Below are 109,904 nucleotides of genomic sequence, written 5' to 3' on the forward strand. Positions count from 1 at the left end.
GGGCATCCTGGCGTTCAACTACCACTGGAACGAGTTCTTCCGCCCGCTCATCCTGACCATCTCCGCGCAGAACTTCAAGCTCCCGCTGGGCCTGGTGTCGCTTCAGGGCAACCTCGGCACCGGCAGCATCTCGGTGGTGCTGGCGGGCTTGATCCTCTCCATGATTCCTGCCTTGGTGGTGTTCATGTTCGGCCAGCGCGCCCTGCGTGACGGACTCACCGCCGGCACCGGCAAATAGCCCTCCTACTTTCCTGAAAGGCCTTCGATGACGGACCTTGTATCCTCTACTCCTTCCCTTGCCATGGCGGCCACCCACCCGGACCCCGCGTTCCCGCGCTTCCACCCCCGCCCTGCCCAAGGCTGGATCAACGATCCCAACGGCGTCAGCTACATCAACGGCCGGTACCACGTGTTCTTCCAGTTCAACCCGGAATCGGCCCGGCACCACCGGATCCAGTGGGGCCACGTGAGCTCCCCGGACCTGGTGCATTGGGATGAACACCCCGTCGCGCTGCGCCCACAGGACGGCGGGCCGGACGAGTTCGGCTGCTGGACCGGCGTAGTGACGGACGACGACGGCGTCCCCACCGCCGCGTACTCCGGCGTCAGGGCGGATGGGGGTCACTCGCAAGTAGTGATTTCCCGCGGCTCCGCGGACTTGGTGTCCTGGGAGCAAACCGGCCACGTGGCGGCCACCATGCCGTCCGATGGCTTGGTCACGGCCGTTCGCGATCCCTTCCTCTTCCGTTTCAACGGCAAGCGGTACGCCATGCAGGGCGCGGGGCTGGCAAATGGACATGCTGCACTCTTGCTGTACACCGTGGAGGACATATCCGACTGGAAGTACCAAGGGATCTGGCTGACCTCGGAAAACCCGGTGGCCGCCACGCACACGCCGGCCGAAATCTGGGAGTGCCCGCAGCTGGTCTGTGTGCCTTCCGATGGCGTTCCTTCCGGCGGCGTTCCTTCCGGCGGCGCTGACACCTGGGTCATGATGTTCTCCCTGTGGCTCTCCGGTGACAACCACGAGCACGCCAACGGAGTGGGCCACCTCATTGGCTCGCTGGCCGAGGATCCGTCCACTGGACTGCCGGTGTTTGTCCCGCGTTCCGGAGGCAAGTCTGACCTTGGCCGGGATTTTTATGCCCCGCAGATCGTTCAGCTCGATTCCGGGTTCTCGTCGGAGCCGCGCGCCCTGCTGTGGGGATGGGCCAACGAAGGCCCTGGCAGTGATGGGCGCCGTGGCCGTTCGCAAGACGAGATCGACGCCGCAGGCTGGGCGGGGGTGTTAACCCACCCGCGCTTCCTCTCGGTTGAGGACGGTGCATTGGTGGTGGCGCCTGCGCCGGAGGTCGAGGCCTACCGGGGTTCCTTGGCTGCGGGCGGTGCAGCCGGGACCGTTCCCTTGCCGCCGTTTGCCGAAGCAGTTGTGACCGGTGGCGCTAATCACAGCCTTGGCGAGGTTCGGCTGGTGCTTGCCTCCGGAGCGGAGCGGCAAGTGGTGTTCGCCGGGCCGTTGTCCGGAGGCGAGGAGCTCCGCATCTTCGTGGATGCTTCCCTGGTGGAGATATACCGGAAGGGCTCGGTGGCCACGACGCTCCGTGCCTACCCGGCCCTGGGTGAGGAATGGAGCCTTGAGCTTCCCGAAGGTGCTGCGGCGGACGTCTGGGAACTGAAGCTGCCCGAATAGGCGGCAGGCCGACGTCGTGGTTTCCCCGCTTTTGACCACGTTTTGCCGGAGCCGCAGTCCAAGAACCCCGTATTTCTGCGGATTTCGGGACTGCGGCGCGGCCAAAGGTGGGGAGATTCAGCGGGTTGGCACGGGTCCCGTGGACTCACGGACCACCAAACGGCAGGGAACCATGGTCTCCAAACCGACGTTCGCCGCCAAACCGGCCCTGCCGCCTCCCGCCGCAGGCCCCTGGGCCGCATCCTCAATCTGTTCCAGCAACATGCTCATGGCGGCCGCGCCCATTTCCCGCAACGGGAGCGCCATGGTGGTCAGCGGGGGGATCATGGTGGCCGCGATGCGGAACTCGTCGTCGTAACCCATGATCGAAAGGTCGTGGGGGACGGAGAGGCCCAACCGCGAGGCAGCCAAGGCAACCCCGACGGCGAGGCGATCGTTCGCGCACGCAATCGCGGTGGGCCCTTCGGTGGAGGAGAGCAGTCTCATGGCACCGTGGAATCCGTCGTTGATGTCCCATCCGGCCGTGAAGACGCGGTCGGCGCGAACCGGGATGGCGGCCTTGGCCATGGCTTCCCGGTAGCCCTCGATGCGCAGCGGCACAGCCGGGGAGGTTGCGGCACCGGCCAGGAAGGCGATGTCGCGATGGCCCAAACTCAGCAAGTGCTCGGTGGCTTCCCTGCCGCCGGAAACCTCGTCCGGGATGACATGGCGGAGTTGCGGGGTGGGGCTGCTGTCGAAACAGTTGGCAAGGACTGAGGGGACCCGAAGCATGCCCTGGGGCACATCGAGCGGCCTCAAACCGACCGTGACGTACATCAGTCCGTCCACTTGCCGGTCCAGTAGGGTTTCGACGGCGCTCTCGTCCCGGGAGGCATCGCGCTCGGTGTCCATGACGACGGTGACGAAGCCGTGGGCGCGGGCGACATCGTCTGCGCCACCGATGATGTTGCCGTCGAACGGGCTCACCACCACCTCGTCAGACACAATGCCGATCACGCGCGTGCGTTGGTTCCGCAGGCTCAAGGCGATGGAATTGGGGGAGTAGTTGAGCTCGGCCGCGGCCTGCCGGATGCGGTCCTGGCTCTCCTTGGCCACATTGCCGTCGCCGCGCCCGTTGAGCACCAGCGACACCGCACTCCGCGAGACGCCCGCCCGTTTCGCGACGTCGAGTGCTGTGGCCTTGCGCTGCATACGGGCTCCTCCGCCGGGGGTGGTTCGGGCTTCTTGCTGCATTCTACCTAACGCGTGTGAGGGCAGACGGTACCCCAACCCTCCTGCAGTTTTGAGGCCCTTTACGACGATCCTCCTGCAGATATATGCCCTTCCGCCCAAACCCTCCTGCAGATATATGCCCTTCCGCCCAAACCCTCCTGCAGATATACCGGGCGTAGAGTATCCACCATGCCCGCATTCCCCACCCTCGACGAGCTCCTTGCCACCGCCACCGTGGTCAGCCTGCCGATGCGCGTGAAGTTCCGGGGGATCATGGAGCGCGAGACCCTGCTGTTCCGCGGCCCGGCCGGTTGGGGCGAGTTTTGCCCGTTCCCCGAATACGGCGACGCCGAGGCCTCCCGCTGGCTCGCCGCCGCCGTCGAAGCCGCATGGCAAGGATTTCCCCCGCAGCTGAGGGACACCATCCCCGTCAACGCCACGGTCCCCGCTGTGCCTGCCGCCCGGGTGCCCGAGGTCCTGGAGCGCTTCGGCCGCGTGGACGCCGTCAAGGTCAAGGTCGCCGAGCGCGGGCAGGAACTCGCCGACGACGTCGCGCGCGTCACCGCAGTCAGGGACGCGCTGCCGGACGCCGCGATCCGCGTGGACGCGAACGCAGGCTGGGACGTGCCCCAGGCGATCGAGGCACTTGGCCGCCTGTCCGCCGTCGGGCTCGAATACGCCGAGCAGCCCGTGCCGCACATCGAGGGGCTCGCCGAAGTCCGCCGTCGGCTCGCGCAACAAGGGACGCCCGTGCTCATCGCCGCCGATGAATCCGTGCGGAAGGAAGACGATCCCCTCAAGGTGGCCCGGGCCGGTGCGGCGGACTTGATCGTCGTCAAGGTGGCGCCGCTTGGGGGAGTGCGGCGCGCGCTGGACATCGTCGCGCAAGCCGGGCTTCCCGCCGTCGTGAGCTCGGCACTGGACACGTCGGTGGGGATCCGCGCGGGGCTGGCGCTCGCCGCCGCGCTGCCGGAACTGCCGTACGCGTGCGGGCTGGGGACCGTGCGGCTGTTCACCTCGGACATCACGCGGGATCCGTTAGTGCCCGACGACGGCGCCATCCGCGTCCGCGAAGCCGTCGCCGACGACGGGCTGCTGGAGCAGTACGCGGCTGCCGCTGAACGTCGCGACTGGTGGCTGGACCGGCTCCGCCGCGTGCACGCCCTCCTGGCTGAACAGTTCGCTGGAACCTAACCGGAGCGTCCTCTCGCCACCCGACGCTCGCTCACCTTTGAGGGTCTTTCGGGAAACGCTCGCTCACCCTTGCTTTCATAGGTGATCGAGCGTTTGGGATTTTGGCCCCAAAGGTGATCGAGCGTTTGGGATTTTGGCCCCAAAGGTGATCGGGCGTTTGAGGGGAGGGGCCGCTAATAGACTGGTGCGGTGACTTCGCAAGGCTCCCTGAGCTCCCTCGCCGCTGCCCGGATCGCCGTTAAGGCGTTGCTCGACGGCGGTGTGCGGCACGTGGTGGTCTCTCCGGGTTCGCGCTCGGCACCCATGGCCTACGCGCTAGCCGAAGCCGAAGCAGCCGGAAACGTCCGGCTTCTCGTAAGGATCGACGAACGCTCAGCCGGATTCACGGCCCTGGGCCTGGCCCTGTCTACCGGCGCCCCGGCGGCCGTCCTGACCACCTCAGGCACCGCCGTCGGGAATCTCCTCCCCGCGGTCATGGAGGCCAACCACGCTGCGGTTCCCCTCGTAGTCCTTTCGGCCGATCGTCCCGCCGAACTCCTGGGCACCGGCGCCAACCAAACCACCATCCAGCTGGACCTCTTCGGCGAACACGTGCGCTTCGCCGTCGACATTCCCGCGGGCAGCAACCCCCAGCGCGCCGTTGAGACCGCCCTTTACGCGGCAACCGGCGCCCTCGAGGACACCCCTCCAGGCCCGGTGCAGCTCAACCTTGCCTTCCGCGAGCCACTGGTTCCGGAACCAGGCGAGGCCCTGCCAGCCACGCAGGGCCGCGGCGTCTTCCACTACGACTCCGGTCCCCAGCCGCTGAGCATGCCCCCCGCGCCTGCCGAACTGAGCGAACGGCGGACGGTGGTCCTGGCGGGGCACGACGCCGGTCCGGTGGCCGAGGCGTTCGCCCGCGCCCACGGCTTTCCCTTGCTGGCCGAGCCCTCGTCCAACGCGCGCTTCGGCCCCAATGCGATCGGGCCGTATCGCCTGATGCTGGACAACTTCGGACGAAGCTCTGCCCTGCCGATCGAACGGGTGGTGGTCTTCGGACGTCCGACCCTTTCGCGGCCCGTCGCCGCCTTGCTTGCCCGAAATGACCTCCCCGCTGCGATGTACGAGCCCGTTCCCGTGGCTTGGTACGAGCACGGCCTGCGTCGCGAGGAACGCTTTGATTCGCTGACTGAATTGGCGGAGTTCGCAGGCCGGGGCTCGGACGAATGGCTCGACGCTTGGCTCCTCGCCGGGGCCGCAGCCCAACACGCGCTCGACGGCGTTCTCGAAGCCGAGACCGCAGCCAACGGACCCGCCGTGGGAGCCGCCGTTTGGAAGCACGCTCGCGGACAGCTGGTGCTGGGCTCTTCCAACGGCATCCGCGACGTCGACCTCGCCGGACAGCCCGCCTCCGAGCCCCTGGCCACGGTTTTCGCGAACCGCGGCCTCGCCGGCATCGACGGGACCATCTCGACGGCTACGGGAATCGCCCTGGGCGCGGGCCGTGAAACCACCCTCCTCCTGGGCGACGTCACCTTCCTGCACGACGCCGGCGGCCTGCTCCTCGGAGCCGGAGAACCCGGGCCGGACCTGCGCATCGTGGTCCTTAACGACTCCGGCGGAGGCATCTTCGGCCTCCTCGAACACGGCAAGGTGGAGGACGACGGCGGCTACGGCACCGCCGTCGAGCGCCTGTTCGGCACCCCGCACAGCGTGGACATTTCCGCGCTGGCCGCGGCATACGGCGTCGGGCACACTTCCGTGCGTACGACGGCGGAGCTCGCCGCCGTGCTTTCCTCGCCTTTGAAGGGGCGCAGCATCGTCGAAGTACGCACAGACCGTTCCGGCCTGCGCCCGTTGCATGCGCGCATCAAAGCTGCAGTAGGCGCGGCCGTGTCCCAGGTGCTGCTGGGCGCATAGGGGGTCGGGGCTGGCGACGCGCACACTGACTGGCGACGCGCACACTGGCTGGCGACGCGCACACTGGCTGGCGACGCGGAAATGCCCTGTCGAGGCTGGAATTCCAGCCTCGACAGGGCATTTGCACGTCGCCGGATATTTACCGCAGCGCAGGATCTACAGCACGCGGCTGAGGAATTCCTTGGTGCGGGCGTGCTTGGGGTTGGCGATGATTTCGCGGGGGTCACCGGATTCCACCACCACGCCCCCGTCCATGAATGTCAGCGTGTCGCCGACCTCGCGGGCAAAGCCGATCTCGTGGGTCACCACGATCATGGTCATGCCGGACTTGGCTAGGTCCTTCATCACGTTGAGCACATCGCCCACGAGTTCGGGGTCAAGGGCGGATGTGGGCTCATCGAAGAGCATCAGCTCGGGTTCCATGGCCAGGGCCCGGGCGATCGCAACGCGCTGCTGCTGGCCACCGGAAAGCTGTGCCGGGTAGTGGTTGGCGCGGTCCGCCAGGCCTACACGGTCCAGCAGTTCAAGGGCCTGCTTCTTGGCGACGCCCTTGGCTTTGCCCTTGACCTGCACGGGCGCTTCCATGACGTTGTAGAGCGCGGTCTTGTGCGGGAACAGGTTGAAGCGCTGGAAGACCATGCCGATTTCCCGGCGCTGCGCGGCGATTTCCTTGACCTTCAGATCGTGGAGGCGGCCGTTGACTTCGCGATAGCCGATCAGCTGGTCACCGACGGAGATGCGGCCGGCGCTGATGGTTTCGAGCAGGTTCACGCAGCGGAGCATGGTGGACTTGCCTGAACCGGACGGGCCGATCACAACGGACACTTCGCCCTGGTTGACCGTCAGGTCGATGCCGCGGAGGACGTGGTGGGGACCGAAGTACTTGTGGAGGCCTTCGATCCGCACCAGCGGTTTCTGGGTGGTGATCGTCATTTTGCCTCATCCTCCGGGAAGTCCATCTTCAGCGACGGCTCTGCCTCGGCACTCGGTGCCACTGCCGCGGCCGCCTTGGCAGCCGCGGGGTTGATGACGGCCGGGGCCAGGTTGGTGTCCACGCCCTTGCCGTAGTAGGCCTCGATGTAGTGCTGGCCGACCATGAGGATGCTGGTGATGACCAGGTACCAGATGGCTGCCACGATCAGCAGCGGCACCGGAAGGTAGATCCGGTTGGCCAGGGCATTGGTGGCGAAGGTCAAGTCCAAGGTGAACGGGACGGCCAGGACCAGGGAGGTGGTCTTGAGCATGCCGATGGTCTCGTTGCCGGTGGGCGGGACGATGATGCGCATGGCTTGGGGCAGGATGATGCGCCACATGATCTTGCCCTTGCCCATGCCCAGGGCTTCAGCAGCTTCGGTCTGTCCCTTGTCCACGGACTTCAGGCCGGCCCGGAAGATCTCGGCCAAGTAGGCCGATTCATTAAGGCCAAGCCCCAGAATTGCGGCAACAAGAGCCGTAATGACTGTGCTCGTGTCCAGGCTGAACAGCTCGGGGCCGAACGGCACCCCGGCGCTGATTTTGGGGTAGAGCACGGCTATCAAACCCCAGAAGACCAACTGTGTGTAGACCGGGGTGCCGCGGAAGAACCAGACCCAAACCCAGGAGGTGTAGCGCAGGACCGGGTTGTCGGACTGCCTCATGACGGCCAGCAGGATGGCAAGGACAATCGCAATGGCCATCGAGGCCACAGTCAAGAGCAACGTCCAGCCAACCCCCTGGACCACCTTCACGTCCAGGATGTAGGTGCCCACCACGTCCCAACGGAAGTTGTGGTTCGTGATGACGCTTTGAATCATTAGTGCCAATACGCCAAGGATGACGACAGCGCTGATCCACCGCCCAGGATGCCTGACCGGCACCGCATTGTTCAGCACCGGCGCCGCATGGGCTGGTTGATGATGATCCATCTGTGCACCTGATTTGTTATCGGTGGCGGGAATACTCAAGACTTGACCGCCGGGTTGACCTCGGACTTGGTGATGGCGCCTTCGGCGTTGCCCCAGCCAGTGAGGATTTTCTTGTATGAACCATTAGACATGAGCTTGGTCAGGGTCTTCTGGATGACATCGGCGAGGGCGGTGTCCGACTTGGCAACGGCGATGCCCTGGGGAGCGGCGTCGTAAACGTCGCCGAGCTTCTCAAGCTGGCCGTTCGTCTGGGTCAGGGCGTAGCCGATGATGGGGGAGTCGGCTGCCATGGCGTCGATGCTGCCGTTGACGAGCCTGGTGGTGACGTCGGTCTGGTTCTTAAGGGTGACGATGTTGATGGGCTGCTTGCCGTCAGCTACGCACTTCTTGTTGCGGCCGGAGAGGTCCGGGTCTTCCTGGACGGTGCCGGTCTGCACACCGATGGACTTGCCGCAGACGTCATCCAAGGAGAACTTCTTGGGGTTGCCCTTCTGCACTGCCCAGGCGGTGCCGGCGTTGAAGTAGCTGACCATGTTGACGGCGCCGAGTCGCTCGGGGTTGATGGTGAAGGAGGAGATGCCGAGATCGTACTTGGGGCCGAGGGCGGGGAGGATGCCCGTGAATTCGGCAGTCTGCACCTGGACCTTCAGGCCGAGTGTGGCACCGATTGCCTTGGCGATGTCGACGTCGTAACCGACCGGAGTCTGGCCGTCGGTTCCGAGGAATTCGGCGGGAGCGTAGGTGGTGTCCGAGCCGACGGTCAGCGTGCCCTTGGACTTGATGGCCGCGGGAACCAAGGCAGCAAGCGTGTCGTCCTTGGCGATGGTAGTGGGGTCAAAGCTTGCATTAGCACTGCCGGAAGGCGAGGCGGCACTCGACGGGCCGGTCTCTGAGGCGTTGGTGCAGGCAGTCAGTGCCAAGGCGCCGATTGCGATGATGGTTGCAGCCTTGAGCGTCGAACTGACCGGAAGCGAACGGAATTTCTGCATTTTCTTACCTTTTTTTGCAGTGGATGCGAAACTATCGGTTCATAGTGTAGCGCCGAACATGAGATGTGCGTCACAGAAAACTAAGTTTTACTATTGGATAACCTACCAAGTAAAAAATCAAGACCCCTGCCACGGCTATTGTCTCGCATCCCAGATATCCACGGGGGTGGGTGCGGAGCGGAATCGTGGCGTTGGAGTCTTAGCTGTTGATACCCAGCGATTCAAGCATCGGCCGGAATTTGGCCCAGGTCTCGGCCAGCTCGGCCTCGGGAACGGAGCCCTCAACGATGCCGCAGCCCGCGTACAAGCGGACGGTTGTTGGGCTCTCGATGATGGCACCACGCAGTGCGATACCCCACTCACCGTTGCCCGCGGCGTCGAGCCATCCGACCGGCCCCGCATAGGGCCCGCGGTCCATGTGTTCAAGCTCCCGGATCAGTTCCCCGGCAACCAAAGTAGGCGTGCCACACACGGCGGCCGTGGGGTGAAGTGCGTTGATCAGGGCGAGGCACGTAGGGACATGTCCCTCGATATCGGCGAGTTCAGCCTTCACGTCCGAGGCCAGGTGCCACACATTGGGCAGCTCCAGGATGAACGGCTCACTGTGGGCGTTCATGGCTTCGGAGAAGGGCGCAAGTTGGGTGGTGAGCGACTGGATGGCGATCTCGTGCTCATGCCTTTGCTTCTCGGAACCGGCAAGTACGCGTTCGGCGTATTCCATAGGGGAGCCGTCCATCCCCTCCGCATCGCGCCGGTCAAGCGTCCCGGCCAGGACACGCGCCTGTGCCGTGCGGCCTTCCACTTGGATGAGCATCTCCGGCGTCGCCCCTACCAAACCGTCGACGCCGTAAGTCCAGCATTCGCGGTAACGGCTGGCCAGCTGCTGCAGCACCTGCGCGGCGTTGACGCCGTCGGGCAGTGTTGCCACTACGTCACGGGCGAGGACGAGCTTCTGCAGCTTTCCTGTCCGGATTTCCGTCACGCCGTCGGCGACGGCCTGCTTCCAGTCGGCTTCGCTCAGCGAACCGCTCTCCAGTGCGACCTTCCCATCCCCGACGCCGGAGCCGCCCGCCGCTGCAAGCCCGCCGTCCGCAGGACTGAGCCAGCCCGCAAAGGCTGCGAGGGCGCCCGCCTCGGTGAGTTCGACGTCGTCGAGCGTCAACTGGGTGAGCCAGGACTGCCCGTCCCGGATCCCGACCACAATCTCCGGAAGGATCAGGCGCGATTCAAAGGCGGACATCTTGGAGAAAGAAAAGGAGCCAAAGGCTACGGGACCGGTGCCCGGGATCTCGAGGGGATCCGTGACGTCGGCCTCGATGACGAGGTGGCGCCACCAGATATCGGCCTCGAGGAAGCGATCAGGCCCGGTGGCAGTGAAGCGCGCGAGTTCGCCAAAGCCCACCAGCCCGTTCTCGCGGCGGGACCAGCACAGGACATCGTCCCGGACCAGAAACGACGGCAGCCCCCCGGAGGATGAATCAACATCGAGGGGGACTGTCAAGGTGCGGAGCGTGCTCGTCATGATGGAACAACATTACTCCGCAGGCAACGGTAACCGCGTTCGCCGGACGGGCGCCCCGGCGGGAGCCTTAGCCCGGGAACTCGGACGGGAACCCGGGCATGAACGGAGCGCCCCGAAAGTTCTTCCCAATTTTGTCTGAGACAATTGCAGGGTGAACCGAGCATCCTTGGAAAAGCGTCCGGACGAAGTTGCGACGATGTTTGACGATGTCGCCCCCAAATACGACGTCGTCAACGATGTCCTGTCCATGGGTCAGACTCGGCGTTGGCGCCGCGTCGTCGTGGAAGCGATGGATGTTCGGGTGGGCCAAAAGGTCCTGGACTTGGCTGCCGGTACCGGTACCTCGAGCGAACCTTACGCCGACGCCGGAGTGGATGTTGTAGCCTGCGATTTCTCGCTGGGGATGCTGAAGGTTGGCAAGCGCCGCCGTCCGGACATCAACTTCGTTGCCGGAGACGCTACCAATCTGCCCTTCGCCGACAACTCCTTTGACGCGTGCACCATTTCCTTCGGCCTGCGTAACGTCAACGAACCGCACAAGGCCCTCGAAGAGATGCTCCGCGTCACCAAGCCCGGCGGACGCCTGGTCATCGCAGAATTCTCGGCCCCGGTGGTGCCCCTTTGGCGCACGATGTACACCGAATACCTGATGCGCGCACTGCCCGCCATCGCCACCAAAGTCTCCTCCAACCCGGACGCCTACGTGTACCTTGCCGAGTCCATCCGCGCTTGGCCGGACCAGGACCACTTGGCCGCCTGGCTGCAGGAAGCCGGTTGGACGGACGTCAACTACCGCAACCTGAGCGGTGGAATCGTGGCAATACACCGGGCCCAGAAGCCCGCCGGTCCGCACACCGCCAGCGTCCCCGTGGCCAAGCTGCGCCGCCAGATCAAGCCGCGCCGCCAAGCCGGCGATCAGTCCCGCTAACCGGCTCATTAACAAGGACGCTGTGAACGTACTGATAGTCGGCGCAGGACCAGCCGGGTCCACCGCCGCGTATTACCTTGCCCGGGCTGGAATAGCCGTGACGGTGCTGGAGAAGACCAGCTTCCCGCGCGAAAAGGTCTGCGGTGACGGGCTCACTCCCCGCGCGGTCCGCGAAATCCAGAAGCTCGGCCTTCCGCATGCCGAGGACGAGGGTTGGCGCCGCAACAAGGGGCTCCGGCTGATCGCTGGCGGCCGGACCATCGAGCTGCCCTGGCCCGAAGTTGCCGACTTTCCCACGTACGGACTTATCCGCACCCGCCTCGGATTCGACGAGGAGCTGGCCCGGCATGCCCAGGCCGCCGGCGCAGTCGTCCTCGAACGCCACACCGTCACCGAAGCCTTGCGCGACCACTCCGGGCGGGTGATCGGCGCCCGTGCGGCGATCCTCGACGAGTCCGGACGCAAGACGGGCGAGACGCGCGACTTCCATGCCGACGTCGTACTCGCCGCGGACGGCAACTCGACCCGCACAGCCGTTTCGCTCGGCATGCACAAGCGCGATGACCGCCCGCTGGGCGTCGCAGTCCGCACCTATTTCACCTCGCCCCGCCACGACGACGACTGGATGGAAGGCTGGCTTGAGTTGCCGGGCAAGTCCGGCAAGCCGCTGCCCGGCTACGGTTGGGTGTTTGGCGTCGGGGATGGAACGTCCAACGTTGGCCTCGGAATCCTGAACTCTTCCAAGGAATTCGGCAAGCTCGACTACAAGCAGGTCCTGCGCGAATGGACCGCCGGCATGCCGTCCGACTGGGGCTTCACTCCGGAAAACCAGGTGGGGGAGATCCGCGGCGCATCGCTACCCATGGGCTTCAACCGGACCCCGCACTACTCGCCGGGGCTCATGCTCCTGGGCGACGCCGGCGGCATGGTTTCCCCGTTCAACGGCGAGGGCATTTCCTACGCCATGGAGTCAGCCCGTTTTGCGGCCGAGTTCATCATCGACGCGTCGTCCCGTTCGCGTTCAGCGGGATGGACAGCCGACGACGCCGACGCGCACCTTTCGCGGTACGCGGACTACGTGCGGGACCAGTGGGGTTCACACTTCACCTTGGGGCGCGTCTTTGCTGTACTCATCGGCAAGCCTGCCGTCATGAAACTCGCGCTGCGGACTGGCATGCCCATTCCGGTGCTGATGCGCTTCGTGGTGCGGATGCTCGCCAACCTCACGGATGCGTCTGCCAAGGGTTTCGAGGACCGCGCCATCCGCGTCCTCGAGATGCTGGTCCCGGCCACGTCCAACACCACGTCCACCGCCGCTTCCACCCGTGCCGGCACCGAATCAACGCTTTCCTCCGCGAAAAGTTAGGGTTAACCCGTGACTCACTCTGCCGAACACAGTTGGACGCACGCCGGTCACGGCCTGCCGGAGACTGTCGAACCCGCTCCCACCACCACCGCGATTGCCACTGGCCTGCAGCTTCCTGCCGGTTTTGCGGCTATCGCCAAGGACGTGGAGCTGGGTCCTGCCATCACCACCAACCTTGCCCGCGTGGAAAAGCAGCTCCGCGAAGCAATTGCCAACTCGGACCCCCTGGCCGACGCAACGTCGCGTCACCTGGTGGAAGCCGGCGGCAAGCGTATCCGTCCGCTGTTGACCCTCCTGTGCGCCCACCTAGGTGACGCCTCCCGTCCGGAAGTGGTCCAGGCCGCCGTCGTGGTTGAACTGACGCACCTCGCAACCCTCTACCACGACGACGTGATGGACTCGGCTCCCTACCGCCGGGGCGCCCCGACGGCCCACGAAGTCTGGGGCAACTCGGTGGCAATCCTCACTGGCGACCTGATCTTTGCCCGGGCCTCGATCCTGGTGTCCGAACTCGGTTCGCGTGCCCTGGGAATCCAGGCCCGCACCTTCGAGCGCTTGTGCCTGGGCCAGTTGCACGAAACCGTTGGCCCGCGTGAGGGCGAAGACGCCGTGGAGCACTATCTCTCCGTTATCGCCGACAAGACCGGTTCCTTGGTTGCCGCCTCCGGCCAGCTCGGTGCCATCTTCGCCGGCGCCGACGAGGCCTTCGAGGACGTGCTCGTGGAGTACGGCGAGAAGGTAGGCGTGGCCTTCCAGCTGGCCGATGACGTCATTGACGTCACCGGCGTGAAGGTCAAGTCCGGCAAGTCCCCGGGGACGGACCTCCGCGAAGGCGTCCCCACCCTGCCCGTCCTACTGCTCCGCAAGGCTGCCGACAATGGCGACCAGTCCGCCGTCGAACTCTTGAAGCTGGTGGACGGCGACCTGTCCTCCGATGAGGCGCTGGCGCTGGCCGTCGCCGGGCTGCGCGAGCACCCTGTCACCGCTGAATCCTGGGTGATCGCGCGTCAGTGGTCCGCGGAAGCCATCGAGGCCTTGAAGCCGTTGCCCGAAGGCGTGGTCAAGGAATCGCTCACGAACTTCGCCCACGCCGTGGTGGAGCGCGCCAGCTAGTCCCCACCGCCACCCTCGCCTCGCAAGCTCGGCCAGGGAACCCTAGCGGCGTGGGCCCACGCTGTAGTCGTTTTGACGCGTCAGAACGACAACAACTGCTAGCTACTTGGGCGGGGACGGGCTTAAATGCAATGGCCCCGGTTCTTTGCAACGCTACGAGTCACGCGCTGCAACGAACCGGGACCATAATCTCCGTTCGCATCAGATTCACCGGAGGCATTTAGTGAATCCGGTTACAGCATATGACAGGTTTGTCACGGGTGCAACTTTTCCGGTCAATAGATTTTCCGAAGTTTGGAAGTTTGCCGGGGCCTTCGCGTCGTGAATTCCCCACCTTTGGAGCTGCCCTAGCCCACAAGGCCTGAATTCTCGGCGTCGATATCCCGGCAGGTCGCTCAAAACCGGGGAGTTTCGGCGCCCGCCCGCTTATCCACATAGAGGAGCCTTCACCTTCCGGCGTCAACGCCGCACTGCTGAAGTTTTCTCATGGACCTCGTTGGCTTCCTCAAATACGCTGGCTCGGCCGCGAGAACTTCCACGGTGAAGCAGGCTGGCTTCTCCGACCGTGCCATCCGAGCAGTGGTCGCTGGCGGGGAGATCGTGCGGCGGCGCAGGGGTGTCCTGGCCTTGCCGGGTGCCCAGGAAGATATCGTCGCTGCCCTCAGCGCCAACGGGCTGCTCACGTGCGCATCCGGAGCCCGGCACAACGGCATCTGGGTTCTGCACGAACCCCGGACCCTCCATTTACTGTGCAGGCACGGCAACGCCAAGGGATTTGTGGTCCACCGGGAGTCAGTGGTGGAGACGCGACACATCCGTCCAGTGGCCAGCCTTACAGATACCTTGCTGCATTCCCTCCGTTGCCTGCCCGACGTCGAGGCAGCCGTCATGGTGGAAAGTGCCCTCCTCCAAGGCCGGACCAATCTCGATTACCTCCGTGAGAGGCTGCCCGGCAACCGGAACGGGGCGGCCCGAAAGGCACTCCCACTCGTGGACGGTTCGGCAGATTCTCCGATCGAGGTCGTGGCGCGGATACTTTTCCGGCAGGCCGGCATCCATACCGAGACGCAGGTCGAATTGCCCGGAATCGGCATTGTGGACTTCTTGTTGGAGGGAAAGCTGATTGTGGAAGTGGACGGAGAGAGCCATCTTCAGCCTCGGCAGGTCAAGAAGGATAGGCGCCGCAACAACGCAGGAACGGTGAAAGGCTTTCTGGTTCTCAGATACGACTATTCGCAGATTGTGTATCAGCGAGAAACCGTGCTTTCCGAGGTTCTCCAAGTCCTTCGCCAAGGATGCCGCTGAAACTCCCCGGTTTTGGCCCGGCCGGGACCGGAGCGCCCTCGGAAACAATGGGCTCGAGGGCCTAACTTAGCCCAAAGATGGGGAGAAAGCTCCGGGCCGGCCAAACCCCTAGTCTTCGTCGCTGAAAGCCCAGTCGAACATGTCGAACACGAACTCGGAGAACGTGCCCTCTTCGGATTTCCACTGGCCGCGGGCGTTGTTGCGGCGCCAAACGATGGGATCGGGGACGCCGAGGTCGCCTACGCGGAAGCCCCAGGTGAATTGCTCTTCCTCGTCCTCCAGGAACATGAGGAAGCCTTCGTCGTCCACCTCGAGTTCCTCGGGGTCCCAGAAGTAGTGGTAAGCCTCCATGAGGTCCTCGCAGCCACCGAGAGCGAGGTAGAACTCGCGCAAAACCATGGGAATCGTGAACGAGTGGCCGGCCAAGGCCTCGTCGAGTTCCGAGGCGGTCAGGCCGTCTTCTTCCTGCCATTCGTCCTCGAGATACTTCGGTACAAGCGCGCGGAATTTCTCGAGGAACATGTCAGTCATGCTCCCATCCTAGCTAATCGCGGGCACGTGAATCGGCGCCCGTCGAGACCCCGGCGCGATGCCATCCACGGACTGCTAAGGGCACTCGCCAACCTCGGCGCCAAGCCACCACACGGAAGGCGAAAACCAAGGCGGCAATCAGAGCCGCAGTCAGCCCGTTGAAGGCACCCGTGTTCCAGAGCAAGGCCGTCAGTGCCGCTCCGCTGAAGGCCGGCAGGGCGTACAGATCCCGGGCATCGAAGAGCGTGGGGATTTCGTTGGCGGTGATATCGCGGAGCAGTCCGCCGCCCACGGCCGTGGTGACGCCCAACAGGATTGCAGCCACCGGATTCATCCCTGCGGCCAGCGCCTTGAGCGTTCCGGTGATGCAGAACAAAGCCAGCCCGCCGGCGTCGAACAGTGTCAACAGCGAGGTAAAGCGCTGGATGCTTGAAAACAGGAAGTACACCAGCACGGCGGCCAACAAAGGCGGCACCAGGTAGACCGGGTTGGTGAACGCCGCGGGTGGGCCGGCGTTGATGATGATGTCGCGGATGACGCCGCCGCCCAGGGACACGAGCGAAGCCAAGAGAAGAGAGCCGATGATGTCGAACTGCTTCTTGGCCGCGAGCAAGGACCCGGACACAGCGAAAAAGAACACGCCGGCCAGATCCAGCCATACCAGCGCGAGGTCAAACGTGAACAAATGCAACTCCATTCTTCGTTCACAGACGGGCGATCCTGCTTGCCCAACGTTACGCTTGCACCCATGAACAGCCCCGTCTTGATCGCGTGCGCCCACGGAACCCGGAACGTCGAAGGGCAGGCCGCGATCCGCCAGGTCATGGCTGAAATCGAGGCCCTCCGTCCTGGCCTGACGGTTGTTGAGGCCTACGTGGACGTCCAGGAGCCCGAGTTGGGCGGCGTGGTGGCCGGCCTCCCGGAAGGCACCCCCGCCGTCGTCGTTCCTTTGCTGCTCAGCACCGGCTACCACGTCAAGGTGGACATCCCGAAGGCGATCAAGTCCCGCCCGGAGGTGTCCGCGGCGCCGCCGCTGGGGCCTGATCCGCGGCTCGCGGAGCTGCTCGCCGCACGGTTGCGCGACGCCGGTCTGGGCGACGACGACGGCGTCCTGCTGGCTGCCGCAGGCTCATCCTTGCCGGACGGTTCCGTCGATTCTGAAGAGCAGGCGCGCCAGCTCGCCGAGTTGCTGCCCAACAAGGTGCGCGTCGCCTATGGTGCCAGTGCCGAACCGACGGTGCCCGACGGCGTCGCGGCCCTGCGCGCGGAACACACCGAAGACGGCGGCCGGGTTGTGGTGTCCTCATACCTGCTGGCCACGGGCTACTTTCACGACCAGCTGTCCAAGGCCGGGGCCGACGTCGTGACGGCGCCGTTGCTGCCTTCTCCGGTGCTCGCGGAGATCGCCCTGGAACGCTACGACGCAGTCATCGCCGCGCGCTCCTGAACCGTTCTTTCGAATGCATAGCGGGGCCTCTCGAACAAGGTCCCACGGCGGTTCGTGACGAAATGTTTCCCTAGGTGACTCTTCGTTTCTGCTCCATTGTTGGAGAAATCTGGGCGGTTCTACAGTCGATGCATGACTGATACAGCTCTAGCCGGAGCGTCTGCGGACGAGGCTGCACCCAAGCGCCCGGCCCGTACCGCCCGTCCTGCCGCTAAACCCCACGGCCAGTGGAAGGTTGACGGCACCACGCCGCTCAACGCCAACGAGGCCTGGAAGCAGGAAGACAACGGGCTGAACGTCCGTGAGCGTATCGAGTCTGTCTACTCCAAGCACGGCTTCGACTCGATCGACGGCACGGACCTGCACGGCCGCTTCCGCTGGTGGGGCCTGTACACCCAGCGCAAGCCCGGGATCGACGGCGGCAAGACCGCCACGCTTGAGCCGCACGAGCTCGAGGACAAGTACTTCATGCTTCGCGTGAGGATCGACGGCGGCGCGCTCACCACCGAGCAACTGCGCGTGATCGGCCAGATTTCCGTTGACTTCGCCCGCGGAAGCGCCGACCTGACTGACCGCCAGAACATCCAGCTGCACTGGATCCGCGTTGAGGACGTGCCGGAGATCTGGCGCCGTCTCGAATCCGTCGGCCTGTCCACCACCGAGGCCTGCGGCGACGTCCCGCGCGTCATCCTGGGCTCCCCGGTTGCCGGTATCGCCAAGGACGAGATCATCGATCCCACGCCGCTGATCAACGAACTCGCGGAGCGCTTCATCGGCGACCCCGAGCTCGCCAACCTGCCGCGCAAGTACAAGACCGCCATCACCGGCCATCCCTCGCAGGACGTTGTCCACGAGATCAACGACTTCGGCTTGGTCGGCATGGTCCACCCCGAACTCGGCGTCGGCTACGACCTCTGGGTGGGCGGCGCGCTCTCCACGAACCCCATGCTGGCCAAGCGGCTGGGGGCGTTCGTGAAGCCCGAGGAAGCCGCCGAAGTATGGCTCGGCGTCACCAGCATCTTCCGCGACTACGGCTACCGCCGCATGCGCACCAAGGCCCGCTTGAAGTTCCTCCTGGCCGACTGGGGTCCGGAGAAGTTCCGCCAGATCCTTGAAGACGAATACCTCGGCTTCAAGCTTGCGGACGGCCCCGCGGCGCCCAAGCCCTCTACACCCGGCGATCACGTTGGAGTGCACGAACAGAAGGACGGCAAGTTCTTCATCGGTGCCACGCCGTTGGCTGGTCGCCTCTCGGGGAGCCAGCTCGTAAAACTGGCTGACACGCTCGAAGCCCGTGGGTCCTTCCGCCTGCGCACCACGCCGCACCAGAAGATCGTTGTGCTGGACGTCGCCAAGGAGCAGGTGGAACCGCTCGTCGCCGAACTGGACACGCTGGGCCTTTCCGCCCGTCCGTCCGTGTTCCGCCGCGGCACCATCGCCTGCACCGGCATCGAATTCTGCAAGCTTGCCATCGTGGAAACCAAGGTCACGGCAGCCACCGCCGTTGCCGAATTGGAACGCCGCCTGGCCGACCTCGCGGACAGCGGTCAGCTGCCGCAGGCACTATCCCTGCACATCAACGGCTGCCCCAACTCCTGCGCCCGCATCCAGACCGCGGACATCGGGCTGAAGGGCATGATGCTGCCAACGCCCGACGGCGACCCCACCCCGGGTTTCCAGGTCCACTTGGGCGGCGGGTTGGCTTCCTCCGACCGCGAAGAAGCAGGCCTCGGCCGCACCGTACGCGGCCTCAAGGTTTATGTCGAGGACCTGCCCGATTACGTAGAGCGGGTAGTCCGGAAATTCGTGGCAGACCGCGCCGAGGGCCAGACCTTCGCCGAATGGGCACACTCCGCAGATGAAGGAGATCTCCAGTGACAACCACCACCCAGCTCCGCTCCCACGACGAACTCAAGGCCCTGGCCGAATCCGGTGCCGCAGAGCTCGGCTGGAACGCGCCCGCTCGCGACGTCATCGCCTGGGTGGCCCGCAACTTCGAACTGCCCGCCGTCGCCGTGGCCTGCTCCATGGCCGACGCCGTGCTGCCCGCTCTTGTCGCGGACCAGTTTCCCGGCGTCGACGTTCTCTTCCTGGAGACCGGTTACCACTTCCCGGAAACCCACGCCACAAGGGATGAGGTCGCCGCGAACCTGCGTGTGAACATCGTGGACGTACTTCCGGAGAACACCGTGGAGCAGCAGGACCGCCTTCTCGGCAAGGACCTGTTTGCCCGCGACGCCGCCCAGTGCTGCGCGCTCCGGAAGGTCCAGCCGCTGCGACGGACCCTGGCCGGCTACGAAGTCTGGTTCACCGGTGTCCGCCGGGACGAGGCCCCCACCCGGACCAACACTCCGCTGATCACCTGGGACGAGACGAACGGCCTGGTCAAGGTCAACCCGATGGCCGATTGGAGCTTTGACCAGCTGGTCCAGTACTCCGAAGACAACATCCTTCCCGTCAACCCCCTCCTGAGCCAGGGCTACCCGTCCATCGGATGCCAGCCCTGCACCAGGAAAGTGGCCCCAGGAGCGGACCCCCGCTCCGGCCGCTGGGCAGGGACCGACAAGACAGAATGCGGACTACACGTATGAGCACCCAAATCACCAACGAGGACCTGGAGCTGTCTGTGCTGGAAACCGACGCTGCTGAGACGCCGACTGCCGCTCCGGCTCTGCGATCGGCTCGCCTCTCGTCTTTGGACACGTTGGAGTCCGAGGCCATTCACATCATCCGTGAAGTTGTTGCCGAGTTCGAGAAGCCTGCGTTGCTGTTCTCCGGTGGCAAGGACTCCGTGGTCATGCTGCACCTGGCTACCAAGGCGTTCTGGCCGGGCAAGGTACCGTTCCCCGTCTTACACGTGGACACTGGTCATAACTTCCCTGAGGTCATTGATTTCCGCGACCGTACGGTGGAGCGCCTAGGCCTCAAGCTCGTGGTGGGCTCCGTGCAGGAGTTCATCGACCGTGGCGAACTCGCCGAACGTGCCGATGGCACCCGCAACCCGCTGCAGACCGTGCCGCTCCTGGATGCCATCCAGCGCAACAAGTTCGACGCCGTTTTCGGCGGCGGCCGTCGTGACGAGGACAAGGCCCGTGCCAAGGAACGCATCCTGAGCCTGCGGGACGAGTTCGGCCAGTGGGATCCCCGCAACCAGCGCCCTGAATTGTGGAACCTGTACAACGGCCGCCACACAGTGGGCCAGCACGTGCGGGCATTCCCCATCAGCAACTGGACCGAGCTGGACGTCTGGCGCTACATCGAGCGCGAAGGCATTGAGTTGCCCGGTTTGTACTACGCCCACGAGCGCGAGGTCTACGAGCGGGACGGCATGTGGCGTGCGGTCGGTGAGGTTTCCATGCCTAAACCCCATGAGGAAGTCATCACGAAGCTCGTCCGCTACCGCACTGTGGGCGACATGTCCTGCACCGGCGCGGTTCTTTCCGACGCCCGCACGGTTACCGACGTAGTTGTCGAAGTTGCCGCATCCACACTCACCGAACGTGGCGCCACCCGTGCAGATGACCGCATCTCCGAGGCAGCCATGGAAGACCGCAAGAAGGACGGCTACTTCTAATGAGCACTCAGACTTCACTCCTGGAGACCGGCCTGCGCGAATCCACGCTGTTCCGTTTCGCCACGGCCGGATCCGTTGACGACGGCAAGTCCACCTTGGTGGGACGCCTTCTTCACGATTCCAAGGCGATCCTCGCCGACCAGCTCGACGCCGTGGCCCGCACCTCAGCGGACCGTGGCTTCGGCGGAGCCGGCGCCACCGGCACTCAGGCGATCGACCTTGCCCTCCTGACCGATGGCCTTCGTGCTGAGCGGGAACAAGGCATCACCATCGACGTCGCCTACCGCTACTTCGCCACCGACCGCCGCAGCTTCATCCTCGCGGACTGCCCGGGCCACGTTCAGTACACCAAGAACACGGTGACGGGCGCGTCCACTGCGGATGCCGTCGTCGTGCTCATTGACGCCCGCAAGGGAGTCCTGGAGCAGACCCGCCGGCACCTGTCTGTGCTGCAGCTGCTGCGCGTGGCGCACGTGATCGTCGCCGTGAACAAGATCGACCTCGTGGACTTCAGCGAGTCCGTCTTCCGCGAAATCGAGACGGATGTGCAGAAGGTTGCGCGCGAGCTTGGCTTGGGCAGCGACGGGATTGCCGACGTCGTGGTCATCCCGGTGTCAGCGCTCGACGGCGACAACGTGGTGGACCGCTCGGACCGCACCCCTTGGTACAGCGGCCCAGCCCTGCTCGAGGTCCTGGAAACCCTTCCGGCCGCCGACGAGCTTGAAAGCCACCTGGAAAGCTTCCGCTTCCCGGTCCAGCTGGTCATCCGCCCGCAAGGCGCGCTGGCTCCGGACGCCGTCGCCGCGGGGCTCGACGTCGAGGCGTACCGCGACTACCGTGCCTACGCCGGCCAGATCACGGAAGGGACCGTGAAGCTCGGCGACAAAGTCACCGTCCTGAGCCCGGGCCATGAGCCCCGGATCACCACGGTGACGGGTATCGACTTCGCCGGGAATGAGCTGGTCGAGGCCACTGCTCCTCAGTCCGTGGCGATCCGCTTGGCCGATGAGATCGACATCGCGCGCGGTGACACCATTGCTGCGGCAGGAACGGTGCGCGAGAGCTCGGCCGACCTGTACGCAGCGCTGTGCTGGCTCTCGCCGAAGCCGCTGCGTGAAGGTGCCAAGGTGCTCGTGAAGCACGGGACCCGCACTGTCCAGGCGCTGGTGCGCAATGTGACGGGCAAGCTGGACCTGGCCACGTTCAACGTGGAGGCTGCCTCCAGTCTCGAGCTGAATGACATCGGCAACGCCCAGCTTCGACTGGCCGCGCCGTTGCCCCTCGAGAATTACCTGCACCACCGCCGTACGGGCGCGTTCCTGGTGATCGATCCCGTGGACGGCAACACCCTGGCTGCCGGTTTGGTGATGGACCACCCGGGCGACCACGAAGACGAACGTTACGTCATCTGACCTTGTTGGTCAGCGGAACCGCAGCTTGTTTCCCAAACCCCGCCTTCAAGGGCCGGGATAGGAAACAAGCTGCGGTTTTTTGCGTCTGGGAAGCACACAGGTCAGGGACCAACTAGTGGGAGCTTGACCAATCCACCCAGAACATCGTCCGCAACTGAGCGTGCTTCCGGGCCTCGAGCTTTAATCTGCGCGCGGGCGGACTCAAAGGCCGGGACCACGCCGGTGGAAACCTCCGTGACGATTTCGTTGGCCTGATCGACCGAGAGCCCGAACTTGGGACCCAGCCCTGCAAGGCTTGCCCGGCTAATACGTTCAAGACTGTATTCCCCGCCGACACTCATCGCGCTGTCGATCCTGGTCATGCCATTCCAATACGGGACGTAGGTAGCCAGATCGTAGAGCGGTGCCAGGCTCACGCGGTTGCCGTGGAGCAGCAGCGAATAGTTCTTTGCATGGGCGTCCGTGCACCCTGCGATGACATTGAAAACGAAGGCCCTGTAGAACTTTTCTCCCGTTGCCCGGCGATCGGAGTCCAAGGGGAGCGACCGGAACAACTGGGCGATCTCGGCCGCACCAGGCCCCCGGTCCCTGTGTTGGTACTTCTTCTCAGGCGACACGCCCAAGGCCTGGCACAGGTCCTCCTGATGTAGCCGCCGCCAGGTCCCATCAGCCAAGGCCCTGTCGTAGCGTTCGGTGACGAAGACGTCCCACTTGCCGATGGAAATGATTTCTGACTTGGCGACGTCATTTCCCAGCACGGACGCCGCGTGCATGGTCATCTGCTCAACGATGTCGAGCCGACTGAACGGTCCGGTGGCGGGCTTGAGGATGTGGGTGGTCGGCGTCGCATCATGCGGAACGCCCCATCCGCCGTCGGCCATTCTGTGCAACGCGATCTTGGGCTGGGCGCCCGCCACGCTGAAGCGGCCAGCTCCGTCGTCGTAGGGCGTGCCATCCGCGTATTCCGACACGGCGTGGTCCAGCATCGTGGCAACCTCCGATTCGACGACGGGCCGGACGTCGTGTCGCTGGAGGATCCGGTCGGCGGGGCGTGCGTCCGGGCCGCAAATCTGAAGAGCTCCAGCTACGTCGGAGCCAATGTGCTCCAGCATTGCGAAGGGATTGCTTGGCGAGACTGAGAAGCGTCGGCCAATGGCTCGCAAAGCCTCCTCGCTGTCCGGCAAGAGCCCCTGCAAGAAGGGGAGCACTGCACGCTTCTTATGGACCGTCACTGCCAACGGCATCGAGAGGGACAACGGCGTTGGGCTGGGGCCTGAACGATACGTATCGTCGTATTTGAAAGTCAGGTTGCCACCCGAAGTCTGTTCCAGGTGGCCACACAGTATGCCGTCCAGGTAGACGAGCAATTCACGCGTACTCACCAGCGGACCTTGCCCGTTTCACGGTTCCGGATGGCGATTTCGTAGCCTAACGCTTGGAAGACGTCCATGAATTTCCAGGTTTCAACCGTAGACTTCCCAGCCTCCAGGTCCACCAGGAACGATCTGGACACTCCGGCCCGGCGTGCGAGTTCGGCTTGCGTCCAACCTTGTTCTTCACGGAGTTCTCGCACAAGGGGCCCTGCCTCGCGGACTGTAAACATGAAAGACCCCTGTCGCCGTACGGCTACTTCCATGATTGTCGCCGTACGGCAACAGTAACATTTGATGCCGTACGGCGACAATGGTCCCTGTCGCTGTACGGCGACAACGAGGGAGGTGACTTTCTCGGTCCAATTGTGACGCCGCATGAACGTGCGTGACCCCGGGTTTCCGGGTCATTGAACGGCAATTATGACAGTCCCTATGGTGAATCCATGACCTCTTCGGATTGGTCCTTGCCTGCCCTCTCGGGGCGATGTCGCGGGGCCTGACAACCCGCCCAACCCCTCCACGCACTTCAAGGATCACCATGTCAAAGACTCCAGAACCCACGCCGCCGGCCCCGAACCCGGGAACCGTCCGTATCGTCGCGGGTGAAAGCAACAAGCCCAAGCGCCGCCGCGCGCTCGAGATCGGCATCGCCGTCGGCCTCGTACTCCTGATCGGCGCCGGCGCGGCCGTGGCATCGGTTGTCGCAAAGAACAACGAAACGAAGCCCGCGGCGGCCACGTCGCCCGCGGCGGAGCTGCGGCTGGGCTACTTCGGCAACGTCACGCACGCCCCGGCCCTGGTCGGGGTGAGCAAGGGCATCATCGCCAGCAAACTGGGCAGCACGAAGCTGAGCACCCAGGTGTTCAACGCCGGACCCGCCGCGATCGAGGCCTTGAACGCCGGCGCGATCGACGCCACGTACATCGGCCCGAACCCGGCCATCAACTCCTTCGTCCAGAGCAAGGGCGAATCCATCAGCATCATCGCCGGCGCGGCCTCGGGCGGTGCCCAGTTGGTGGTCAAGCCTGGGATCAACTCCGCCTCGGACCTCAAGGGCAAGACCCTGGCGTCTCCGCAGCTCGGCGGCACCCAGGACGTGGCGCTGCGCGCCTGGCTGGGCAAGCAGGGCCTGAAGACCAACCCGAACGGCGGCGGCGACGTCGCCGTCAACCCGACCGAGAACGCCCAGACCCTCAAGCTCTTCCAGGACGGGAAGCTCGACGGCGCGTGGTTGCCAGAGCCGTGGGCCTCCCGCCTGGTGCTTCAGGCCGGAGGCAAGGTGTTGGTGGACGAAAAGGACCTGTGGGAGAAAGGCGAGTTTCCGACCACCATCCTGATCGTCAGCAAGAAGTTCGCCGCAGAGCACCCCGAGACCGTGACGGCCCTGCTCCAGGGCCATGAAGCCTCGGTCAAGTGGCTCAACACCGCCTCGGCCGCGGACAAGGCCACCGCGATCAACGCCGCCTTGAAGGCGAGCGCGGGCAGCACCCTCCCGGCCGACGTCATCGACCGCTCCCTGAAGAACATCACCTTCACCGTGGACCCGCTCGCCGGGACGTACAAGAAACTCCTCCAAGACGGGGTGGACGCGGGCATCACCAAACCCGCAGACATCAACGGGATCTTCGACCTCCGCGCCCTCAACGGCGTCACAGGACAGAAGACATCGGCCGCAGGACTGGGCCAGGACTGAACTGACTAGCAGTTGTTGTCGTTCTGATGGCTCATGACGACAACAACTGCCAGTTAGTTGGGTGCACATTCAACAAACGATGCAACAAACGAAGGACGGGACCATGCCAGTCGTACTGGAACACCTGGGTAAACGCTTCGGCGACGGCGCCCCGGTGTTGGACGACGTCAACGCCACCATCCAGCAGGGCGAGTTCGTCGCTCTGCTGGGCGCGTCTGGCTGCGGCAAATCCACCCTGCTGAACATCCTCGCGGGACTGGACCAGCCGACGTCGGGCGCTCTGGAGGTGCCCAGCGACGGCGCCGCCTTCATGTTCCAGGATTCAGCGCTGTTTCCGTGGCTCACGGCCCGTGGCAACATCGAACTCGCGCTGAAGCTGGCCGACAAGTCCGGCAGCACAAGCAAGGCTTCGCGCGCTGCCCGTGCAGGAGAACTGTTGGACCTTGTCCACTTGGGCGGCGCGGGGGACAAGCGCCCGCACGAGCTCTCCGGAGGCATGCGCCAGCGCGTCGCACTGGCCCGCGCTTTGGCCCAGGACCGGCAGCTGCTGCTCATGGACGAACCGTTCGCCGCGCTCGATGCCATCACCCGCGACCTTCTCCACGACGAGCTGGAGCGGATTTGGAAGGAAACCGGCCGCACCATCGTGTTCGTGACCCACAACGTGCGCGAAGCCGTGCGGCTGGGCCAGAGGGTGCTCTTGCTGTCCTCCCGTCCGGGACGGGTTGTGGCCGAATGGAACGTCTCCGAGGAACACCGGACCGACGCCGGCCGTGCCGGGGAACTGACTGGAACCATTACCCGCCGCCTGCGAGAGGAGATCCGCCGCCATGCCAATTGAACAGGAAACCCGACTTGTCGAGGAGAACGCCGAGCAAGCTTCGGAGTCCCGGCACATCACCTCGCCATCCCTGAAGGGAAACCCGGATGAGCTCCGGGACCTTGAGGCCGGCCTGGACAAATTGCAGTCGGACGCACACCGCAAGGCGCGCGTTGACTGGACCCGGGTCATCCTCCCCATTGCAGCGCTGCTGGTGCTCATTCTGGCGTGGCAGTTCTACGTCTCCCTCGGTTTCAAACGCCGTGACCAAGTTCCAGGCCCGCTTGATGTCCTCAACCAGTTCGGTGCTCTCTGGGCCGAGGGCAAAGCCCAGGAAGCCGTCCTGACCTCACTCCAACGCGGCGTGATCGGGTTCCTCATCAGCGTTGCCGTGGCCACTCCGCTGGGCCTGCTCCTCGCGCAAGTGCAGCCGCTGCGCCGTGCCTTCGGGCCGCTCATTTCGGGGCTACAGGTGCTTCCATCCGTGGCGTGGGTTCCGGCCGCCATCATCTGGTTCGGACTATCGGACGGCACCGTGTACTTCGTCGTTCTGATGGGGGCCATCCCATCCATCATCAACGGGCTGATTTCCGGCGTGGACCAGATCCCGCCGCAGTACCGGAGCGTGGGCAAGGTCCTCGGGGCATCGCGACTCCAGATGGCCTTGCAGATTGTCCTGCCGGCGGCCCTTCCAGGCTACCTCGGCGGCCTCAAGCAGGGTTGGGCTTTCTCCTGGCGATCCCTCATGGCTGCCGAAATCATCGCGGTGGGCGGCACCATCGGGTTCGGGCTCGGTTCGCTCCTGGACCAGGGCCGCACTCTGTCGGACATGGCCACGGTCATGTCCGCGATCCTGGCCATCTTGTTTGTGGGCATCCTGATCGAGCTCGTGGTGTTCGCCCCGATTGAGCGCCGCCTCCTGTTGCGCCGAGGCCTGCTGGCGGGGAGCACGCGCTAAGGAATTACCCGGCCCACCCTGTGGTTGACGCGGGCATGAAACGAATCGGTTTTCTCTCCTTCGGCCATTGGGGGCCCGTCCAAGGCTCGCTGACTCCTTCGGCCGGCGACGCCCTGCTGCAGGGGATCGACCTCGCAGTAGCGGCGGAGGAGCTCGGTATCAACGGAGCCTTCTTCCGCGTGCACCACTTTGCGCGCCAGCAGGCCTCGCCGTTCCCCTTGTTGGCTGCCATCGCGGCACGGACCAGCCGGATCGAGATGGGCACCGGCGTGATCGACATGCGCTACGAGAACCCCCTGTACATGGCCGAAGAAGCAGCAGCCACGGATCTCATTAGCCAAGGCAGGCTCCAGTTGGGCATCAGCCGTGGTTCACCCGAGCCGGCACTGCACGGCGCGCGGTACTTCGGCTACGCGCCAGCCGAAGGCGAAGATGATGCCGCCATGGCCCGGCGCCACACCGCAGTATTCCGACACGCGATCGCAGGCCAGGGGGTGGCAGAGGCGGATCCCTCCTTCATGGGCGGCGGCCGTGGCCTCCTGCCGATCCGGCCGACGTCGCCCGGGCTGCCGCGGCGCATCTGGTGGGGCGCCGGCACCCGGAAGACCGCTGTCTGGGCCGCCGAACAGGGCATGAACCTGATGAGTTCCACGCTCCTCACTGAGGACACCGGGGTTCCGTTCGACCAGCTCCAGGCTGAACAGATCAAGATGTTCAGGGAGGCGTGGGCAGCAGCTGGACATGGCTTTGAGCCGCGAGTCTCGGTCAGCCGCAGCATCATTCCTGTGGTGGACGCCGAGGACGAACATTACTTCGGGCTCCGCGCTCAGGTAGAGAACCGCGACCAAGTGGGCATGCTCGACGGTGCCCTGTCGCGTTTCGGAAAGAGTTACGTAGGCGAGCCCGATGCTTTGGCGGAGGACCTCGCGAAGGACGCCGCGGTCCAGGCTGCGGACACGGTGTTGATCACGGTGCCCAACCAACTCGGGGTGGACTACAACGCCAAGCTGCTAGGCAACATCGCTAAATATGTGGCGCCGGCGATCGGCTGGGAAGCACCCACACCGTGAGAGGAATGTGACGCAGGGTTACCTAGCGTGAACTGGTGTTTCCGGACCTTTGAAGCATGTTACGGCCCGGCCCTACAGTTTTTTCATGGCAATACAGGACATCTACCCCACAGCCCTGCGGCTGCTTGGCCGCCCGGTGCTGGTGGTGGGCGGCGGACCCGTGGCTGCGCGACGCGCCAAGGGACTGCTCGACGTCGGCGCCCGGGTGACCGTAGTTGCCCCCGTTGCCTCTGACGCGCTCCGCGAACTCGCAGCCTCCGGCCTGCTCACCTGGGAGCCGCGCACTTACCTTTCCTCCGACGTCGACGGCGTCTGGTTCGTCCAGACGGCCACTGGCGTTGCCGCTGTTGACGCCCAGGTAGCCGCCGACGCCGAGGCGCAGCGCATCTGGTGCGTCAACGCCTCGGACCACGAATCCTCGGCGGCATGGACCCCGGCCGTCGCCGTTGTGGACGACGTCAAGATCGCGATCAACGCCGGGGGAGACCCTCGCCGCGCCATGGCCTTGCGCGACGCCGTTGCTACCGCACTTGAGGTCGGCGACCTGCCGCTCCGCCGTCGTCGCGCTTCAACCGGAAGCGTCGCCCTCGTGGGTGGCGGTCCCGGCGACTCAGGGCTCATCACGGTCCGCGGACGCCGTCTCCTGGGCCAGGCCGACGTCGTCGTCGCGGACCGCCTCGGACCGCGCAACTTGCTGCAGGAACTCGCGCCGGACGTCCGCGTGATCGAGGTCGGCAAGACGCCCGGCCACCACCCCGTACCGCAACTGGAGATCAACCGGATCCTCGTGGAGGAGGCGCTCGCCGGCCACCGCGTGGTCAGGCTCAAGGGCGGCGACCCCTATGTCTTGGGCCGCGGTGGCGAGGAAGCGGAATTCTGCCGGCAGAACGGCGTCGAGGTTGAAGTGGTTCCCGGTGTCACCTCAGCAATTTCCGTGCCGGCGGCAGCAGGCATTCCCGTGACGCACCGCGGACTCGCAAAGGGTTTCAGCGTGGTGACCGGCCATGAAGAACTGTCCGAGGTCCCGGCCCGTCCCGACCACACCGTGATCCTGCTCATGGGTGTCGCCAAACTCCGCGAATCCGCGGCAGCCCTCGCGGCATCCGGAATGCCCTTGGACACACCGGTAGGTATCGTAGAGAACGGCTACATGCCCGAACAGCGCGTCACGATCGGCACGTTGGCGACCATCGCCGACCAAGCCGAGGCCACCGGCGTCGCAAATCCCGCAGTGATTGTGATCGGCGATGTTGTGCGTGTCAGCCCGTTCGCCCCCGAGCATTTCAAGACCGCTGACTACAGCACCCTGAGCCCCAACAAGCCCCGCGTCGTTACCCCCTAGCCCCTCACCCAACTAGCTCGCAGTAGGTGTCGTTATGAGCCCTCAAAACGACAACAAATGCGAGCTAGTTGGGAAGCACACTGAAAAGGAACACAGCCGTGTCATCTAGCACCACCGTAGGAACCGCTGCACGCCCGCTGCGCGTCGCCGTCGTCGGCTCCGGCCCGGCAGGCGTCTACGCTGCGGACATCCTGACGAAGAGCGAGGCCGTCAAGAGCGGCGAGCTGACTGTCAGCATCGACCTCTTCGACCGCTACCCGGCCCCCTACGGCCTGATCCGCTACGGCGTTGCCCCGGACCACCCCCGCATCAAGGGCATCGTGAACGCCCTGCACAAGGTCCTGGACCGCGGCGACATCCGCTTCTTCGGTAACGTGGACTATGGCACGGACATCTCCATCGAAGACCTGCGCACACACTACGACGCCGTCATCTTCGCAACCGGAGCCATCAAGGACGCGGACCTGAACATCCCGGGCATCGAGCTTGAAGGCTCCTTCGGCGGCGCCGACTTCGTCTCCTGGTACGACGGCCACCCTGACGTCTCCCGCGAATGGCCGTTGGAAGCCACCTCCGTGGCTGTGCTCGGCAACGGCAACGTGGCACTGGACGTGGCCCGTGTCCTCTCCAAGCACGCCGATGACCTCCTGGTCACCGAAATCCCGGATAACGTCTACGCCGGCCTCAAGGCATCCCCGGTCACGGACGTTCACGTCTTCGGCCGTCGCGGACCGGCGCAGGTGAAGTTCACCCCGCTGGAGCTGCGCGAACTGTCGCACTCCAAGGACGTGGACATCATCCTCTACGCCGAGGACTTCGAGTTCGACGAAGAGTCGGACCGCCAGATCCAGACAAACAACCAGACCAAGACCATGGTGGGCACCCTCACCAACTGGATCGCAGAGCAGCCCGAGGACCTCTCCGAGCTCAAGGCCTCCCGCCGCCTGCACTTGCACTTCCTGCACAGCCCTGTGGAGATCGTGGATTCCGCTGAGGCCCCGGGCAAGGTTGCCGCGATCAAGTTCGAACGCACTGAGCTGGACGGAACGGGCAACGCACGCGGTACGGGCGAATTCGTCGACTACCCGGTCCAGGCCGTTTACCGCGCCATCGGCTACTTCGGTTCCGCCCTCCCGGACGTCGAGTTCGACCACCGGCGCGGGGTCGTCGCGAACGACGGCGGCCGCGTGCTGGACGCTTCCGGAGAGCCCGTTCCTGGCCTGTACGCCACGGGTTGGATCAAGCGTGGTCCCATCGGCCTTATCGGTCACACCAAGGGTGACGCGCTGGAGACAGTCACGTACCTCCTGGAAGACCGCGAAAACCTGCCGTCCGCCGCAGTTCCCGAGGCGGACGCCGTCGTCGATCTCCTGGACGCCCGCGGCGTGAAGTTCACCAGCTGGGAAGGCTGGCTGGCACTGGACGCCCACGAGCTTGCTTTGGGTGCCGCCGCTTCCGAAGCTGGTACATCGCACGGCGTCGAGGTCAAGCGCGAACGCATCAAGGTTGTGCCGCGTGGTGACATGGTGGACATCTCCCGCGACGGCGTGGCGGCCCAGGTCTAGGACCACTGCCTTAGAGCAACGCGAGGTCACTTTGCGCCCATCCGGAGCATCGGAACGGGCGCTAAGTGACCCCGCGTTGTTCTTAAGTGGCGGGGTTAGACTCGCCTCATGGAAGTTGTCGTCGTTGAAACGACCCAGCTGGGGGACCGCAGCTACCTGGTTCATGACGGTACTGTGGCGCTTGTGATCGACCCCCAGCGCGATACCGACCGCGTTGAAACAGCCGCTCGCAGTGAGGGGGTGGCCATCACGCACGTTGCTGAAACCCACCTCCACAACGACTACCTCACGGGTGGCCTCATCCTTGCCCTTGCCCACAGCGCCCGCTACTTGGTGAATGCCGCGGACAGCGTCGCGTTTGAACGTGAGCCAGTTGTTCCTGGGCAGGCGTTCAAGGTAGGCAGACTTTCCGTCAAGCCAGTGGCCACCCCGGGCCATACGCACACGCACCTGGCCTATGTGGTTTCGGACCCCGACCCCGGAGCGGGCGTGCGGCAAGCCGTGTTTTCGGGTGGCAGCCTGCTCTACGGTTCGGTGGGCCGGACTGATTTGATTGCTTCCGAAGACACTGCCGGGCTGGCCCATGACCAGTACTCCTCAGTTCGGCGGCTCGTGGCTGAGGCAGCCCCGGACGCGGTCCTGTATCCCACGCATGGCTTCGGTTCCTTTTGCTCCATCGGTCCCGCGAGCAGGATCCCCGCCTCGACGATTGGGGAGCAAGCCGCCACCAACCATGCGCTCACCGACCCGGACGAAGACCACTTTGTCCAGCACCTCCTCGCCAATATCACTGCCTACCCGAGCTACTACGCCCACATGAGCCCGCTCAATTCCCTCGGTCCGGGCCCCGCGGAGCTGAATGTACCGGAATCGGTGGAAGCCGCGGAGTTGGAGCGCCGGCTCGAGGATGGGGAATGGGTGGTGGACCTGCGCAACCGCGTGGCATTCGCCGCAAGCCATTTGCGCGGCAGCGTGGCCTTTGAATACGGGACCGGATCGAGCTTCACGAGCTACCTGGGCTGGGTCCTGCCATGGAACCAGCCGCTCACCCTGCTGGGTGCCCACGACGACGTCGAAAAGGCCATCCGCGACCTCGCGAGGATCGGAATCGACTCCCCGGACGCCGCAGTCGGAGGGGATCCCAGAGAGCTTGCTCCCGGTATCCCTTTGGTGAGCTATCCGCGCACCGACTGGACGGGGTTGGTGCGCTCCCGAACCCCCAGAGACACCGTGCTGGACGTGCGCCGAACCGAGGAATATGCCGCCTCGCACGTGCAAGGCGCGGTGAACGTTCCGCTTCATGAGCTTTTGCTCCGGATGGAGCAGTTGCCGGACGCGAGGATCTGGGTCCACTGCACCTCCGGTTACCGGGCCGGTGTTGCCGCAAGCCTGCTGCACAGGGATGGTCGCGACGTCGTGCTCATTGACGCAGCCTTCCGCGAGGCAGCGGACGCCGGTGTGGAACTGACACGCGCCACTCCGGCCTAGATGCTCGGGCCACTGCGGACGCTCGCTCACCTTTAGGTTGTTTCCTGCGGATCCTCGCTCACCTTTGGGGTGTTTCCTGCGGATCCTCGCTCACCTTTGGGGTGTTTCCTGCGGATCCTCGCTCAATTGAAGTGAACGGGCGTTGGGAAAAAGTCCGACAGATGTGAGCGGGCGTGGGGAAAAAGTCCGACAGATGTGAGCGGGCGTGGGGAAAAAGTCCGACAGATGTGAGCGGGCGTCAGCTGTTGAGCCACTCCGCGGCGAAGTCCAGGTTGCGGTACACGCTCGCGACGGCGGCAGCCTCGTCGCGCGCCTCGATGGCGTCGGCGAGCTCGTCGTGGCCTTCGTGAGGAATGCCGTTGAAGCCAGCCTTGCGCTGCTGGCGCAGGAGATCGTCGTGGAAGACCCCACCGAAGGACACATACAGCTGGTGGAGCAACGGATTGCCCGAAGCCAGTGCCACCCGTTCGTGGAAATCCCAATCCGCGCGGGCCCATGCGGGGTAGTCGGCCGCGAGCCACGCGTCGTGGCGAACTTGGAGAAGGGCCCGCATGACGGCGATATCCTCGCCCGTGGCATGCTTCGTGGCCAGCCGGGCGGCCTGGGTGTCCAGCCCCACCCTGACCTCGACCACGTGCTCCTGTGTGTGCTCCTTGTACATCCGCTGGGCGGCGCCGGAGATCTCGCTGGTGGCGCGGACATAGGTGCCGTCGCCGCGGCGGACTTCGAGCATGCCGCTGTGCGCCAAGGCTTTGATGGCTTCGCGGAGCGTGCCGCGGGAGACTCCGAGCGAGGCCATGAGCTCCGGCTCAGCCGGAATTTTCTCCTGCAGGGGCCACTCTCCGGACTGGATCATGCCGCGCAGCTGGCTGGTGACCTCGTCGGCCAGGACGGGCCGGTGCGAAGGAATCAGGCTCATGCGACCGGCCTCGGTCCGGCCTTGATCGGCGTGCGCTTGCTGGTCAGCAAGTGGCAGGTCACCATAAGGGCAAGGGCTACCGCGGCCAGGAGCGCAAGGGGGAGCGTCCAGGCACCAGTAGCACTGTGGAGCACCCCCATGCCGAATGGTCCCAATGCCGCGATCAAGTAGCCCACCGATTGGGCGACGGTGGACATGGCGGTGGTTTCCGCCGTCGTACGCCCGCTGCGGCTAATGATCACCAGGACCAGCGGGAAGATGCCCAGACCGAAACCGAACATCACCGCGGGAACGGCGGCGAGCGACGTCGGCAGCAACAGCATGGCGGGGATTGCCACCAGCGTTGTCCCGCTGCCCAGATAAAGAGCGGGCCGCATCATGCCTGGCCGGGAGCCGATGGCCAGGAGAATCATGCCCGCGGCCACCGAAACCAGCTGCATGAGCCCGAACTGCAGGCCGCTCTCGGAAGCGCTGAGTCCTTGGCTGGTCAAAATGTAGGCGAACCAGCTCATCACGGCATAGGCGAGGAAGGCCTGCAGCGTGAAGATGGAGGTGATCAGCAATCCCAGCCGAGTGCGCAGGAGAGGCCACATTGAAACGTGTTCCTGGCTGGCCTTGCGCGACGAGCGGTGGGCGTGGAGGACCATAGGCAGGAAGCCAAGAAGTGCGGCGACGCCAAGTATCCCCCATGCGGCCAGACCCATCGACGGCGAGCCGAGTTGCTGCGCCAGGGGCACGCTGACCGCAGCGGCGAACGTCGCGCCGCCGGACATGGTGAAGGTGTAGAGGCCGGTCATCATGGACGTCATCGCCGCGTAGTGCTCACGGATGTACGACGGCATGGCCACGTTGCATACCGCCAGGCCGGACATCGCCAGCACCGTTCCGGCAAGGAGGGCGCCGGTTGCGGGGATACTGCGGACCAGGAGACCGGCAGCCAGCATCGCTAGCGCCACGAAGATCGACTTTTCGACGCCGATCCGGCGCGACAGCCAGGTGGTGCCCAGCCCCGCGACGGCGAAGCACAGCAAGGGGATAGACGGAAGAATCGACGCCACGAGCGCCCCGTAGCCGAGGAATGCCTGCAAATCGTGGAACAGCGCCGCCGCGCTGGTAATGCCGGCGCGTAGGTTCAGCCCGATGAGGACGACCGCGATGATCCCGACGACGGCGACAACACGGGATTTCGGCGCCGCGGTTCCGCCGGGGCCCGGCACAGTCGTTGCTTCCATTGCGTGTGGTGTCGGGTGAGTAGAGGCCATATCTAAAGGTTAGACGTTTGACGTTTGCGTTGGGAAGTTTTGTGGTGGAAATCTCCGTGAAGCCGGGCTACCGAGGGTTGCGCGATCCCAGCCGTTGCACCGCCAGGGCAAGCCACAGCTGAACCCGGTCCGGCGTCTGGGCGGGGTCGTAGCCGGTGAGGTCCGTGATTTGCGCCAGCCGGTACCGCACCGTGTTTCGGTGCAGGGTCAGGGCTTCGGCGACGGCCGCGACCGAACCGTTGTGGTTGAGGTAGCTTTCCAGGGTTGAAACGAGCTCGGAGCCGTGGGTGGCGTCGAACTTGCGAAGGGGAGTGAGGGCTTCACTGGCCATGTCCGCCAGTGGCACGTCCTCGCTCGCGAGCAGGAGCGACGTCAGGCTGAGCCGCTCAGGTTCGTTGACCGGCAGCCCGCGCGCGACGGCGTCGCGCGCTTCAAAGTAGCTCCATCGCACGCCGTTCGGCTTGGTGTAGGCGCCACCGATTCCGATCACTGCGTGGATCCCCGCTTCCAAAAGGTGGTCGCTGAGATCCTTGGCCAGCGCGCTCGCGGAACTACCGTCGTCGGGCACCACCGTCACCAGATCCTTCCCGACGACGGCGGTCACCCCGCCGTCGAGGGACTGCGGCAGGGAGGTAGTGCCGAGCTGTTTGTGGTGGGCGGCGGAGACCACCAGCAGCACCACATTCTTGCGGGTGGTATTGATTCCGACGCCGGCCAGGCGGCGGGTGGCTTCGACCGTGTCCAGGGTTCCGTGGATGACGTCGTCCAGCACTTGGCCCGCCAAAGCCCGTTGGCTTTGGCGCTGCTTGACCATGTTGTTGAGTTCCACGCTGATCAGGTTCTGGGCATAACCGACAATTCCGGTGTCGCCGAAGGGTTGTTTGATCCATAGGGTGCACGCGTCGCGGCGGCCCGTCGGGATCGGGAAGGAAGCCCAGTCGTCAGCCGTCGGCGCGGGGTTGCCGGCCACGCTGTTGTAAAGCTGGGCGCTGAACTGCGTGAGCGCGATGTCGGTCCGGAGCATGCTGCCCAACTGCTTGAGCAATTCGCCGAGCCCGCCACCGGTCAGCAGTGCCCGGGCGAGGATCTGGTGGCCGGCGATGAGGCGTTCCAGCTTGGAGTAGTGGTCAGCGGATTGGGAATCGGCGACGAGTTTGCCGATGGCGATGAAGGGGGTCTCGTACGGTACTTCCACGAGGGGCAGTCCCCAGCGGTTTGCCTCCGCAATGAGGGCAGGGGGCACGGCCTCGTGGGTCAGCCCGGTGCCGAAGCCTATGCCGACTGCTCCCGCGCGCTGGACCTGGCGCACAAAGCGGCGCTGTTCCGCGGCTCCATTGAGCCTGAGCCCGGTGGTCAGGATCAACTCGCCGCCATTGAGGAAGCGTTGGGGATCCTCTTGCTCGGTCACGGCCACCCAGCGGATATCTTCGTTCCAAGTGGTTTCCGCGAGGCCGGCTTTACGGAGCCGAAGAGAGGGGACGGCGACGAGCGCGGCGATTGACATTGCCATGCCAAAAAGGATATCCCGGCACTGGTCATTCGCACTAAGTCGTGGTGGTCAGGGTGTGCATTTGACTATTCCGCGCCGCGGGGTGCTGGCATAGGCTCGGAGCAGCTGCAACCAATGCCTAGACACCGAAAGAGGTTGTACACCGTGGTCCAAACCTTGCAGAACTTCATCAACGGCGAGTTCGTCACGCCGGCAGGCACCGAACTGCTCGACATCGTGAACCCCACCAACGGGGAGATTGTCGCTCGTGCGCCTATCTCCACAGAGGCCGACGTCGATGCTGCCATGAACGCGGCGAAGGAAGCCTTCAAGTCTTGGAAGCATGTCACGCCGGGCCAACGCCAGCTCATGCTGCTCAAGCTCGCTGACGCCATCGAGGCCAACAGCGACGAACTCGTCGAGGCACAGCACCGCAACACCGGCCAGGTCCGCGCCCTCATCGCGTCCGAGGAAGTTGCCGCTGGTGCAGACCAGCTCCGTTTCTTCGCCGGCGCCGCGCGCATCATTGAAGGCAAGTCTGCCGGCGAGTACTTCGAGGGTCACACCTCGTACGTCCGCCGCGAACCGATCGGTGTCGTAGCTCAGGTTGCGCCGTGGAACTACCCGTTCCTCATGGGCATCTGGAAGATCGGCCCCGCCCTCGCCGCGGGCAACACTGTTGTCCTCAAGCCCTCCGATACCACTCCGGAATCCACCTTGGTCCTGGCGCGGCTGGCAGGCGAGATCTTCCCGGCCGGCGTTCTCAACGTGGTCCTCGGCAACGCGGCCACCGGCTCCATGATGGTCGAACACAAGGTCCCGGGCCTCGTCTCGATCACCGGTTCCGTACGCGCTGGTATTGCCGTGGCCAGTGGGGCTGCAAAGGGCCTCAAGCGTGCCCACCTGGAGCTCGGTGGCAAGGCCCCTGCCATCGTCTTCAAGGACGCCGACATCAAGAAGAGCGCCGCGGCCATCGCCGAATTCGCCTTCTTCAACGCGGGCCAGGACTGCACGGCCATCACCCGCGTGCTGATCGAAGATTCGATCCATGACGACATGGTCGCCGCGATGGTGGAGCACACCAAGACGCTGCACACCGGTTCGCAGAACGACGAGGAGAACTACTTCGGCCCGCTCAACAACGTGAACCACTTCAACGCCGTGAACTCGGTGGTGGAGCACCTCCCGGCCAACTGCAAGATCGAAACCGGCGGCCACCGTGCGGGTGACAAGGGTTTCTTCTTCGAGCCCACCATCATCACGGGTGCCAAGCAGACTGACGACGTCGTCCAGAAGGAAACCTTCGGCCCGGTCATCACCGTCCAGAAGTTCACCACCGAGGCCGAGGCACTTGAGCTGGCCAACGACGTCGAATACGCCCTGGCATCCAGCGTGTGGACCACGGACCACGGCACCGCCATGCGGATGAGCCGCGACCTGGACTTCGGCGCGGTGTGGATCAACACCCACATCCTGCTGACCGCTGAGATGCCCCACGGCGGCTTCAAGCAGTCCGGCTACGGCAAGGACCTGTCCATGTACGGCGTCGAGGACTACACGCGCATCAAGCACGTCATGTCTGCACTTGATGCCTGATCCCCACCGGTACCCTAACCTCGCTCCGCTTCGGCCAGGGAACCCTGCCGGCGTGGCCCCTTAGCCGGCACACGGCACACGGCACGCATAAGCAAGAAAGAAAGAACCATCATGACCGCAACAGCACATGAAATCACGTACCGCCTGGACCAGAAGCGCAGCATCAACGGCGCCTTCCCCGGCCCCAAGTCCCAGGCCCTGAACCAGCGCCGCGCGGCCGTCGTCGCTGCCGGCGTCTCTTCGGGCGTGCCGGTCTACGTTGAGGACGCCGACGGCGGGATCATCCGCGACGTCGACGGCAACTCCTTCATCGACCTCGGTTCCGGCATTGCCGTGACCAGCGTTGGCGCCTCCGACCCCGCCGTCGTCGCCGCCGTCCAGGACGCTGCAGCGCACTTCACCCACACCTGCTTCATGGTCACCCCGTACGAGGGCTACGTTGCCGTCGCCGAGCAGCTGAACCGCCTCACCCCGGGGGACCACGAGAAGCGCACCGTGCTTTTCAACTCCGGCGCCGAAGCAGTGGAGAACGCCGTCAAGGTGGCACGCCTGGCAACCGGCCGTGACGCCGTCGTCGCTTTCGACCACGCCTACCACGGCCGCACCAACCTGACAATGGCGCTCACCGCCAAGGCCATGCCGTACAAGACCAACTTCGGCCCGTTCGCGCCCGAGGTCTACCGCATGCCGATGAGCTACCCGTTCCGCGAGGAAAACCCGGAGATCACCGGTGCCGAGGCCGCCAAACGCGCCATCACCATGATCGAGAAGCAGATCGGCGGCGACCAGGTTGCGGCGATCATCATCGAGCCGATCCAGGGCGAGGGCGGCTTCATTGTCCCGGCCGAAGGCTTCCTGCCGGCATTGTCCGCATGGGCCAAGGAAAAGGGCATCGTCTTCATTGCCGACGAGGTCCAGTCCGGTTTCTGCCGCACGGGTGAATGGTTCGCCGTCAACCACGAGGGTGTTGTCCCGGACATCATCACCATGGCCAAGGGCATTGCCGGCGGCCTCCCGTTGTCCGCGATCACCGGCCGCGCAGACCTGCTCGACGCCGTCCACCCGGGCGGCCTCGGCGGCACCTACGGCGGCAACCCGGTTGCTTGTGCCGCAGCCCTTGCTGCCATCGGCACCATGGAGCAGCACGACCTCAACGCCCGCGCCCGCCACATCGAGGAGATCGCCCTCGGCCGCTTGCGTGAACTCGCGGCTGAAGTTTCTGTTATCGGCGACGTCCGCGGCCGCGGTGCCATGCTGGCAATCGAACTGGTCCAGGCCGGCTCCAAGGAACCGAACGCCGAACTGACCAAGGCCGTCGCTGCCGCGTGTCTCCAAGAAGGCGTCATCATCCTGACCTGTGGCACCTACGGCAACGTCATCCGCCTGCTGCCGCCGCTGGTCATCAGCGACGAACTGCTCCTCGACGGACTCGAGGTCCTTGCGGCGGCCATCAAGGCCAACGCCTAGCCACAAGGTGGACATGCCCACCTCTGCGTGCCAAGGATGGACATAGTGCAACTATGTCCATCCTTGGCATTTAAGAACGGGCATGTCCGGGTGTGGGAAGCAGTTCCGCAGGTAGAGTCATGCCTAGCTAGCGAATCCAGACCGGCCAACGTTGCCCGGATTCCCCGGACGGGTCCTGGAATTCGCCGTCGACAAAGGGGTCTTCATGCGATATGTAGTTGGCTACACGCCGAACGAACGTGGCGCGGACGCCGTTGCCCTGGCCTCATCCCTGGCCCGCGCGCAGGACGCGGTGCTGGACCTTGTATACGTCGTGGACGCACACACTCCCTACTCGGGGCTGTACCCCGAAAGCACGGGCGCAACTCCCGCTGAACAGACTGTCCTGACCGCGCAAGCCCAGAGCCTCGCGTTAGTGCCCGACGACGTCGAGGCCACCTTCCGTGCGCTGCCTGCTGAATCGTTCCCATCGGGGCTGATCCAGGCCGCAGGGACCGACGCTGGACTGATCGTGGTGGGTGCGTCGAGGAATGGTCTGTTCAAGAGGTTCACGGTAGGCAGCGTGGCCAACGGGCTGCTCCATGCTTCGCCGGTTCCGGTGGCCCTGGCGCCGCGCGGGTTCAACCGCACCGAGCCCGTCACCCGGTTCACTTTGGCCACGGGGCAGCGCTCCGGGGCCGACGCTGCGATTGCAACCGCCATCGGTGCGGCCAACCGTCGTGGCGTGCCGCTGCGGCTTGTGTCGCTGGTAACGCTCGACGCCGGTACCGACGTTGGAGGCGAGGCTACCAATGCGGCTCATCGCCACGCCAACACTGTCCTCAGCAACGCTGCCTCCCGTTTGCCGCAAGGGCACGATGTGACCGTGGAAGTTGCCCACGGCCGCAGCATTGAAGAAGCGATCGACAGCTTGGAGTGGATCGACGGCGAAGTGGTCATCATCGGCTCATCGCGCCTGGCGGAAAGAAGCAAACTGTTCATGGGCAGCACCGCAAACAAGATCCTCAGGGCGCTGCCGGTGCCAATGGTGGTGGTGCCCCGCGATTACGAGCGTGCGGACTCGATGCCGTAGGTGCGCGATGCTCAGGCTGCGCTCAGCCGTGCCCGCTTTCTCATGACAGAGTTCTTGCGTGCAGTGCGGAGCATGTCGACGGTCAGGAGCAGCAGGGCCAGCCACACGATTCCGAAACCGACCCAGCGGTCGGGGGTCATGGCTTCGTGGAGGACGGCCAGGGCCACGATGAACTGGAGGATCGGCGCGAAGTATTGCAGCAGGCCGATCGTCGTCATGGGCAGGCGGCGTGCAGAGGCACCGAAGAACAGGAGCGGCACGGCGGTGATGATGCCTGAAGATGCCAAAAGCCAGAAGTGGCCCGGGCCGTTGCTTCCCAAGGTCCCGGCCCCGGTGAGGCCGAGGACAATCATGGTGGCGCCGGCGATCGGGGCGAGGACCACCGTCTCCACCGTGAGGCTCGTGATGGCGTTGACCTTTGGTCCTACGCGCTTCTTCACGAATCCATAGAGTCCAAAGCTGAACGCGAGGACCAAAGCGATCCACGGAAGCTTTCCATAGGAAACCGTCAGGACGCCGACGGCGATGAAGCCGATCCCGACGGCGGCCCACTGCAGCGGGCGGAGCGTTTCCTTCAGGACGAACACGCCAAGGAGAACCGACACGAGCGGGTTGATGAAATAGCCGAGCGAGGCTTCGACCGCGTGCCCGGTGGTGACGCCGAAGGTGTAGGTCAGCCAGTTGATGGCGATCAGTCCCGCAGCCAGGGCGAGCGGTCCTAGCACGGCCCGGTCTCTAAAGGCATTGCCGAGGAGGCGCCAGGTCCGGGTGATGGTGATGAGCAGGGCGCAGAAAATGAGCGACCACACCACTCGGTTGGCCACGATTTCCACCGCCCCGGCGGGTTGCAGCACCACGAAGTAGAGCGGAAGCAGGCCCCACAGACCGTACGCCCCGATGCCGAACACGACACCCGCCGTCGTCTCGCTCTTTGCACTCTTTGCCTCGGCGGCGGCGGATGCAGAAGCTGCGCTCGCAGCGGTGGCGGACAGGGCGGGCACGGTTTGCTCGGGCGTAGGCACAATGTCAAGAACACCACATGTTGCGAAGGTATTCCTGACCGTACGGCCGGAAAGTTTGTGTGAGTTTCCTCGCCTCACCGGGTCACTCCTGCCACGTGCTGACATTCAACTGGCAACTGAGAACTAGAATTGGAAACTGCGCGCCCCACTACGCGGGGCGGATTCCCGTCTCAGAAGGGTTCACGGTGTCCAACTCGGCCGAAACCACCTCAAAACGTCCACTGCGCGTCGCCATTGTCGGCGCAGGACCGGCAGGCGTGTACGCCGCGGACATCCTGACCAAATCCAGCGAGGTCAAGGATGGCGACGTCGAGGTCAGTATCGACCTTTTCGAGGCATACCCCGCGCCGTACGGGCTGATCCGCTACGGAGTGGCGCCGGACCACCCCCGCATCAAGGGCATCGTCAACGCGCTTCACAAGGTCCTGGATCGCGGCGATATCCGCTTCCTTGGCAATGTCACGTACGGCCGCGACCTCACGCTGCATGACTTCCGGGCTTTCTATGACGCGGTGATCTTCTCCACGGGAGCAGTCAAGGATGCCGAGCTGAACATCCCCGGCGTGGAATTCGAAGGATCGTTCGGTGGAGCCGACTTCGTGTCCTGGTATGACGGACACCCGGACGTCCCCCGCGAATGGCCGCTGGACGCCAAGGAAGTGGCGGTCATTGGCAATGGCAACGTGGCACTGGATGTGGCCCGCATGCTCTCCAAGCACGCGGATGACCTCTTGGTGACCGAAATCCCGGACAACGTCTATGCCGGCCTCAAAGCATCTCCGGTGACAGATGTGCACGTCTTCGGCCGCCGCGGACCGGCGCAGATCAAGTTCACTCCGCTGGAACTGCGCGAGCTCTCGCACTCCAACGACGTGGACATTGTGCTGTACCCGGAGGACTTCGAATTTGATGAAGCCTCAGACGACGCCATCCGCAGCAACAACCAGGTCAAGACCATGGTCAACACGCTGACCAACTGGCTTGTCGAGGAACATGCCGAAGCCGAGCAGCCCTCCTCGCGCAGGCTGCACCTGCACTTCCTGCACAGCCCGGTGGAAATTGTGTCGGAAGACGGCTCCGGCAAAGTCTCCGGCATCAAGTTCGAGCGCATGCAGCTCGACGGCACGGGCAATGTCAAGGGCACCGGCGAGTTCGTGGACTATCCAGTCCAGGCCGTATACCGCGCCATCGGCTACCACGGTTCGCCCCTGGACGAGATTGCGTACGATGCCCGCCGCGGGGTCATCCCCAACGACGGCGGACGGGTGCTGGACGCCGACGGCAAGCCGGTACCGGGCATCTACGCCACGGGCTGGATCAAGCGCGGACCCGTCGGCCTGATCGGGCACACGAAGGGCGACGCCTTGGAGACCATCGGGTGCCTGTTGGAGGACCGCCTCACGCTACCCCCGGCCGAAAACCCGGACCCGCAGGCCATCATCAATCTCCTGGAAGTGCGGGGGATCCAGTACACCACCTGGGAAGGCTGGAACAAGCTCGATGCGCACGAAGTAGCCCTCGGTGCCGCATGGACCGCCGAAAACCCGGGCACCGGCGTCGTACGCGAACGCATCAAGGTGGTCCCGCGCGAGGACATGATCGGGATCTCCCGCGCCTAGCGGCGTGGCGCGATTACCTTGAACGAACTGCTCCACGCCGGCCGCCCATAGGCAAAGTCCCGCGACACAACTAGACTGGTGGGTACTGCGCTGCATCCGGTTTTGGGAGTTCGATGAGGAATCCGATCCAACCGGCAGCTCTGGTTGGCGACGCCGCCGAGCTGCTTCAGAGCTATGCCCGCGCAGGTCACGAACAACTGGACACTTGGCGCTTCGGGCCTCCCGACGCCACGGAGCTTCCCGGCTTGCGCAGACTGATCAAGGAATCCTGGCAGCGATCCGCGCAGCTCAACGCGAACCCGGACCAGCCCGAAGCTCCCGTGGCCATGGACCTGGACGAGCTCGAGGAATACCGCCGCCAACACCCGCTGGCCATTATCATGCCCGTCATCCAGAAGCTCCTCATCCAGCCCAGCTATGACAGTGGTCTCCTGGTCGCCGTGGGGGACGAGCTCGGCCGGCTGCTGTGGGTGGACGGAAATCCAGCGATGAGGCGCCGTGCCGAAGGCATGATGTTCGTGGCCGGCGCGGATTGGTCCGAAGCCGCGGTTGGCACCAGCGCGCCCGGCACAGCGCTCGCGTTGGGCCGGGGGATCCAGATTTCCGGCGCCGAGCACTACAAACGCTCCGTCCATCCGTGGAGCTGTACCGCCGTGCCCTTCCACGACCCCGACTCCGGAGCCCTTCTCGGCGTCGTCGACATCACCGGCACGGAGGCCGCCGTCGCACCCCACACGCTTTCCCTCGTTGAAGCGACCGTGGCGGCAGCGCAGGCCCAATTGCGTATCGAGAGGCTTCAGCTCTCGGTCGCTGAGCACTCTTTGCCTGCCCGACGGCGGAACTCGCCTTCCGCCGCAAGCTCCCGAGAGGGAACCGGACTGTACCGGAACAGCCTCCAGCTGCTGGGCCGCGACCAGGCGCTGTTGAGCATAGGAGGGCGCAGCATTCCGCTCTCCGCTAGGCACAGTGAGATCCTGGCATTGCTGGGCACTCGTCCCGAGGGTCTCAGCGCCGAAGAACTGGCGCTGGCCTTGTATCCGGGAGATGGTTTCACGGTCACCCTCCGGGCCGAAATGGTGCGCCTGCGGAAGGTCCTGCAAAAACTCGATCCCGCCGCGGTCCCGGAATCCCGCCCTTACCGGCTCCCGATCGACCTCGGCCAGGATGCCGCCCAAGTGCTTTCCTGCCTGCAGCGGGGTGCCCACCGCATCGCCCTGGAGATCTACAAAGGCGCTGTCCTGCCGCATTCGGAAGCCCCAGGCATTGTGGAGCTTCGCCAGAAGGTGTCCGCGCTCTTGCGTGAGGCGGTTCTCAACGACGGCAGTGCCGAGGCGCTGCTCAAGTATGCGGGCCTGCCTGAGGCAAAGAACGACGTCGATGTCCGGCTCGCTGCCCTCAAACTCCTGCCGCCGCGCTCGCCCAAGCGGGCCGCCGTCGTCGCCGAGCTCGAACGCTTGGAAACAGAGATGTCGGCCTGACGCTGGCCTCCCGTGTGGCATTCGGCAAATACGAAGTTTCGGCCCGTATCGTAGAAGCGAGCCAAACGAAAGAAGCTTCCTCCGTGTTGAACAAACGCCTCGCCGTCGCCCTGACCGTGTCCGGACTCCTTGCCGGAGTCACAGCCTGCGGAGCACCTGCCCAAACCGCGCCATCGTCAACGGCCTCTGCTTTGGCCACTACAGCTGCACCTGCATGGGAACTCGATCCAGCCGCGGGCGCGCAAAGGATCAAGGCTGCCGGCCTGGACATCCTGACGGCGGAAGGTACCGCCGAGCATTACCACGTCCATCTGGACGTGCTGGTGGACGGCAAGCCCGTCACCGTTCCGGCTGAAATCGGCTTCAGTTTCGGGGCCGACGGGCGGCCGAACGGAATCTCGGCCCTGCACACCCACGACACATCCGGCATCCTCCACATCGAAGCGCCCACCGCCGGACTGAAATACACGCTCGGCCAGGTCCTCACCGAATGGGGTGTCCTGGACGGCAAGGACGCCACCGGAGCACCGCACGGCGGAACCGGCGGCTGGACAGCCTACGTGAACGGCTCAAAGAAGGATGTTCCAGTAACAGACGTGGTTCTCAAAGCCCACGACGAGGTAGTGCTCTCCTTTGGATCGGCGCCCTCACCGCTTCCGAGCTCCTATGCGTTCCCCGCTGGCCTCTAGGCTTCAAGCCCTCGAACCAGTGTCAAAGTGATCTGGACCACAATGTTGCAACCTGCATGCAACCTCCCCGCTCCTACGCTGAAGCCATAGCAAAGCCACCATCATGCGGAGCAAAGGAGCTAGCAATGACTGTTTATGCACAGCCGGGTGCCGAGGGTTCGAAGGTCACGTTCAAGGACCGTTACGAGAACTGGATCGGCGGCGAGTGGGTTGCCCCAGTCAAGGGGCAGTACTTCGAGAACATCACCCCGGTGACCGGGAAGGCCTTCTGCGAGGTTGCGCGGGGCACGGCCGAGGACATTGAGCTGGCACTGGACGCCGCGCACAAGGTGGCGCCGTCCTGGGGCAAGACCTCGGCCACCGAACGCGCCGCGATCCTGAACAAAATCGCCGACCGAATCGACGAGAACCTCGAAATGTTGGCCGTCGCCGAGTCCTGGGACAACGGCAAGCCCGTCCGCGAAACCCTCAATGCCGACATCCCGCTCGCGGCAGACCACTTCCGTTACTTCGCCTCCGCGATCCGCGCGCAGGAAGGCCACTTGTCCCAGCTGGACGAGGACACCACGGCGTACCACTTCCGCGAGCCGCTGGGCGTGGTGGGCCAGATCATTCCGTGGAACTTCCCCATCCTGATGGCTGTGTGGAAGCTCGCCCCGGCAGTGGCCGCGGGCAACGCCGTCGTCCTCAAACCTGCCGAGCAGACCCCGTCCTCCATTCTTGTCCTGATGGAGCTGATCAGCGATCTGCTGCCTGCCGGTGTGGTGAACGTCGTCAACGGCTTCGGCGTCGAGGCCGGCAAGCCTCTGGCTTCCAGCCCCCGGATCCGCAAGATTGCGTTCACCGGGGAGACCACCACGGGCCGGTTGATCAGCCAGTACGCGTCCCAGAACTTGATCCCGGTGACCCTTGAACTGGGTGGCAAGAGCCCGAACATCTTCTTCGACGACGTCGCCGCGCAGAACGACGCGTTCTACGACAAGGCCCAGGAAGGCTTCACCCTCTTTGCCTTCAACCAAGGCGAAGTCTGCACCTGCCCGTCGCGCGCCCTGGTCCAGGAAGGCATCTACGACTCCTTCATGGCGGACGCAGTGGCCAGGACCAACACGATCATCCAGGGCAACCCGCTGGACACCGAGACCCAGATCGGTGCCCAGGCCTCTAACGACCAGCTCGAGAAAATCCTTTCCTACATCGACATCGGAAAGCAGGAAGGCGCCAAGATCCTCACCGGCGGCGCCCGTGCCCAGCTGGACGGTGACCTGGCCGGCGGCTTCTACGTCCAGCCGACAATCTTCGAGGGCCACAACCGGATGCGGATCTTCCAGGAGGAGATCTTCGGCCCGGTGGTGTCCGTGACGAAGTTCAGCGACTACAATGACGCCATCGGCATCGCCAACGACACCCTGTACGGACTCGGCGCCGGCGTCTGGTCCCGCAACGGCAACGTCGCCTACCGGGCGGGCCGGGAAATCCAGGCTGGCCGCGTCTGGGTCAACAACTACCACGCCTACCCGGCGGGCGCCGCGTTCGGCGGATACAAGTCCTCAGGCATCGGACGCGAAAACCACGCCATGATGCTGGACCACTACCAGCAGACCAAGAACCTCCTGGTCAGCTACAACGAAAACAAGCTGGGCTTCTTCTAGGCCGCACTAAACCCGGCGGGGAGGGATCAGCACAGATCCCTCCCCGCTAACCCATTCTGGCCACCCCTCACTCAAATCGCACCAACCAACCCAACGCTTCAACGACGCAAGGATTTCGCCAATGACGACGACAATGCAAGCAGCCGTAGTAACCGAATTCGGAAAAGACCTTCAGATCCAGTCCCTTCCCATTCCCGTTCCTGGCCGTGGGGAGGCGCTGGTCAAGGTCTTGACGACCGGCGTGTGCCACACGGACCTGCACGCCGCGGCGGGGGACTGGCCCGTCAAGCCCTCGCCGCCGTTCGTGCCTGGCCACGAAGGCGTGGGCGAGGTGGTGGCCCTCGGTGAAGGCGTCACCGACCTGGCAGTCGGGGACCTTGTGGGTAACGCCTGGCTCTGGTCCGCCTGTGGCGACTGCCAGTTCTGCCGGACCGGCTGGGAAACGCTGTGCGAATCCCAGCAGAACGCCGGCTACAGTGTGGACGGTTCGTTCGGGGAGTACATGCTGGTGGACAGCCGGTTCGCCGCGAGGATTCCGGCAGGTTCGGATCCCGTGGAGGTTGCCCCGGTGCTGTGCGCGGGCGTCACGGTCTACAAGGGATTGAAGATGACCGAGGCCAGGCCGGGCCAGTGGGTCACCATTTCGGGGATCGGCGGACTGGGGCACATCGCGGTCCAGTACGCGGTGGCCATGGGCCTGCGTGTTGCGGCGGTGGACATCGCCGACGACAAGCTTGCCCTGGCGAGGAAGCACGGCGCGGAGCTCACGGTCAACGCGCTGCGGGAGGATCCTGCGGAAGTCATCCAGCGCGAAACCGGAGGCTGTCACGGCGTCCTGGTCACGGCAGTGCACCCGTCGGCATTCGGGCAGGCGATCGGCATGGCCAGGCGCGGCGGGACCATCGTCTTCAATGGTCTTCCGCCGGGGGACTTCCCGGCGCCGATCTTCGAGATTGTGCTCAAGGGCCTGACCGTCCGCGGCTCGATCGTGGGGACGCGGCAGGACCTGGAGGAAGCGCTGGACTTCTACGCGCAGGGCAAGATCCACCCGACCGTGTCCACGCGTGAACTCTCCGAGGTCAACGTGGTCCTTGATGAAATGAAGCATGCCAAGATCGACGGCCGCGTGGTGCTGAGGTTCTAATGCCCCACAACAGGCTTGACGCCGCAGTGACGCTGCCCGGGGAAGACTTCTCCCGGGTGGCGCTCACCGCCGTTTCCGTCGAACTCCTCCAGAAGTTGTGGGAGCAACACGGTCCGCTCATGTTCCACCAGTCCGGTGGTTGCTGCGACGGTTCTTCACCCATGTGCTACCCGGCAGGCGAGTTCATTACCGGCGACTCGGACGTTTTGCTCGGCCTTTTCGACATCGGCGATAGCGGACGGCCCCAGCCTTTGGAGTTCTGGATGTCCCGGGAACAGTTCAACTACTGGTCGCACACGCACCTGACCGTGGACGTGGTGGCCGGCCGGGGGAGCGGCTTCTCCGTGGAGTCGCCGGAGGGCAAACGCTTCCTCATCCGCTCCACCTTGATGGACTGGAACCTCCCCAAGCTCTGAGGAGGAGCAGCTCGCGTCTCACGATTTGGGACAAATGTGGGAGTCCGCTGGCTGGACACTACCCTTGATGAGTCTGTTTCCAACACCCCATCAAGATTGTGGACTCTTCTATGAACCTCTTCCGGACCAAGTCAATCGAGCAGTCCATTGCGGACGCCGATGAACCCGGACGCAAGCTCAAGCGTTCCCTCAGCACCTGGGATCTGATGATCATGGGTGTCGCCGTCGCCGTCGGAGCCGGGATCTTCTCCGTGGGCGCCAAGGCCGCCGCAAACTTTGCCGGCCCCGCCGTGACGATTTCCTTCGCCGTCGCAGCCGTCACGTGCGCCCTGGCCATAATGTGTTACGCCGAATTCGCTACCGCCATCCCGGTGGCCGGGTCCGCCTACGTCTTCACGTACGCCACCATGGGTGAAGTCCTCGCCTGGATCATCGGTTGGAACCTCATCCTTGAACTCTTCACCGCCGCTGCGGTCATCGCCAAGTACTGGGGCATCTATCTGAGCAAGGTGTTCGGCCTCATGGGCGTCGACATGCCGCCGGCCTTGAACATCGCAGGCGTGGACCTCTACTGGGGCGCGTTCCTGATTGTCGCGATCTTCACTGTGCTCCTGGTGCTCGGCACGAAGCTCTCCGCCCGCGTGGGCAACATCTTCACGCTGATCAAGATCGCCGTGGTGCTGTTCGTGATTGTGGTGGGCTTCACCTACGTCAAGTTCTCCAACTACACGCCCTTTGTCCCGGCATCGCAGCCCACCGGCGGCAATGGCGGCGCCGACGTCATGAAGCAGTCCTTCTTTGGCTTCCTCACCGGCGCGGTTCCGGCACAGTACGGAACTCTGGGTATTTTTGCCGGCGCAGCCCTGGTGTTCTTTGCGTTCATCGGCTTCGACGTGGTTGCCACGTCCGCTGAAGAGGTCAAGAACCCCCAGAAGACCCTGCCCCGGGGCATCTTCGGCGGACTGGCGCTCGTGACGCTGCTCTACATCCTGGTCTCCCTGGCCCTGACCGGCATGGTGTCCTACACACAATTGGCGGAAGCCAAGAGTCCCACCCTCACCACGGCCTTCGAGGCTGTTGGAAATACCGACGCGGCCAAGGTCATTGCCTTCGGTTCCCTGATCGGTTTGACCACCGTCATCATGGTGCTGCTCATGGGCCTGGCCCGTGTGGTCTTGGCCATGAGCCGCGACGGATTGCTCCCGCGCTCGCTGTCCAAGACGAGCGAAAAACGTTCGACGCCGGTCCGCCTCCAGATCATCTGCGGCGCGGCCGTGGCGATCGTGGCTGGCCTGACCAATGTGGATCTCCTAGAGGAAATGATCAACATCGGCACGCTCTCAGCCTTCGTCATGGTGAGCCTGGGCATCCTGGTCCTGCGTAAGAAGCGCCCGGACCTGAAGCCGGCTTTCCGGGTTCCTTTCGGCAAGGTACTTCCCGTGGTTTCGGCTGTCCTGTGCCTCTACCTGATGACGAACCTGGCCGTAGAAACTTGGATCTTCTTCGCCATCTGGCTGGCAATCGGACTTGCCATCTACTTTGCCTACGGCCAGCGCCACTCCCGCCTGAACGAGAGGTTCGCTGCGGCGAAGGCTGCGGTCTCTGGCAGGAGCAGCGACTCCAGCGATTCAAACGACTCAAATGATTCAACCGACTCAAACGATAACGAGGACAGCCTCAGCAAGGTCTGATGCCCATGGCTGGATCCATGGCCCCCTCAAGCTTCGGCTTGAGGGGGCTTCCCATTGGACTCCAACACGTGCGGTTCCAACACGTGCGGCTTCAACGCGTGCGGCTCTAATGCTTAAGGGGAGGCGTGCTCGTTGACCCACTCCACGAGCGGTCGCAGTACCTCCCAACGCTGGGCGATCTCCTCCTTGGCTGAGGGCTGCGACATCCACTCAGGTTCGCCCAAAGTCACCCCGGCAGATAGGGACTTGTGCTTGAGGAGCTCGGCGCGCGGATGGTCTTTGTCGAAACCACGCGGCACTGTCTTGAGTTTCTCCCCTTCAACCGCGAAACCTGCCGCTGCGATGTCATCAACGATTTTCTGGAGTTCTTCTCCGCTGGCCGGTGCATCCGCGGCGGCGCGGAACCGGGCAATCTGCTCGGGGGTTCGCGAGTGGCATCCGCCGCCGATCAACAGACCGTCTGCACTGAGCTGGAGGTAGAAGCCCACGCCCTCCTTGTCCGCTGCAAAGGCGCCCTGTGCCGTCTTGTAGGGAGACTTGTCCTGGGAGAAGCGGACATCCCTGTTGGGGCGGAAGACCTTGCCCGGCCCGAACCTTGGCTCAAGCTCCTCGAGCAACAGCGTCAATGGCTCCTTCACGGCGGAGTCGTAAATGTCCTTGTGCGCCAGCCACCATTCGCGGTTGTTGTTCTCTTCAAGTTCGGCATAGAAGGCTATCGCCGCTGCGGGGATCCCTGTAAATGTGCTCATGAAAGGATCCTATGGATGCTTCCGGAGCCGTGGCCATAGCCCGAATGCCGTATGTGGATAATTCTTAAACCAGGCAACCCCGCCGCGGAGAATCCGTGGCGGGGTTGCCTGTTATTGGACGTTGTTAGAGCTTGTTGGCTGCTTCAGCAGCCGACTCGCCCTGGCCGGCGCCGAGGTTGGCGCGCAGCTTGGCGCCGAGTTCGGCGTCGACGTTGGTCCAGTACTGGATGGCGCGTTCCTTGATGCCGGGGCTCTTGACGCCGCCCACGGCACCCGTGATGGTGTCCAGCAGACGGGCCTTGGCGCCGTCGTCGTACACCTCGCGGTAGAGAGCGCCGGCCTGGACGAAGTCGCCGTCCTCGGCATGCAGGGAGTGTGCAGAGAGCGTCAGCTCGCCGTCGTTCTCCCAACCGCCGGCCGGGTTCTGCGGTTCAACAGCAGCCGGGCCACCCAGGGAGTTCGGTGCGTAGACGGGAACCGAAGGAGCGTTGAACAGGTAGCGTCCCGCGCCGTCCTGGCTGTAGTTGTTGACCTGGTTCTTCGGCTGGTTCACCGGGATCTGGGCGTGGTTGGTGCCAACGCGGTAGCGGTGTGCGTCAGCGTAGGAGAAGATGCGGGCCTGCAGCATCTTGTCCGGGGAAGCTGCGATACCCGGAACGAAGTTCGACGGCGCAAAGGTGGCCTGCTCAATCTGCGCGAAGTAGTTCTCCGGGTTCTTGTTGAGCTCCATGGTGCCCACGTGGATCAGCGGGTAGTCCGAGTGCGGCCAGACCTTGGTGAGGTCGAACGGGTTGAAGCGGTATGTCTTGGCGTCCTCGTAGGGCATGACCTGGACATGCAGCTCCCAGGACGGGAAGTTGCCGGCGGCGATGTTTTCCTGGAGGTCGCGGATGTAGAAGTCAGCGTCCGAGCCGGCCAGCTCTTCAGCCTGGTCGCCCGTGATGGTCTTGACGCCCTGGTTGGACTTGAAGTGGTACTTGACCCAGAAGCGCTCGCCCTCGGCATTGATCCACTGGTAGGTGTGCGAGCCGTAGCCCTGCATTTCGCGCCAGGAAGCCGGCAGGCCACGGTCTCCCATGAGCCAGGTGACTTGGTGTGCGGACTCGGGGGAGAGGGTCCAGAAATCCCACTGCATGTCGGCGTCACGCAGGTGCGTGCCCGGGAGGCGCTTCTGGGAGTGGATAAAGTCCGGGAACTTTATGCCGTCGCGGATGAAGAAGACGGGGGTGTTGTTGCCCACGAGGTCGTAGTTGCCCTCGGAAGTGTAGAACTTGACGGCGAAGCCGCGGGGGTCGCGCCAGGTGTCCGGGGAGCCGCTCTCGCCTGCAACGGAGGAGAAACGGATGAGCATGTCCGTCTCGACGCCGGGCTGGAACAGGGCCGCCTTGGTGTACTTGGAAACGTCCGAGGAAGTCTTGAAGGTACCGAAAGCACCGCCACCCTTGGCGTGGACAACGCGCTCCGGGACGCGCTCGCGGTTGAACTGTGCGAGCTTTTCCACCAGGTAGTGGTCGGTCAGGATGATGGCACCATCGGCACCGGCGGACTGGGAATGCGCGTCCGAGGTGACGGGTGCGCCCGACTGGGTTGTCGAAATGTTCGCGGTCATCGTTCTCCTATTTCGTGGGTTACTTGCATTTGAGTAGGAAGCTGTTGTTTGGCCTGGCAGTCCTGGCAGATGCCTTGGTACAGCACATCTGCGATCTGGATGGTCATGGGTTTGGAGTGCTCATCCCAGTGCGGGGTGAGGCATGGAGCATGGCCTACGGCGCAATCGACATCCTCCACCCGGCCGCAGCTGATGCAGACGGCGTGGTGGTGATTGTCGCCCACCCGCGTCTCGTACAGCGCGGGGGAGTGGGGCGGCTCGAAGCGTCGCAGCATCTGTAGGTCCGTGAGGTCGCTCAGCACCACATAAACAGACTGCGCTGTCAGTTCGGGAAGATCCTTGCGCGCGGCAGCCAAGATGCCTTCGGCCGGGGAATGTGGATTGTGCTGAACGGCAGCGAGGACCGCCAAACGCTGTTTGGTCACGCGGCGTCCGTGAGAATGCAGGGCGGAAGCCCACGCTTCCTGGTCTGCCGAGTGATCTGCCATACGCCCATTGAAGCACTTATTATGAGTCCTTCACAATAAGGCGAGGCTAACTTCGGATGAACCGAGCAGGCGGCGGCCCGGCCGGGCACCTCCAACTGCCCTTCGCGTTACCTCCTGGAGGGAGGACGCGTTGGCTCCGGGAGGGGGTAGGTGTTGATGGGTAGGGTTGGACGGTGGCAAAACTCCTCGCTGACATGACCCCGCTTCGCGAAAGCCCCGCATTCCGCCGCCTGTGGCTCGGGTCCTCGGTGTCGATGGTCGGATCCCAGTTGACGCTCGTTGCCGTGAGCCTTGAGGTCTACAGCATCACCCAGCTGAGCCTCTACGTAGGCCTGCTGAGCGTCTTTGCCTTGGTTCCGCTGGTGATCGCGGGTCTATTCGGTGGTGCCATTTCCGACGCTTATGACCGACGGAAAGTCGCGATCGCTTCTTCCCTCGTTTTGTGGGCCTGCAGCGTTGCCCTCGCGCTCCAAGCGTGGTTCCAAATCAACAATGTCTGGATCCTGTTTGCGCTCGTTGCGATCCAAAGCGGCGCGCAAGGCATCAACGGGCCCGCACGCAGCGCCATCATTCCCTTGCTGGTCCGGAAAGAGCTGCTGCCTGCGGCCAACGCGTTGAGCATGCTTAACATGGGCATTTCGATGACGGCAGGCCCCTTGCTCGCTGGTGTGCTGGTTGCGTCCAGCGGTTTTGGCTGGACTTACACGATCGACGCGTTCAGCTTTGCTTTCGCGCTATGGAGCCTCTTCAAGCTTCCGCCCTTGCCCGCGGCCAAGAACGCGTCGGCACCCGGCTTGCGCTCCGTCGTCGAAGGCTTCCGCTTCCTGGGCACCCGGCCCAATCTCCGCATGACCTTCATCATCGACCTCATCGCGATGGTCTGTGCCCAGCCGCGCGCCCTCACGCCGGCCATTGGCGCCACCATGATCGGCGGGGGCGACACCACTGTGGGTGTACTGCTCGCCTCCGTGGCCGTGGGCGCCTTCCTCGCGGGGTTGTTCTCCGGCCCGCTGGGAAGGGTGCGGCGCCAGGGCAGTGCGGTGGTATGGTCCGTGGCCGGATGGGGCTTCTCGATCGCAGCTTTCGGCCTGGTGGTCGTCCTTGCGGGCGACTCTGGTCGCGGCGGCGTGACGCTTTGGATAGTCCCTGCCGCAATCTGTTGTGCCCTTGCCGGAATCTCGGATTCTGTCAGTGCGGTCTTCCGCACCACCATCCTGCAATCGGCCACTCCGGACCACATGCGGGGACGGTTGCAGGGCGTGTTCATCGTGGTGGTTGCCGGAGGTCCGCGAGTGGGGGACATGCTCGCCGGTGGCGTCACCAAGATTCTCAGCGAAGGCTGGGTACTACTCCTGGGCGGCCTGCTGTGTGCGGTCCTGGCCTGGCTCGTGCCCCGCTGGCAGCGCGGATTCCTCCGGTACGACTCCGTTCACCCTGTGCCCTAGCCGGTTGCCCTGGCCCTGCCGCATTCCGCAGCCCCAGGCCGGAACGTCCGGACCGCCGTCGGCGTTAATGGGAACAGAACCAGCATGCAATGCAAGACAACAGCGAAAGAACTGCAAGGAAGTAGTGAAGTGCACAATCATCACAATGGCCTGAAAACGGCAGCGCTGTTCGGTGTGCTGTGGGCGGTGTTGCTGGGGCTCGGTGCCGTGATCGGTGCGGGCACCCGTAGCGTTGCGCCCATCTGGATCATGGCCCTGGTTGGCGTCGCGACAACGGCCTACGGATATTGGAACAGCGACAAGATTGCCATCCGTTCCATGGCCGCCTATCCGGTCTCGGAAGCGCAGGCTCCCCAGCTGTACCAAATCGTCAGGGAGCTCTCAGTGCGGGCAAACCAGCCCATGCCGCGGATCTACGTTTCTCCGACGATGACCCCGAACGCCTTCGCCACGGGACGCAATCCGAAGAACGCCGCCGTGTGCTGCACCGCGGGCATCCTGAACTTGCTCGACGCGCGCGAACTCCGCGGCGTCCTTGGTCATGAACTCATGCACGTCTACAACCGCGACATCCTCACCTCGTCCATCGCGGCCGCTGTCGCCGGCGTCATCACCTCGGTGGGCCAGATGCTGCTGTTCTTCGGTGGCGGGGACCGGCGGAACGCCAATCCGATTGCCATGATCGCCATGGCTCTCCTGGCGCCGTTTGCCGCCTCGCTGATCCAGCTCGCCATTTCCCGCACCAGGGAGTACGACGCCGACCACGACGGTGCGGAGCTCACCGGCGATCCGCTGGCGCTCGCCTCAGCCCTCCGCAGGATCGATGCAGGCGTGAAGCAGGTGCCGCTGCCACAGGACCAGCGCCTCGTGAATACCTCGCACCTCATGATTGCCAACCCGTTCCGCGGCGGCGCCATGACCAAGCTTTTCGCTACCCACCCGCCCATGCGCGAGCGCATCGAGCGGCTCGAGCGGATGGCTGGACGGCCCCTTTCCTAGGCGGCGGTCCCAAGAGTCACCGGTCCAGCGCCGCGTTCGACGACGGGCGGCTTCATGCGAACAGGCCCTCACCAATGAAGCCGCCCGCCTTAATGCCCGGGGGCACCGCGAACAGGCCGGAGCCGGTGTGCTTGAGGTACTCCAGGGCCAGCTTGTCGCTCCTTGCCATGGCCATCTGCATGGGTACGTAGTGCGTCCGCGGGTCCTTGACGAAGGCGATGAAGAACAGGCCTGCATCGAGGTGGCCGAGTCCGTCCGAGCCGTCCGTGTAGTTGTATCCCCGGCGGAGCATCTTCACGCCGTCGTTCTGGCTCGCGTGTGCCAGCCGGACGTGGGAGTCGACGGCGATCAGCGGCTCGCCGTCGCGTCCCTTGATCCCGAAGTCCGGCGCCGTGAATTCCTCTCCTCCGGACAGGGGCGCTCCTGCACCCTTGGTGCGGCCGATCAGTCCTTCCTGTTCGCGCAGGGAGGTCCGGTCCCAGATCTCTATGTGCATCCTGATCCGCCGGGAGACGAGGTAGCTGCCTCCAGCCATCCAGGCCTCGCCCGCGCGGCTTCCGGCGGTGGCCCACACGTGCTGATCGAGCAGCGTGCCGTCCTCCACCTTCAGGTTGGCCGTGCCGTCCTTGAAGCCGAAAAGGTTGCGCGGGGTCGTTTGGGCCCGTGACGTGGACGAGGTCCGGCCAAAGCCCAGTTGGGACCAGCGGACGCGCACCTTGCCGAAGCCGATGCGCGCCAGGTTGCGGAGCGTGTGCACGGCCACCTGGGGGTCGTCGGCGCAGGCCTGGACCACAATGTCGCCGCCGGTCCGTTCTGGCTGGAGGGCGTCGCCGGGGAAGCGCGGCAAGTCGATCAGGGCGTCCGGCCGGCGACCGTCCAGGCCAAATCGGGTCTTGCCGTCCTTTTCGAAGAGTCCCGGGCCAAAGCCGAAAGTCAGGGTCAGCTTGCAGGCCGCGAGGTCAATGGCCTCGCCTGTGTCTTCGGGTGGCGCATCGTAGGGGCCGTCGACGGCGCCAGTTCGGCCCGTTGTGCAGCCGGCGGTCATTGCTTCGGCCGCGGCAGTCCAGTCCTTCAGTAGTTTGATCACCGCGGTCCGGTCCTCAACGTTCACGTCGAAGGCAGCCATGTGAAGGCGGTCCTGGGCCGGCGTGACGATGCCCGCCTGGCGTTCGCCGTAAAACGGAACCACATCGCCCGCGGTGCTGGCTGGCGCCGCCTCAGCTGCCACAGCATCATGGCTCAAGTAGCCGGCGGCGAGGCCCGCCACGGCCCCGGCACCGCCCACACCGGCGAGGGAAAGCAGTCCTCGACGCGACAAGCCGCTCTTGGGGGACCCGACGTCGGACGCGACCGCCGGCTCGGGAGCGGCGGCAGGTGCGGACCCGACGGCGTCAGCCTGGGTGCCGCCGTCGGGCGCCTCAGGGGACTTGCCGCCGAAAGGGCAGCCGCTCACAGGACCACAGCCGATGTGAGCTTGGACAGTGGCTCTCCCAGGGCATCGACGAGCGCGGCGAGCTGCTGGACCTCGGTGGTGCTGAGCTCGTTGTAGTACGCGAAGCCGTCACCCTTGGCGTGCTTCTTGAGCTCGGCCTGCAGGGCTGCGAACTTCTCGTCGAGGCCCTTGGCGAGGGCGGCGTCTTTCTGCGTGAGCGCGGGCCTGAGGCTTTCGAAGGCGATCCGGGCGCCGTCGACGTTGGCCTGAAAGTCCCAGAGGTCCGTGTGGGACCAGACTTCCTCCTCGCCGGTGACCTTGCCGCGTGCAACTTCGTCCAGGAGTTCCTTGGCGCCGTTGCCGAGCTTGTCCGCGGAGAGTTGCACCGTGCGGGTGCGCTTACCGAGCTCCTCGGTATCGGCCACGAGCTGGGTGCCGATCTTGGAGCGCTCTTCGGCCGTCAGCGCCGTGTAGCCAGCGGGCGGGAACAGGTCCTTCTCCGCGCGGTGCCATCCCGTCCATTCCTGGCCGGGCTCAAGGTCGGCTTCGCGGGCGTCCAGCTTGGGGTCCAAGTCGCCAAAGGATTCCGCGACGGGTTCGATCCGCTCCCAGAGCATGCGGGTTGCAGCGTAGAGCTCACGGGCCGTGCTGGCGTCACCTGCAGCGTAGGCGTCAGCGAACGCCTTGGTACCTGTGACGAGTTGCTCGGTCTGGTCCTTGACGTACGCCGCGTACTGCTGGACGCCGGTGTCGACGAGCTTCTGGAAATCGGCGTCGACGGCGGTTTTGTTTCCGGAGTCCGTGACCTTAAAGGTGGAGCGGATGCCGTCGCCCTGCATGCCGGGCTTGCACGCGGTGGTGTACTTGCCTGCCGGGGCGGTGACCACCAAGTTGCGGGTCAGGCCCGGACCGATGTTCTCCACTTCGCCGAGGATCCGTAGGCCGTCTTCGGCGAGGAGGTAGAACTCGGTGATTTCCGTGCCTTCGTTCTTGACCGCGAAGCTTAGGTTGCCGCTGGGGACGCTGCCAGTGGAAACCTTGCATTCGGTCTTGGTGCTGGTGACCTGGATCGGTCCGGCGGAGGCGTTGGAGGTGGGGGTCTTTGCGTTGTCTGTGCACCCGCCGAGTAGCAGCGGGACGGCTGCGGCTGCAGCGACGAGGGCGAGAGACTTCCGGTGGCGGGAAGCCATTTTGGGCAGGGGAGAGCCAGGCATAGGTTTTCCTTCTGTTTTTGGGGGTGCGGGAAACGTTTAGGTGGCGTTGGTGGCCTGGGAAGCGGCGGCGTTTCCTGGAACTGCGTCGCCGGAGGATTTTGCGGGCGTGGAACTGTTGGTGCGGATGTAGAAGTAGAGCACGGGGATCACGTACAGCAACCAGGTTCCGGCTTCGAGCCACGTGGTGGCCGGGGACAAGTTGAGGGTGCCTTTCAGCAGGGTGCCGTACCAGGACGTCGGCGGGATGGCGGCGGAGACGTCGAAAGCGAGGTTGTGAAGCCCGGGCAGGATCCCGGCTTCCTGGAGGTCGTGGATGCCGTAGGCCAGCACGCCGCCAGCGATTACGATGAGGCCGACTCCGGTCCACGTGAAGAAGCGCGAGAGGTTGACCTTGAGGACCCCGCGGTGCAGGAGGTATCCGAGCCCGGCGGCAACGGCCAGGCCGAGCAACGCTCCGATCAGGGGCTGGGTTGACTCTCCGGCGGCTTGGGCCGCGGCCCAGAGGAACAGCGCCGTCTCGAGTCCTTCGCGGCCCACCGCGAGGGCTGCCACGAGGACGAGTCCCCACGCGGCGCCGTCGGCCATCTTGTCCACTTGTGACTTGAGCTCGCCGCCGAGGCTGCGGGCAGTGCGCGCCATCCAGAAGACCATCCAGGTTACGAGCGCGACGGCGACAACGGACAGTCCGCCCCCGATCGCCTCTTGCGCCGCGAAGGTCAGTCCCTGTGGGCCGAAGGTGAGCATCGCCCCAAAAGCGATGGACACTGCCACCGCGATGCCGACGCCGGCCCAAAGCCTGGGGAGCAGGGAGCGGCGCCCGGTCTTGACCAGGTAGGCCATGAGCAGGACAACAACTAGCGTGGCTTCAAGGCCTTCGCGCAGGCCGATCAGGAAGTTGGCGGTCATGTGGAATCCTTCCTTAGGGGAGCCACACTTAGGCTCACCTAAGGAAGTACAGTACCCGCTTGATTCGATTACGCAAAAGAAACGTGCCGTAATTAGTTTGGGGTTACGCGGGGGTGGTTGTCACGCGCGGCAGTCTTTTGACCTCCGTGGATCGGTGAAGTCGCGGAATCCCGGGGTCTTCGCCGGACCTCGACCCCAAAAAGTTGCCCGGCGTGACGCGCCTAACCCGATTAACGACGTCGACGACGGCGCGTTGCCCGCTCAGGGGGCAACGCGCCGTCGTCGTACTTCTGGATGGCGGCCTGGGCCGCAGCGAAGTCTTAGCTGCGGAAGTTCACGAACTGCCAGCTACTGGTTGGGGGGTGTTGGCGAGAGTTGAAATGCGCTAGATTCCGGGGATTTTAGGGTTGACCGCGATAGGACGAAAATGGTGGTTTGCGGACCTCTTGCGGACTTTCTGCGGACTGGCCTACTGCTCATCTGGTCGGTTCGGGGTCCAGCCGCCCTCATTTTTGGAGTATTCCGTGACAAGATCGCCGGATCCGGGAGTATCGTCTCCGGTCGATGTGAAATACAGCTTTCCCCGCATGGCACCGTCCGCGAAGATTCTCTCGGCTGCCCAACGCTTGGCACTCTCAATCTCTCGCTCTGGAACCGGGACGCGCACAAGGCAGACGTCCCCTGAGTAAATATCCAGCTGCAAGCCGCGTGGTATGGAATTTACGTAGTCCTGAACCTTGTGGGCCCCGGCAAAGACTTTGCTGCCCTGTGAGGCAAAGTGCGAGCGTGCTTCGTCGAGCTTCTTCTGCGCGATGTCTTGTAGCGTGGGCTCCGGAAGCTCCATCGCTCCGCTGCGTCGTATTTCCTCCCGCAGCTTGTTCATCACGCTTGTCACGCTGTCAGTTGGATCGATGCTGATCCGGACGTCGTTCAGCTTTTCAGCGCTTTCGGCCCACTCATTCAGCCCATTGATGAATTCGTCCAAACCTGATATTCCGGCCATTTGGCGTCCCCCTTGAACAGATTGATGCATGACAGGCTCAACCTACACATGGCCAGACGGATTAGAAAGACTCAACGCCCTAGGCTTGGGGCAACCAACACCTAGGAAAGGTTCCACCAATGGGTTTCTTCTTCCGCAAGCGCGTCAGGCTGGGCAAGAATGGCCACGTCAACATCTCGAAGCGCGGTGCGTCTATCTCTGAGAAGATCGGGCCGCTGACTTTGAATAGCCGGGGTGGCGGAAGTATCCGCATCTTGCCGGGTTTGTCGTTCAGGTTCGGCAAGCGGCGCTAAGAGACGTTGGCCAGCGTCGTTGCTGTGATGGTGGCGCCGCACACATAGCAGTAGCCGGAAGTAACCGGGCAGACGTGAGCAACTACCTGAATCTCAGCCGCAACGTCAGCCGGCAGTTGTGCGGCCTCAACTTCAGCGTTGGTCATGATCGGCGCTACCTGTTCTGGTTGTTCACTCATGATGCCGCCTTTGCTGGGTAGTGGATGGGCTTGGGATTCTCAGTGAAGCCAGCACCCGTCTTGCGGTCATAGGTTATGCCGCATCCGCATTTGTTCCAGCGGCAAGTCTTGGACTTGCAGTGCGGTTCTGCCGTGAGAGCGTCGCCCGGCTTGTCGCATGCGGGGCAAGTTGGCGTCATGCTCGCTCCTTGGTGGTTGGTGATCTACTTGTGACGGCCGCGTTTTCTATTAGTCGATCGGCAATACGTTCGATCAGCCCGGCGTGCAGGAATCGAACCTGCGCTTACGGTTTTGGAGACCGTCGTGATGCCACTTCACTAACTCCAGTAAGTGGCCCGCGCTCATGGGGGTTTGCGCGGGCCGTGACGCTGCCTCTCGGCTGTGTCTCGATTCGGGTGACAATGGGGTGTCACCGTGAGATGGCCGGATTCGAACCGACGTTACATCGAGCATGGCCACTTGCCTTTCGGCGGCCTTCTGTTGTTCTGCTTCGAGATACTGGAGCATTCTTGGGGCGTCGCTCATTGCAAGCCGGCGCACGAGTTCCAATGTGTCAGCAAGGGGAATAACCAGCTGATGTTCGTCCCCAAAGCAGAGGTCGCCCGTGAAGTCCGCAAATCGTATCGAGTGAATCTTTTCGAAGGCGCTCGGATCGGCAATGGATGTCACCCCCGGCCTGTTTCCCGCCCAGTAGTCAACGGAGTGGCTCTTGTCGAAACAGCTGCACACATGTGAGATGACGTCAGCCTGGACGTCAGATGCACCGAGCGAGGCCGCTGCGACTGCTTCCCACTTTGCTTCGATTTCCTTGAAGTGATCGACATCTTCCCACGGGCATTTCAGCCTGCCGATCGGGGCCCACATCTCTTCGCCCTCTTCTTCGATTGCGACGAATGCAATGTACACACGCTTCGGATGCTTGACCCCAAGCCTGACCACCCGAACCTCCTGCAAGGCCGCATTCTCGCCGCTGCGGTAGGCCCAATGCGAGTTGCGGGTCAATTCGGATGGCTGCTTCACCATTGCTGGAATCTACCAGCAGCGGCGTGCTCCGAGGCAGGGACAAGGGGGGTCTACTAGTTGAGACTTTCCCTTCATCGCTGCCTAGACGGGCTATCGGCCGGCAGTCTGGGAGATTCCGCTAGCCCACCCTTCTGGCGCCTGTTGAGCGTTCGGGGGCGGGGTCGTGGAGGACGCAGAATGGGTGAGGCATGAGCGGCATTCGCGTTCGTGCGTGGCCTGCTCAGAGGCCAGTGAGGACATTCAACGCTAGCGGAATTTGCGGAACTTGACTGACCAAAGGAAAGCAAGAGCTGCGTGGCCCAAGGGCATCGTCCTGGCGTTCGGGCCCAAGCTGCTCCTGCGGGATCTCCGAAGGGCGCACGTGGCCGGCCTGATCGAGGGACTTCAGGATAATACTCGCAGCGTAGCGGGCGCGTAGCGGGCGCGTAGCTGGCGACGCTCCCCCGAACGCATAGTCGAATCGCCGCATCACCTAATTGCCCCTAGGTTGCGGCGTGATTTAATCTCGCCATGGACTTCAATAGATGCCAGGCTGGCCGCTTGGGGATCCCTCTGGCTGCGCGGACAGGCAGTTGACGCCGGAAAAGCCTGACCTTCAACTGATTGAAGGAGGCGGGGGCGGGGTGTGGGACTACGATGACAGCTGCCAGAAAGAGCTACTCCTTGCTTCTCAAGCTGAACCCCAGCTGCCCTTCGCACTACTTCCCTTGTTGGAATCTGCGGAACGGGGGGAGGTCGCCTGGGAAGAGTCCATTGTTCGATACCCGATGGGGCGGAACGTGGAGATCGGAGAACTCAAGATCGACATTGGCCGCAATCAGTACCGGCTCTACTTTGCCGAGCCAAACGAGGCACCGGGCGTGCTTCTCGCACTCAAGTTCGGACACAAGCATGGCCAGGACTGGAAGCGCATGCAGGACGACGATATCGACGAGGCGGGTCGGCGACTTGTTCTGTGGCGCGGGACACGAAAAAGGACTCCCTGACTTGTTTCCTCCACAACATGCGGTTAACCTCAAGTCATGACCGCCGAAAGCAAAATCCTCGAGTTTCTAAATATCGATCTCGATGATCCTGCCCAGCGACTTGGAGTTCAGCTGGCCGAAGAGGACCATGAACTGATCCGGGCGTTGGTCAAGATGCGCCACGATAAGGGCCTCAAGCAAGCGGAGATTGCCGCCCGAATGCAGCGTGACCCTTCCGCCGTTTCCAACTTTGAACGGCTTGGTGGGGATCCCCACATGTCCACCATCCGCCGTTATGCCCTCGCAGTCGGGGCTCGAATCTTCCACCAGATCGACGATGCGGAACTCGGCGCCAAGGAGCGTCAGTTGGCGGAGTATGCGTCCAACGTCTTGCCCTTCGAGCCGAGGCGCAAAACGGCAAGCGTGACTGAGATGTACGAGGTGCTTTCTGGACACCAGGAGCGGCGGGCGTTGTGATCCAAGCTAAGGCAGCCCCGGGCCTCTCCGCACCACAGGTAAGAATAGGATCGATCCGCGTACTATCCGTGCGCTCTGAGCTTGACCCAAGTGCTGTTGGTGAGCTTGAAGTCTCGTGGGGGACGCGAGCGGATCAGATGCCCGAGGGTGCAATTTACGTACTCGGGGTATTGCGTGCCAAGGGAGACAGTGCGAATTCCGCTGTCTATGTCGCGTTGGTGTGCAGGGTTGTCGACGGTTCAGCCGATGAAGACTTTACAGAAGAGCAGATGCAAGAACTTGCGTCGTCGGCCTCGGTTGTCCACGTGCTGTACGACACGGCGGCCAATATCACCCGCCAGCTTCTAGCAATAGTCCAGCTGGGGGGCGCGATCCCGCATCTCACACCACAAACAACGTGGCTCGAAAAGAATGAGATGACGCGCGTTTGAGTTGCGCCTTGTCGCGAAGGGCCTTTCGGCATATTAGCCATCTCTGCCATGATTACGCGGTGGGGTTCAAAGCTCAACGCTGAGAGTTCGATGCGCCCTCACCGTGGGGGCCGATGATGGGCTGGCGCGGGTTTTGCGAAATTGGCGGGCAGGAACCGTCTCGTGGTCGGTTTCTCCCCTATCCTTCAATTTGGGGGCAGCCGCTCCGGATCCTATGAGGCAAAGGAATGATGGAATGACTGTCAACATCAACGGGAACGGCGCCCAGGCCGTGGCGCCCGGTGCGAAGCTCATGGTTTTCGACGGCGGCGCGGCCGACTATCTGGGAACGCAGATCCTCGCCGCGCTGGTTACGATCTTCACGCTTGGGATCTGCTATCCATTTGCTCTCGTTCTTCTCGAGCGGTGGCGGGCCAAACATACAGTCCTCATGGGACGCCGCCTCGAATTCACCGGAACCGGGATCGGGCTCTTTGGGCTCTGGATCAAATGGTTCTTCCTCATCGTCATCACCATCGGCATCTACGGCTTCTGGGTTGCACCGCGGCTGACAAAGTGGAAGACCGAGAACGTCCGCTTCGCCTAGCCGGACAGCGTAGGACACGCAAGAAGCCCTTCGCCATGGATAGATAGGGGCTTCTTGCCGCGAGGGGGCAAGTATAAGAAATTCCTTATACCGGCGTATATCTCCTTATAGACCCCGGGCGCCGCTATTGCTATTCGTGATGCTGGACTACGAGTGCCCTGGGCGATGGAGTACAACGAGGGCCGCAAAGAGGTCTGGGTGGAAGCGTCCAGGGTGCGACGCCGGACAATCGACCCGAGAGTGCGTTGAATAGTCGGGCTCGGCCCGGTTCGGCGGTTGCAAATCCTATGCGTCGTACTATGCGTCGCGGGCGATTTTTCCTCGTGACTCCTATCAGTTCGCCGGCCGTGACTCTATGCTTCGGTCATGAGTGAGAAACCGAGCCCGTCAGCCGTATACGTCGCCTTTGGAACGCTCGCGGTCATCGCCGGCGGAACCATGACCCCAATCGGGGCCGTCATGAACGCAACTGAAGTGGTCGTCAAATACGCAGACCCTAAATACCCTGGCATGCCACTGCTGGTCTTGGGTGGGATCTTGCTTGTCCTCGGCGCCGTCACGCTGGTCATCGGCCTCTACAGTCTCGCGGCCGGCGTCGACTATCTTGTTGCCAAGGCCCCGACTGATGCTCCCGTGGAGAAAGCACCAGCCGAAACTATTTAGCGGGAAGGGCGCCGGGGAAGCGTCCAAGGTGCGCCGCCGGCAACTCGACCCCCGAGTGCGTTAAACACAAAAGGTCAGCCCACCGCCATCCGAAGATAGCGGTGGGCTGATGGCGTGTAGTCGTGGGCGCGGGTACACGGCCCGCTAGTCTGCCGGGTTCCCCTATCCCACAGGGCCGCATGCCGGCGCGTTCCAAGGTGAGCTCGGAAGGTCTAAGCGTATTCGCCGCCGGCCTCAGATCACAGGGGGCACTTAGCCATTCTTATTGACCTTTCTGGGCGCATGTAGAGTGGGGCTGAAATTGTCGGTCTGCGGGAAGGGAAAACCATGGGCACGGACCTGCGCTCCACATGTCCGGTTGAGGGGTGCGACTACACGATCGGGGTCGTCCTCAGTGTGGACTTCACAGTGGACCCGGAAGAACAGGCTGAGAAGGTTGAGAGACTTCGGGCGGAACACCCGGCACACCCGCCATCGGCGCTGACCACGTCCGAGGGTGAAGCCTCTCGGTCAGCAAGCGAGCGCGCGATTGATCAGGACATCAAGGACTACGCCTACGACCATGAGGCCCTGGCCGACGAGCCAAACTTCTAGGCATTTCCACCACGAAGGGCGCCCAGCGATTATGCTGGGCGCCCTTGTTATGCAGTCAGCGAGCTGAACTTCTAAGCCAGGGCTTATCGGTCCTCTTCACGCCCATTCCAGACGGGGTGAGTCACGCTCAGGTCATCGTCTAGGCGGGAGGCAGCGAGCGCCGAAGGGAACTTGTCCGGTCCCACGATGTGAGGGTGGCGAGACCGGACGGCGTGAATTTCAGGGCCGGGTCGCCGTACAGGCGGAATTCTCCAGAGAGGGAGCAGAGTGCCATGGTCAGTCAGTACCTTTTGGTGCCCGTGGGATAGGTTTCCCACTTGAAGTAGATGTCGCCGTACCGGACGCCGTGCTCGTCGCGGGTGGAGTTGCGCATCATGATCCTGACGCGTCCTTCGGGCTGGCGGAACGGGGACCGGGTGTAGCCCCGGACTGCCGTGATCTGGCTGATGCTCACATGCTTGGCGGCAAGCACAGCCTTGTTGGGGTTCAACTGGGCCAGTTCGGCCTTCGCGTCCCAGTCGATGGTGCTTCTGTGTTGGCGTGACGGTGGCGGTACTTCGTCTACCAATCTCCCATCCATGTCCATTGCGGGTGTTCTCCTTCGGGGGTGGGCTGCCGCGCCGGCCTGGCACGGCAGCCCGTTGATGTATCTAGACAGACGGTTGAACTAGCCTACTACCTGACTTGGCACCGTAGGCCTAGTAGCGTCAAACGGTCACGTTGAGGATTATGGGCCTTACGCGACCGTCCTGTCAGTGACCAGCCCGAGACCGACGAGCGTTGTTCGGATTTGGGTCTGCGCTGCGTTTTCGGTCGCCCGCGAGTAGGTCAGCGCTGGCCTGACAGCCGGGGCTCAGCCCGCCTCGGCATTGCGTGCCTTCAGTCGCTCGCTGGCAGATAGCTTGGTGACCGGCGCCGGCTTGGTGCGTCGCTCGGTGACCTCGTCGGCGATGATCCTCCAGCGCAGCGTTAGAAGGCCCTTGACGGATATGCCAAGCGTGTCCTCCATGCGAAGGACGGCCGTCTTCATACCAGAGTTTGCATCCTCTGCCACCGATGATAGGAAGGCGCGAACATATGCGGCTACCTGGAGCTCCAGCCCCAACCGCGCCCACTGGACAGCCTGAGGCTTACGCCAAACGCGCTCCCAAAGCATGACCTCGGCATCACGAAACGCTTCTGTCCCGGCTTCGTCAAACTCCTTGACGCGGGTCTTGTCGCTCCAGTAGATGTCATAGAGCGAGATGGGAGGCAGGGGGAACTTTGGAACGTCGCCCGTGAATCCCTCGATTGGGAGCGTGATCCAACCGGAAGTGTCATCCTTACGATCGCGGCGCAGGGCGCTGGGATCGGGTGCTGGACCGGGCATATCCACCTCCTAGAAGGCGCGAAATCCGAGATTTCCAACCTGACTGAGAAAAGAGAAGCAGCCCTCACGGTCGAACCCAGGTGGGCCGGACCATGATGGGGGGGTGGGTAGGGGGCCGCCTCAAACAAGGGACCCGGGGGCCTTGGCCGCGGGAGACAAACGGCGCGGCGTCCGACTGGCTGCCGGCCGTCTGTCTTCCACTGCTGCTGGCTCGTGGCCCTGTGCTGGTGTCTCGCTCAGGTGGTCGAAGCCAGTACGTCGAACTGCTGGCTGGTTGGTGTTTTGCCGGCCGCCAGTTCTTGGAGGACATAGTCGGACAGTCCCGTGAGTTCAGCGGGTGGGACCGCAAGGTAGTTCATGAATGCCATGAACGCGCCTTGGGGTTTACCGCTGGGCTGAGTTAGGTCCCAGAGTTCCTGTGCATTGTCCGACTTGGCGGGGAAACGATCCGTCCAGGCGTTAATGGGCCCGGTCCAATGCTGGGTGTAGGCGAGTTCCAGAAGTGCCCGGACCATGAGGTCGTCCCCCGCGATTGAGGCGCGGTTGATGCCGGCAATGGCCGTGGATTCGTCTTCTACTTTGTCTGCCCGGTCCTGCGCGTCTCGGTAGCCGAGAATAGTGCTGGCGTCGGCTGGTGAAGGAATGCCGTAAATTTGCTTGGCCAGAGACTCCTCCCGTCCATTCGTCGCCGCTTCACTGTCGGCCTTGAGCTTGTCGAGGGCTGCTTTGGTTGAGAGGTAGACATTAGCGAGTGCCTTCTTCTGGGCCAATGGGCTGAGGTCTTGGTTGTTTCTGATCCTGGCGTACTGTGCCTCCGCGGCGGTGCGGAGGTCTTCGGGTGTGGCGGTCATGCTGTTCTCCGTTCGAGGCGTGATGCCTGGTAGGTATGGAAGTCGGCCGGTCGGATTTTCCACCTGCCATCAACTTTTGTTCCGGCCAACCGCCCATCTCTGAGCGCCTGGTTTATTGCCGCCTGGGTTACTCCAAGCTGGTCTGCAATTTGAATTGGCGTAAACCATTGCTGCTCTAATTCTTGGTTACTTTCATCCTTCTTGGCTGGTTTCCTTTCATTGATGCAAGGAGCTTGGAAATCGCTGCGTGCTAATCCAATGGCCCGGAGAGTGTCTATGAGATTTTCGTTGCGACCGCTAAGCGCCTTTGATATGGATCGCTCATCGAGGATGCTCCAAAGGAAATGAGCATCCTCGCGATTCAGGACAACGACGCCGCTGACGTAGCGACGTGAACGGCTGCGGCCATATCCCTCGATCACGGTCGTCTCCTACGGGGCCTGGGTGGTGTTGGGCGTCGTCGTCGGGGTGATGGGTTCGCCCCACGGGATCCCGGGCGGGATGGGGTTGGGCTGGCCCGGGGCGGCCGGTGGCGGGGCTTGGAACGTTAGTGCGGGTGTCGGTTCTGTTGGGCTGGTTTCGGGGCTTGTAGCGGTCATTTCTGGTCCTTATCGCAGGAAGATGGCAGTGGCGTAGATGTTGGCCTGATTGGCAGTGGACGCGGCCCAGGTGTTGAGGCCGGCGCGGGTGGCGACGCCGACTGTGATCACTTGGCCGCCGGTCAGTCCGGTCAGGGTGGCTTGGTATGGCGAGGCGAGCCCGACGCCTAGGCCCGCGGGTGCCGCGGTGTAGAGCTCCCCGCCATTGACGGTTTGGACTACTGCTTGCACGTAGAGGTAATCCGAAGTCGCCGTACTGTTTTGGCCCATTGCAGTCGGGTTGGCGATCACGATTGCTTGAGTGAATCCGGCCGGTACCGTCAACGTCACGGAAGCCCGGACAGTCGATGTCGTGGTGATCGCATAATTGTTGATTCCGTTGGAAGCGGTGCCGATCTGGAGCGGGTTCTGTAGCGCGCTATCGCTAATCGAACCGTTGGGCACGCTCAGATTGCCGCCGATGACGACGCTTCCACCGAAAGTGATGCCATCTGGCCCCGGCGTGATGCCCATAGTTGCCAGGGGGTTCGCCGCTGCAAGCTCGCGGATCTGGCGTTGAAGGTCGGCGATCATCCGCATGAGGTCGCCATCGTTGCTCACTCCGGAGCCTAGGAGCCCCGGCTGCCATGCCATGCTAGTTGCCCTTCGCGAGGGCTGCCACGAGCCGGAGACGGCCGGCGTCTGTGAGGCTGGCGTAGATGACGGAGGCGAGTTCGACTGCATCGTCTTCGTTCAGTTCGTATCCGATGCCAACCCCTTCCGACTCGTTCCACGATGGCGTGATGAGCCATAGTGACGGGCCGTCCGGGTTCCAGTCGCTGGCTACGGTTCCTGTGAGTTGCTGGCCGCGGCTGCCGGTCCCGAATCCGACTTCGTATTGGTCGCCGGTTGGCTGGAAGGCGTTCTTGGGGGTGGTGGTCCAAGGATTGATTGTGTTCATGATGATTCCTTTTCTTCAATCAGTTGTTGCGGGCCCTGCGATTGCCGGTCCCGTTCGTGCTTAGGCGTTTCGTGTGGCCCAGTTTCTTCTGAAGCCAGGGGCGGCAGGTCAGGCAGGGAATTGGTAGCCCGTCAGTGGTTTCGCCAAGCCAGCCTTTGACGCATTGGTGTTCTGGTGGATCCGGGGGGATGACCGGCAGACCGAGATCCTGCCGGCGCTCGTTCTCGGTGCTCACGAGGCTTCCCGGTCCTGCTGCTTTTCGTATTCAGCCACTCGCTGGTCCATCAGACCGAGCTGCTTTGACCGTTCATCCTCGATCGAAGACTTTTCAGCCAAGGCGTTTGATTTTTCTTTCGCGCGCAGTGGTTCTCTATTTACGTAACTGCCTGATTGGATTGATCGATTGAAGTAGGGGTTGAAGTCACTTGTAGTAGGGGGTAGAGAATTCCTCCCCCTAATCGGAGAGATTTCCTCCCCCTTAGCCCCCGTGATTTCCTCACCCTTAGGGGGAGAGATTTCCGGAGTCTGCATTTGGTTAGGGGGAGAGAATTCCTCCCCCTGATTAGGGATCAATCCCGCGATGTCCTTGCTCTGCATTCCTGCCGGTATGCCGTCCCGCGAGATCTTCTGCCACTCAATGTCCCGGCCCGCCCCGATGGGGTGCCAGGTGTGCTCGAATTCCAAGGCAAGCGCATATGAGGCCCTCACTCCGGCCCGGGCTTGCCCCGACCACACGATCGCGCCGTCACGCCGGAGCTCCTTGATGACCTCTTGAACGGCCTTTTGCGCTGCTTCCTCGTTTCGGATGGGTGCCCCGATTGCCCATGCGAGATCTCCACGGTCTCCGAAGAACACCGGAGGCTTAGCGTTGTCCACCGCCTTGGATGCCATCCAGAGGAGGCCTACTTTGGCGCGGTGCTTTAGGCCCGGCCAGTTGGAGAAGACCTTGGCCATGTTGTCGGATCCCGTTTTAGCTCACCTCCTCCGTTCCTTGTCGTAGGGGCTTAGGCGCCGATGGCCTGGGCAGCGGCGGCGAGGTCCGCGGCGAGCTCCAGCGCGTCTGCGGGGGATAGTTCCGCATAGGTTGGCGCGTAGTGCTCAGCGAGCCAGACGTCGAGTGAATGAGCGTCTGTGGTGGAGTTCCATACCGGGGTGATGATCCACTTCCGGTGAAGAACCTCAGGACCGAGCCAACGGTCATCGGAGCCGGGAGCTAGTACGTATCCTGCTGGAGGCGTCGGCCATGGGCCGAAGACTTCCAGGCCTTGCGCAGCTTTGATTCCCAAGGTCTGGCACATGTCACCGAGCTCTCGCAAAGTGGTGGGCCGCTTGATAGTCTTCACAGTGAATCTCCTAGGAATGGGTTTGGTTCTCCGGCCGTGACGGACTTTGGCGAGGCGTCACGGCCTTCTTCTGTCTTGAGGCGCACCTTGACGGCCTTGGCAGGAGTCCGGACAGGCAGGTTTGGTAGCTCGCAGCTGCATTCCCCAAGCCATTCGCACTCGCAGCGGCTCATTCGGTAGCCTCCGGGTCTGCGTGCTTGTAAGGGTTCCGAGCATCCACGGCCGCGGCGTTGAGCGGGCCCTGATGCGATGTGCCGTGCCAGTAACCGGACTCCCATGCGGCCGCCAGCTCAGCGTCCAGCTCGGCCCTCGTGATCACGCCGTTGCCTCGAACGCGGCGTTGATGTAGTCCTCGACGTCGGCTGCACGGAACATCCGGCGGCCGCCGATCTTTGCCGAACGGGGCGCGGTGCCGTTGTGGATCATCCACCGCAGCTGGGCCTCCGATTTCCGCAACCGTTCGGCCGTTTCACCTAGCGTGAGCAGCGTCGCAATGAGTAGCGCCATGATTCCTCCTGTTGATAACCGATGGTCGGTTGAACCGATATTGATATATAACCACGACGGGATGGTGGAGTCAACCGATCATCGGTTATGGTTGAGGAATGACGGAAGAGTGGCTAGATGAGCCCGGCTATGGGCCAGAGTTGATTGAAACCTTCGATCGGACGTTCGGACAGCATGCGCGGCGACGTCGAGAGCTAATAGGTCACGCACAGTCGGATATCGCAAACATGATGAACGCCGCTTTCGGAATCAAGTGGCACCAAACCGTCATTTCAAAAATCGAGTCTGGGGAAAGGGCGATAAAGCTCCGTGAAGCACTCGCCCTTGCGACGATCTACTGGATCCCGATTGAGGATCTAGCGACGGGTACCCGACTCGACATGGAACTCGAGAAGGCCAGGACTCCGCGCCTGGGTCACCCGATGGCCGTCCTTAGCCTGTTGCAGTTCAACGAATTGTTGGAAATCCAAGGTGCTGTAGGAGAGGTCAATGGCGAGCATCCAGAAGAGGCCTGAAGGCCGCTGGCGGGCCCGCTACCGGGACGCGGCCGGGAAGGAACACTCCCGGCACTTTCAGAGGAAGATCGACGCTCAGCGGTGGCTTGATGAAGTCACTGCGTCCGTAGTCACGGGCCGGTATGTGGATCCGAAGGCCGGGAAGATCACTTTTGCCCAGTGGTTCGAGCAGTGGGCAGCCGCCCAGGTGTGGGCGACCGGGACCAAGCTGAAAGCCGAACAGGCACTCGCGATAGCCACATTCCGGGACCATCAGATCCGGTCAATCCTGCCGTCCCATGTGCAGGCTTGGGTCAAGGGGATGTCCGCGAGGTTGGCGCCGGCCACCGTGAAGGTCTACTACAACATCGTCAGCTCGGCCTTCCGGGCCGCGGTCACGGACAAGGTCATCGCGGAGAATCCCTGCGCGGGCGCGAAGCTGCCCCGTGAGCGGCGCCGTGAAGCGGCAATGACCATTCCGACGCCGGAGCAGATGGGGGCGGCGCTGGAGGCCGCTCCGGACTGGTTTGCTCCGTTCGTCTCGGTCTGTGCTTTCGCGGGGCTGCGCCTGGGTGAGGCAGCCGGCTTGCAGCTGGGCGACGTGGACTTCTTGCGCAGAACCATCAGCGTTTCCCGGCAGATCCAAGGAAGCACCAAAGCAGAGGCAGAGGTCGTCCCGCCAAAGCACGGCTCGGAACGGGTTGTCTACGTCGCCGAAGAGCTGGTCCAGACCCTAGCCCTGCACGTCCAAACTGTCGGCGTCTTCGGTGATGAGAAGTGGCTGTTCGGGTACGGCGGAACCTACTTCAACAGCAACTCAGCGGCCGACCGCTGGCGGCAGGTCCGCGAGGCCTCGGGCATAGGCGATTTCACCCTTCACGATCTCCGGCACTTCTACGCCTCCGGCCTTATCGCTGATGGGTGCGACGTCGTTACCGTCCAGCGGGCACTTGGCCACGCGCAGCCTTCGATCACCCTGAACACTTACTCTCACCTCTGGCCGACTGCCGAAGACAAAACGAGGACCGCAGGATCAAGGCTGATCGCTGCGGTCCTCGGGGATTCTGCGGACTCTGTGCGGACTGAGGAAGCAACTTCCCTGTAATCACGCGGCAGAATCGGTCTTAGCTGCGGAAGTTCACGAACTGGAGATCGGCCTCTTCGAATTTCTTCAGGATGTTCATGGTTTCCTGCAGGTCATCGCGGGACTTCGACGTGACGCGGAGCTCGTCGCCCTGGATCTGGGACTTTACGGACTTCGGGGCCTCGTCACGGATGATCTTGTTGATCTTCTTCGCGATGTCTTGGGCAATGCCCTCCTTGATGGAGCATTCCAGGCGGAATTCCTTGCCGGAAGGGTAAGGCTCGCCCTGGTCGAGGGACTTCAGGGAGATACCGCGCTTGATGAGCTTGGACTGGAACACGTCCAGAACGGCGAGAATGCGGTCCTCTGAGTTGGCTTTCATGAGGATCTTTTCGCCGCTGAAGTCGATCTCGGCGCCGACGCCCTTGAAGTCGTATCGCTGCGCGATTTCCTTCTGGGACTGGTGGAGCGCGTTGGCAACCTCCTGCTTGTCTACCTTGCTGACGACGTCGAATGTGGATTCGCCTGCCATGACTCTCCTTGTGATCGTTGGGGGTGGCCCGGAAACGGGCGGTTTTGTCTGCCATCCAGCCTAGTACGGAAGCGCCCGGTGTGTGCCCCAGGTTCACAGGTGGCTCACAGCACACGTATGGCCGGAACCGAGACTGCCCGGACAGAGTTGTACCAGTTGGAACAGCCCATCCTGAAAGGGAGCACTATGAGCCACCGAGCCGTCCGATACGTCACCAAGTCAGCTGCTGCCGCCGCCGGTTCACTCGGAGTCGCCGCTGCCACCGCCGCAAGCGCAGTTGCAGCCGCGGCGCTCGCCGCCTCCGTGGTCCTGAGCCCGGTCCCGGACGCGGCATCCCGGATGGATGGTGTCCACGCGGACCTGCTGCGGGCGGTGCAGCTCAACCAGATCACGATGGAGCAGGCTGCCAGTTTCGAGGCCAAACTGGTGGGCCGGATACTCGGAGATGCCTGAGATTTCCGCTGGTTTTGGGGCTCCGAGGCCTCGATTCGATTCTTCGGCCGAAGTTCTGTAAGGTTGTCTTGCTCGCGCTTACCGGATCGGAAACGAAACGATGATCGGGAGTGACTTCTTTTGAAGTTCGGCAGATTACCCGAGCGGCCAAAGGGGGCTGACTGTAAATCAGCTGGCAACGCCTACGGGGGTTCGAATCCCTCATCTGCCACAAAATTTGATCCCCGGAACCATGTGGTTCCGGGGATTTTTTGTTGCGCCGGGATCTGGGCACCCGCGCCGTCCGGACCTTGTTTGACGGGTCCGGCCGTCGAAATGACGCGACTCGCCGTGCCGCAAGCGCTTTCCGAATTCAAAGAGGGTCGGGACGGCTGGCGGGGAACTGCTGCGCGAGGTCAGGACGGCGCGTGGGCACCGACGCGGAGGCCCAGTTAGCTCGCGCTGCCCGGCTCCAGCCAGTATCCATCCAGGTGGTGCACCAGTTGGCGACCCAGCCCACCGGACAACTGGATCCACAGGGTACTGCGGTCGCTGGTCATGCCGTCCAAGGTGCCGACGATCCTGTTGCCGCGGGTGTCCTGCAGGACCAACTCCTGGTGGAGCGGAAGTTCCGGCCACACATCTGCGTGTGCCTTGGCGATTTGGGTGGTGCTCACGGGATCTCCTTGATACCTTCTGTAATTTGTTTCAAACATTCTGCCGGTGGCACGTGAACCCGCGGTAAACGTGGTGCCACGCAACGACACACAAGCTATCGCCGAATGTTACTCGGAAGTAACATGGTGGTTATGCATCTGCTTCTCCGAACTCTCCTGCTCTTGTTCACTTCGTCCAAGCGGAGCGCACTCAGCGTATGGGACACGTCGTCGCTGCCCATGCAAGTGCTGCCCACAGACATCGACATAGCAATGCATGTCAATAACGGCATGTATTTCTCCCTGATGGATCTCGGACGCTTCGACCTCATGGTGCGCTCAGGGATCTGGCAAAAGATTCGTCGCCGCGGCTGGAGCCCGGTGGCTGCGGGGGAAACAATCGCCTTCCGGAAGTCCCTGCAGCTCTGGCAGCAATACACCATCGAGTCCAAGATCATCGGACTCGATTCAAAGGCCATCTACTTTGAACAGCGCATGGTGGTGGATGGCGAGATCTATGCCCGCGCGCACATTGCCACGCGCCTTATCGCAAAAGGCAGGCCCGTGGGCCAGGAGGAAATCCTGGCCGAGTTCGGCGAGCCTCCCGCAGACCTCGAGCTTCCGGAATGGATCCACGAGTGGCGTGAGAACAACGCGCTCCCCGGCGCCCGCAAAGCCGCGCCTCACTTCTGGCACTAGCACCGCCAGTCCCGCACCTGGGGGCCGGGAGCCTAGCGCCGCCCGGCATCCAGGCCAGCCCGGCATCTGGGAGCCGGGCGCTCGCATTCCGCGTTACGCCCCGACGTCGCGCCTTTGCAGCGCAACCGCGCTCAGCAACACCAGCCCAGCCGAGATTCCCCACAGCCAGCCGGCCGCGGTCCAATCCGCTCCATTGGTCACCGGTGAGTTGCCGTAGGCCCAGTGATACGGGGAGAGATTGAGGAGCCATTCCACGTCCGGGCTTTGACGCCCGACGGCGTTGAATACGTAGCCCAGGACGCCAACCGCCGTCCCGGCTGCGAGCCCGTAGGTCTTTCGTCCGGTCAGGGCCCCCACGAACAGTGCCGCGGTGCCGCTGAGGAGTGCGAGTCCGGCAAAGAGGACGGTTGCGCCGAACAGGTTCTCGGGGTTAATTTTCAAACGGGCGGATTCATTGAGCATCAGGACCATCCCGAAGACGATGGCCGACAGCAGCGCGATGCGCAAGACCATCGACATTGCGCGTTCGAGCACAAGCTGGACGCGCGTGACACCGTGGGCCAGGGTGAGTTCCAGCTGCCCTGATTCTTCGTCGCCGCCTACCGCTGCGGCCCCCCATGCCACCGAAGCAATGGTCATAAGGAGGAAGCCGATGAGTCCGTACACCGTTGCCTGGGTGTAGCCCGGTCCGGTCGCGATCTGATCATAGTTGAGCGCTCTGGTCATTTCCCGAGGCATTGCATCGATCATGGCCTGCATCTGGGATCCGCCGGCGATGGCCGGGAAAATTGGCACGTAGAGGGCGATCACGCCTGCAAGGCCCGCCGCCCAACCCAGCGTCGAGCGCCAAGGGTCCAGGAATGCGCGCCTGAAGAGAGGCAGTTTCCTATTCATTGCCGGCTCCTTTCGTTGCTTCCAGCGCCCGATGGCCGTTGCCGTTGCGCTTGCCGTTGCTTGTCATCCCGTACAGCTTCAGCACCGATTCCTCCAGGTCAGGCTCTTCCAACACCAGGTGCGTCAGTTGAAGCTTGGACAACGCTTGTACCAGCGGCTGGATGTCCCCTTCTAGAACCGCGGAGACCTCCACGCCGTCGCCCGCTTTGAGCACCTCAAGCGACCCGACGCCGGGGACCCGGCCCAGCAGCGCACCGGCGCCGTCCGCTGTGATGCCGATGGCGGTGAGGCGCAAGTGCCGGAGAGCGGTCTCGCGCAGGGCATCGACGGTGGCCACTGTGACGATCTTGCCGTCCCGCAGGATCGCCACCTCGTCCGCGGCCTGCTGGACTTCGCTCAGGACATGCGAACTCAGGAAGACGGTTTGCCCGTTGTCGCGGGCTTCCCGCACCATGGCGAGGAACTCCTGTTGGACCAAGGGATCCAGCCCGCTGGTGGGTTCGTCCAGAACCAGGAGCTCGGGGGCGTGCATGAAGGCCTGGACCAGCCCAAGCTTCTGCTTGTTGCCTTTGGAAAGCTTGCGTGTGTGGCGGTCGAGGTCCAGGTCCAAACGCTCAGCAAGTTCGTCGATGCGCCCGGGTTTCACTGGACCGCTGATCGCCGCGTAGTGGTCCAGGAGCCTGCGCCCGGTGATGCGCTGCTCCAGGAATAGCTCGCCCGGGAGGTATCCGATCCTGCGTCGCAGCTCGGGTCCGGCGTGGCGCGGATCTTCGCCGAGCACCTGAATATGTCCACCGCTTGGGCGGATGATGTCCAGTAAGCAGCGCATGGTGGTGGTCTTGCCAGCACCGTTAGGCCCGATGACGCCGAACACGCTGCCCGGTTCCACGCTGAAGTCGATGCCGTGCAGGACTTCCCGACGCCCGAACGTCTTGCGCAGGCCTTCGACGAGGATTGCCTGATTCATGATGCGGTCTCCGTTCCAGTGGGTTCCGGTGCCGGTGCCTGCAGTGCTTCGCGCGCGGCATCGAGGAACCGGGTGTCTGTGTAGAAGCCGTGGGTATAGAGGTCAATGGTGGGGAGCGTTAGTGCGCGGAGCATGTCCGGACCCAGCTCACTGGTCCCGACTGCCCGGGCCGCGTGCCTGCCGAGCACCAGTGTCGAGAGGCTATTCGTCGCGACCACGACGGCGGTGGTTGCCACGTCGTCGAAGGCCCTGATAGTGCCGCCGGCGATTCCAGCCTCGATGATGGCCCGGGTCTGGGCCACCACGGCGTCAAAGAAGGCGTCACCGGCGTCGGACTCGTCGCTGAGGGACTGCCGGACATACGCGATCTCGTGGGCGTATTGCTCAGGGTGGGACAGGAAGTCCTGGATCTGTGTGCCCACCGCCTCAGGATCGGTCTTCCGGATGCCTTGGCCCGCGGTTTCGGCCAACACGTGGTTGTCGCAGGCTTCGCGAAGGCCGGCTTTGCTGCCGAAATGGTGGATCACGAGGCCCGGGCTGACTCCTGCCTCGGTGGCGACGGCCCGGATGGTGGCGGCCGAGAAGCCTTGCCGGCCGAACAAGGCAATGGCGGCATCCCGGATGCGGGCGCGGGTGCTGAGGTCATCGGCCGTTGAACGCATGTTTAACATGCTAAACATCTGTTCAACGTCTAGCAAGGGTTTGGCGATTTTCCCTCGGCTCCGCTCGACCGGGTGTTAGCGGCCGTCGTCGTGCTTTATTCCCGGTTTGCCGGGTAGCGAACAGAGGCGACTTAGGCGGCGTGGTCGCGTACCGTGGAAACATGGCTACAGTTGACATCACCGGCGAGCAGTTCGCATCGACCATTGAGGGCAATGACATTGTCCTAGTTGATTTCTGGGCAGCGTGGTGCGGCCCGTGCAGGCAGTTTGCCCCCACATACAAAGCCGCTTCCGAGAAGCATGACGATGTCTTCTTCGCCAAGGTGGACACCGAGGCCGAGCAGCAGCTCGCCGCCGAAGCCGGTATTTCCTCCATCCCCACGCTCATGGCCTTCCGCGAAAAGGTCCTCGTGTTCTCCCAGCCGGGCGCACTGAACGGACCCCAGCTGGAGCAGGTCATCGAGGCCGTCAAGGCCTTGGACATGGATGAGGTTCACGCACACATCGCAAAGCAGCGCGCCGAAAACTCCTAGAAACAGCATCGGCTGCCCAGCAGGGGCAGCCGATGCTAGTTAAAGGCGCTCGAGCTTGACTGGTTCTGCCAACAGCGCGCTGAGGGATTCGTTGAGGTCCTGGACCGCGATGCCCTTGGAATGGATGTCGAGGTGTTCCTCGGACGCCCACTGCTCGGTCAGGACCAGCTTGTCCTCGTTGGCTTCGGTGAGCTCGTAGCGGATGCAGCCCGGCTCGCTCACCACCTCGTCGATCGCGATTTCCAGAGCGAGCTTAACGCGGAAGAATTCGCCATCGTTGGGAATAAACGTGGCCTGCAGGTCAATGGGTGCACTCATGGGATTCACATTACCGGCTGGCCCGGCAAGCCCCCGAAATATTTTGTAGGACTTCCAAGCAAAAGCCTTCTCTTGGACCGGCGTAGTTGGTAGCGTGCGTTCATGCTTTCCTACACAGCCGGGGACACTGACGTCCCGCTGCTTGAAGAGACAATCGGCGCCAACTTTGAGCGCATAGCGGCGCAGTTCCCGCTGCGGGACGCGCTCATCGAAGCGGCTCCCGTGCCCGGCGGGGAGGCCCGGCGCTGGAGTTACGAAAAACTGAACGACGACGTCGACCGGCTCGCGCGTGCGCTGCTCGCCACGGGCGTCGCCAAGGGTGACAGGGTGGGCATCTGGAGCCCGAACTGCGCCGAGTGGACCATCCTGCAATACGCCACGGCGAAGGTGGGGGCGATCCTGGTCAACGTCAACCCGGCGTACCGCAGCCACGAACTCGAGTTCGTGGTCCGCCAGAACGGCATGCGGATGCTGGTGGCCGCGCCATCGGACAAGAACAGCGACTATGTGGCCATGGCCCGGGAAGCTTTAGGCGGTTGCCTCGAGCTCCGGGAGCTCGTTTTCCTTCCCGATTTCGGACTGGACATGCTCGACGCCGGTGTGCCGCAGAGCGCAGCGGAGCTGACTTTCGCCGAGCTGCTCAGGCGGGCGGACGACGTCGCGCCCTCAACGCTCGAGGCGCGGATGGTGGAACTCGACCCGCACGATCCCATCAATCTGCAGTACACCTCAGGCACCACCGGATTCCCCAAGGGCGCCACCCTTACGCACCACAACATCCTCAACAACGGCAACCAGATCGGCAGGCTTCTGGGTTACACGGAACGCGACCGGGTGGTCCTGCCGGTGCCGTTCTACCACTGCTTCGGAATGGTGATCGGGAACCTGAACGCCCTCAGCTTCGGCGCCGCCACCATCATTCCCGGCCGGGGATTCACGCCAGCCGCCGCCCTGGAAGCCGTGCAGGACTTTGGCGGGACCTCACTGTACGGCGTACCCACCATGTTCATTGCCGAGCTGGCTTTGCCCGATTTCGCCTCCTATGACCTCTCCACGCTGCGCACCGGGGTCATGGCCGGCTCCCTGTGCCCCATCGAGGTGATGGAGCGAGTCATCGGGGAGATGAACATGCGTGACGTGGCCATTTGCTACGGCATGACCGAGACCTCGCCCGTGTCCACCATGACCCTTGCGTCCGACACCTTGGAGCAACGGACCACCACCGTGGGGCGCACCATGCCGCGGCTGGAGTCCAAGATTGTTGATCCTGGCACTGGCGAAACGTTGGAACGCGGAGAGATCGGCGAATTGTGCACTCGGGGCTACGCCGTGATGGCCGGGTACTGGGATCAGCCGGAGAAGACTGCCGAGGCAATCGACGACGACGGCTGGATGCACACCGGCGATCTCGCCCGGATGGACCCTGAGGGTTTTATCGTGATCGAGGGCCGCATGAAGGACATGGTCATCCGCGGGGGCGAGAACGTCTATCCACGCGAAATCGAGGAGTTCCTGTACCGGCATCCAGCCATCCAGGACGTCCAGGTGATCGGGGTGCCTGATGCCAAGTACGGCGAAGAACTGATGGCCTGCATCATCCTCAAGCCAGGGGCAGCTTTGGACTTGGCGGGAGTGCAGGAGTTCTGCCGCGGCAAGCTGGCCCACTACAAGATCCCGCGTTACGTAGACATCCGGAACAGTTTCCCCATGACGGTGTCCGGCAAGGTACGGAAGATCGACATGCGGGAAGAAGCGATCGCCCGCCTGGGGCTCTAATCCAACGCGGGGTCACTTACGGCCCATGTTGCCGCCCGACATGGGCCGTAACTGACCCCGCGTTGCTGGGTTTGGAAGTCTGCCTGTGGATAACTCCTTGCCGGCGTCCGTTTGCGGACAAACTGGATCGCATGGTCCGCATCATTCCGCTGCCGGAGGAACTCAGCAACCGTCCTTTCACGGTCTATGAATCCCGTGCACTTGGCGTCGCTCCGAAGCGGCTCCGGGCCAGAGACGTGTCCGACGGCGGCCGGCTGATCTACTTGCCTACGGGCCGTGAGTTTGCGCTTGCCGAACGGGCGCGGGTTCTCGCGGCGGCAACACCGGATGCCTGGGTGTCCCATGAGAGCGCCGCAGTACTGACCAGGCTCGGCCTTCCTCCGTGGCTGGGCAGCGGTGAGACGGTCCACCTCAGCAAGCCCCATGAGCTTCCCCGGGTCCGTCGGACAGGAGTGACGGGCCACCGAGTACGCGTCCTCCCTGGCGAAGTCACGGAAATAGACGGAATCCCGGTGTCCTCCCCGTCCCGGACTTGGCTTGATCTGGCGCATCAGTTGCCGCTGCGGTACGTGATTGCCATGGGCGACCAGTTGATCCGCATGCCACGGCCGGGCCTTGAAGGAAGGACGGAGCCCTACGCCAGCAAGGAAGGGCTGCGCCTTCTTGTCCGGCAGCATCCGAACATGAAAGGCGTGGAGAAGGCCCGGCTAGCCCTTGAAGACATGCGGGTCGGAGCAGACTCGTTTCCGGAGACATTCCTGCGGCTGGCCATGTTGGACGCAGGGATGCCCGAACCGGAATTGCAGCTCCGCCTCGATCCGGATGATTTGTGGTCGCCGTCCGCGGACCTGGGGTACCGGCGGTTCCGGATCGCGGTGCAATACGACGGCGCCCCGCATCTCACGCGGGAACAGCAGACAAGGGACAACCGGAGGGACGAGGCCTTCACCAGTTCCGGCTGGTCCTACTTCAAGGCCAACGCCGATGACCTGGCCGAAGGGTTCACCAGCCTCATTGTCCGGGTCAAGCGGGCGAAACTCCCAACGCGGGGTCACTTACGGCCCATGCCGGGCAGCAACATGGGCCGTAAGTGACCCCGCGTTGCAGAGGCGCGGCTGCGTTAGTGCCCGCGGTGGTCTTGGACGGTCATGCGCGGTCCAAACGTCGGCTTGTGGAAGCCGCTGACCCCGAGCATCCGGACTACCCGCTGCCGGTGCCCGCGCCAAGGCTCCAGGAGGGCGATCATGCCGGCGTCGTCCGTCTTCCTGCCGGTCAGCGCATAGCCAACGTACGAGGCCAAGTGGTAGTCGCCCACCGCGATCGAGTCCGGGCACCCATGGGTCCGCTGGACAACCTCGGCAGCGGTCCAGACTCCAATCCCCGGAATGGTCTGCAGCTTTGTTCCGGCCTCCGCGGCGCTGAGTGAGGCGAGCCGTTCAAGCGCGACGGCGGAGCGCAGGGCCCGCATGACGGTTGCCGAACGCTGGGGACCCACGCCGGCCTTGTGCCATTCCCATGAAGGAACGGCCAGCCATCGGGCAGCGGATGGAGGGACGAGCAGGCCCGACGGCAGGCCCGACGGCGCGAGGCGGCCAGCGCTCGGGGCCGCGGACCCGTACCTGTACATCAGGTAGCGGTAGCCCCGCCGCGCTTCGATAGTGGTGACCTTTTGCTCAAGGATCGTGGGCACGAGCGAGTCCACCACCCGCCCGGTGGAGGGTAGCCGGATGGCGAGGTTCCAGCGTCGGGCTTCCCTGACCATTCGCGGAAGGGTGGCGTGAAACGCGGCGTCGTCAAAGCCGGACCAGTCGTCCCCGCTTCCCAGCAGCACAGGGACGGAATTGATCGCAGAAGCTGCGCCGGATCCCCAAGCCTGGGCATCCACATACGTGTCCGGGCCATTTCCGGCTGAGGTGAGGCGCAGGGTAACCGGACCGTCCGGCGTCGTGAACGCCATCCACACGCCGTCCTGCCGTGCCGCGAAGGACGGATCCCCGTTGCCCCGCATGAGGATCCCAAGGGTCTGGAGGAGGTCTAACGGACCGCCGGGATGCCATCGCGCAGACGCGTCGGCCGCAGCCGCTGCGGCGGGTGGGGCATCGACGATGGTCATTCATTCATGGTCGCACGCTCATCCGACAACACCGGACATGTCCGGAAACAAGTGGTCCATGAAGCCACTTACGCCGGGAAACCCGGACGGCTAGACTCCACGTGTGGCGCGGGGCGTCCGCGTCTTCGCAACGCAATCCAGGAGAACGATCATGGCCGGAATCGTGCACTTTGAGATCCCCGCGGATGACCAGGAGCGGGCAAGGAACTTCTACAAATCGGCGTTTGATTGGCAGATCAATCCAATGCCGGAGATGGACTACAACATCGTCATCACCACCCCGAGCGACGAGAAGACGGGCATGCCTTCCCAGCCGGGGGCCATCAACGGCGGGATGATGGCAAGGGCCGGCGAACTCACCACTCCAGTGATCACGGTGGACGTTGAGAGCATCGACACTGCCCTGGCGGAGATCGAGCGATTGGGCGGCTCGGTGGTCAAGCCGAAGGATGCCATTCCGGGAATGGGTTTCTATGCCTATTTCAAGGACACTGAGGGCAATGTCCTTGGCCTGTGGGAGAACCTCCCGGCCGGGGAGCGAACCTCGGCAGAGTGAGCTAACAGGGCGGAGCCGCCGGTCAGGGATTGTCCCGGGCCGGCCGCCCGGGGGAGTCAATTGCGCCACGTGCATGTGCTCGTTGGTGGTGTTGTGGTCAAGGTCGAAGCCCACCTTGTCGCGGTAGAACTCGATGGGGCGGTCAATGTCGCTAACAGGGAGCACAACCACTTCGAGGGTCCAATCCATGGTGCATGTCCTTTCCTTGGAGGGTGCCACGGCCAGCTTGCCCCGGGAGGCCTTCCGGCGGCTAGACATGGACCCGGCACGGCCGGACCCTCTGCTGCGCAGAGGCAGTCCCGACCAAGCGGTAACTTGGTATCTATGAAGTACGCCCAGTCCGTTCTGGACCTCATTGGCAATACACCGCTCATCAAGCTCAACCACGTGACCGGCGACATCAAAGCCACCATTCTGGTGAAGCTCGAATATGTGAACCCGGGCGGCTCCATCAAGGACCGCATCGCCGTGAAGATGATCGAGGAGGCGGAGCGGGACGGAAAGCTCAAGCCAGGCGGAACCATCGTAGAACCCACCTCTGGCAACACCGGCGTGGGACTTGCATTGGTGGCCCAGCAAAAGGGCTACAAGTGCATCTTCGTTGTCCCGGACAAAGTGGGCGAGGACAAACGCGCCGTGCTCCAGGCCTATGGCGCAGAAGTTGTGGTCACCCCGACCTCCGTGGCCCCGGACAGTCCGCAAAGCTACTACAGCGTCTCCGACAGGCTCGTTTCCGAAATCCCCGGAGCCTACAAGCCGGACCAGTTCTCCAACCCTGCCGCCCCCGGCAGCCATTACGAGACCACCGGACCTGAGATCTGGCGTGATACGGACGGCAAGATCACGCACGTGGTGATCGGCGCCGGTACGGGCGGCACCATCACCGGTACCGGCCGGTACCTCAAGGACGTGTCCGCCAACCGGCCGGAGTCCGGCGGCGGCCGCGTCAAGGTCATCGGCGCAGACCCCGCAGGCTCGGTCTACTCGGGCGGCACCGGACGGCCCTACTTCGTGGAGGGCGTCGGCGAAGACATGTGGCCGATCAACTACGACAAGACCGTGCCGGACGACGTCATTGCTGTGAGCGACGCGGACTCCTTCGAGATGACCCGCCGCCTGGCCCGTGAGGAAGGCCTCCTGGTAGGCGGCTCATCCGGCATGGCAGTGGTTGCCGCGTTGCAAGTGGCCAAAGACCTTGGCGAGGAAGCAGTCGTCGTCGTGATCCTGCCTGACTCTGGCCGCGGCTACCTGGCGAAGATTTTCAACGACAAATGGATGCGCTCCTACGGCTTCCTCTCCGGCGGCGAGGAAGCCTCGGTGGGCGAGGTTCTGAAGTCCAAGACCGGCCAGATGCCGGACCTCGTCCACATCCACCCCAACGAGACCGTCCGCGATGTCATCAACATCATGAACGAATTCGGGGTCTCGCATATCCCGGTCCTCTCGCAGGAACCGCCGGTGGTCATGGGCGAGGTCCTTGGTGCGGTCGATGAGCGTACTTTGACCACCAAGCTGTTCCGCGGCGAGGCGAAATTGACTGACAAGATCTCCGAGCACATGGGGAAACCCTTGCCGGTGATTGGCTCACTTGAAACGATCTCCGCCGCACGGGAGCTGCTATCCGACGTCGATACCGTCATGGTGACGTTCGTCGGAGCCCCCGTGGGCATCCTCACCCGTCACGACCTTCTCGCCTACCTGAGCAACTGACACTAGGAGTTCATATGTCTGCAAACGAAGCAGGATTCAACACGCGTGCTGTCCACGCCGGCCAGGCCTTCGAACCGCGCACGGGCGCCGTGGTTCCGCCGCTGCACTTCAGCTCGACGTATGCCCAGGACGGCATCGGCGGTCTGCGCGACGGCTACGAGTACGGGCGCGGCACCAACCCCACCCGCGATGCGCTGCAGGAGCAGCTCGCCGCACTCGAGGGCGGCACCCACGCATACAGCTTCAGCTCGGGCCTTGCCGCTGAAGACTCCCTGATCCGCGCCATTGCCCGGCCCGGAGACCACATCGTCCTCGGCAACGACGCCTACGGCGGAACCTACCGGCTGATCAACCGCGTGCTCGGCGAGTGGGGCATCGGCAACACACCAGTGGACATGTCCAACCTTGAAGCCGTTGCTACGGCCGTGGCCGCTAACAAAACCCGCATCGTCTGGGTGGAAACCCCGTCCAACCCAATGATGAAGATCACCGACATCGACGCGCTCGCCAAAATAGCGCGCGACGCCGGTGCCCTCCTTGTGGTCGACAACACCTTTGCGTCGCCCTACCTGCAGACCCCGCTTGCCCTGGGTGCCGACGTCGTGGTCCACTCGACCACCAAGTACATCGGCGGCCATTCGGACGTGGTGGGCGGCGCGATCGTGGTCAAGGACGCCGATCTGGCCGAGAAGATCGGCTTTGTGCAGTTCGCCGTCGGTGCTGTGTCCGGCCCCATGGACGCGTTCCTCACTACCCGCGGCCTCAAGACCCTCGGCGTGCGCATGGACCGCCACAGCGAGAACGCCCAGGCCGTGGCCGAGTGGTTGCTTGAACGTCCCGAAGTTGAAGCCGTGCTTTACCCGGGCCTGCCTTCCCACCCGGGCCACGACCTCGCGGCGAAGCAGATGAAGAAGTTCGGCGGAATGATTTCGGTGCAGTTCAAGGGCGGTGAAACTGCGGCCCGCAAGGTGGCAGAGTCCACCGAGGTGTTCACTCTGGCCGAGTCCCTGGGCGGCATCGAATCGCTCATGAACTATCCCTCGGAGATGACGCACGCTTCGGTCAAGGGCACGGAGTTGGCCGTTCCGGTCAACCTGATCCGGCTTTCCTGCGGGATCGAGGACGTCGAAGACCTCATCGCGGACCTTGAGCAGGCGATCGGCAACATCACGGACTGAATGGCCCTCAATATCTGACCTGTTTTGAATATTGGATCGGCCGGGACACGCCAGCACAGCGGTGTGTCCCGGCCGATCTGCATTCAAACATGGTCAGGAAGAGAATGCCCTTGGCCGGAGAACAATTGGGTGAAAGCGTCTATTGACCCCCTATGGGTGCAGGTCTACGGTTGCGATTGGCGGACGGTTCTTCGCCCACCGCAATCTATGGAGGTTCACTATGGCCATTGCAGTAATCATGGATTTCACCGGCAACAACCTCGACGATTACGACAAAGTTTTGGAGCGGCTTGGACTCACACCAGGCGGGCCCGGGGCCGCGGGCGGGCTGTTCCATTGGGTGTCCGGTATTGAGGGCGGGGCCCGGATCGTGGATGTGTGGCAGACGCGCGAACAGGCGGACAGCTTCTACCAGGACACCCTCGCTCCCATTTCGGCGGAACTCGGAATTCAGCAGCCGGAGATGACCTTCTACGATGTCCATAATTTCCAGACAGCAGGACCCGAAGCCTGATACCGAGCCCGTCTTGCCACGGATCGAATTCTGCGACTAGCTCCTTAGATGACGCCGGCGGCCTCCCGGCAGGGCGGCGCGCCGCGGTCGTCCTGTGTGGACTGGCCCAGGGCTGGCTTTCTTTAGAAAAGCCAGATACTCTCTAGCCATGCCTTTACGATCCGATTGGTCCGAGCGGACGTGCAGCCTGGCCCGCGGCCTGAATATCCTCGGCGACCCGTGGGGAAGCCTGGTGCTGCGGGAGGTCTTCTTCGGCAACGGACGCTTCGACGCCATCAAGTCCCGTCTCCAAGTCGCAGACAACGTCCTCAGCAAAAGACTGGGTTGGCTGGTTGAAGCGGGACTCCTTGCCCAGCGGCCCTACACGGATGGCGCTCGCATGCGTCAAGAGTACGTCCTTACGACCAAGGGCGAGGATGCGTTGCCGGTGTTGAACGCCATCATCATCTGGTCCGAGAAACATCTCGACGCACCGGCGGACAACGCCCACATGAGCGTGATCCACAACGGTTGCGGGCTGCCGACGGGGTCGGCCGATACCTGCTCCCATTGCGGGTCCCGGCTCACGGCGGCCAACACCAGCTGGCACAGCCTCACGCGATCGGAACAACCGCTCGCCCTAGCGACGGCCCCAAGACTGGCCTCGGCCCCGACCCTTGCCGCAGTTGCCCTCCCGAACGAATCGGAGCCCTCCGCATGACCGCACCCAACCTCACCGAACTATCCACTGGCAAGCCCCAGCGGAAGCGGCGGCTCCACCCCGCCTGGATGGTGGCCGCTGTCGCGTTCCTGGCACTTGTGGGCGCAGCCGGATTCAGGGCAGCGCCCGGCGTGCTCATGGTGCCGCTGCAACAGGAATTCGGCTGGTCGACAACCGTCCTGTCGCTCGCCGTCAGCATCAACCTGGTGTTGTTCGGCCTCACGGCCCCGTTTGCCGCTGCGCTCATGGAACGCTTCGGCATCCGCACTGTCACCGCGATCGCCCTCTGCCTGATTGGCCTCGGCTCCGCGCTGACCGTGTTCGTGAACCAGTCCTGGCAGATCCTGCTGACTTGGGGCGTGCTGATTGGCCTCGGCACCGGATCCATGGCCTTGGTCTTCGCCGCCACTATCGCCAACACGTGGTTCTCGAAGAACCGCGGGCTGGTGATCGGCATCCTGACGGCGGGCAGCGCAGCAGGCCAGTTGGTCTTCCTGCCGTTCATCGCGGTCCTCGCCCAGAACCCGGGCTGGCGTGGCGCCTCGCTACTCATCGCCGCCGGCGCGCTCGCCGTGGTGCCGCTTGTGCTGCTCTGGCTCAAAAACTCACCCGCCGACGTCGGGGTTCAACCCTATGGCGCTGAAGAAGAGCAGCCGACGACGGCGGAAGTCGCCGAGGTTGCGGACGTCATCGAAGCTGAAGGTACAGCGATTGCCACCGCCAAGGCGCCCAACGCAGCCGTTCGGGCACTGCAGGTGCTCAAGCGAGCCAGCAAAGTGCGCACTTTCTGGGCCCTTGTTGCCGGTTTCGCCATCTGTGGTGCCACCACCAACGGCCTGATCGGCACCCACTTCATTCCCTCGGCGCACGACCACGGAATGCCCGAAACCACCGCGGCGGGCTTGCTGGCCGTCGTCGGGATCTTCGACATCGTGGGCACCATCGCTTCCGGTTGGTTAACGGACCGCTTCAACCCCAAGGTGCTCCTGGCGGTGTATTACCAATTCCGCGGCATCGGCCTCTTGGTGTTGCCTGTGCTGTTGGGCTCAACGGTGGAACCCAGCATGATCCTGTTCGTGGTGGTTTACGGCCTCGACTGGGTGGCCACGGTGCCCCCGACGGCGGCCATCTGCCGCAAGGTGTTCGGGGCCGACGGCTCGGTGGTGTTCGGCTGGGTCTTCGCCGCGCACCAGCTTGGGGCAGCGGCGGCCGCACTCCTGGCGGGCTACATCCGCGACGCCACGGGCCACTACACTTACGCCTGGATCGGCGCCGCCGCGATGTGCACCGTGGCTGCCGTCATCAGCGCCACGATCCGCAAGGACGCCGGGAAGAAGGAACCCGTCCCCGTTGCAGCCTAGGGCAGTGGCGATTCCTAGCGGAACGCCGGGGTCCCCGTGATGTGCTGGCCCAGGATCAGGGTGTGTACTTCGTCTGTTCCTTCGTAGGTGCGCACTGATTCCAGGTTGTTGGCATGGCGCAATGGCGGGTAGTCCAGGGTGATTCCGTTGCCGCCCAGGATGGTGCGGGCTTCGCGGGCGATTTTGATGGCTTCACGAACATTGTTGAGCTTGCCCATGGAGATCTGTTCCGGCCGCAGTTTGCCGGCATCCTTGAGGCGTCCCAGATGCAGCGCCAGCATGGTGCCCTTCTGGATCTCCAAGAGCATGCTGACGAGTTTTTCCTGGGTCAACTGGTAGCCGGCCAAGGGCTTGCCGAATTGCATGCGGCTTCCGGCATATTCGAGCGCTGCCTCGTAAGAGTCGCGGGCCGCGCCCATGGCGCCCCAAGCGATGCCGTAGCGGGCCTCGTTGAGGCAAGTGAACGGTCCACGGAGGCCTTGGGCACCCGGGAGGAGGGCCTCCGGACCCAGCCGGACGCCGTCGAACACTACATCGCACTGGATCGAGGCGCGCATGGAGAGCTTCGCTTCGATGGGAGTCACGGTGACCCCCGGAGTGCCAGCCGGAAGCAGGAAACCCCGGATCCCGTCTTCCGTGTTCGCCCACACCACCATGACGTCGGCGATCGATGCCATCCCGATCCAGCGCTTGGAACCGTCCAGCACCCAGCCGGCGTCGTCGCCCGTGCCGTCGCGGCGCGCAAAGCTAGCCATCGACGACGGGTCCGAACCTGCCGTCGGCTCCGTCAGCGCGAAGCTGCCGATCAGTTCGCCGGCAGCCATCCGGGGGAGCCATTGTTCCTTCTGTTCTTCGCTGCCCCACTTGTGGATCGCGGTCATGGCGAGCGAACCCTGGACGGACACGAAGGTGCGAATGCCTGAATCGCCAGCCTCGAGTTCCATGGCGGCAAGGCCGTATTCGACGGCGGTGCGGCCCGGGCAGCCGTAGCCCTCCAGGTGCATGCCAAGGACACCGAGTTCACCAAGTTCCGCGGGTAGCTCCCGCGGGAAGACGGCGTCCTCGTACCATCGCGCGATATTTGGCCGGATGCGTTGGTCCGTAAAGTCACGCACCCTCTCGCGAAGTTCCAATTCCTCGCTGCTCAAGAGCGATTCGAGGGCCAGGACGTCGGAGGTATTCGTCGTTGAATGGCTCATGCCAGCATCTTAGGCCGGACATGCTCCCCGGAGTCCGCTGTGACCGCCGACGCGGGCGCGGCTGGAGGCTACGCCGTGCCAGAATTGAGCCATGGCCGCGGCGGAAGTGAACGGAACAGGACTGCCGCTACCGGCAGTCGAGGGGATCGGACGACGCCGCATACTGGCCGGCCTTGTCCTGGCCTTGCTGCTTCCGGTCGCCATCGAAGTCCTGGTATCCCTGCTGGAATACCGGAACTTCGCGATGATCATGCTCTTTCAACTGGCTGTCGCAGCTGCCGTCGCCGCCATCGGAGGATTGTGGCCGGCAGTGGTGGCAGCGGTCCTCGGCAGCTTGCTCTTGAACTACTTTTCGGCCGAACCCGTGGGGTCCCTGTCCATCGCCGACCCCTCGACGCTCTTCACCCTGGGCATCTTCCTGGCCGTGGCGTGTGGCGTGGCGCTCGCCGTGGGCTTGGCAACCCGACGGGCCCAGGAGGCCGCGCACTCCGGCGCGGAGGCCAAGGCCCTGAGCGAATTGGCCCTTCGGATCCTGCGCTCGGACGGCAGTCTTGAGTCCTTCCTGGACAAGATCCGTGTCAACCTCGGGATGGAGGCAGTGACACTGTTGTCCACCGCCGGCCCACCGGAAGGTACTGGACAAAACTGGAGGGTTCTCGCAAGCTCCGGGGCCGAGCCGCCGGTGACGCATGCGGCCGCTGACCATGCCGCCGTCGTCGATCCCAATTACACGCTGCTCCTCCGGGGCGGTCCCCTTTCGGAACAGCACCGTCGCATGCTCGCCGCGTTCGGTGCATTCGTGGTGGCCGTGCGGGATCGACAGCAACTGGTCAGGAGCAGGCAGGACAACGTGCGCCTGGCGGAAGGCAACAAGATGCGCACCTCCATCCTGCGCGCAGTCTCCCACGATCTCCGGACTCCGCTGGCTGGAATCAAGCTTGCCGTCAGCAGCCTGCGCCAGGATGACGTGACATTTGCTCCCGAAGACGAACGCGAACTGTTGGCCACCATCGAGGACTATGCCGACCGTCTCGATCACTTGGTGGACAACCTCCTGGACATGTCCCGCATCACCGCCGATGCCGTGAACCCGTTGCTGCGTGGCCTGGGCTGGCACCAGATCCTGACGGAGGCCTTGCGCGGCGTGCCTGCGGAGCGCATCCGCAATGAGCTTGCGGCCAACCTTCCGTATATAGAAGCCGACGCCGGGATGCTCGAACGTGTCGTGGCGAACCTTGTGGAGAACGCAGTGAAGTACGCGCCGGAATCCGATGTTGTACTGGTGGCGCGCGCTGGCGCGGGCATCGCCGTGGATGGACGGCCGGCCAGTGAACTGCGGGTCATGGATCATGGCCGGGGCATCGCGCCGGCGGCCGTGCTGGAGCTGTTCCAGCCTTTCCAACGGCTCGATGATTCCCCCTCCAGCCGGGACGGGCGCACCGGAATCGGACTGGGGCTTGCCGTCGCCAAAGGATTCACGGAAGCGATGGGCGGCACGCTCATGGCGGAGGCGACGCCGGGAGGCGGGCTGACCATGGTGGTCACGCTCCCCTTGTGGACGGGAGGGCGGCCATGAACCTGGTGCTGATTGTGGAAGATGAGGTCCAGATCGCACGGGCCATGCAGATCAATCTCCATGCCCACGGCTACCGCGCCATCAGAGTCGGCAACGGAACGGATGCGCTCAAAGCCGCCGCGCAGCAGCCCGTGGACATTGTGGTGCTGGATCTTGGCCTGCCCGACATGGACGGCGTGGATGTCATCAGGGGCATTCGGGGCTGGAGCACCATGCCCATCATTGTGTTGTCCGCCCGCCACGGTTCGGAAGACAAAGTGGAAGCCCTCGACGCCGGCGCGGACGACTACGTCACCAAGCCTTTCGGCCTGGATGAGCTCCTGGCCAGGCTCCGCGCCGCCTCGCGCCGGGCAGCTCCGCGGCATGAGGTGCCGACGCTCCAGACCGCGGACTTCCTGGTTGACCTGGCCGGAAAGAAGATCACCAAGGATGGCGCCGAAGTGCGGCTTACGCCCACGGAATGGAACATCCTGGAATTGCTGGTGCGCAACGCCGGCCGCCTGGTGAGCCAGCAGCAGATCCTCACCCAGGTCTGGGGACAGGCCTATGCCAAGGAAACCCAATACCTGCGGGTCTATATTGCCCAGCTCCGGCGCAAACTCGAACGCGACCCCGCTCAACCCCGCCACCTGCACACCGAGGCCGGCATGGGTTATCGCTTCGATCCGTAGCTGCGTACGTAGACTGTATTCATGGATACCGCATCGTTGCTTGCTGTTTGCCGGGTATACGAGCTCCTGCCTGACCCCGAAGGGTCAGTCGGGGTGACAGCCATTGACAAACGCCCTATTGACGGTCCGGTGAAGGTCCACAAGCTGGGGGTCCATGGAGACATCCAGGCCAGCCGGATCCACCACGGCGGCGAGGACCAAGCGCTCTATGCCTACTCCCAGGCCGACGCCGATTACTGGGCCAAGGAACTCCAACGGGACATGCCCCCCGGTATCTTCGGGGAAAACCTGCGCGTTGCCGGAATCGAGACCACCGGTGCCGTGATCGGCGAACGCTGGAAGATCGGCCTGGACGTCGAAGTTGAAGTCACGTCACCGCGTGTGCCGTGCGCGACCTTCCAACGCCGCATGAATGAACCTCAGTGGGTCAAGCGGTTCACTGAGGCGGGACGGGTCGGGACCTATCTGCGTGTGGTGCGGACCGGGACAGTTTCGGCCGGGGACTACATCCACAAACTTTTTGTGCCGAAACATGGCATCACGGTGGGGCAATGGTTCAGCAACCCCAACCTGGAAGACATGCAGTTGCTGCTCGACGCCGAGGCGGATGGCGAAGTCCTGCTGCAATCCGACTACCACGACACCTTCGAAAAACTCATGCGCCGCAACGGGGTAGATGCCTGAATCCGTCTTCGAACGGCCGTCCGGAGAGGTGGACTTGAGGGGCATCTGGGGTGCCGATGTGCGCAAGCTCACCGCCGTCGTCGACAGTTGTGTCACGGGGACGCTAGTCTGTGCCCTACAATTGAAATATCCCCCACTCCGGAAATCCCTTTTTCCTGCCCAATTCTTGAGGCAGGACTGGTCAGTGTTGGGGCCCGCAAAATGTGTGCGGGCAGTTTCATAGGGAGAGCCGGGCGAAGAAAACGCTGTACAGACTGCTGAGATAGCAGCCAAGAGATGCAGCGGGAAGTCCTGCCATGGGATTGCGACAGCGCCGGACTTCTTGCGAGCACCAGAGCCTCCTGGTTCTTTTGCACGCAACGTGTACTGCGGCCAAGCCCAACCGGGCCGCGCCGACTGGCCCCCTATGGATGAGGAAACTTTCCCCTATGCCCGAAAATCTGAATGACCCGTTCGTCGCCGAGTCTGCCGAAACAGCAGAGACCGCCGTCGAGACCGTAGAAACCCCCGAAGCTGCAGAAGCTCCGGCCGCTGAGTTCATCGAGGCCGCAGCGCCCGCTGAAGCTGAATCGCCCGTTGAAGCTTCTGCACCCGCCGAAGCTGTTGCGCCCGTTGAGGCTTCGGCCCCTGAGGCTTCGGCCCCGGCCGAATCCTCTGCCGAATCCCCTGCCGAAGAAGAGGAAGAGGGCATCCGCTTCGTCGACCTCGGAATCGACCCCCGCGTTCTGAAGGCCCTGCAGGACGTCGGCTACGAGAAGCCGTCTCCGATCCAGGCAGCAACCATTCCACTGCTGCTCGAAGGCCGCGACGTCGTGGGCCTTGCCCAGACCGGTACCGGTAAGACTGCAGCATTCGCAGTACCGGCACTGTCCCGCCTGGCCGAACTCCACGACCTCAACGGCCCGTCCCGCAAGACCCAGGCCCTGGTTCTTGCTCCGACCCGCGAGCTTGCGCTCCAGGTTGCCGAGGCCTTCACCTCGTACGCCAAGCACATTGATGACTTCACGGTTCTCCCCGTCTACGGTGGCTCGGCCTATGGCCCGCAGCTGGCCGGCCTGCGCCGCGGTGCACAGGTTGTTGTCGGTACCCCTGGCCGTGTGATCGACCACATCTCCAAGGGCTCCTTGGACCTGTCCGAGCTGCAGTACCTGGTCCTTGACGAAGCCGATGAGATGCTCCGCATGGGCTTCGCCGAGGACGTTGAGCAGATCTTCCAGCAGACTCCGGAAGACCGCCAGGTTGCGCTGTTCTCTGCCACCATGCCGAGCCAGATCCGCCGCATGTCCAAGCAGTACCTGAACAACCCGGCCGAGATCTCGGTCAAGTCCAAGACCACTACGGGCGCCAACACCCGCCAGCGGTACTTGCAGGTCATGGGCCCGCACAAGCTCGATGCGCTGACCCGCATCCTCGAGGTTGAAGAGTTCGACGGCGTCATCGCTTTCGTGCGTACCAAGATGGCCACCGAAGACCTCGCCGACAAGCTGAAGTCCCGCGGCTTCCAGGCTGCCGCCATCAACGGCGACATCCCGCAGCAGCAGCGTGAGCGGACTGTCGACGCGCTGAAGGAAGGCCGCATTGACATCCTGGTGGCCACCGACGTCGCGGCCCGTGGCCTTGACGTTGAGCGCATCAGCCACGTGGTCAACTACGACATCCCGCACGACACCGAGTCCTATGTGCACCGCATTGGCCGTACCGGCCGTGCAGGCCGTAGCGGCGACGCCATCCTGTTCATGACGCCGCGGGAGAAGTACCTGCTGCGCTCGATCGAGAAGGCCACCCGCCAGCCCGTTGAGCAGATGCACCTGCCCACCGCCGAGACGGTCAACACGTTGCGCTTGGGCAAATTCGCAGACAAGATCACCGAGACCCTCGAATCCGAGGACGTTGCGGCGTTCCGCGACTTGATCTCCTCCTACGAGGAGGAACACAACGTTCCGGCTTCGGAGATCGCCGCCGCTTTGGCAGTCATGGCTCAGGGCGGCCAGCCGCTCCTGGTCAAGGAACTGCCGGCTGCACCGGAATTCCAGAAGCGCGAGCGCTCCAAGGACGGCTTCGGTTCCCGTGGCCCGACCCGCACCCTGACCGAGGGCAACGCCACCTACCGGATCGCCGTCGGACGCCGTCAGCGCGTCATGCCGGGTTCGATCGTTGGCGCCATTGCCAACGAAGGCGGTATCTCCTCGGCACAGATCGGCGGCATCGACATCCGCTCGGACCACTCCCTGGTGGAGCTTCCGGCTGACCTGAGCGCCGATCAATTGCGTGCCCTGTCCCGCACACGGATCGGCGGCGAGCTGATCCACCTCGAGCTGGACAACGGTCGCAAGCCGTCGTCCGACCGTGGCGGCGAGCGTGGCGGCTACTCCGGCGGCAGCCGCGGCGGCGACCGTGGTGGCTACTCCGGTGGAGACCGTGGTGGCAACTTCAAGGGCAACGGTGGCTTCAAAAAGGAGTTCCGGAAGACTGAAGGCGACCGTGCCGGCTACGCCGGTGGCGAGCGTTCCTCCGCTGACCGCGGCGGCCGTTCCTACAGCGAGCGCAGCAGCGCCGGTACCGGGACGGGCAGCTATGGCGACCGCGGGCAGAGTAGTGATTCCCGCTTCGGCGGCAGCGGCGCACGCAAGCCGCGCACTGGCGGCGATGCAGGCAACCGCAAGGGCAAGTGGTAAACAGGACTAGTTCCTGGATTTCGGTCAGAGGCCGGCTTTCGAGCCGGCCTCTGGCTGTATAACCCAAACCCTTGGAACTGCCTGCCCCTGTCCGTAGGATCGGTTTTGTTGCGGAAGGGCGTAGTTGCGGCCCTTTCCGGGCTTTCTGCGCGTGGAAAGGTCCAAAATGGGATTCCTTGATGGGTTGAAGAAGAACCTCGGCATCGACAAGGCAGCACCGAAGGCCGCAGGGCGGGCTCCGGAGGCCCCGCAGGAGGCGGCCGAACCTTCAGCGGGGGAGACGGTCCAAAGTCCCGGCCCGGACGCCTCAGGCGACACAGGAGCAGTTGCGGAGCCGGACGCCGTTGCCGCCAATGCCTTATCGGAGGGGGCCGCTCGCGCGAGTGCTGCCGCAACCAGCGCAGGGAGGGTGACCGAAGTGGTGGTGGAGACAGACGACACCCTTAGCGGCATCGCCATGCAGTTCGGTGTTGACTTGGATGCCCTGATCGCGGTGAACGCGGATACCGTGCCCAATCCGGACCACATCTACCCGGGCCAGGTGCTCCGCCTGCCCTAGGGGATCTGCTCCTGGCCCCGTAGCGACCCTTCGCGGGAAGATTGGCTTGCGCCGCTAGATGTTGTTTGTTACCTCGTAGTGATTCACGGATACGATTGTGGTCTTCGAAGGCTGTGTGGCGTCGGCGCGGAGCCGGTTGGCCGCCTCGACGCTGCTTTCTAGAGCTTCTTTGGTCTCCCAGAGCGTGATGCTGATGGCTGTCTTGGAATCCGCGTCCATCAAGAAATACGCTCCTGTGAGGCCCGCGAGTTGTTTGACGGGTTCGACGGCGTCATCGAACCCCTTGCGAAGCGCTTCTCCATCGCCGTCGAAGGCGTAGTTGCTGACCCTTGCATACATGGTAGAACCTCCCTGAGGCCACCCCCGTTCCAATGTACGCGTGACCGCGTTGGGAGGGAAGGGCATCAGGAGGGGGCCTTTGCAAATTGTGACGGTGCTGTTTTTTCCTGTCCCGCAGCCGATTTGTGGCCTGAGAAGTCGTCCGGTAGAGTATTTACTCGTTGCCCCCCTAGCTCAGTGGTAGAGCGCGTTCTTGGTAAGAACGAGGTCACCGGATCGATTCCGGTGGGGGGCTCGGAATGAGGGCCTGTGTCAAGGCGGTTTTTGACCGGCTTGGCACAGGTTTTTCTCATTCATGGCGGTGTAGCTCAGTTGGTTAGAGCGCACGACTCATAATCGTGAGGTCGGGAGATCGAGCCTCCCCACCGCTACCAAGTGAAACCCCCGAGAAATCGGGGGTTTTGTTGTTCCGGGGACTACCCGCATCACCTAACCGTAGCCATCTCTGTATTTTTGGCCCGTCCTGACCTTCTTTGGAGTGCACGTGGCCCAACACGCCGGCGACACGCCGTTGACCAGGCAGCTTCCCGATTCATAAAGGGTCAGGATGGCCACGCTCACGGCGCGCATGCAGGGCCTGCCCCTAGTTGAGCGCGATCACCAGCATCTGGTTGGTGCCCGGGATGCAGGTCTGCAGGATTGCCCGCGGGAAGCCGCCGAATACGGCTGCGACGTTGTTGGTTGTCCCGCCCTGCGGCACCTGGCCGCGTGCCGTCACCGTGTAGGTGCCGTAACCGGGGATGCTCACTGTTTCGCCAACGCCGATGCCTGAGAAGCGTGCCCACCCTCCGCAGAAATCATGCTCGGTGATGAACAGCGAGTAAGCGTCCGTCGGGGTGAAGTGGATGGGGCCAATGCAACTGTCCACGGCGGCCTGCCCGCCTGAACCTGCAACGTAGATGGTCCGCACCGCCGGTGCAGGCGCCGGAGCGGGCGCGGCTGCAGGTGCAGGAGCAGGGGCGGCGGGGGCCGCGACGGCAACCGGCGGTCCTGTCAGCTTCAATACCTCGCCCGGCACGATGATGGAATCGGCGCTGAGTCCGTTGGCTGCGAGCATCGCGTTGACGTCGACCCCGAACCTGGCGGCTATCGAGCCTACCGTGTCGCCGCTGGCGACCGCGTAGGTGTTCGTGTCGGGAGCGGGAGCAGGGGCCGGAGCAGGAGCAGGAGCCGGCGCGGGCGGCGCTGCGACAGGTGCCGGCGCCTGTGTCTGTACCGGAGCTGGCGTGGCGGCCGGAGTGGGGCTCGCTGCCGGCGTCGGACTGGCCGCAGCCGGTGAAGGTGCGGCAATCACGGCTCCCGAGCCGATGCTCGGGGCAACCGTGGCGTTTGTGCCTGCCGGTGTGAGTACCCGTGAGTAGTTTTGGGTCATGACGGCCGCCAGCACGACCGCTGCCACGATTGCCCAGGTGGCGATTGATGCCTTGTACCTGGTGATGGTTCTCACTCCGGCGGATATCAGGGCAAGGATGTTGCCTCCGCTGACCCCGCTGTGGCTGTACTCGTGTTGAAACATCTCAAATCCCCGCAATTTATCGTTTCTGGGCCGGCCGGTTGCTTGAACCGGGAAGTGATACGCAGGCGCAGGGGCGGCGCTTGTTGAGACCCTTTTGCTTAGATGCGCAGCACGGAGGAATCCATCAATCCATCTGCTTGGATAAATCCATCAAGGGGATGTGTGAACCCGTTTTGATAAATCCATCAATAAGATTTATGAAAGAGATATTTCCTTTTCCCGCCGCAGGTAATTTGAGTGTAGAAATAGGGATTTCGCTTCACACGAGTGGGTGCCACTCGCTTTAATGCCCGGCTCCCCGCAGAACACTCGCAAGCCTCCTTAGTTGGTTGTGGTGGCCGCGTGCGGGGGCTGCATCTCATTCCTTGAGGGGGCGTTCGGGTCCGTCTCGAAACTAAGTTTGCTTAGCATTTAGTAGTCGTATTTATTCCGCAGGAATTGGTGGAGAAATCGCGTGTGGGCCGCAAATTATGGCTCCGATAATCTTTCGCGGAGTTTATCCACCATCGCGGGGGAGGGCTTGACCTCTGCGACAGAATAGGACCATGAGTCGAATCGCAATTATTGGCGGCCATGGCAAGGTGGCCTTGCAACTGTCCCGCATCCTGAGTAACGAAGGTCATGCGGTCACATCGTTCATCCGCAATCCGGAACACGCGCCGGACGTCGCGGCGACAGGCGCTGACCCGGTGGTCCTCGACGTCGAAAATTCGACGACGGCGGAAGTCGCCTCGGCGCTTGGCGGCCACGACGCCGTAGTGTGGTCCGCCGGGGCTGGCGGAGGCAATCCGCGACGCACCTATGCCGTGGACAGGGATGCGGCCATCCGCTCGATGGATGCCGCCGCGCAGACTGGCGTGGCGCGCTATGTCATGGTGTCCTACTTCGGTGCCGGACCCGGCCATGGCGTTCCCGAGGACAACAGCTTCTACGCCTACGCGGAAGCCAAGGCAGCAGCGGACGAATACCTGCGTGCGACCGATCTCGACTGGACGATTCTGGGCCCCGGAGGGCTGACCAACAATCCAGGGTCGGCGCTCATTGAGGTGGATCCCACTGACCCGGGTACCGGGACGGCGACCTCCCGGGCCAACGTTGCCTTGGTGGCTGCCGCGGTCCTGGAACTGCCCGAAACGCTTCGCCGCACAATTGAATTCAGGGATGGCTCCGTTCCTGTGGTGGACGCCCTGACGGCGTCCTGACGGCGTCCTGACGGCGTCCTGACGGCGTCCTGACGGCGTCCTGACGGCGTCCTGACGGCGTCCTGACGGCATCCTGGCCGCGTCCTGCCGGGATATGTTGGTAGAGCTAGTCCGCCGCGTGCCGGGGACGCTGCCACTACTACGTTTGGGGAAGCGGGAACATGGACCAGTTGGCTCTCATTGTCGGACTGCTGCTTGCAACGGTCTTGGCCGTGGGGTTGGGGGACCGCTTACGGCTGCCGTACCCCGTGCTGATGCTGCTGTTGGCGGCGGCGGTGGCCTTCATTCCGGGCTTCCCTGACTTTGAGTTTTCACCCGAATTGATCCTGCCGATCTTCCTTCCGCCTTTGCTGTTCGCGACCGCCCAGAAGAGTTCCTGGGCCGTATTCCGGGTCCGCTGGCGGACGTTGCTGCTCATGGCCGTGGCGCTCGTTGTGGTGTCGACGGCGGTGGTTGCCGGAGCCGCGTGGCTCATGATTCCAGGTATCGGCATTCCCGCGGCGATCGCACTGGGTGCCATGGTGGCTCCTCCGGACCCGGTGGCCGTTGAATCCGTGGCCGGCCGCGTCCACATGCCGCGCCGGCTCATTACCGTGCTGCAGAGCGAAGGCTTGTTCAACGACGCCGCCGCTATCGTGATCTTCCAGGCAGCAGTCGCGGCGACCGTTTCCGGCACAAAGATGGGGGCCGGCGTCGTCCTCCAATTCATCATCGGAGCCGCGCTGGCCGTCATCGTCGGCATCGCCATGGGCTGGTTGACGAGGCTGATCACCAAGCTCGTCACCTCGATGGTGGCGCGCAGCGCAGTGACACTGGTGATTCCCTTTGCCGCCTACATCCTGGCTGAAGAGCTGCATGCCTCGGGCGTGATCGCCGTTGTCGTCACCGCGCTCGAGACGCAGCGGCACGCGCGGTCCCAGGACGCCGCCGAGCGCGTCACGCGCACTGCCTTCTGGGATGTGGTGGAACTCCTGGCCACGGGCCTGGCGTTCGGGCTGGTGGGGCTGGAGATCCGGCATGTGATCCGGGAAGAAGGCGCGGCCATTTTCGGCATGATCGGCACGGCGGTGGTGGTGTGCGTGCTGGTATTTGCTGTCCGGTTCGCTTGGCTGGGGCTTTTGGCGATCTCGGCCCGCAAACGGAAGAACCTGCTGCAGCCGACGTCGCCCAAGGAAGTTTTGATCCTCACCTGGTGCGGCATGCGCGGCCTCGCTACCCTCGCCCTCGCGCTGGCGCTGCCGCTCACCATTGCCGACGGCAGCGACTTCCCTGCCCGGCACCAGATCCTGGTCATCGCCTGTGCGGTGCTGCTGGCCACCTTGGTCCTGCCTGGACTCACGCTTCCGTGGCTCATGCGCGTGCTCAAGGCTTCCGAGGACGGTTCGCATGAAAAGGATGCCGCGCGCCTCTTGGCCAAGCGAGCCCAGACTGCGGCCATCGCTGCGCTCAGGGAGCACGATCTGATGAAGGAGTTGCCGGCGGACAAGGTGGCCCTCGTCAAGGAAAAGATGACACGCCTGCATGCCGAGCTTCTGGACGGGACACTGAAGAATGAGTCCGACGCCGAAAAGCGCCAACGAGGCAGGGAACTGGCCATAGCGGTTCAGACCATCGCCCTGGATGCCGCACGCCAGGAAGTGGTCGCCGCTAGGAGCGAGCCTGGCATGGATCCCGAGGTGGCGGACCGAGTGCTGCGCCAGCTGGACCTTCGCACCATGGCGATGCCGGACTGACGGCTGAAGGGGAACGGGCGGCATAACCGTCCCGAGCGGCTACACGCGCCGCAAGTCCAGGTCCAAGGAGTTCTTCTCCACATGGTCCAGGGCGTGGCGTACCGCGCCGATTCCCACAATCGCATCGCCCAATGGAGAAGCAGCGAGCCGCGGGGGAGTGGCCGTGTACGTGGCCAGCTTCCGGGCGGTCGGCTCAAGAAGGACCGACGCCGAATCTGCCACTGCGCCGCCAATCACCACGAGCTCGGGGTTGAGCATGATGGCCATCGTGGAGACCACCCTGGCCAGCCGGTCCGAGAGCCGGTCCAGGATGCCGAGCGCCACTTTGTCGCCCTGGGCGGCGGCGGCGAAGACGTGTTGGGCAGTGATCTCACCGGTACCCGCAGTCCGCAGCGCGGTTTTTGACTTTCCCGCCAAGGCTTCCGCTGCCCACAATCTGGCCAGGGCGGCGAGGCCCTCGGCCGAGCCCACTCCCTCCACCATGTCCAAGTAGGCCATTTCGCCCGCGCCTCCACGGCTGCCATGGAGGAGCCTGCCCGATTCGACCAGGCCTGCACCAAAACGCTCGCCGGCCAAGAGCACCGCGAGGTCTTGGACGCCGCTTCCGGCTCCCCGCCAACATTCGCCCAATGCCGCAAGGTTGGCATCGTTCTCCAGCAGTACCTCCCAACCGTGCAGATCATGCAGCGCTTTCTTCAGTCCGACGTCGAACAGGCTCCAGAACGGCTGGCTGACGAGGATATTTCCGTCCCGGTCCACTGGGGCGGCAAGCCCGACTGTCACCGCCAGGACTTTTTCCGGCGCCACGCCGGCAGCCTCCAGAGCCAGCAGTGCCGTCTCGCTGATGACGCGTATCCGTTCTTGCGCCTGGATCTCTTGGGCCCGAAAGGGCTTGCTGGCCCGTCCCGTGGTGTCTCCGCGCAGGTCGGCCACCACCACTGTGGTCTTGAGGACGCCGACGTCGATCCCCAAGACGCAGCCGGCGCTTTCGTCGAGTTCGAAGCGACGTGCCGGGCGGCCCTTCTGGTAAGTGCCGAAGTCACGCTGGTTTTCCAGTTCCCTGATCCAGCCCCGGGCCATGAGGTCTTCGCACACGGAAATGGTGGTGGCACGGGTCAGCCCTGTGGCTTCCATCAGCTCCGAGACGGTCACTGCGTTGGAGGAACGGATGACTGCGAGCACGCTGGCCGCATTGACCCGGCGCAGCATCTGCGGAGTGGCGGTCGCGATTTCGGGCATCCCTGTTGACCTCCTGTAGGTATGCGTCACATAATACTTGAAGAACTAAATTTAGATTCTAAATAAACACTTTCAACAATCGCGTCGACACAGAACAGGGATCCCTTTGTCCTCCACCGCCAACCTGGCAACTCTCACCGACTCAGAGCGCTCCGTGCGCATGGCCGATCCCAACTGGTGGCGCCAAGCGGCTGTGTACCAGATCTACCCGCGCAGTTTTTCCGATGCGAACGGCGACGGCCTGGGTGATATCAAGGGCATTACCGCCAAGGTTCCGTACCTGTTGGCGCTGGGGATCGACGCCGTCTGGTTGAGCCCGTTCTACCCCTCGGCCCTGGCTGACGGCGGCTATGACGTCGACGACTACCGCAACGTTGACCCGAAGCTGGGCACGCTCTCCGACTTTGATGAGATGGCAGCTGCCCTGCACGCTGCGGGCATCAAATTGATCGCGGACATCGTTCCGAACCACTCCTCGGACCGGCACGAATGGTTCAAGGAGGCACTGGCTTCCCCCAAAGGCTCGGCTGCCCGTGAACGCTACATCTTCCGCGATGGCCTCGGCGAGAACGGCGAACTGCCCCCGGCGGACTGGGACTCTGTTTTCGGCGGCCCGGCCTGGGAGCGCATCACGGAGCCGGACGGTACCCCGGGGCAGTGGTACATGCACATCTTCACCAAGGAGCAGCCGGACTTCAACTGGGACAACCCCGAGGTCCGGGAGGACTTCCTGAAGACCTTGCGCTTCTGGTCCGACCGTGGCGTGGACGGCTTCCGCATCGACGTTGCCCATGCCCTCACGAAGGACCTGCCGGAGGTGCTGCCCTCGAAGACCGAGCTGCCCAAGGAAGGCGACAACGCCTTGGGCGCCCACCCCTTCTGGGACCGCGACGAGGTACACGAGATCTATTCCGAGTGGCGCAAGCTCTTCAATGAGTACAACCCGCCCCGCACCGCCGTGGCCGAAGCCTGGGTGCACGCCGACCGCCGCGCCCGCTACGCCAGCCCCGACGGACTGGGCCAGGCCTTCAACTTCGACCTCCTCAAGGCCGATTTCGACGCCGAGCAGTTCCGCACCATCATCACCAAGAACCTCGCCGAGGCCGCAGCATCCGGCGCCTCCTCCACGTGGGTCTTCTCCAACCACGACGTCGTTCGGCACGCCACCCGCTATGGCCTGCCCCAGGGCGGCGGCCGCGAAGGAAAGGGCCAGGACGGCAAGGCATGGCTGCTCGACGGCGGTCTCCCCTCCGACGTCGACGCCGAGCTCGGCTTGCGCCGTGCCCGCGCCGCGTCGCTGCTGATGTTCGCCCTGCCGGGCTCCGCGTACTTGTACCAGGGCGAAGAGCTTGGCCTGCAGGAAGTCGGCGACATCGTGGACGCCGAGCGCCAGGACCCGGCGTTCTTCCGTAACCCGGGCGTGGATGTTGGTCGCGATGGCTGCCGCGTGCCGCTGCCGTGGACCGGTAAAGGTTCTTCCTTCGGCTTCGGCGACGGACATGCCCACTTGCCACAGCCTGAATGGTTTGCCGGCTACGCCGTGGAGGCGCAGGACAACGTTCCGGGCTCCACGCTGGAGCTGTACCGCAAGGCCTTGGAGCTGCGCTCGGAGCTGCAGGCGGCAGAGGACCTTGAATGGATTCCTTCCAGCAACGAGTCGGTGCTGCACTTCGTGCGGCCCAACGGCTGGCAATCGGTGACGAACTTCGGCACCGAGCCCGTGGCACTTCCGGAAGGCACCGTCGTCGTGAGCAGCGCACCGCTCGACGGCGGCAAGCTCCCCGCAAACACCACAGCCTGGATCGTCTGACCCCCGACCGCTGACCCCTGACCGCTGGCCGCTGACCCAACTAGCTCGCAGTTGTTGTCGTTTTGAGCGCTGTAAACGACAACAACTGCGTGGGCCCACGCCGCCAGGGTTCCCTGGCCGTGGGGCCCCGCCGGCGAGGGTCCCTGCCTGAGCTTGCGAAGGCTGGGAGCCGGTGGGGACTTGCGAGGCGAGGGCGGCGGTGGGGACTAGTTGCATGTGAAAGAGTTGGGAAATGACTGCAAGGAGGGAAACGTCCTCTGGCCGCCTCATCTACGGCTGCATGGGCCTTGGCGGGCCCTGGGAAGGCAACGAGTACGGTAGCGCCTACGTTGATCAGGCCGCAGAAGCGATCTACGCAGCCATGGGCATCGGCATCACGCTGTTCGACCACGCCGACATCTACCGCAGCGGCAAGTCCGAGGCCGTGTTCGGCGACGTGCTGGCCCGGACCCCTGGGCTGCGTGAAAAGATCCAGCTGCAGACCAAGTGCGGAATCCGGCTCAGCCAGACAGGAGTCCAAGGACACTACGATCTGAGCAAGGGCGCCATCCTGGAACGGGTTAACGGAAGCCTGCAGCGGCTGAGGACCGATTACGTCGACGTACTGCTCCTCCATCGTCCGGACCCCCTGATGGATCCCGCAGAGGTGGCGTCCGCCGTCGGGCAGCTCATGGCGGAAGGCAAGGTCCGGCAGCTTGGGGTGTCCAACATGTCCGGAGTGCAGATCGCCTTCCTCCAGAACAAGCTGGAGACCCCCATCATCGCCAACCAGTTGGAGATGAGCCTTCACCGTCGCGCCTGGCTCGAGAGCACTGTCCTGGTCAACCATGACGACGCACTCGGCTACAGTTTCCCGCACGGCACCTTGGAGCACTGCGTCAGCCACGGGATTGAGCTGCAGGCCTACGGCTCCCTCGCCCAGGGCCGGTACACGGGTTCGACGCTGGATGCCCCGGCTGCCGCCGACACCGAGACTATCGCGTTGGTCGCCCAGCTTGCGGAAGAGAAGGGTGTTACTCCTGAGGCCGTGCTGCTCGGCTGGCTCATGAAGCACCCTGCCCGCATTTCCCCGGTGTTGGGCAGTTCCAACCCGACGCGGATTGCAGCCTGCGCGGACGCCGTCGCCGTCGCTGCGGCGATGACTCGGATCGAGTGGTATCAGCTGTGGGTGGCTGCGCGGGGAAAGAGTGTTCCCTAGCAGCAGGACAGCAATGCGCCAGCAAGCTTTGTTAGTCGGCTTCGTTAGTCGGCAGCCAGGGCAGCATCGGCATCCTGCGGCTGCCGGGTCGCGTGGTGTTCTGACCAAATGTCGGCCGTTTCCTCCGTGGACTGTTCGACGATCCTGCTCATGGCGGCGTGCGCCCTTTCCGCCTCGCCCCGCTGGATGGCACTGGCGACATCAACGTGCAGCTGCAGGGCCTCTTGGTGCGGCAAGTTCGGCATCAAGCCATGCTGCGCACGCCCGGTCAGGACCTCCCGGACGAGGTTGTGCAGCTGGGTGAACATGGGGTTGCCGGAGGCGCGGAGCACTGATGCGTGGAATTCGATGTCCAGCCGGAGGAATTCGTCCTGGTTCCCGCTTTGGCCTGCCGCCCATAACCGCGCGGCTTGTGACACCAGATCGCTGCCGGCGTCCAACGAGACGCGCCCGGCTGCGAGCCGGGCTGCCTGCGGTTCGATCGCGCCGCGGAGCTCATTGAGCGCCCGCAGCTGTTCGAGTCTTTTGGAAGAGGCCAGGCGCCAGCGGATGACCTGCGGATCGTAGAGGTTCCAGGATTCTTCCGGCTGCACTACGGTTCCGAGGCGTCGCCGCGATTCCAACATGCCCATCGAGCAGAGCACGCGCGTGGCCTCACGGACCACCGATCGTGACACCTTCTGCTGCGCCTCCAGCTCATCTAGGCGCAGGATCGAATGCGGTGCCAGAGTCCCCTCGGCGATAGCGAGCCCCAGGTTCTCGACCAACACGGAATGCAGGTCTGCTGTGGACTCCGCCTTTGGGGTTTTCATAAATAAATCATACTCGTGGGCCACAGGGCCTTGTTTAAGTATGCTTTATTTCTCTAAGCTCTCCCCCAGAGCAGATGTATAGATGCGTCTGCGGTTGACCGGATGATGTTGTCCGGCTCTGAACACTAAAACGGGGGAGTCGTAATGAAGCGGCATTCAATTATGAAATATGCGGCAGTCGCCGCAGCCCTATCGCTGGGCCTGACCGCTTGCGGTGGCGGCAGCGGCAGCAGCGACGGCAAGGCAGCAGGGACCGTTCGGGTTACCCTGGCCAACCACGTCTGGACTGACGGAATCAAGGCGGCGATTCCGGAATTCGAAAAGTCCACGGGCCTCAAGGTCGAACTCACCCAACTCGGCGAGGACCAACTCTCGGACCAGTACAACGTCAAGCTCAACGCCGGCACGGACGAGATCGACGTCATGATGTACCGGCCGCTGCAGGAAGGCAAGGCGTTCGCAAAGAATGGCTACCTCGCCGACTTGACCAGCAAGGTCTCGCAGGACGCCGGCTGGGACTGGAGGGACTATCAGGACGGCCCGGTCAAGGCCAGCACCGTTGACGGGAAGGTGGTGGGCGTCCCCATCATCACCGAGCGCGAAGTGCTCTACTACCGCAAGGACCTGCTGAAGTCGGCCGGTCTCGCTGTCCCAAAGACCATGGATGAGCTTCAGGCAGCCGCCAAGACCATCGCTGCCGCGTCACCTGATACGGCCGGCTTCGTGGCACGCACCGGAAAGTCCGCGGCCGTCACCCAGTTCTCAAGCTTCTTGTACAGCTTCGGCGGCGACTTCGTCGACGCCAGTGGCAAGTCCGCCGTCGGAAGCGATGCCGCGAAAAAGGCCTATGCCTTCTACGGAGGGCTGATCAAGAGCTACGGACCTAAGAACGTCAGCACCGATATGAGCTGGCCGGAGGCCATGGCCATCTTCACTCAGGGCAAGGCGGCCTTCTACACCGAGGCGGACTCGCTCTACAAGAACGCAACCGACCCTGCCAAGTCCAAGGTTGCCGACAATGTCGGCTTCGCCGCCCTGCCCGCCGGCCCGGCGGGCTCCAAGCCGTACAACATCCCGTCGTGGGGTTTGGCCGTCAACAAGGCTTCCAACAACCAGGACAACGCCTGGAAGTTCATCCAGTGGGCCACAAGCAAGGAGCGCACCTTGGCTGCGCAGAAGGCTGGAGTACCCGGCCCCCGTGCCTCGGTCTGGGCAGATCCGGCCGGAACCTCCACCTACCCCAAGGATCTGGCCGATGCCATCTCCGTCAGCGCCAAGAACGGCGTAGGCCACGACCGTCCCGAGGTGGTCACTGTCGGCAAGGCTCGCGAAATCGTGGGCACGCCGATCGTTTCCACGATCTCCGGAGCCGACGCCTCGGCGGCAGCTGACAAGGCGAACGGCGAATTCCAGAAGTTCCTGGACAGCGAAAAGAAGTAGCGCAATTGCCCGGCGGGATGGCTATGCTGCCGTCCCGCCGCGGCGAGCCCCTTCAATTCACCCCCAAACTCCTTAGGTGAACCATGTCTGTACTGACCACTCCCCGCAGCGCGCCCTCCCGCGGCACGGACCGCAAGCCCGGCGCGCGTGAGAATTTCTCGGCTTGGGCCAACCGGCATCGCAAATGGCTCTTCGCAGCTCCCGCGATGATTTTCGTCGGCGTCCTGATCGTCTTTCCCCTGGCCTGGACGCTTTACCTCAGCCTGACTGATTCGCAAGGATCCGTCCGGGCCGCGTCCGAGTTCGTCGGACTGCAGAACTACGTCACGGTCCTCTCCGACGCGGAACGGTTCTGGCCCGCGGTCGCGCGCACCCTGTCCTTCACCGGCGTTGCGCTGGCCTGCGAAGTCGTCCTCGGCATGTGCATCGCCTTGCTGCTTTGGCGCCCCTTCCGCGGCGAGCGCTGGGTCCGCGTGGCCATCCTGCTGCCGCTGGTTGCCACACCCGTGGCCGTGGGCATGATGTGGCGGCTGATCTTCGACCCCAATATCGGCTTCGTCAACCAAGTACTCGGACTGGTGGGAATCCCTCCGCAGCCGTGGCTGTCCGGGCAGGACACCGCGCTTGGCACCACGATCTTCATGGACGTGTGGCAATGGACTCCCATGGTTGTCCTCATCCTTCTTGCCGGCCTGACGTCCTTGTCCGAAGAGCCAGACGAGGCTGCACGGATGGACGGTGCCAACGCCTTCCAGCGCTTCTTCTTCGTCACCCTGCCCCTCATGATGCCAACCGTGATCGTCGCCATCCTGCTGCGGGGCATCGATGCCCTGAAGACCTTTGACATCCTCTACGCCACGAAGGGCAAGGGCGGCGGCTCCTTCCACGAGGTGGAGACCCTTAATGTCTACGCCTACGGGCTGAGCTTCGACTACAACCAATACGGGCTGTCCTCCGCAGTGCTCATCCTGTTCTTCATGATCATCATCGGCACCATGTGGCTGCTGACCATGCGTAAGAAAGCGGCAAGCAAATGACCGTCCTGACCGAACCCCGTGCTTCAGCCCGCGAGCACCGGCTGGCCAATCGCCGTCGGAAGCCCGTGCGCACCCGCGCTTACAAGACCTTCCGCGTGGTTGCCCTGATCGCCGTTGTGCTGTTCCTGATCGCGCCGCTGTTTTGGATGCTCCTGGCCTCACTCAAAACCAACGTGGACATCTACGACGCCGGCAAGTCCTTCCTGTTCACGCCCACGGTCGAGAACTACGCGAACGTGCTGCAGCGAAACAACTACTTTGTCTTCATCATCAACAGCTTCTGGGTTGCCTTCGTATCCACGGCCCTTTCCCTGGTGTTGGGCGTCCCTGCCGCATACGCGATGAGCCGGTTCACCATGCGCCGCTCGGCGCTCGTGGTCCTGATGGCGCGCGTGATCCCGGGCGTTTCGCTCCTGGTCCCGTGGTACTACGTCTTCTCCAATTTGAAGATGGTGGGCGGGTTTGAAGTGCTGATCCTCAGCCACATGTTCGTGGCGCTGCCGCTGATCGTCTACATCATGATGAGCTACTTCGACTCCCTGCCGCTTGAGCTAGAGGAGTCGGCCCAAGTGGACGGACTCACGCCGATCGGTGCATTCCGTCGCATCACCCTGCCGCTGTCTGTCGCTGGAATGGCTACTGCAGGAATCCTGTCGTTCATCTTTTCCTGGAACAACTTCATGTTCGCCCTGGTCCTGTCCGGATCCAAGACCAAGACGCTTCCGGTGGCCATCTTCGACTTCGTCTCCTATGCCAGCATCGACTGGGGCGGGCTTATGGCGGCCGCCACCGTGGTGACCATCCCGATCATGATCATCGCGCTCTTCACGCAGAAATACATCGTGTCCGGCATGACCGCCGGCGCGACCAAAGGCTAGGGGCGCAGCATGACGCGAATCAGCAGCATCGAAACCTTCCTTGTCCCTCCGCGCTGGCTGTTCGTCCGGATCGAGACCGACAGCGGAATCGTCGGCTGGGGTGAGGCAAGCTGCGAGGGTCGCAGCGAAACCGTCCGCACCGCCGTCGAGCAGCTTTCCGAGGTGCTCATCGGAAACGATGCGCTTCGGATCGAGGACCACTGGCAGGTCATGACCAAGGGGTCCTTCTACCGCGGCGGACCGATCCTGGCCAGCGCTGTCTCCGGCCTGGACCAGGCGCTTTGGGACATCGCGGGCAAGCACTTCAACGCTCCAGTGCACCAACTCCTCGGAGGCCCGGTTCGTGATCGGATCCGGATGTACGGCTGGGTGGGCGGGGACGAGCCCAACGAGGTGGCAGATCAGATCAGCGCCCAGCTCGAAGTGGGCCTTACCGCAGTCAAAATGAACGCCAGCGGCCGGATGAGCCCGGTCGCTTCAGTAGCAGAGCTCGACGGCGTGGTCCGGCGGGTGGCCGCCGCCCGCGAAGTCCTGGGGGACCACCGGGACGTGGCGGTGGACTTCCACGGCCGGTTCAGCCTCGCCAATGCACGCAGGGTGGCGCCCCTCCTGGAACCGTACCGGCCCTTCTTCCTCGAAGAGCCGGTTGTCCCGGAAAACACGCACCTCCTGCGCGAATTCACCTCCTCGACCACGACGCCGGTCTCCACCGGCGAGCGGCTCTACAGCAGGCAGGAATTCCTGCCTGCGCTGCAGGCCGGCATCGCCGTGGCCCAACCGGACCTCTCGCACGCCGGTGGCATCACCGAAGTCCGCAAGATCGCCTCCCTGGCCGAAATCTACGAGGTCCAACTCGCCCCGCACTGCCCTTTGGGCCCGCTGGCCTTGGCGGCCTGCCTGCAGGTGGGCTTCGCCACGCCCAACTTCTTGATCCAGGAGCAGAGCATCGGGATCCACTACAACCAGGGCGCTGAGGTCCTGGACTACGTGGTGGACAAGACACCGCTGAAGTTCGTGGACGGGCACATTGAACGCTTGACCGGGCCGGGCCTCGGGATCGAGATCGACGAGGCCGTTGTCCGCACCGCCGACAAACAGGGGCACAAATGGCGCGGGCCCGTGTGGCGCCACTCCGACGGCTCCTTCGCAGAATGGTGAAAGACATGACTCCAGATCAGTTTCTTGAAGGACTTAGCGGATCAAGGCTCGTGGCGATTGTGCGTGGAACGGACGGACAGGCAGCGGCCGAAGCCGCGCTGGCTGTCATGGAGGAGGGCTTCCGCTACGTCGAGGTGGCACTCACGACGCCGGACGCCCTCGCGGCCATAACGCGCATCCGTGATTCCGCGCCGGAGTCCTGCTTCGTGGGAGCCGGCACGGTCCTCACTGCGCAAGACGTGCACGACGTCGTCGCGGCCGGCGGCCAGTTCATTGTTACTCCGGCATTGGCCGAGTCGATCGAGGTCGGAGCCAGTCTCGGGCTGCCCGTCCTGGCCGGCGCGATGACCCCCAGCGAGGCGCATGGGGCCATGACCCGCGGCGCGACCGCAGTGAAGCTCTTCCCGGCCTCGTTCGGTGGTCCGG

Annotated in this window: 110 protein-coding genes, 4 tRNA genes and 1 pseudogene (2 of these 115 running past the window's edge); 69 read left to right on the forward strand and 46 right to left on the reverse strand. The window is 63.7% G+C overall.

The genetic code is table 11. The annotated features are described in order from the left end of the window. Both AC3ANQ_RS04535 and AC3ANQ_RS04540 read left to right on the forward strand, forming a co-directional pair. A pseudogene (locus tag AC3ANQ_RS04535) lies at positions 1-238 on the forward strand (carbohydrate ABC transporter permease) (it extends 580 nt beyond the left edge of the window). A gap of 27 nt (positions 239-265) precedes the next feature. After that, positions 266-1,690 (forward strand): glycoside hydrolase family 32 protein, encoded by a 1,425-nt coding sequence (locus AC3ANQ_RS04540; protein WP_488304015.1) that lies wholly within the window; start codon positions 266-268, stop codon positions 1,688-1,690. A gap of 117 nt (positions 1,691-1,807) precedes the next feature. On the opposite strand, the gene AC3ANQ_RS04545 is transcribed toward AC3ANQ_RS04540, so the two are convergent. After that, a complete protein-coding gene (locus tag AC3ANQ_RS04545) occupies positions 1,808-2,881 on the reverse strand; it encodes a LacI family DNA-binding transcriptional regulator (RefSeq protein WP_488304016.1) in 1,074 nt (357 codons plus the stop codon). Between the two features lie 210 nt (positions 2,882-3,091). Here AC3ANQ_RS04545 and AC3ANQ_RS04550 point away from each other — a divergent pair, with 210 nt between their 5' ends. Together AC3ANQ_RS04550 and menD are read left to right on the forward strand one after the other, a co-directional pair. Beyond that, the gene (locus AC3ANQ_RS04550) at positions 3,092-4,096 is read left to right on the forward strand and encodes an o-succinylbenzoate synthase (protein WP_488304017.1); all 1,005 of its coding nucleotides are present in this window, start codon (positions 3,092-3,094) and stop codon (positions 4,094-4,096) included. Between the two features lie 189 nt (positions 4,097-4,285). Then, entirely contained in the window at positions 4,286-5,995 is a 1,710-nt protein-coding gene (gene menD / locus AC3ANQ_RS04555; protein WP_488304018.1) for a 2-succinyl-5-enolpyruvyl-6-hydroxy-3-cyclohexene-1-carboxylic-acid synthase, read from the forward strand. A gap of 156 nt (positions 5,996-6,151) precedes the next feature. On the opposite strand, the gene AC3ANQ_RS04560 is transcribed toward menD, so the two are convergent. The 4 genes from AC3ANQ_RS04560 to AC3ANQ_RS04575 form a co-directional block, all read right to left on the reverse strand. Continuing rightward, positions 6,152-6,928, reverse strand: a complete 777-nt coding sequence (locus tag AC3ANQ_RS04560) for an amino acid ABC transporter ATP-binding protein (protein ID WP_488304019.1) — start codon at positions 6,926-6,928, stop codon at positions 6,152-6,154. After that, complete coding sequence (locus tag AC3ANQ_RS04565; protein WP_488304020.1) at positions 6,925-7,899, reverse strand: amino acid ABC transporter permease; 975 nt, start codon at positions 7,897-7,899, stop codon at positions 6,925-6,927. The genes AC3ANQ_RS04560 and AC3ANQ_RS04565 overlap by 4 nt, the downstream gene beginning before the upstream one ends. Positions 7,900-7,934: 35 nt before the next feature. After that, complete coding sequence (locus tag AC3ANQ_RS04570) at positions 7,935-8,888, reverse strand: ABC transporter substrate-binding protein (RefSeq protein WP_488304021.1); 954 nt, start codon at positions 8,886-8,888, stop codon at positions 7,935-7,937. Positions 8,889-9,087: 199 nt separating this feature from the next. Beyond that, entirely contained in the window at positions 9,088-10,410 is a 1,323-nt protein-coding gene (locus AC3ANQ_RS04575; protein WP_488304022.1) for an isochorismate synthase, read from the reverse strand. 151 nt (positions 10,411-10,561) lie between these two features. On the opposite strand from AC3ANQ_RS04575, the gene AC3ANQ_RS04580 reads away from it, so the two are divergent. The 4 genes from AC3ANQ_RS04580 to AC3ANQ_RS04595 all read left to right on the forward strand — a co-directional run bounded on the left by AC3ANQ_RS04580 (position 10,562) and on the right by AC3ANQ_RS04595 (position 15,122). After that, positions 10,562-11,338 (forward strand): demethylmenaquinone methyltransferase, encoded by a 777-nt coding sequence (locus AC3ANQ_RS04580; protein ID WP_488304023.1) that lies wholly within the window; start codon positions 10,562-10,564, stop codon positions 11,336-11,338. Positions 11,339-11,360: 22 nt separating this feature from the next. After that, positions 11,361-12,704, forward strand: coding sequence for a geranylgeranyl reductase family protein (locus AC3ANQ_RS04585; protein ID WP_488304024.1), 1,344 nt, complete (start codon positions 11,361-11,363; stop codon positions 12,702-12,704). A 9-nt stretch (positions 12,705-12,713) separates the two neighbouring features. Beyond that, positions 12,714-13,817 carry a polyprenyl synthetase family protein gene (locus AC3ANQ_RS04590; RefSeq protein WP_488304025.1) on the forward strand — a complete coding sequence of 368 codons (1,104 nt, stop codon included), beginning with the start codon at positions 12,714-12,716 and terminating at the stop codon, positions 13,815-13,817. Positions 13,818-14,303: 486 nt separating this feature from the next. Further along, positions 14,304-15,122, forward strand: a complete 819-nt coding sequence (locus AC3ANQ_RS04595) for an endonuclease domain-containing protein (RefSeq protein WP_488304026.1) — start codon at positions 14,304-14,306, stop codon at positions 15,120-15,122. Between the two features lie 108 nt (positions 15,123-15,230). On the opposite strand, the gene AC3ANQ_RS04600 is transcribed toward AC3ANQ_RS04595, so the two are convergent. Then, positions 15,231-15,653: a hypothetical protein gene (locus AC3ANQ_RS04600; protein WP_488304027.1), complete on the reverse strand. Its 423-nt coding sequence runs from the start codon at positions 15,651-15,653 to the stop codon at positions 15,231-15,233. 13 nt (positions 15,654-15,666) lie between these two features. Next, positions 15,667-16,338 carry a trimeric intracellular cation channel family protein gene (locus AC3ANQ_RS04605; protein ID WP_488304028.1) on the reverse strand — a complete coding sequence of 224 codons (672 nt, stop codon included), beginning with the start codon at positions 16,336-16,338 and terminating at the stop codon, positions 15,667-15,669. Positions 16,339-16,401: 63 nt separating this feature from the next. On the opposite strand from AC3ANQ_RS04605, the gene AC3ANQ_RS04610 reads away from it, so the two are divergent. The 5 genes from AC3ANQ_RS04610 (at position 16,402) to AC3ANQ_RS04630 (ending at position 22,086) form a co-directional block, all read left to right on the forward strand. Further along, positions 16,402-17,100, forward strand: coding sequence for a sirohydrochlorin chelatase (locus AC3ANQ_RS04610; protein WP_488304029.1), 699 nt, complete (start codon positions 16,402-16,404; stop codon positions 17,098-17,100). Between the two features lie 132 nt (positions 17,101-17,232). Further along, on the forward strand, positions 17,233-18,978 hold the full coding sequence (locus AC3ANQ_RS04615) for a nitrite/sulfite reductase (RefSeq protein ID WP_488304030.1): 1,746 nt from the start codon (positions 17,233-17,235) through the stop codon (positions 18,976-18,978). Further along, complete coding sequence (locus tag AC3ANQ_RS04620; RefSeq protein ID WP_488304031.1) at positions 18,975-19,691, forward strand: phosphoadenylyl-sulfate reductase; 717 nt, start codon at positions 18,975-18,977, stop codon at positions 19,689-19,691. Before AC3ANQ_RS04615 ends, AC3ANQ_RS04620 begins: the two co-directional genes overlap by 4 nt. After that, on the forward strand, positions 19,688-20,674 hold the full coding sequence (cysD, locus tag AC3ANQ_RS04625; RefSeq protein ID WP_488304032.1) for a sulfate adenylyltransferase subunit CysD: 987 nt from the start codon (positions 19,688-19,690) through the stop codon (positions 20,672-20,674). The genes AC3ANQ_RS04620 and cysD overlap by 4 nt, the downstream gene beginning before the upstream one ends. After that, positions 20,674-22,086, forward strand: a complete 1,413-nt coding sequence (locus AC3ANQ_RS04630) for a sulfate adenylyltransferase subunit 1 (protein ID WP_488304033.1) — start codon at positions 20,674-20,676, stop codon at positions 22,084-22,086. Before cysD ends, AC3ANQ_RS04630 begins: the two co-directional genes overlap by 1 nt. Before the next feature lie 101 nt (positions 22,087-22,187). On the opposite strand, the gene AC3ANQ_RS04635 is transcribed toward AC3ANQ_RS04630, so the two are convergent. Further along, on the reverse strand, positions 22,188-23,468 hold the full coding sequence (locus tag AC3ANQ_RS04635) for a type II toxin-antitoxin system HipA family toxin (protein ID WP_488304034.1): 1,281 nt from the start codon (positions 23,466-23,468) through the stop codon (positions 22,188-22,190). Continuing rightward, positions 23,465-23,689 carry a helix-turn-helix domain-containing protein gene (locus AC3ANQ_RS04640; RefSeq protein ID WP_488304035.1) on the reverse strand — a complete coding sequence of 75 codons (225 nt, stop codon included), beginning with the start codon at positions 23,687-23,689 and terminating at the stop codon, positions 23,465-23,467. The genes AC3ANQ_RS04635 and AC3ANQ_RS04640 overlap by 4 nt, the downstream gene beginning before the upstream one ends. Before the next feature lie 308 nt (positions 23,690-23,997). On the opposite strand from AC3ANQ_RS04640, the gene AC3ANQ_RS04645 reads away from it, so the two are divergent. The 7 genes from AC3ANQ_RS04645 (at position 23,998) to AC3ANQ_RS04675 (ending at position 32,395) form a co-directional block, all read left to right on the forward strand. Continuing rightward, positions 23,998-25,152 (forward strand): ABC transporter substrate-binding protein, encoded by a 1,155-nt coding sequence (locus AC3ANQ_RS04645; RefSeq protein ID WP_488304036.1) that lies wholly within the window; start codon positions 23,998-24,000, stop codon positions 25,150-25,152. A gap of 103 nt (positions 25,153-25,255) precedes the next feature. After that, the gene (locus AC3ANQ_RS04650; RefSeq protein WP_395798417.1) at positions 25,256-25,993 is read left to right on the forward strand and encodes an ABC transporter ATP-binding protein; all 738 of its coding nucleotides are present in this window, start codon (positions 25,256-25,258) and stop codon (positions 25,991-25,993) included. Beyond that, positions 25,983-26,930, forward strand: a complete 948-nt coding sequence (locus AC3ANQ_RS04655; protein ID WP_488304037.1) for an ABC transporter permease — start codon at positions 25,983-25,985, stop codon at positions 26,928-26,930. The genes AC3ANQ_RS04650 and AC3ANQ_RS04655 overlap by 11 nt, the downstream gene beginning before the upstream one ends. A 35-nt stretch (positions 26,931-26,965) precedes the next feature. Continuing rightward, positions 26,966-28,000 (forward strand): LLM class flavin-dependent oxidoreductase, encoded by a 1,035-nt coding sequence (locus tag AC3ANQ_RS04660; RefSeq protein WP_488304038.1) that lies wholly within the window; start codon positions 26,966-26,968, stop codon positions 27,998-28,000. A gap of 85 nt (positions 28,001-28,085) precedes the next feature. After that, the gene (gene cobA, locus AC3ANQ_RS04665; protein ID WP_488304039.1) at positions 28,086-29,342 is read left to right on the forward strand and encodes a uroporphyrinogen-III C-methyltransferase; all 1,257 of its coding nucleotides are present in this window, start codon (positions 28,086-28,088) and stop codon (positions 29,340-29,342) included. 98 nt (positions 29,343-29,440) lie between these two features. Then, a complete protein-coding gene (locus AC3ANQ_RS04670) occupies positions 29,441-30,907 on the forward strand; it encodes an FAD-dependent oxidoreductase (RefSeq protein WP_488304040.1) in 1,467 nt (488 codons plus the stop codon). Between the two features lie 108 nt (positions 30,908-31,015). Then, positions 31,016-32,395 (forward strand): rhodanese-like domain-containing protein, encoded by a 1,380-nt coding sequence (locus AC3ANQ_RS04675; protein ID WP_488304041.1) that lies wholly within the window; start codon positions 31,016-31,018, stop codon positions 32,393-32,395. Positions 32,396-32,633: 238 nt separating this feature from the next. Here AC3ANQ_RS04675 and AC3ANQ_RS04680 read toward each other — a convergent pair whose 3' ends face one another. From AC3ANQ_RS04680 to AC3ANQ_RS04690, 3 genes are all read right to left on the reverse strand, one after another. Next, positions 32,634-33,314 (reverse strand): FadR/GntR family transcriptional regulator, encoded by a 681-nt coding sequence (locus AC3ANQ_RS04680; protein ID WP_488304042.1) that lies wholly within the window; start codon positions 33,312-33,314, stop codon positions 32,634-32,636. Next, positions 33,311-34,576, reverse strand: a complete 1,266-nt coding sequence (locus AC3ANQ_RS04685) for an MFS transporter (RefSeq protein WP_488304043.1) — start codon at positions 34,574-34,576, stop codon at positions 33,311-33,313. The genes AC3ANQ_RS04680 and AC3ANQ_RS04685 overlap by 4 nt, the downstream gene beginning before the upstream one ends. A gap of 67 nt (positions 34,577-34,643) precedes the next feature. After that, the gene (locus AC3ANQ_RS04690) at positions 34,644-36,086 is read right to left on the reverse strand and encodes a PucR family transcriptional regulator (protein WP_488304044.1); all 1,443 of its coding nucleotides are present in this window, start codon (positions 36,084-36,086) and stop codon (positions 34,644-34,646) included. Positions 36,087-36,230: 144 nt separating this feature from the next. On the opposite strand from AC3ANQ_RS04690, the gene AC3ANQ_RS04695 reads away from it, so the two are divergent. The 3 genes from AC3ANQ_RS04695 (at position 36,231) to AC3ANQ_RS04705 (ending at position 40,200) form a co-directional block, all read left to right on the forward strand. Beyond that, complete coding sequence (locus AC3ANQ_RS04695) at positions 36,231-37,661, forward strand: gamma-aminobutyraldehyde dehydrogenase (protein ID WP_488304045.1); 1,431 nt, start codon at positions 36,231-36,233, stop codon at positions 37,659-37,661. Between the two features lie 111 nt (positions 37,662-37,772). Then, positions 37,773-39,128, forward strand: a complete 1,356-nt coding sequence (gene gabT / locus AC3ANQ_RS04700) for a 4-aminobutyrate--2-oxoglutarate transaminase (RefSeq protein WP_488304046.1) — start codon at positions 37,773-37,775, stop codon at positions 39,126-39,128. A 205-nt stretch (positions 39,129-39,333) separates the two neighbouring features. Then, positions 39,334-40,200, forward strand: coding sequence for a universal stress protein (locus AC3ANQ_RS04705; protein WP_488304047.1), 867 nt, complete (start codon positions 39,334-39,336; stop codon positions 40,198-40,200). An 11-nt stretch (positions 40,201-40,211) separates the two neighbouring features. Here AC3ANQ_RS04705 and rarD read toward each other — a convergent pair whose 3' ends face one another. Next, positions 40,212-41,192 carry an EamA family transporter RarD gene (gene rarD / locus AC3ANQ_RS04710; RefSeq protein ID WP_488305260.1) on the reverse strand — a complete coding sequence of 327 codons (981 nt, stop codon included), beginning with the start codon at positions 41,190-41,192 and terminating at the stop codon, positions 40,212-40,214. A 215-nt stretch (positions 41,193-41,407) separates the two neighbouring features. On the opposite strand from rarD, the gene AC3ANQ_RS04715 reads away from it, so the two are divergent. From AC3ANQ_RS04715 to AC3ANQ_RS04745, 7 genes are all read left to right on the forward strand, one after another. Next, positions 41,408-42,841, forward strand: a complete 1,434-nt coding sequence (locus AC3ANQ_RS04715; RefSeq protein ID WP_488304048.1) for an FAD-dependent oxidoreductase — start codon at positions 41,408-41,410, stop codon at positions 42,839-42,841. 113 nt (positions 42,842-42,954) lie between these two features. Next, complete coding sequence (locus AC3ANQ_RS04720; protein WP_488304049.1) at positions 42,955-44,319, forward strand: GAF domain-containing protein; 1,365 nt, start codon at positions 42,955-42,957, stop codon at positions 44,317-44,319. An 83-nt stretch (positions 44,320-44,402) separates the two neighbouring features. After that, the gene (locus AC3ANQ_RS04725) at positions 44,403-45,008 is read left to right on the forward strand and encodes a hypothetical protein (RefSeq protein ID WP_488304050.1); all 606 of its coding nucleotides are present in this window, start codon (positions 44,403-44,405) and stop codon (positions 45,006-45,008) included. 125 nt (positions 45,009-45,133) lie between these two features. Beyond that, positions 45,134-46,657: an acetaldehyde dehydrogenase ExaC gene (gene exaC, locus AC3ANQ_RS04730; protein WP_488304051.1), complete on the forward strand. Its 1,524-nt coding sequence runs from the start codon at positions 45,134-45,136 to the stop codon at positions 46,655-46,657. Positions 46,658-46,778: 121 nt separating this feature from the next. Then, entirely contained in the window at positions 46,779-47,801 is a 1,023-nt protein-coding gene (adhP, locus tag AC3ANQ_RS04735) for an alcohol dehydrogenase AdhP (RefSeq protein WP_488304052.1), read from the forward strand. Further along, entirely contained in the window at positions 47,801-48,217 is a 417-nt protein-coding gene (locus AC3ANQ_RS04740; protein WP_488304053.1) for a DUF779 domain-containing protein, read from the forward strand. The genes adhP and AC3ANQ_RS04740 overlap by 1 nt, the downstream gene beginning before the upstream one ends. 110 nt (positions 48,218-48,327) lie before the next feature. Beyond that, positions 48,328-49,908 carry an amino acid permease gene (locus AC3ANQ_RS04745; protein WP_488304054.1) on the forward strand — a complete coding sequence of 527 codons (1,581 nt, stop codon included), beginning with the start codon at positions 48,328-48,330 and terminating at the stop codon, positions 49,906-49,908. A 113-nt stretch (positions 49,909-50,021) separates the two neighbouring features. On the opposite strand, the gene AC3ANQ_RS04750 is transcribed toward AC3ANQ_RS04745, so the two are convergent. The 3 genes from AC3ANQ_RS04750 to AC3ANQ_RS04760 form a co-directional block, all read right to left on the reverse strand. Next, complete coding sequence (locus AC3ANQ_RS04750) at positions 50,022-50,657, reverse strand: DUF2461 domain-containing protein (RefSeq protein WP_488304055.1); 636 nt, start codon at positions 50,655-50,657, stop codon at positions 50,022-50,024. Positions 50,658-50,781: 124 nt separating this feature from the next. After that, positions 50,782-52,266, reverse strand: a complete 1,485-nt coding sequence (locus AC3ANQ_RS04755; protein ID WP_488304056.1) for a catalase — start codon at positions 52,264-52,266, stop codon at positions 50,782-50,784. Then, complete coding sequence (locus AC3ANQ_RS04760; protein WP_488304057.1) at positions 52,263-52,754, reverse strand: Fur family transcriptional regulator; 492 nt, start codon at positions 52,752-52,754, stop codon at positions 52,263-52,265. Before AC3ANQ_RS04760 ends, AC3ANQ_RS04755 begins: the two co-directional genes overlap by 4 nt. 173 nt (positions 52,755-52,927) lie before the next feature. Here AC3ANQ_RS04760 and AC3ANQ_RS04765 point away from each other — a divergent pair, with 173 nt between their 5' ends. Together AC3ANQ_RS04765 and htpX are read left to right on the forward strand one after the other, a co-directional pair. After that, positions 52,928-54,199 carry an MFS transporter gene (locus AC3ANQ_RS04765; protein ID WP_488304058.1) on the forward strand — a complete coding sequence of 424 codons (1,272 nt, stop codon included), beginning with the start codon at positions 52,928-52,930 and terminating at the stop codon, positions 54,197-54,199. Between the two features lie 129 nt (positions 54,200-54,328). Then, positions 54,329-55,198: a zinc metalloprotease HtpX gene (gene htpX / locus AC3ANQ_RS04770; protein WP_488304059.1), complete on the forward strand. Its 870-nt coding sequence runs from the start codon at positions 54,329-54,331 to the stop codon at positions 55,196-55,198. Positions 55,199-55,250: 52 nt separating this feature from the next. Here the strand turns inward: htpX and efeB are convergent, their stop codons facing one another. The 4 genes from efeB to AC3ANQ_RS04790 all read right to left on the reverse strand — a co-directional run bounded on the left by efeB (position 55,251) and on the right by AC3ANQ_RS04790 (position 59,735). Then, entirely contained in the window at positions 55,251-56,651 is a 1,401-nt protein-coding gene (gene efeB / locus AC3ANQ_RS04775; RefSeq protein WP_488304060.1) for an iron uptake transporter deferrochelatase/peroxidase subunit, read from the reverse strand. Further along, entirely contained in the window at positions 56,648-57,844 is a 1,197-nt protein-coding gene (gene efeO / locus AC3ANQ_RS04780; protein WP_488304061.1) for an iron uptake system protein EfeO, read from the reverse strand. Before efeO ends, efeB begins: the two co-directional genes overlap by 4 nt. A gap of 36 nt (positions 57,845-57,880) precedes the next feature. Then, a complete protein-coding gene (gene efeU / locus AC3ANQ_RS04785; RefSeq protein ID WP_488304062.1) occupies positions 57,881-58,750 on the reverse strand; it encodes an iron uptake transporter permease EfeU in 870 nt (289 codons plus the stop codon). A gap of 469 nt (positions 58,751-59,219) precedes the next feature. Continuing rightward, positions 59,220-59,735, reverse strand: coding sequence for a hypothetical protein (locus AC3ANQ_RS04790; RefSeq protein WP_488304063.1), 516 nt, complete (start codon positions 59,733-59,735; stop codon positions 59,220-59,222). A gap of 137 nt (positions 59,736-59,872) precedes the next feature. Between AC3ANQ_RS04790 and AC3ANQ_RS04795 the strand changes: the two genes are divergently transcribed. Continuing rightward, the gene (locus tag AC3ANQ_RS04795; protein WP_488304064.1) at positions 59,873-60,046 is read left to right on the forward strand and encodes a DUF4236 domain-containing protein; all 174 of its coding nucleotides are present in this window, start codon (positions 59,873-59,875) and stop codon (positions 60,044-60,046) included. Here the strand turns inward: AC3ANQ_RS04795 and AC3ANQ_RS04800 are convergent. Continuing rightward, positions 60,043-60,225, reverse strand: coding sequence for a hypothetical protein (locus tag AC3ANQ_RS04800; RefSeq protein ID WP_488304065.1), 183 nt, complete (start codon positions 60,223-60,225; stop codon positions 60,043-60,045). The genes AC3ANQ_RS04795 and AC3ANQ_RS04800 overlap by 4 nt on opposite strands. Positions 60,226-60,481: 256 nt before the next feature. Then, positions 60,482-60,552, reverse strand: a tRNA-Trp gene (locus AC3ANQ_RS04805). A 1,475-nt stretch (positions 60,553-62,027) separates the two neighbouring features. On the opposite strand from AC3ANQ_RS04805, the gene AC3ANQ_RS04810 reads away from it, so the two are divergent. The 6 genes from AC3ANQ_RS04810 to AC3ANQ_RS04835 all read left to right on the forward strand — a co-directional run bounded on the left by AC3ANQ_RS04810 (position 62,028) and on the right by AC3ANQ_RS04835 (position 64,964). Beyond that, on the forward strand, positions 62,028-62,234 hold the full coding sequence (locus AC3ANQ_RS04810) for a hypothetical protein (RefSeq protein WP_488304066.1): 207 nt from the start codon (positions 62,028-62,030) through the stop codon (positions 62,232-62,234). Between the two features lie 36 nt (positions 62,235-62,270). Beyond that, entirely contained in the window at positions 62,271-62,690 is a 420-nt protein-coding gene (locus AC3ANQ_RS04815) for a helix-turn-helix domain-containing protein (RefSeq protein WP_488304067.1), read from the forward strand. Positions 62,691-62,758: 68 nt separating this feature from the next. Continuing rightward, complete coding sequence (locus tag AC3ANQ_RS04820; protein WP_488304068.1) at positions 62,759-63,121, forward strand: hypothetical protein; 363 nt, start codon at positions 62,759-62,761, stop codon at positions 63,119-63,121. Between the two features lie 235 nt (positions 63,122-63,356). Next, positions 63,357-63,707, forward strand: a complete 351-nt coding sequence (locus tag AC3ANQ_RS04825; protein ID WP_488304069.1) for a DUF898 family protein — start codon at positions 63,357-63,359, stop codon at positions 63,705-63,707. A gap of 366 nt (positions 63,708-64,073) precedes the next feature. Then, positions 64,074-64,370, forward strand: coding sequence for a hypothetical protein (locus tag AC3ANQ_RS04830; protein WP_488304070.1), 297 nt, complete (start codon positions 64,074-64,076; stop codon positions 64,368-64,370). 327 nt (positions 64,371-64,697) lie between these two features. Continuing rightward, positions 64,698-64,964 carry a hypothetical protein gene (locus tag AC3ANQ_RS04835; RefSeq protein ID WP_488304071.1) on the forward strand — a complete coding sequence of 89 codons (267 nt, stop codon included), beginning with the start codon at positions 64,698-64,700 and terminating at the stop codon, positions 64,962-64,964. 139 nt (positions 64,965-65,103) lie between these two features. Here the strand turns inward: AC3ANQ_RS04835 and AC3ANQ_RS04840 are convergent, their stop codons facing one another. From AC3ANQ_RS04840 to AC3ANQ_RS04895, 12 genes are all read right to left on the reverse strand, one after another. After that, a complete protein-coding gene (locus AC3ANQ_RS04840; protein ID WP_488304072.1) occupies positions 65,104-65,238 on the reverse strand; it encodes a hypothetical protein in 135 nt (44 codons plus the stop codon). A 6-nt stretch (positions 65,239-65,244) separates the two neighbouring features. After that, positions 65,245-65,550, reverse strand: coding sequence for a hypothetical protein (locus AC3ANQ_RS04845; RefSeq protein ID WP_488304073.1), 306 nt, complete (start codon positions 65,548-65,550; stop codon positions 65,245-65,247). A 267-nt stretch (positions 65,551-65,817) separates the two neighbouring features. After that, positions 65,818-66,333, reverse strand: a complete 516-nt coding sequence (locus AC3ANQ_RS04850; RefSeq protein WP_488304074.1) for a hypothetical protein — start codon at positions 66,331-66,333, stop codon at positions 65,818-65,820. Positions 66,334-66,569: 236 nt separating this feature from the next. Further along, complete coding sequence (locus tag AC3ANQ_RS04855) at positions 66,570-67,184, reverse strand: hypothetical protein (RefSeq protein ID WP_488304075.1); 615 nt, start codon at positions 67,182-67,184, stop codon at positions 66,570-66,572. Then, positions 67,181-67,606, reverse strand: coding sequence for a helix-turn-helix domain-containing protein (locus AC3ANQ_RS04860; RefSeq protein ID WP_488304076.1), 426 nt, complete (start codon positions 67,604-67,606; stop codon positions 67,181-67,183). The genes AC3ANQ_RS04855 and AC3ANQ_RS04860 overlap by 4 nt, the downstream gene beginning before the upstream one ends. Before the next feature lie 9 nt (positions 67,607-67,615). Then, positions 67,616-67,783, reverse strand: a complete 168-nt coding sequence (locus AC3ANQ_RS04865) for a hypothetical protein (protein ID WP_488304077.1) — start codon at positions 67,781-67,783, stop codon at positions 67,616-67,618. A gap of 9 nt (positions 67,784-67,792) precedes the next feature. Further along, positions 67,793-68,416, reverse strand: a complete 624-nt coding sequence (locus AC3ANQ_RS04870; RefSeq protein ID WP_488304078.1) for a hypothetical protein — start codon at positions 68,414-68,416, stop codon at positions 67,793-67,795. A 1-nt stretch (position 68,417) separates the two neighbouring features. Beyond that, on the reverse strand, positions 68,418-68,723 hold the full coding sequence (locus AC3ANQ_RS04875; protein ID WP_488304079.1) for a hypothetical protein: 306 nt from the start codon (positions 68,721-68,723) through the stop codon (positions 68,418-68,420). Positions 68,724-68,954: 231 nt separating this feature from the next. Beyond that, the gene (locus AC3ANQ_RS04880; protein ID WP_488304080.1) at positions 68,955-69,677 is read right to left on the reverse strand and encodes a hypothetical protein; all 723 of its coding nucleotides are present in this window, start codon (positions 69,675-69,677) and stop codon (positions 68,955-68,957) included. 50 nt (positions 69,678-69,727) lie between these two features. Further along, the gene (locus AC3ANQ_RS04885) at positions 69,728-70,066 is read right to left on the reverse strand and encodes a hypothetical protein (protein WP_488304081.1); all 339 of its coding nucleotides are present in this window, start codon (positions 70,064-70,066) and stop codon (positions 69,728-69,730) included. 169 nt (positions 70,067-70,235) lie between these two features. After that, positions 70,236-70,385, reverse strand: coding sequence for a hypothetical protein (locus AC3ANQ_RS04890; RefSeq protein ID WP_488304082.1), 150 nt, complete (start codon positions 70,383-70,385; stop codon positions 70,236-70,238). Continuing rightward, positions 70,382-70,573: a helix-turn-helix transcriptional regulator gene (locus AC3ANQ_RS04895; protein WP_488304083.1), complete on the reverse strand. Its 192-nt coding sequence runs from the start codon at positions 70,571-70,573 to the stop codon at positions 70,382-70,384. The genes AC3ANQ_RS04890 and AC3ANQ_RS04895 overlap by 4 nt, the downstream gene beginning before the upstream one ends. Positions 70,574-70,671: 98 nt before the next feature. Here AC3ANQ_RS04895 and AC3ANQ_RS04900 point away from each other — a divergent pair, with 98 nt between their 5' ends. Continuing rightward, positions 70,672-71,088, forward strand: a complete 417-nt coding sequence (locus AC3ANQ_RS04900) for a helix-turn-helix domain-containing protein (RefSeq protein WP_488304084.1) — start codon at positions 70,672-70,674, stop codon at positions 71,086-71,088. Next, positions 71,063-72,172 (forward strand): tyrosine-type recombinase/integrase, encoded by a 1,110-nt coding sequence (locus AC3ANQ_RS04905; protein WP_488304085.1) that lies wholly within the window; start codon positions 71,063-71,065, stop codon positions 72,170-72,172. The genes AC3ANQ_RS04900 and AC3ANQ_RS04905 overlap by 26 nt, the downstream gene beginning before the upstream one ends. A gap of 19 nt (positions 72,173-72,191) precedes the next feature. Here the strand turns inward: AC3ANQ_RS04905 and AC3ANQ_RS04910 are convergent, their stop codons facing one another. Beyond that, positions 72,192-72,683, reverse strand: a complete 492-nt coding sequence (locus AC3ANQ_RS04910; protein WP_059387254.1) for a YajQ family cyclic di-GMP-binding protein — start codon at positions 72,681-72,683, stop codon at positions 72,192-72,194. 186 nt (positions 72,684-72,869) lie between these two features. Between AC3ANQ_RS04910 and AC3ANQ_RS04915 the strand changes: the two genes are divergently transcribed. Together AC3ANQ_RS04915 and AC3ANQ_RS04920 are read left to right on the forward strand one after the other, a co-directional pair. After that, complete coding sequence (locus tag AC3ANQ_RS04915) at positions 72,870-73,136, forward strand: hypothetical protein (RefSeq protein ID WP_488305261.1); 267 nt, start codon at positions 72,870-72,872, stop codon at positions 73,134-73,136. A gap of 129 nt (positions 73,137-73,265) precedes the next feature. Further along, positions 73,266-73,347, forward strand: a tRNA-Tyr gene (locus tag AC3ANQ_RS04920). Between the two features lie 220 nt (positions 73,348-73,567). Here AC3ANQ_RS04920 and AC3ANQ_RS04925 read toward each other — a convergent pair. Then, entirely contained in the window at positions 73,568-73,792 is a 225-nt protein-coding gene (locus tag AC3ANQ_RS04925; RefSeq protein WP_488304086.1) for a hypothetical protein, read from the reverse strand. Positions 73,793-73,924: 132 nt separating this feature from the next. Between AC3ANQ_RS04925 and AC3ANQ_RS04930 the strand changes: the two genes are divergently transcribed. After that, positions 73,925-74,470 carry an acyl-CoA thioesterase gene (locus AC3ANQ_RS04930; protein ID WP_488304087.1) on the forward strand — a complete coding sequence of 182 codons (546 nt, stop codon included), beginning with the start codon at positions 73,925-73,927 and terminating at the stop codon, positions 74,468-74,470. Between the two features lie 93 nt (positions 74,471-74,563). On the opposite strand, the gene AC3ANQ_RS04935 is transcribed toward AC3ANQ_RS04930, so the two are convergent. Genes AC3ANQ_RS04935 through AC3ANQ_RS04945 form a run of 3 tightly spaced genes read right to left on the reverse strand, consistent with a single transcriptional unit; the run spans position 74,564 to position 76,993 of the window. Then, positions 74,564-75,364, reverse strand: coding sequence for an ABC transporter permease subunit (locus AC3ANQ_RS04935; RefSeq protein ID WP_488304088.1), 801 nt, complete (start codon positions 75,362-75,364; stop codon positions 74,564-74,566). Beyond that, complete coding sequence (locus tag AC3ANQ_RS04940) at positions 75,357-76,331, reverse strand: ABC transporter ATP-binding protein (protein WP_488304089.1); 975 nt, start codon at positions 76,329-76,331, stop codon at positions 75,357-75,359. The genes AC3ANQ_RS04935 and AC3ANQ_RS04940 overlap by 8 nt, the downstream gene beginning before the upstream one ends. Then, positions 76,328-76,993, reverse strand: coding sequence for a TetR/AcrR family transcriptional regulator (locus tag AC3ANQ_RS04945; RefSeq protein WP_488304090.1), 666 nt, complete (start codon positions 76,991-76,993; stop codon positions 76,328-76,330). Before AC3ANQ_RS04945 ends, AC3ANQ_RS04940 begins: the two co-directional genes overlap by 4 nt. Before the next feature lie 161 nt (positions 76,994-77,154). On the opposite strand from AC3ANQ_RS04945, the gene AC3ANQ_RS04950 reads away from it, so the two are divergent. Further along, entirely contained in the window at positions 77,155-77,526 is a 372-nt protein-coding gene (locus AC3ANQ_RS04950; protein WP_488304091.1) for a thioredoxin family protein, read from the forward strand. 39 nt (positions 77,527-77,565) lie between these two features. Here the strand turns inward: AC3ANQ_RS04950 and AC3ANQ_RS04955 are convergent, their stop codons facing one another. Beyond that, positions 77,566-77,844 (reverse strand): putative quinol monooxygenase, encoded by a 279-nt coding sequence (locus tag AC3ANQ_RS04955; RefSeq protein ID WP_488304092.1) that lies wholly within the window; start codon positions 77,842-77,844, stop codon positions 77,566-77,568. A gap of 102 nt (positions 77,845-77,946) precedes the next feature. On the opposite strand from AC3ANQ_RS04955, the gene AC3ANQ_RS04960 reads away from it, so the two are divergent. Next, complete coding sequence (locus tag AC3ANQ_RS04960) at positions 77,947-79,620, forward strand: AMP-binding protein (protein WP_488304093.1); 1,674 nt, start codon at positions 77,947-77,949, stop codon at positions 79,618-79,620. A gap of 131 nt (positions 79,621-79,751) precedes the next feature. Further along, the gene (locus AC3ANQ_RS04965) at positions 79,752-80,714 is read left to right on the forward strand and encodes a hypothetical protein (RefSeq protein ID WP_488304094.1); all 963 of its coding nucleotides are present in this window, start codon (positions 79,752-79,754) and stop codon (positions 80,712-80,714) included. Between the two features lie 26 nt (positions 80,715-80,740). Here the strand turns inward: AC3ANQ_RS04965 and AC3ANQ_RS04970 are convergent, their stop codons facing one another. Continuing rightward, positions 80,741-81,733 carry a DNA-3-methyladenine glycosylase family protein gene (locus AC3ANQ_RS04970; RefSeq protein WP_488304095.1) on the reverse strand — a complete coding sequence of 331 codons (993 nt, stop codon included), beginning with the start codon at positions 81,731-81,733 and terminating at the stop codon, positions 80,741-80,743. 151 nt (positions 81,734-81,884) lie between these two features. Here AC3ANQ_RS04970 and AC3ANQ_RS04975 point away from each other — a divergent pair, with 151 nt between their 5' ends. The 6 genes from AC3ANQ_RS04975 (at position 81,885) to AC3ANQ_RS05000 (ending at position 87,752) form a co-directional block, all read left to right on the forward strand. Next, entirely contained in the window at positions 81,885-82,289 is a 405-nt protein-coding gene (locus AC3ANQ_RS04975; RefSeq protein WP_488304096.1) for a VOC family protein, read from the forward strand. Between the two features lie 324 nt (positions 82,290-82,613). Next, positions 82,614-83,999 carry a cystathionine beta-synthase gene (locus AC3ANQ_RS04980; RefSeq protein WP_488304097.1) on the forward strand — a complete coding sequence of 462 codons (1,386 nt, stop codon included), beginning with the start codon at positions 82,614-82,616 and terminating at the stop codon, positions 83,997-83,999. A 14-nt stretch (positions 84,000-84,013) separates the two neighbouring features. Next, complete coding sequence (locus AC3ANQ_RS04985) at positions 84,014-85,177, forward strand: cystathionine gamma-synthase (RefSeq protein ID WP_488304098.1); 1,164 nt, start codon at positions 84,014-84,016, stop codon at positions 85,175-85,177. Positions 85,178-85,397: 220 nt separating this feature from the next. Next, positions 85,398-85,691: a hypothetical protein gene (locus AC3ANQ_RS04990; protein ID WP_488304099.1), complete on the forward strand. Its 294-nt coding sequence runs from the start codon at positions 85,398-85,400 to the stop codon at positions 85,689-85,691. 148 nt (positions 85,692-85,839) lie between these two features. Then, entirely contained in the window at positions 85,840-86,391 is a 552-nt protein-coding gene (locus tag AC3ANQ_RS04995; protein ID WP_488304100.1) for a winged helix-turn-helix transcriptional regulator, read from the forward strand. Beyond that, positions 86,388-87,752, forward strand: coding sequence for an MFS transporter (locus AC3ANQ_RS05000; RefSeq protein WP_488304101.1), 1,365 nt, complete (start codon positions 86,388-86,390; stop codon positions 87,750-87,752). Before AC3ANQ_RS04995 ends, AC3ANQ_RS05000 begins: the two co-directional genes overlap by 4 nt. A 14-nt stretch (positions 87,753-87,766) precedes the next feature. Here the strand turns inward: AC3ANQ_RS05000 and AC3ANQ_RS05005 are convergent, their stop codons facing one another. Continuing rightward, the gene (locus AC3ANQ_RS05005; RefSeq protein WP_488304102.1) at positions 87,767-88,951 is read right to left on the reverse strand and encodes an acyl-CoA dehydrogenase family protein; all 1,185 of its coding nucleotides are present in this window, start codon (positions 88,949-88,951) and stop codon (positions 87,767-87,769) included. Positions 88,952-89,042: 91 nt separating this feature from the next. Between AC3ANQ_RS05005 and AC3ANQ_RS05010 the strand changes: the two genes are divergently transcribed. From AC3ANQ_RS05010 to AC3ANQ_RS05030, 5 genes are all read left to right on the forward strand, one after another. After that, positions 89,043-90,527: a sensor histidine kinase gene (locus tag AC3ANQ_RS05010; protein WP_488304103.1), complete on the forward strand. Its 1,485-nt coding sequence runs from the start codon at positions 89,043-89,045 to the stop codon at positions 90,525-90,527. Further along, positions 90,524-91,198 (forward strand): response regulator, encoded by a 675-nt coding sequence (locus AC3ANQ_RS05015; protein WP_488304104.1) that lies wholly within the window; start codon positions 90,524-90,526, stop codon positions 91,196-91,198. The genes AC3ANQ_RS05010 and AC3ANQ_RS05015 overlap by 4 nt, the downstream gene beginning before the upstream one ends. A gap of 21 nt (positions 91,199-91,219) precedes the next feature. Continuing rightward, positions 91,220-91,882, forward strand: a complete 663-nt coding sequence (locus tag AC3ANQ_RS05020; protein ID WP_488304105.1) for an MOSC domain-containing protein — start codon at positions 91,220-91,222, stop codon at positions 91,880-91,882. Positions 91,883-92,310: 428 nt separating this feature from the next. Further along, the gene (locus tag AC3ANQ_RS05025) at positions 92,311-94,557 is read left to right on the forward strand and encodes a DEAD/DEAH box helicase (RefSeq protein ID WP_488304106.1); all 2,247 of its coding nucleotides are present in this window, start codon (positions 92,311-92,313) and stop codon (positions 94,555-94,557) included. A gap of 166 nt (positions 94,558-94,723) precedes the next feature. After that, positions 94,724-95,116 (forward strand): LysM peptidoglycan-binding domain-containing protein, encoded by a 393-nt coding sequence (locus tag AC3ANQ_RS05030; RefSeq protein ID WP_488304107.1) that lies wholly within the window; start codon positions 94,724-94,726, stop codon positions 95,114-95,116. Between the two features lie 54 nt (positions 95,117-95,170). Here AC3ANQ_RS05030 and AC3ANQ_RS05035 read toward each other — a convergent pair whose 3' ends face one another. Further along, positions 95,171-95,455: a hypothetical protein gene (locus tag AC3ANQ_RS05035; RefSeq protein WP_488304108.1), complete on the reverse strand. Its 285-nt coding sequence runs from the start codon at positions 95,453-95,455 to the stop codon at positions 95,171-95,173. A gap of 163 nt (positions 95,456-95,618) precedes the next feature. On the opposite strand from AC3ANQ_RS05035, the gene AC3ANQ_RS05040 reads away from it, so the two are divergent. Next, positions 95,619-95,690 (forward strand) — tRNA-Thr (locus tag AC3ANQ_RS05040). Positions 95,691-95,752: 62 nt separating this feature from the next. Further along, a tRNA-Met gene (locus AC3ANQ_RS05045) sits at positions 95,753-95,829 on the forward strand. Between the two features lie 209 nt (positions 95,830-96,038). Here the strand turns inward: AC3ANQ_RS05045 and AC3ANQ_RS05050 are convergent. Next, positions 96,039-96,971 (reverse strand): LysM peptidoglycan-binding domain-containing protein, encoded by a 933-nt coding sequence (locus AC3ANQ_RS05050; RefSeq protein WP_488304109.1) that lies wholly within the window; start codon positions 96,969-96,971, stop codon positions 96,039-96,041. Positions 96,972-97,516: 545 nt separating this feature from the next. On the opposite strand from AC3ANQ_RS05050, the gene AC3ANQ_RS05055 reads away from it, so the two are divergent. Together AC3ANQ_RS05055 and AC3ANQ_RS05060 are read left to right on the forward strand one after the other, a co-directional pair. Continuing rightward, complete coding sequence (locus AC3ANQ_RS05055) at positions 97,517-98,173, forward strand: SDR family oxidoreductase (RefSeq protein WP_488304110.1); 657 nt, start codon at positions 97,517-97,519, stop codon at positions 98,171-98,173. A gap of 161 nt (positions 98,174-98,334) precedes the next feature. Further along, positions 98,335-99,906 carry a Na+/H+ antiporter gene (locus AC3ANQ_RS05060; RefSeq protein WP_488304111.1) on the forward strand — a complete coding sequence of 524 codons (1,572 nt, stop codon included), beginning with the start codon at positions 98,335-98,337 and terminating at the stop codon, positions 99,904-99,906. 39 nt (positions 99,907-99,945) lie between these two features. Here AC3ANQ_RS05060 and AC3ANQ_RS05065 read toward each other — a convergent pair whose 3' ends face one another. Further along, complete coding sequence (locus AC3ANQ_RS05065) at positions 99,946-101,145, reverse strand: ROK family transcriptional regulator (RefSeq protein ID WP_488304112.1); 1,200 nt, start codon at positions 101,143-101,145, stop codon at positions 99,946-99,948. A 106-nt stretch (positions 101,146-101,251) separates the two neighbouring features. Between AC3ANQ_RS05065 and AC3ANQ_RS05070 the strand changes: the two genes are divergently transcribed. Next, complete coding sequence (locus AC3ANQ_RS05070) at positions 101,252-102,955, forward strand: glycoside hydrolase family 13 protein (RefSeq protein WP_488304113.1); 1,704 nt, start codon at positions 101,252-101,254, stop codon at positions 102,953-102,955. Between the two features lie 232 nt (positions 102,956-103,187). Then, a complete protein-coding gene (locus AC3ANQ_RS05075; protein WP_488304114.1) occupies positions 103,188-104,153 on the forward strand; it encodes an aldo/keto reductase in 966 nt (321 codons plus the stop codon). A gap of 44 nt (positions 104,154-104,197) precedes the next feature. Here the strand turns inward: AC3ANQ_RS05075 and AC3ANQ_RS05080 are convergent, their stop codons facing one another. Beyond that, entirely contained in the window at positions 104,198-104,965 is a 768-nt protein-coding gene (locus AC3ANQ_RS05080) for a FadR/GntR family transcriptional regulator (protein ID WP_488304115.1), read from the reverse strand. Positions 104,966-105,109: 144 nt separating this feature from the next. Here AC3ANQ_RS05080 and AC3ANQ_RS05085 point away from each other — a divergent pair, with 144 nt between their 5' ends. From AC3ANQ_RS05085 to AC3ANQ_RS05105, 5 genes are all read left to right on the forward strand, one after another. Then, positions 105,110-106,405, forward strand: a complete 1,296-nt coding sequence (locus AC3ANQ_RS05085) for an ABC transporter substrate-binding protein (protein WP_488304116.1) — start codon at positions 105,110-105,112, stop codon at positions 106,403-106,405. An 83-nt stretch (positions 106,406-106,488) separates the two neighbouring features. After that, entirely contained in the window at positions 106,489-107,442 is a 954-nt protein-coding gene (locus tag AC3ANQ_RS05090; RefSeq protein WP_488304117.1) for a carbohydrate ABC transporter permease, read from the forward strand. Beyond that, on the forward strand, positions 107,439-108,320 hold the full coding sequence (locus AC3ANQ_RS05095) for a carbohydrate ABC transporter permease (protein WP_488304118.1): 882 nt from the start codon (positions 107,439-107,441) through the stop codon (positions 108,318-108,320). The genes AC3ANQ_RS05090 and AC3ANQ_RS05095 overlap by 4 nt, the downstream gene beginning before the upstream one ends. A 9-nt stretch (positions 108,321-108,329) precedes the next feature. Further along, the gene (dgoD, locus tag AC3ANQ_RS05100) at positions 108,330-109,478 is read left to right on the forward strand and encodes a galactonate dehydratase (RefSeq protein ID WP_488304119.1); all 1,149 of its coding nucleotides are present in this window, start codon (positions 108,330-108,332) and stop codon (positions 109,476-109,478) included. A gap of 5 nt (positions 109,479-109,483) precedes the next feature. After that, positions 109,484-109,904 carry the 5' portion of a bifunctional 4-hydroxy-2-oxoglutarate aldolase/2-dehydro-3-deoxy-phosphogluconate aldolase gene (locus tag AC3ANQ_RS05105; RefSeq protein WP_488304120.1) on the forward strand. Its footprint extends 230 nt past the window's final position, so 421 of the gene's 651 nt are visible here — the first part of the coding sequence; it begins with the start codon at positions 109,484-109,486; the stop codon falls past the right edge of the window.

The organism is Arthrobacter sp. DMZ02-1R (assembly GCF_057747935.1).

Bases quoted from the DNA above. Each gene is read 5' to 3' on its own strand.
- AC3ANQ_RS04540 (WP_488304015.1), top strand. From the start codon at position 266: ATGACGGACCTTGTATCCTCTACTCCTTCCCTTGCCATGGCGGCCACC.
- AC3ANQ_RS04545 (WP_488304016.1), bottom strand. From the start codon at position 2,881: ATGCAGCGCAAGGCCACAGCACTCGACGTCGCGAAACGGGCGGGCGTC.
- AC3ANQ_RS04550 (WP_488304017.1), top strand. From the start codon at position 3,092: ATGCCCGCATTCCCCACCCTCGACGAGCTCCTTGCCACCGCCACCGTG.
- AC3ANQ_RS04560 (WP_488304019.1), bottom strand. From the start codon at position 6,928: ATGACGATCACCACCCAGAAACCGCTGGTGCGGATCGAAGGCCTCCAC.
- AC3ANQ_RS04565 (WP_488304020.1), bottom strand. From the start codon at position 7,899: ATGGATCATCATCAACCAGCCCATGCGGCGCCGGTGCTGAACAATGCG.
- AC3ANQ_RS04570 (WP_488304021.1), bottom strand. From the start codon at position 8,888: ATGCAGAAATTCCGTTCGCTTCCGGTCAGTTCGACGCTCAAGGCTGCA.
- AC3ANQ_RS04575 (WP_488304022.1), bottom strand. From the start codon at position 10,410: ATGACGAGCACGCTCCGCACCTTGACAGTCCCCCTCGATGTTGATTCA.
- AC3ANQ_RS04595 (WP_488304026.1), top strand. From the start codon at position 14,304: ATGGACCTCGTTGGCTTCCTCAAATACGCTGGCTCGGCCGCGAGAACT.
- AC3ANQ_RS04600 (WP_488304027.1), bottom strand. From the start codon at position 15,653: ATGACTGACATGTTCCTCGAGAAATTCCGCGCGCTTGTACCGAAGTAT.
- AC3ANQ_RS04610 (WP_488304029.1), top strand. From the start codon at position 16,402: ATGAACAGCCCCGTCTTGATCGCGTGCGCCCACGGAACCCGGAACGTC.
- AC3ANQ_RS04615 (WP_488304030.1), top strand. From the start codon at position 17,233: ATGACTGATACAGCTCTAGCCGGAGCGTCTGCGGACGAGGCTGCACCC.
- cysD (WP_488304032.1), top strand. From the start codon at position 19,688: ATGAGCACCCAAATCACCAACGAGGACCTGGAGCTGTCTGTGCTGGAA.
- AC3ANQ_RS04630 (WP_488304033.1), top strand. From the start codon at position 20,674: ATGAGCACTCAGACTTCACTCCTGGAGACCGGCCTGCGCGAATCCACG.
- AC3ANQ_RS04640 (WP_488304035.1), bottom strand. From the start codon at position 23,689: ATGTTTACAGTCCGCGAGGCAGGGCCCCTTGTGCGAGAACTCCGTGAA.
- AC3ANQ_RS04645 (WP_488304036.1), top strand. From the start codon at position 23,998: ATGTCAAAGACTCCAGAACCCACGCCGCCGGCCCCGAACCCGGGAACC.
- AC3ANQ_RS04650 (WP_395798417.1), top strand. From the start codon at position 25,256: ATGCCAGTCGTACTGGAACACCTGGGTAAACGCTTCGGCGACGGCGCC.
- AC3ANQ_RS04655 (WP_488304037.1), top strand. From the start codon at position 25,983: ATGCCAATTGAACAGGAAACCCGACTTGTCGAGGAGAACGCCGAGCAA.
- AC3ANQ_RS04660 (WP_488304038.1), top strand. From the start codon at position 26,966: ATGAAACGAATCGGTTTTCTCTCCTTCGGCCATTGGGGGCCCGTCCAA.
- cobA (WP_488304039.1), top strand. From the start codon at position 28,086: ATGGCAATACAGGACATCTACCCCACAGCCCTGCGGCTGCTTGGCCGC.
- AC3ANQ_RS04675 (WP_488304041.1), top strand. From the start codon at position 31,016: ATGGAAGTTGTCGTCGTTGAAACGACCCAGCTGGGGGACCGCAGCTAC.
- AC3ANQ_RS04680 (WP_488304042.1), bottom strand. From the start codon at position 33,314: ATGAGCCTGATTCCTTCGCACCGGCCCGTCCTGGCCGACGAGGTCACC.
- AC3ANQ_RS04685 (WP_488304043.1), bottom strand. From the start codon at position 34,576: ATGGCCTCTACTCACCCGACACCACACGCAATGGAAGCAACGACTGTG.
- AC3ANQ_RS04690 (WP_488304044.1), bottom strand. From the start codon at position 36,086: ATGGCAATGTCAATCGCCGCGCTCGTCGCCGTCCCCTCTCTTCGGCTC.
- gabT (WP_488304046.1), top strand. From the start codon at position 37,773: ATGACCGCAACAGCACATGAAATCACGTACCGCCTGGACCAGAAGCGC.
- AC3ANQ_RS04705 (WP_488304047.1), top strand. From the start codon at position 39,334: ATGCGATATGTAGTTGGCTACACGCCGAACGAACGTGGCGCGGACGCC.
- AC3ANQ_RS04720 (WP_488304049.1), top strand. From the start codon at position 42,955: ATGAGGAATCCGATCCAACCGGCAGCTCTGGTTGGCGACGCCGCCGAG.
- exaC (WP_488304051.1), top strand. From the start codon at position 45,134: ATGACTGTTTATGCACAGCCGGGTGCCGAGGGTTCGAAGGTCACGTTC.
- adhP (WP_488304052.1), top strand. From the start codon at position 46,779: ATGACGACGACAATGCAAGCAGCCGTAGTAACCGAATTCGGAAAAGAC.
- AC3ANQ_RS04740 (WP_488304053.1), top strand. From the start codon at position 47,801: ATGCCCCACAACAGGCTTGACGCCGCAGTGACGCTGCCCGGGGAAGAC.
- AC3ANQ_RS04745 (WP_488304054.1), top strand. From the start codon at position 48,328: ATGAACCTCTTCCGGACCAAGTCAATCGAGCAGTCCATTGCGGACGCC.
- AC3ANQ_RS04750 (WP_488304055.1), bottom strand. From the start codon at position 50,657: ATGAGCACATTTACAGGGATCCCCGCAGCGGCGATAGCCTTCTATGCC.
- AC3ANQ_RS04755 (WP_488304056.1), bottom strand. From the start codon at position 52,266: ATGACCGCGAACATTTCGACAACCCAGTCGGGCGCACCCGTCACCTCG.
- AC3ANQ_RS04760 (WP_488304057.1), bottom strand. From the start codon at position 52,754: ATGGCAGATCACTCGGCAGACCAGGAAGCGTGGGCTTCCGCCCTGCAT.
- efeO (WP_488304061.1), bottom strand. From the start codon at position 57,844: ATGCCTGGCTCTCCCCTGCCCAAAATGGCTTCCCGCCACCGGAAGTCT.
- efeU (WP_488304062.1), bottom strand. From the start codon at position 58,750: ATGACCGCCAACTTCCTGATCGGCCTGCGCGAAGGCCTTGAAGCCACG.
- AC3ANQ_RS04795 (WP_488304064.1), top strand. From the start codon at position 59,873: ATGGGTTTCTTCTTCCGCAAGCGCGTCAGGCTGGGCAAGAATGGCCAC.
- AC3ANQ_RS04800 (WP_488304065.1), bottom strand. From the start codon at position 60,225: ATGAGTGAACAACCAGAACAGGTAGCGCCGATCATGACCAACGCTGAA.
- AC3ANQ_RS04815 (WP_488304067.1), top strand. From the start codon at position 62,271: ATGACCGCCGAAAGCAAAATCCTCGAGTTTCTAAATATCGATCTCGAT.
- AC3ANQ_RS04825 (WP_488304069.1), top strand. From the start codon at position 63,357: ATGACTGTCAACATCAACGGGAACGGCGCCCAGGCCGTGGCGCCCGGT.
- AC3ANQ_RS04830 (WP_488304070.1), top strand. From the start codon at position 64,074: ATGAGTGAGAAACCGAGCCCGTCAGCCGTATACGTCGCCTTTGGAACG.
- AC3ANQ_RS04835 (WP_488304071.1), top strand. From the start codon at position 64,698: ATGGGCACGGACCTGCGCTCCACATGTCCGGTTGAGGGGTGCGACTAC.
- AC3ANQ_RS04840 (WP_488304072.1), bottom strand. From the start codon at position 65,238: ATGGCACTCTGCTCCCTCTCTGGAGAATTCCGCCTGTACGGCGACCCG.
- AC3ANQ_RS04845 (WP_488304073.1), bottom strand. From the start codon at position 65,550: ATGGACATGGATGGGAGATTGGTAGACGAAGTACCGCCACCGTCACGC.
- AC3ANQ_RS04850 (WP_488304074.1), bottom strand. From the start codon at position 66,333: ATGCCCGGTCCAGCACCCGATCCCAGCGCCCTGCGCCGCGATCGTAAG.
- AC3ANQ_RS04855 (WP_488304075.1), bottom strand. From the start codon at position 67,184: ATGACCGCCACACCCGAAGACCTCCGCACCGCCGCGGAGGCACAGTAC.
- AC3ANQ_RS04865 (WP_488304077.1), bottom strand. From the start codon at position 67,783: ATGACCGCTACAAGCCCCGAAACCAGCCCAACAGAACCGACACCCGCA.
- AC3ANQ_RS04870 (WP_488304078.1), bottom strand. From the start codon at position 68,416: ATGGCATGGCAGCCGGGGCTCCTAGGCTCCGGAGTGAGCAACGATGGC.
- AC3ANQ_RS04875 (WP_488304079.1), bottom strand. From the start codon at position 68,723: ATGAACACAATCAATCCTTGGACCACCACCCCCAAGAACGCCTTCCAG.
- AC3ANQ_RS04880 (WP_488304080.1), bottom strand. From the start codon at position 69,677: ATGGCCAAGGTCTTCTCCAACTGGCCGGGCCTAAAGCACCGCGCCAAA.
- AC3ANQ_RS04895 (WP_488304083.1), bottom strand. From the start codon at position 70,573: ATGGCGCTACTCATTGCGACGCTGCTCACGCTAGGTGAAACGGCCGAA.
- AC3ANQ_RS04900 (WP_488304084.1), top strand. From the start codon at position 70,672: ATGACGGAAGAGTGGCTAGATGAGCCCGGCTATGGGCCAGAGTTGATT.
- AC3ANQ_RS04905 (WP_488304085.1), top strand. From the start codon at position 71,063: ATGGCGAGCATCCAGAAGAGGCCTGAAGGCCGCTGGCGGGCCCGCTAC.
- AC3ANQ_RS04910 (WP_059387254.1), bottom strand. From the start codon at position 72,683: ATGGCAGGCGAATCCACATTCGACGTCGTCAGCAAGGTAGACAAGCAG.
- AC3ANQ_RS04915 (WP_488305261.1), top strand. From the start codon at position 72,870: ATGAGCCACCGAGCCGTCCGATACGTCACCAAGTCAGCTGCTGCCGCC.
- AC3ANQ_RS04930 (WP_488304087.1), top strand. From the start codon at position 73,925: ATGCATCTGCTTCTCCGAACTCTCCTGCTCTTGTTCACTTCGTCCAAG.
- AC3ANQ_RS04935 (WP_488304088.1), bottom strand. From the start codon at position 75,364: ATGAATAGGAAACTGCCTCTCTTCAGGCGCGCATTCCTGGACCCTTGG.
- AC3ANQ_RS04940 (WP_488304089.1), bottom strand. From the start codon at position 76,331: ATGAATCAGGCAATCCTCGTCGAAGGCCTGCGCAAGACGTTCGGGCGT.
- AC3ANQ_RS04945 (WP_488304090.1), bottom strand. From the start codon at position 76,993: ATGCGTTCAACGGCCGATGACCTCAGCACCCGCGCCCGCATCCGGGAT.
- AC3ANQ_RS04950 (WP_488304091.1), top strand. From the start codon at position 77,155: ATGGCTACAGTTGACATCACCGGCGAGCAGTTCGCATCGACCATTGAG.
- AC3ANQ_RS04955 (WP_488304092.1), bottom strand. From the start codon at position 77,844: ATGAGTGCACCCATTGACCTGCAGGCCACGTTTATTCCCAACGATGGC.
- AC3ANQ_RS04960 (WP_488304093.1), top strand. From the start codon at position 77,947: ATGCTTTCCTACACAGCCGGGGACACTGACGTCCCGCTGCTTGAAGAG.
- AC3ANQ_RS04965 (WP_488304094.1), top strand. From the start codon at position 79,752: ATGGTCCGCATCATTCCGCTGCCGGAGGAACTCAGCAACCGTCCTTTC.
- AC3ANQ_RS04970 (WP_488304095.1), bottom strand. From the start codon at position 81,733: ATGACCATCGTCGATGCCCCACCCGCCGCAGCGGCTGCGGCCGACGCG.
- AC3ANQ_RS04975 (WP_488304096.1), top strand. From the start codon at position 81,885: ATGGCCGGAATCGTGCACTTTGAGATCCCCGCGGATGACCAGGAGCGG.
- AC3ANQ_RS04980 (WP_488304097.1), top strand. From the start codon at position 82,614: ATGAAGTACGCCCAGTCCGTTCTGGACCTCATTGGCAATACACCGCTC.
- AC3ANQ_RS04985 (WP_488304098.1), top strand. From the start codon at position 84,014: ATGTCTGCAAACGAAGCAGGATTCAACACGCGTGCTGTCCACGCCGGC.
- AC3ANQ_RS04990 (WP_488304099.1), top strand. From the start codon at position 85,398: ATGGCCATTGCAGTAATCATGGATTTCACCGGCAACAACCTCGACGAT.
- AC3ANQ_RS04995 (WP_488304100.1), top strand. From the start codon at position 85,840: ATGCCTTTACGATCCGATTGGTCCGAGCGGACGTGCAGCCTGGCCCGC.
- AC3ANQ_RS05000 (WP_488304101.1), top strand. From the start codon at position 86,388: ATGACCGCACCCAACCTCACCGAACTATCCACTGGCAAGCCCCAGCGG.
- AC3ANQ_RS05005 (WP_488304102.1), bottom strand. From the start codon at position 88,951: ATGAGCCATTCAACGACGAATACCTCCGACGTCCTGGCCCTCGAATCG.
- AC3ANQ_RS05010 (WP_488304103.1), top strand. From the start codon at position 89,043: ATGGCCGCGGCGGAAGTGAACGGAACAGGACTGCCGCTACCGGCAGTC.
- AC3ANQ_RS05015 (WP_488304104.1), top strand. From the start codon at position 90,524: ATGAACCTGGTGCTGATTGTGGAAGATGAGGTCCAGATCGCACGGGCC.
- AC3ANQ_RS05020 (WP_488304105.1), top strand. From the start codon at position 91,220: ATGGATACCGCATCGTTGCTTGCTGTTTGCCGGGTATACGAGCTCCTG.
- AC3ANQ_RS05025 (WP_488304106.1), top strand. From the start codon at position 92,311: ATGCCCGAAAATCTGAATGACCCGTTCGTCGCCGAGTCTGCCGAAACA.
- AC3ANQ_RS05030 (WP_488304107.1), top strand. From the start codon at position 94,724: ATGGGATTCCTTGATGGGTTGAAGAAGAACCTCGGCATCGACAAGGCA.
- AC3ANQ_RS05035 (WP_488304108.1), bottom strand. From the start codon at position 95,455: ATGTATGCAAGGGTCAGCAACTACGCCTTCGACGGCGATGGAGAAGCG.
- AC3ANQ_RS05050 (WP_488304109.1), bottom strand. From the start codon at position 96,971: ATGTTTCAACACGAGTACAGCCACAGCGGGGTCAGCGGAGGCAACATC.
- AC3ANQ_RS05055 (WP_488304110.1), top strand. From the start codon at position 97,517: ATGAGTCGAATCGCAATTATTGGCGGCCATGGCAAGGTGGCCTTGCAA.
- AC3ANQ_RS05060 (WP_488304111.1), top strand. From the start codon at position 98,335: ATGGACCAGTTGGCTCTCATTGTCGGACTGCTGCTTGCAACGGTCTTG.
- AC3ANQ_RS05065 (WP_488304112.1), bottom strand. From the start codon at position 101,145: ATGCCCGAAATCGCGACCGCCACTCCGCAGATGCTGCGCCGGGTCAAT.
- AC3ANQ_RS05075 (WP_488304114.1), top strand. From the start codon at position 103,188: ATGACTGCAAGGAGGGAAACGTCCTCTGGCCGCCTCATCTACGGCTGC.
- AC3ANQ_RS05080 (WP_488304115.1), bottom strand. From the start codon at position 104,965: ATGAAAACCCCAAAGGCGGAGTCCACAGCAGACCTGCATTCCGTGTTG.
- AC3ANQ_RS05085 (WP_488304116.1), top strand. From the start codon at position 105,110: ATGAAGCGGCATTCAATTATGAAATATGCGGCAGTCGCCGCAGCCCTA.
- AC3ANQ_RS05090 (WP_488304117.1), top strand. From the start codon at position 106,489: ATGTCTGTACTGACCACTCCCCGCAGCGCGCCCTCCCGCGGCACGGAC.
- AC3ANQ_RS05095 (WP_488304118.1), top strand. From the start codon at position 107,439: ATGACCGTCCTGACCGAACCCCGTGCTTCAGCCCGCGAGCACCGGCTG.
- dgoD (WP_488304119.1), top strand. From the start codon at position 108,330: ATGACGCGAATCAGCAGCATCGAAACCTTCCTTGTCCCTCCGCGCTGG.